This is a genomic window from Hyphomicrobium denitrificans ATCC 51888 (genome assembly GCF_000143145.1).
Taxonomy (GTDB): domain Bacteria; phylum Pseudomonadota; class Alphaproteobacteria; order Rhizobiales; family Hyphomicrobiaceae; genus Hyphomicrobium_B; species Hyphomicrobium_B denitrificans.
In genome coordinates this window covers 2,785,003-2,898,937 of record NC_014313.1, presented here as the reverse complement: position 1 = coordinate 2,898,937, position 113,935 = coordinate 2,785,003, and the positions used below count along the sequence as shown (strand labels likewise).

At 61.6% G+C, this 113,935-nt stretch carries 106 protein-coding genes, 1 tRNA gene, 1 other RNA gene and 1 riboswitch (2 of these 109 running past the window's edge); of the genes, 66 read left to right on the top strand and 42 right to left on the bottom strand.

Annotation, left to right across the window (positions count from 1 at the left end; genetic code table 11):
• The 14 genes from urtC to HDEN_RS13850 all read left to right on the top strand — a co-directional run.
• Nucleotides 1–72: the 3' end of an urea ABC transporter permease subunit UrtC gene (gene urtC, locus HDEN_RS13915; protein WP_013216770.1), read on the top strand. The gene continues 1,020 nt to the left of window position 1, outside the view; the window shows 72 of its 1,092 coding nt (coding positions 1,021–1,092); its start codon lies beyond the left edge, outside the window; it ends in the stop codon at nucleotides 70–72.
• Entirely contained in the window at nucleotides 69–866 is a 798-nt protein-coding gene (gene urtD / locus HDEN_RS13910) for an urea ABC transporter ATP-binding protein UrtD (RefSeq protein WP_013216769.1), read from the top strand. The genes urtC and urtD overlap by 4 nt, the downstream gene beginning before the upstream one ends.
• Entirely contained in the window at nucleotides 859–1,554 is a 696-nt protein-coding gene (gene urtE / locus HDEN_RS13905; protein WP_013216768.1) for an urea ABC transporter ATP-binding subunit UrtE, read from the top strand. The genes urtD and urtE overlap by 8 nt, the downstream gene beginning before the upstream one ends.
• Before the next feature lie 5 nt (nucleotides 1,555–1,559).
• The gene (gene ureE / locus HDEN_RS13900) at nucleotides 1,560–2,012 is read left to right on the top strand and encodes an urease accessory protein UreE (protein ID WP_013216767.1); all 453 of its coding nucleotides are present in this window, start codon (nucleotides 1,560–1,562) and stop codon (nucleotides 2,010–2,012) included.
• On the top strand, nucleotides 2,009–2,689 hold the full coding sequence (locus tag HDEN_RS13895) for an urease accessory protein UreF (protein WP_013216766.1): 681 nt from the start codon (nucleotides 2,009–2,011) through the stop codon (nucleotides 2,687–2,689). The genes ureE and HDEN_RS13895 overlap by 4 nt, the downstream gene beginning before the upstream one ends.
• 24 nt (nucleotides 2,690–2,713) lie before the next feature.
• Nucleotides 2,714–3,412, top strand: a complete 699-nt coding sequence (locus tag HDEN_RS13890; RefSeq protein WP_013216765.1) for an urease subunit gamma — start codon at nucleotides 2,714–2,716, stop codon at nucleotides 3,410–3,412.
• 15 nt (nucleotides 3,413–3,427) lie between these two features.
• Nucleotides 3,428–5,140, top strand: coding sequence for an urease subunit alpha (gene ureC / locus HDEN_RS13885; RefSeq protein WP_013216764.1), 1,713 nt, complete (start codon nucleotides 3,428–3,430; stop codon nucleotides 5,138–5,140).
• Between the two features lie 3 nt (nucleotides 5,141–5,143).
• Nucleotides 5,144–5,791, top strand: coding sequence for an urease accessory protein UreG (gene ureG / locus HDEN_RS13880; RefSeq protein ID WP_013216763.1), 648 nt, complete (start codon nucleotides 5,144–5,146; stop codon nucleotides 5,789–5,791).
• Nucleotides 5,788–6,663 (top strand): urease accessory protein UreD, encoded by an 876-nt coding sequence (locus HDEN_RS13875; protein ID WP_013216762.1) that lies wholly within the window; start codon nucleotides 5,788–5,790, stop codon nucleotides 6,661–6,663. The genes ureG and HDEN_RS13875 overlap by 4 nt, the downstream gene beginning before the upstream one ends.
• A 22-nt stretch (nucleotides 6,664–6,685) precedes the next feature.
• The gene (locus tag HDEN_RS13870; RefSeq protein WP_013216761.1) at nucleotides 6,686–7,285 is read left to right on the top strand and encodes a HupE/UreJ family protein; all 600 of its coding nucleotides are present in this window, start codon (nucleotides 6,686–6,688) and stop codon (nucleotides 7,283–7,285) included.
• A gap of 105 nt (nucleotides 7,286–7,390) precedes the next feature.
• Nucleotides 7,391–8,443 carry a porin family protein gene (locus tag HDEN_RS13865; protein WP_049775326.1) on the top strand — a complete coding sequence of 351 codons (1,053 nt, stop codon included), beginning with the start codon at nucleotides 7,391–7,393 and terminating at the stop codon, nucleotides 8,441–8,443.
• Nucleotides 8,443–9,102, top strand: a complete 660-nt coding sequence (locus HDEN_RS13860; RefSeq protein WP_013216759.1) for an isochorismatase family protein — start codon at nucleotides 8,443–8,445, stop codon at nucleotides 9,100–9,102. The genes HDEN_RS13865 and HDEN_RS13860 overlap by 1 nt, the downstream gene beginning before the upstream one ends.
• Before the next feature lie 357 nt (nucleotides 9,103–9,459).
• Complete coding sequence (locus HDEN_RS13855; protein WP_169305494.1) at nucleotides 9,460–10,434, top strand: sugar-transfer associated ATP-grasp domain-containing protein; 975 nt, start codon at nucleotides 9,460–9,462, stop codon at nucleotides 10,432–10,434.
• Complete coding sequence (locus HDEN_RS13850; protein WP_013216757.1) at nucleotides 10,431–11,087, top strand: GNAT family N-acetyltransferase; 657 nt, start codon at nucleotides 10,431–10,433, stop codon at nucleotides 11,085–11,087. The genes HDEN_RS13855 and HDEN_RS13850 overlap by 4 nt, the downstream gene beginning before the upstream one ends.
• Before the next feature lie 101 nt (nucleotides 11,088–11,188).
• Here HDEN_RS13850 and HDEN_RS13845 read toward each other — a convergent pair whose 3' ends face one another.
• Nucleotides 11,189–11,467 (bottom strand): PepSY domain-containing protein, encoded by a 279-nt coding sequence (locus tag HDEN_RS13845; protein ID WP_013216756.1) that lies wholly within the window; start codon nucleotides 11,465–11,467, stop codon nucleotides 11,189–11,191.
• 135 nt (nucleotides 11,468–11,602) lie between these two features.
• Here HDEN_RS13845 and HDEN_RS13840 point away from each other — a divergent pair, with 135 nt between their 5' ends.
• From HDEN_RS13840 to HDEN_RS13825, 4 genes are all read left to right on the top strand, one after another.
• Nucleotides 11,603–11,929, top strand: coding sequence for a PepSY domain-containing protein (locus tag HDEN_RS13840; protein WP_013216755.1), 327 nt, complete (start codon nucleotides 11,603–11,605; stop codon nucleotides 11,927–11,929).
• Nucleotides 11,929–12,594, top strand: a complete 666-nt coding sequence (locus tag HDEN_RS13835) for a response regulator transcription factor (protein WP_013216754.1) — start codon at nucleotides 11,929–11,931, stop codon at nucleotides 12,592–12,594. Before HDEN_RS13840 ends, HDEN_RS13835 begins: the two co-directional genes overlap by 1 nt.
• A gap of 854 nt (nucleotides 12,595–13,448) precedes the next feature.
• On the top strand, nucleotides 13,449–13,940 hold the full coding sequence (locus tag HDEN_RS18645; RefSeq protein ID WP_425337346.1) for a sensor histidine kinase: 492 nt from the start codon (nucleotides 13,449–13,451) through the stop codon (nucleotides 13,938–13,940).
• Nucleotides 13,941–14,229: 289 nt separating this feature from the next.
• A complete protein-coding gene (locus HDEN_RS13825) occupies nucleotides 14,230–16,596 on the top strand; it encodes a methyl-accepting chemotaxis protein (protein WP_013216752.1) in 2,367 nt (788 codons plus the stop codon).
• A gap of 190 nt (nucleotides 16,597–16,786) precedes the next feature.
• Here the strand turns inward: HDEN_RS13825 and HDEN_RS13820 are convergent, their stop codons facing one another.
• On the bottom strand, nucleotides 16,787–17,401 hold the full coding sequence (locus HDEN_RS13820; protein WP_013216751.1) for a biliverdin-producing heme oxygenase: 615 nt from the start codon (nucleotides 17,399–17,401) through the stop codon (nucleotides 16,787–16,789).
• A 316-nt stretch (nucleotides 17,402–17,717) separates the two neighbouring features.
• Between HDEN_RS13820 and HDEN_RS13815 the strand changes: the two genes are divergently transcribed.
• From HDEN_RS13815 to gcvP, 4 genes are all read left to right on the top strand, one after another.
• Entirely contained in the window at nucleotides 17,718–18,104 is a 387-nt protein-coding gene (locus HDEN_RS13815) for an SET domain-containing protein (RefSeq protein ID WP_245256649.1), read from the top strand.
• Between the two features lie 88 nt (nucleotides 18,105–18,192).
• Nucleotides 18,193–18,291, top strand: a riboswitch (glycine riboswitch).
• A gap of 147 nt (nucleotides 18,292–18,438) precedes the next feature.
• On the top strand, nucleotides 18,439–19,587 hold the full coding sequence (gene gcvT / locus HDEN_RS13810) for a glycine cleavage system aminomethyltransferase GcvT (protein ID WP_013216749.1): 1,149 nt from the start codon (nucleotides 18,439–18,441) through the stop codon (nucleotides 19,585–19,587).
• Between the two features lie 35 nt (nucleotides 19,588–19,622).
• Nucleotides 19,623–19,985, top strand: coding sequence for a glycine cleavage system protein GcvH (gene gcvH / locus HDEN_RS13805; protein ID WP_013216748.1), 363 nt, complete (start codon nucleotides 19,623–19,625; stop codon nucleotides 19,983–19,985).
• A 13-nt stretch (nucleotides 19,986–19,998) separates the two neighbouring features.
• Nucleotides 19,999–22,848: an aminomethyl-transferring glycine dehydrogenase gene (gene gcvP, locus HDEN_RS13800; protein WP_013216747.1), complete on the top strand. Its 2,850-nt coding sequence runs from the start codon at nucleotides 19,999–20,001 to the stop codon at nucleotides 22,846–22,848.
• A gap of 48 nt (nucleotides 22,849–22,896) precedes the next feature.
• On the opposite strand, the gene HDEN_RS13795 is transcribed toward gcvP, so the two are convergent.
• Nucleotides 22,897–23,670, bottom strand: a complete 774-nt coding sequence (locus tag HDEN_RS13795; RefSeq protein WP_013216746.1) for an SDR family oxidoreductase — start codon at nucleotides 23,668–23,670, stop codon at nucleotides 22,897–22,899.
• A gap of 134 nt (nucleotides 23,671–23,804) precedes the next feature.
• Between HDEN_RS13795 and HDEN_RS13790 the strand changes: the two genes are divergently transcribed.
• Nucleotides 23,805–24,746, top strand: coding sequence for a LysR family transcriptional regulator (locus HDEN_RS13790; RefSeq protein WP_041922052.1), 942 nt, complete (start codon nucleotides 23,805–23,807; stop codon nucleotides 24,744–24,746).
• Between the two features lie 32 nt (nucleotides 24,747–24,778).
• Here the strand turns inward: HDEN_RS13790 and HDEN_RS13785 are convergent, their stop codons facing one another.
• From HDEN_RS13785 to HDEN_RS18195, 4 genes are all read right to left on the bottom strand, one after another.
• Nucleotides 24,779–25,132: a bactofilin family protein gene (locus tag HDEN_RS13785; RefSeq protein WP_013216744.1), complete on the bottom strand. Its 354-nt coding sequence runs from the start codon at nucleotides 25,130–25,132 to the stop codon at nucleotides 24,779–24,781.
• Between the two features lie 105 nt (nucleotides 25,133–25,237).
• Complete coding sequence (locus HDEN_RS13780) at nucleotides 25,238–25,435, bottom strand: hypothetical protein (protein ID WP_013216743.1); 198 nt, start codon at nucleotides 25,433–25,435, stop codon at nucleotides 25,238–25,240.
• 45 nt (nucleotides 25,436–25,480) lie between these two features.
• Complete coding sequence (locus tag HDEN_RS13775) at nucleotides 25,481–26,371, bottom strand: dienelactone hydrolase family protein (RefSeq protein WP_013216742.1); 891 nt, start codon at nucleotides 26,369–26,371, stop codon at nucleotides 25,481–25,483.
• Between the two features lie 181 nt (nucleotides 26,372–26,552).
• Nucleotides 26,553–26,717, bottom strand: coding sequence for a hypothetical protein (locus HDEN_RS18195; RefSeq protein ID WP_013216741.1), 165 nt, complete (start codon nucleotides 26,715–26,717; stop codon nucleotides 26,553–26,555).
• Between the two features lie 406 nt (nucleotides 26,718–27,123).
• Between HDEN_RS18195 and HDEN_RS13770 the strand changes: the two genes are divergently transcribed.
• Nucleotides 27,124–27,972 (top strand): fumarylacetoacetate hydrolase family protein, encoded by an 849-nt coding sequence (locus HDEN_RS13770; RefSeq protein WP_013216740.1) that lies wholly within the window; start codon nucleotides 27,124–27,126, stop codon nucleotides 27,970–27,972.
• A gap of 13 nt (nucleotides 27,973–27,985) precedes the next feature.
• Here the strand turns inward: HDEN_RS13770 and HDEN_RS13765 are convergent, their stop codons facing one another.
• Nucleotides 27,986–31,324 (bottom strand): hypothetical protein, encoded by a 3,339-nt coding sequence (locus tag HDEN_RS13765; protein WP_013216739.1) that lies wholly within the window; start codon nucleotides 31,322–31,324, stop codon nucleotides 27,986–27,988.
• 319 nt (nucleotides 31,325–31,643) lie between these two features.
• On the opposite strand from HDEN_RS13765, the gene HDEN_RS13760 reads away from it, so the two are divergent.
• From HDEN_RS13760 to HDEN_RS13735, 6 genes are all read left to right on the top strand, one after another.
• Nucleotides 31,644–32,135, top strand: coding sequence for a Fur family transcriptional regulator (locus HDEN_RS13760; RefSeq protein ID WP_013216738.1), 492 nt, complete (start codon nucleotides 31,644–31,646; stop codon nucleotides 32,133–32,135).
• Between the two features lie 29 nt (nucleotides 32,136–32,164).
• A complete protein-coding gene (locus tag HDEN_RS13755) occupies nucleotides 32,165–33,037 on the top strand; it encodes an ATP-binding cassette domain-containing protein (RefSeq protein ID WP_245256648.1) in 873 nt (290 codons plus the stop codon).
• Entirely contained in the window at nucleotides 33,038–33,841 is an 804-nt protein-coding gene (locus HDEN_RS13750; RefSeq protein WP_013216736.1) for a metal ABC transporter permease, read from the top strand.
• 33 nt (nucleotides 33,842–33,874) lie between these two features.
• Complete coding sequence (gene ispG, locus HDEN_RS13745; protein WP_013216735.1) at nucleotides 33,875–35,140, top strand: flavodoxin-dependent (E)-4-hydroxy-3-methylbut-2-enyl-diphosphate synthase; 1,266 nt, start codon at nucleotides 33,875–33,877, stop codon at nucleotides 35,138–35,140.
• Between the two features lie 227 nt (nucleotides 35,141–35,367).
• Entirely contained in the window at nucleotides 35,368–36,690 is a 1,323-nt protein-coding gene (locus HDEN_RS13740; RefSeq protein ID WP_013216734.1) for a flavin-containing monooxygenase, read from the top strand.
• Nucleotides 36,691–36,873: 183 nt separating this feature from the next.
• Nucleotides 36,874–37,545 carry an outer membrane protein gene (locus tag HDEN_RS13735; RefSeq protein WP_081446243.1) on the top strand — a complete coding sequence of 224 codons (672 nt, stop codon included), beginning with the start codon at nucleotides 36,874–36,876 and terminating at the stop codon, nucleotides 37,543–37,545.
• Between the two features lie 26 nt (nucleotides 37,546–37,571).
• Here HDEN_RS13735 and HDEN_RS13730 read toward each other — a convergent pair whose 3' ends face one another.
• Nucleotides 37,572–38,477, bottom strand: a complete 906-nt coding sequence (locus HDEN_RS13730) for a polyprenyl synthetase family protein (protein ID WP_013216732.1) — start codon at nucleotides 38,475–38,477, stop codon at nucleotides 37,572–37,574.
• A 102-nt stretch (nucleotides 38,478–38,579) separates the two neighbouring features.
• On the opposite strand from HDEN_RS13730, the gene mtgA reads away from it, so the two are divergent.
• From mtgA to HDEN_RS13710, 4 genes are all read left to right on the top strand, one after another.
• On the top strand, nucleotides 38,580–39,890 hold the full coding sequence (gene mtgA / locus HDEN_RS18025) for a monofunctional biosynthetic peptidoglycan transglycosylase (protein ID WP_245256647.1): 1,311 nt from the start codon (nucleotides 38,580–38,582) through the stop codon (nucleotides 39,888–39,890).
• Nucleotides 39,891–40,093: 203 nt separating this feature from the next.
• Entirely contained in the window at nucleotides 40,094–40,279 is a 186-nt protein-coding gene (rpmF, locus tag HDEN_RS13720) for a 50S ribosomal protein L32 (protein WP_013216730.1), read from the top strand.
• 148 nt (nucleotides 40,280–40,427) lie between these two features.
• Nucleotides 40,428–40,832, top strand: a complete 405-nt coding sequence (locus HDEN_RS13715) for a hypothetical protein (RefSeq protein ID WP_013216729.1) — start codon at nucleotides 40,428–40,430, stop codon at nucleotides 40,830–40,832.
• 218 nt (nucleotides 40,833–41,050) lie between these two features.
• Nucleotides 41,051–42,772, top strand: coding sequence for a bifunctional diguanylate cyclase/phosphodiesterase (locus tag HDEN_RS13710; protein ID WP_049775325.1), 1,722 nt, complete (start codon nucleotides 41,051–41,053; stop codon nucleotides 42,770–42,772).
• 32 nt (nucleotides 42,773–42,804) lie between these two features.
• Here HDEN_RS13710 and phaR read toward each other — a convergent pair whose 3' ends face one another.
• Nucleotides 42,805–43,461, bottom strand: coding sequence for a polyhydroxyalkanoate synthesis repressor PhaR (gene phaR / locus HDEN_RS13705; protein ID WP_013216727.1), 657 nt, complete (start codon nucleotides 43,459–43,461; stop codon nucleotides 42,805–42,807).
• A 272-nt stretch (nucleotides 43,462–43,733) separates the two neighbouring features.
• On the opposite strand from phaR, the gene HDEN_RS13700 reads away from it, so the two are divergent.
• Entirely contained in the window at nucleotides 43,734–44,924 is a 1,191-nt protein-coding gene (locus HDEN_RS13700) for an acetyl-CoA C-acetyltransferase (protein WP_013216726.1), read from the top strand.
• 86 nt (nucleotides 44,925–45,010) lie between these two features.
• The gene (phbB, locus tag HDEN_RS13695; RefSeq protein ID WP_013216725.1) at nucleotides 45,011–45,736 is read left to right on the top strand and encodes an acetoacetyl-CoA reductase; all 726 of its coding nucleotides are present in this window, start codon (nucleotides 45,011–45,013) and stop codon (nucleotides 45,734–45,736) included.
• Between the two features lie 98 nt (nucleotides 45,737–45,834).
• Here the strand turns inward: phbB and HDEN_RS13690 are convergent, their stop codons facing one another.
• The 3 genes from HDEN_RS13690 to gloB form a co-directional block, all read right to left on the bottom strand.
• Entirely contained in the window at nucleotides 45,835–47,805 is a 1,971-nt protein-coding gene (locus HDEN_RS13690) for an NYN domain-containing protein (protein WP_013216724.1), read from the bottom strand.
• 210 nt (nucleotides 47,806–48,015) lie between these two features.
• A complete protein-coding gene (locus HDEN_RS13685) occupies nucleotides 48,016–48,450 on the bottom strand; it encodes a cupin domain-containing protein (protein WP_013216723.1) in 435 nt (144 codons plus the stop codon).
• Between the two features lie 20 nt (nucleotides 48,451–48,470).
• Entirely contained in the window at nucleotides 48,471–49,241 is a 771-nt protein-coding gene (gloB, locus tag HDEN_RS13680; RefSeq protein WP_041922049.1) for a hydroxyacylglutathione hydrolase, read from the bottom strand.
• A gap of 153 nt (nucleotides 49,242–49,394) precedes the next feature.
• Between gloB and HDEN_RS13675 the strand changes: the two genes are divergently transcribed.
• Entirely contained in the window at nucleotides 49,395–50,132 is a 738-nt protein-coding gene (locus HDEN_RS13675) for a methyltransferase domain-containing protein (protein WP_013216721.1), read from the top strand.
• A 62-nt stretch (nucleotides 50,133–50,194) separates the two neighbouring features.
• Here HDEN_RS13675 and metW read toward each other — a convergent pair whose 3' ends face one another.
• Both metW and metX read right to left on the bottom strand, forming a co-directional pair.
• Complete coding sequence (metW, locus tag HDEN_RS13670) at nucleotides 50,195–50,848, bottom strand: methionine biosynthesis protein MetW (protein WP_013216720.1); 654 nt, start codon at nucleotides 50,846–50,848, stop codon at nucleotides 50,195–50,197.
• Nucleotides 50,845–52,047 carry a homoserine O-acetyltransferase MetX gene (gene metX / locus HDEN_RS13665; protein WP_013216719.1) on the bottom strand — a complete coding sequence of 401 codons (1,203 nt, stop codon included), beginning with the start codon at nucleotides 52,045–52,047 and terminating at the stop codon, nucleotides 50,845–50,847. Before metX ends, metW begins: the two co-directional genes overlap by 4 nt.
• Before the next feature lie 146 nt (nucleotides 52,048–52,193).
• Between metX and hisC the strand changes: the two genes are divergently transcribed.
• Together hisC and HDEN_RS13655 are read left to right on the top strand one after the other, a co-directional pair.
• Complete coding sequence (hisC, locus tag HDEN_RS13660) at nucleotides 52,194–53,297, top strand: histidinol-phosphate transaminase (protein ID WP_013216718.1); 1,104 nt, start codon at nucleotides 52,194–52,196, stop codon at nucleotides 53,295–53,297.
• Nucleotides 53,297–54,259 (top strand): prephenate/arogenate dehydrogenase family protein, encoded by a 963-nt coding sequence (locus HDEN_RS13655; RefSeq protein ID WP_150103266.1) that lies wholly within the window; start codon nucleotides 53,297–53,299, stop codon nucleotides 54,257–54,259. Before hisC ends, HDEN_RS13655 begins: the two co-directional genes overlap by 1 nt.
• 26 nt (nucleotides 54,260–54,285) lie before the next feature.
• Here the strand turns inward: HDEN_RS13655 and HDEN_RS13650 are convergent, their stop codons facing one another.
• Both HDEN_RS13650 and HDEN_RS13645 read right to left on the bottom strand, forming a co-directional pair.
• A complete protein-coding gene (locus HDEN_RS13650) occupies nucleotides 54,286–54,711 on the bottom strand; it encodes a hypothetical protein (RefSeq protein ID WP_013216716.1) in 426 nt (141 codons plus the stop codon).
• A 311-nt stretch (nucleotides 54,712–55,022) separates the two neighbouring features.
• The gene (locus tag HDEN_RS13645) at nucleotides 55,023–57,452 is read right to left on the bottom strand and encodes an adenosylcobalamin-dependent ribonucleoside-diphosphate reductase (protein WP_013216715.1); all 2,430 of its coding nucleotides are present in this window, start codon (nucleotides 57,450–57,452) and stop codon (nucleotides 55,023–55,025) included.
• 244 nt (nucleotides 57,453–57,696) lie between these two features.
• Between HDEN_RS13645 and HDEN_RS13640 the strand changes: the two genes are divergently transcribed.
• The gene (locus tag HDEN_RS13640; RefSeq protein ID WP_013216714.1) at nucleotides 57,697–58,017 is read left to right on the top strand and encodes a DMT family transporter; all 321 of its coding nucleotides are present in this window, start codon (nucleotides 57,697–57,699) and stop codon (nucleotides 58,015–58,017) included.
• A gap of 25 nt (nucleotides 58,018–58,042) precedes the next feature.
• On the opposite strand, the gene HDEN_RS13635 is transcribed toward HDEN_RS13640, so the two are convergent.
• The 4 genes from HDEN_RS13635 to ftsE all read right to left on the bottom strand — a co-directional run bounded on the left by HDEN_RS13635 (nucleotide 58,043) and on the right by ftsE (nucleotide 61,391).
• Nucleotides 58,043–58,840, bottom strand: coding sequence for a lysophospholipid acyltransferase family protein (locus tag HDEN_RS13635; RefSeq protein WP_013216713.1), 798 nt, complete (start codon nucleotides 58,838–58,840; stop codon nucleotides 58,043–58,045).
• Entirely contained in the window at nucleotides 58,833–59,477 is a 645-nt protein-coding gene (locus tag HDEN_RS13630) for a YdcF family protein (protein ID WP_013216712.1), read from the bottom strand. Before HDEN_RS13630 ends, HDEN_RS13635 begins: the two co-directional genes overlap by 8 nt.
• Nucleotides 59,478–59,632: 155 nt before the next feature.
• A complete protein-coding gene (locus HDEN_RS13625; protein ID WP_013216711.1) occupies nucleotides 59,633–60,751 on the bottom strand; it encodes a cell division protein FtsX in 1,119 nt (372 codons plus the stop codon).
• Complete coding sequence (gene ftsE / locus HDEN_RS13620) at nucleotides 60,735–61,391, bottom strand: cell division ATP-binding protein FtsE (RefSeq protein WP_013216710.1); 657 nt, start codon at nucleotides 61,389–61,391, stop codon at nucleotides 60,735–60,737. Before ftsE ends, HDEN_RS13625 begins: the two co-directional genes overlap by 17 nt.
• Before the next feature lie 167 nt (nucleotides 61,392–61,558).
• Here ftsE and hpt point away from each other — a divergent pair, with 167 nt between their 5' ends.
• Both hpt and HDEN_RS13610 read left to right on the top strand, forming a co-directional pair.
• Nucleotides 61,559–62,101, top strand: coding sequence for a hypoxanthine phosphoribosyltransferase (hpt, locus tag HDEN_RS13615; protein WP_013216709.1), 543 nt, complete (start codon nucleotides 61,559–61,561; stop codon nucleotides 62,099–62,101).
• 37 nt (nucleotides 62,102–62,138) lie between these two features.
• A complete protein-coding gene (locus tag HDEN_RS13610) occupies nucleotides 62,139–62,501 on the top strand; it encodes a response regulator (RefSeq protein ID WP_013216708.1) in 363 nt (120 codons plus the stop codon).
• Nucleotides 62,502–62,520: 19 nt separating this feature from the next.
• Here the strand turns inward: HDEN_RS13610 and moaA are convergent, their stop codons facing one another.
• The 3 genes from moaA to mobA all read right to left on the bottom strand — a co-directional run bounded on the left by moaA (nucleotide 62,521) and on the right by mobA (nucleotide 64,844).
• Nucleotides 62,521–63,570 (bottom strand): GTP 3',8-cyclase MoaA, encoded by a 1,050-nt coding sequence (gene moaA / locus HDEN_RS13605; RefSeq protein WP_013216707.1) that lies wholly within the window; start codon nucleotides 63,568–63,570, stop codon nucleotides 62,521–62,523.
• A 72-nt stretch (nucleotides 63,571–63,642) separates the two neighbouring features.
• Entirely contained in the window at nucleotides 63,643–64,197 is a 555-nt protein-coding gene (gene mobB, locus HDEN_RS13600; RefSeq protein ID WP_013216706.1) for a molybdopterin-guanine dinucleotide biosynthesis protein B, read from the bottom strand.
• 23 nt (nucleotides 64,198–64,220) lie between these two features.
• Complete coding sequence (gene mobA / locus HDEN_RS13595; RefSeq protein ID WP_013216705.1) at nucleotides 64,221–64,844, bottom strand: molybdenum cofactor guanylyltransferase MobA; 624 nt, start codon at nucleotides 64,842–64,844, stop codon at nucleotides 64,221–64,223.
• 167 nt (nucleotides 64,845–65,011) lie between these two features.
• On the opposite strand from mobA, the gene HDEN_RS13590 reads away from it, so the two are divergent.
• Entirely contained in the window at nucleotides 65,012–66,550 is a 1,539-nt protein-coding gene (locus tag HDEN_RS13590) for a P-loop NTPase (RefSeq protein ID WP_013216704.1), read from the top strand.
• A gap of 9 nt (nucleotides 66,551–66,559) precedes the next feature.
• Here HDEN_RS13590 and HDEN_RS13585 read toward each other — a convergent pair whose 3' ends face one another.
• Together HDEN_RS13585 and HDEN_RS13580 are read right to left on the bottom strand one after the other, a co-directional pair.
• On the bottom strand, nucleotides 66,560–67,429 hold the full coding sequence (locus tag HDEN_RS13585) for a c-type cytochrome (RefSeq protein ID WP_245256646.1): 870 nt from the start codon (nucleotides 67,427–67,429) through the stop codon (nucleotides 66,560–66,562).
• A gap of 292 nt (nucleotides 67,430–67,721) precedes the next feature.
• Nucleotides 67,722–69,668: an acyl CoA:acetate/3-ketoacid CoA transferase gene (locus HDEN_RS13580; RefSeq protein ID WP_013216702.1), complete on the bottom strand. Its 1,947-nt coding sequence runs from the start codon at nucleotides 69,666–69,668 to the stop codon at nucleotides 67,722–67,724.
• A 272-nt stretch (nucleotides 69,669–69,940) separates the two neighbouring features.
• On the opposite strand from HDEN_RS13580, the gene HDEN_RS13575 reads away from it, so the two are divergent.
• On the top strand, nucleotides 69,941–71,386 hold the full coding sequence (locus tag HDEN_RS13575; protein WP_013216701.1) for a DHA2 family efflux MFS transporter permease subunit: 1,446 nt from the start codon (nucleotides 69,941–69,943) through the stop codon (nucleotides 71,384–71,386).
• Between the two features lie 35 nt (nucleotides 71,387–71,421).
• A complete protein-coding gene (locus HDEN_RS13570; protein ID WP_013216700.1) occupies nucleotides 71,422–71,844 on the top strand; it encodes a DUF1801 domain-containing protein in 423 nt (140 codons plus the stop codon).
• 230 nt (nucleotides 71,845–72,074) lie between these two features.
• On the opposite strand, the gene HDEN_RS13565 is transcribed toward HDEN_RS13570, so the two are convergent.
• On the bottom strand, nucleotides 72,075–72,596 hold the full coding sequence (locus HDEN_RS13565; protein ID WP_244466256.1) for an S-adenosylmethionine decarboxylase family protein: 522 nt from the start codon (nucleotides 72,594–72,596) through the stop codon (nucleotides 72,075–72,077).
• Between the two features lie 308 nt (nucleotides 72,597–72,904).
• Entirely contained in the window at nucleotides 72,905–75,184 is a 2,280-nt protein-coding gene (locus HDEN_RS13560; protein ID WP_245256645.1) for an AsmA family protein, read from the bottom strand.
• A gap of 189 nt (nucleotides 75,185–75,373) precedes the next feature.
• On the opposite strand from HDEN_RS13560, the gene HDEN_RS13555 reads away from it, so the two are divergent.
• Complete coding sequence (locus tag HDEN_RS13555; RefSeq protein ID WP_245256644.1) at nucleotides 75,374–76,117, top strand: pentapeptide repeat-containing protein; 744 nt, start codon at nucleotides 75,374–75,376, stop codon at nucleotides 76,115–76,117.
• 89 nt (nucleotides 76,118–76,206) lie between these two features.
• Nucleotides 76,207–76,953, top strand: a complete 747-nt coding sequence (locus HDEN_RS13550) for a thermonuclease family protein (RefSeq protein ID WP_013216696.1) — start codon at nucleotides 76,207–76,209, stop codon at nucleotides 76,951–76,953.
• A gap of 8 nt (nucleotides 76,954–76,961) precedes the next feature.
• On the opposite strand, the gene HDEN_RS13545 is transcribed toward HDEN_RS13550, so the two are convergent.
• The 8 genes from HDEN_RS13545 to HDEN_RS13510 all read right to left on the bottom strand — a co-directional run bounded on the left by HDEN_RS13545 (nucleotide 76,962) and on the right by HDEN_RS13510 (nucleotide 89,240).
• The gene (locus HDEN_RS13545; RefSeq protein ID WP_013216695.1) at nucleotides 76,962–78,689 is read right to left on the bottom strand and encodes a saccharopine dehydrogenase family protein; all 1,728 of its coding nucleotides are present in this window, start codon (nucleotides 78,687–78,689) and stop codon (nucleotides 76,962–76,964) included.
• Between the two features lie 54 nt (nucleotides 78,690–78,743).
• Entirely contained in the window at nucleotides 78,744–80,552 is a 1,809-nt protein-coding gene (locus HDEN_RS13540; protein ID WP_013216694.1) for an OmpA family protein, read from the bottom strand.
• 158 nt (nucleotides 80,553–80,710) lie between these two features.
• Nucleotides 80,711–82,342 carry an ABC transporter ATP-binding protein gene (locus HDEN_RS13535; protein ID WP_013216693.1) on the bottom strand — a complete coding sequence of 544 codons (1,632 nt, stop codon included), beginning with the start codon at nucleotides 82,340–82,342 and terminating at the stop codon, nucleotides 80,711–80,713.
• Nucleotides 82,342–83,553, bottom strand: a complete 1,212-nt coding sequence (locus HDEN_RS13530; protein ID WP_013216692.1) for an ABC transporter permease — start codon at nucleotides 83,551–83,553, stop codon at nucleotides 82,342–82,344. Before HDEN_RS13530 ends, HDEN_RS13535 begins: the two co-directional genes overlap by 1 nt.
• Nucleotides 83,554–83,558: 5 nt before the next feature.
• Entirely contained in the window at nucleotides 83,559–84,680 is a 1,122-nt protein-coding gene (locus tag HDEN_RS13525; protein WP_013216691.1) for a microcin C ABC transporter permease YejB, read from the bottom strand.
• Nucleotides 84,680–86,560: an extracellular solute-binding protein gene (locus tag HDEN_RS13520; RefSeq protein WP_041921668.1), complete on the bottom strand. Its 1,881-nt coding sequence runs from the start codon at nucleotides 86,558–86,560 to the stop codon at nucleotides 84,680–84,682. Before HDEN_RS13520 ends, HDEN_RS13525 begins: the two co-directional genes overlap by 1 nt.
• A gap of 28 nt (nucleotides 86,561–86,588) precedes the next feature.
• Entirely contained in the window at nucleotides 86,589–88,526 is a 1,938-nt protein-coding gene (locus tag HDEN_RS13515; RefSeq protein ID WP_013216689.1) for an extracellular solute-binding protein, read from the bottom strand.
• Nucleotides 88,527–88,670: 144 nt separating this feature from the next.
• The gene (locus tag HDEN_RS13510) at nucleotides 88,671–89,240 is read right to left on the bottom strand and encodes a c-type cytochrome (RefSeq protein ID WP_013216688.1); all 570 of its coding nucleotides are present in this window, start codon (nucleotides 89,238–89,240) and stop codon (nucleotides 88,671–88,673) included.
• A gap of 169 nt (nucleotides 89,241–89,409) precedes the next feature.
• Between HDEN_RS13510 and HDEN_RS13505 the strand changes: the two genes are divergently transcribed.
• From HDEN_RS13505 to truA, 13 genes are all read left to right on the top strand, one after another.
• Nucleotides 89,410–90,162 (top strand): 3-deoxy-manno-octulosonate cytidylyltransferase, encoded by a 753-nt coding sequence (locus HDEN_RS13505; RefSeq protein ID WP_013216687.1) that lies wholly within the window; start codon nucleotides 89,410–89,412, stop codon nucleotides 90,160–90,162.
• A 54-nt stretch (nucleotides 90,163–90,216) separates the two neighbouring features.
• Nucleotides 90,217–91,128, top strand: coding sequence for a prephenate dehydratase (locus HDEN_RS13500; RefSeq protein ID WP_013216686.1), 912 nt, complete (start codon nucleotides 90,217–90,219; stop codon nucleotides 91,126–91,128).
• A gap of 5 nt (nucleotides 91,129–91,133) precedes the next feature.
• Nucleotides 91,134–91,886, top strand: a complete 753-nt coding sequence (locus HDEN_RS13495) for a glucose 1-dehydrogenase (RefSeq protein ID WP_013216685.1) — start codon at nucleotides 91,134–91,136, stop codon at nucleotides 91,884–91,886.
• Between the two features lie 351 nt (nucleotides 91,887–92,237).
• Nucleotides 92,238–92,333: signal recognition particle sRNA small type (ffs, locus tag HDEN_RS18020), an RNA gene on the top strand.
• 111 nt (nucleotides 92,334–92,444) lie between these two features.
• Nucleotides 92,445–94,298 (top strand): DNA polymerase III subunit gamma/tau, encoded by a 1,854-nt coding sequence (locus tag HDEN_RS13490; protein ID WP_013216684.1) that lies wholly within the window; start codon nucleotides 92,445–92,447, stop codon nucleotides 94,296–94,298.
• Nucleotides 94,299–94,336: 38 nt separating this feature from the next.
• Complete coding sequence (locus tag HDEN_RS13485) at nucleotides 94,337–94,657, top strand: YbaB/EbfC family nucleoid-associated protein (RefSeq protein WP_013216683.1); 321 nt, start codon at nucleotides 94,337–94,339, stop codon at nucleotides 94,655–94,657.
• Nucleotides 94,658–94,776: 119 nt separating this feature from the next.
• On the top strand, nucleotides 94,777–95,382 hold the full coding sequence (gene recR, locus HDEN_RS13480; protein ID WP_013216682.1) for a recombination mediator RecR: 606 nt from the start codon (nucleotides 94,777–94,779) through the stop codon (nucleotides 95,380–95,382).
• A gap of 54 nt (nucleotides 95,383–95,436) precedes the next feature.
• Nucleotides 95,437–96,834, top strand: a complete 1,398-nt coding sequence (locus HDEN_RS13475; RefSeq protein WP_013216681.1) for an MATE family efflux transporter — start codon at nucleotides 95,437–95,439, stop codon at nucleotides 96,832–96,834.
• 38 nt (nucleotides 96,835–96,872) lie between these two features.
• Nucleotides 96,873–97,847, top strand: a complete 975-nt coding sequence (locus HDEN_RS13470; RefSeq protein WP_013216680.1) for an NAD-dependent epimerase/dehydratase family protein — start codon at nucleotides 96,873–96,875, stop codon at nucleotides 97,845–97,847.
• Nucleotides 97,848–97,878: 31 nt separating this feature from the next.
• Nucleotides 97,879–98,394, top strand: coding sequence for a peptide deformylase (gene def / locus HDEN_RS13465; protein WP_013216679.1), 516 nt, complete (start codon nucleotides 97,879–97,881; stop codon nucleotides 98,392–98,394).
• 78 nt (nucleotides 98,395–98,472) lie between these two features.
• Complete coding sequence (gene fmt / locus HDEN_RS13460) at nucleotides 98,473–99,399, top strand: methionyl-tRNA formyltransferase (RefSeq protein WP_013216678.1); 927 nt, start codon at nucleotides 98,473–98,475, stop codon at nucleotides 99,397–99,399.
• 103 nt (nucleotides 99,400–99,502) lie between these two features.
• Nucleotides 99,503–99,940 (top strand): hypothetical protein, encoded by a 438-nt coding sequence (locus HDEN_RS13455; RefSeq protein ID WP_013216677.1) that lies wholly within the window; start codon nucleotides 99,503–99,505, stop codon nucleotides 99,938–99,940.
• 57 nt (nucleotides 99,941–99,997) lie between these two features.
• Nucleotides 99,998–100,738, top strand: coding sequence for a tRNA pseudouridine(38-40) synthase TruA (gene truA, locus HDEN_RS13450; protein WP_013216676.1), 741 nt, complete (start codon nucleotides 99,998–100,000; stop codon nucleotides 100,736–100,738).
• Between the two features lie 13 nt (nucleotides 100,739–100,751).
• Here truA and folE read toward each other — a convergent pair whose 3' ends face one another.
• The 4 genes from folE to mgtE all read right to left on the bottom strand — a co-directional run bounded on the left by folE (nucleotide 100,752) and on the right by mgtE (nucleotide 107,499).
• On the bottom strand, nucleotides 100,752–101,345 hold the full coding sequence (folE, locus tag HDEN_RS13445; RefSeq protein ID WP_013216675.1) for a GTP cyclohydrolase I FolE: 594 nt from the start codon (nucleotides 101,343–101,345) through the stop codon (nucleotides 100,752–100,754).
• A 128-nt stretch (nucleotides 101,346–101,473) separates the two neighbouring features.
• Nucleotides 101,474–104,653 (bottom strand): efflux RND transporter permease subunit, encoded by a 3,180-nt coding sequence (locus tag HDEN_RS13440; protein WP_013216674.1) that lies wholly within the window; start codon nucleotides 104,651–104,653, stop codon nucleotides 101,474–101,476.
• A 27-nt stretch (nucleotides 104,654–104,680) separates the two neighbouring features.
• Entirely contained in the window at nucleotides 104,681–105,808 is a 1,128-nt protein-coding gene (locus HDEN_RS13435) for an efflux RND transporter periplasmic adaptor subunit (protein ID WP_245256643.1), read from the bottom strand.
• Between the two features lie 320 nt (nucleotides 105,809–106,128).
• On the bottom strand, nucleotides 106,129–107,499 hold the full coding sequence (mgtE, locus tag HDEN_RS13430; RefSeq protein ID WP_013216672.1) for a magnesium transporter: 1,371 nt from the start codon (nucleotides 107,497–107,499) through the stop codon (nucleotides 106,129–106,131).
• A gap of 381 nt (nucleotides 107,500–107,880) precedes the next feature.
• Here mgtE and HDEN_RS13425 point away from each other — a divergent pair, with 381 nt between their 5' ends.
• On the top strand, nucleotides 107,881–109,035 hold the full coding sequence (locus tag HDEN_RS13425) for a patatin-like phospholipase family protein (RefSeq protein WP_013216671.1): 1,155 nt from the start codon (nucleotides 107,881–107,883) through the stop codon (nucleotides 109,033–109,035).
• Between the two features lie 53 nt (nucleotides 109,036–109,088).
• Here HDEN_RS13425 and HDEN_RS13420 read toward each other — a convergent pair.
• Nucleotides 109,089–109,163 (bottom strand) — tRNA-Thr (locus HDEN_RS13420).
• Nucleotides 109,164–109,391: 228 nt separating this feature from the next.
• Here HDEN_RS13420 and HDEN_RS18395 point away from each other — a divergent pair.
• The 5 genes from HDEN_RS18395 (at nucleotide 109,392) to HDEN_RS13400 (ending at nucleotide 113,407) form a co-directional block, all read left to right on the top strand.
• The gene (locus HDEN_RS18395) at nucleotides 109,392–109,547 is read left to right on the top strand and encodes a hypothetical protein (protein ID WP_169305492.1); all 156 of its coding nucleotides are present in this window, start codon (nucleotides 109,392–109,394) and stop codon (nucleotides 109,545–109,547) included.
• 150 nt (nucleotides 109,548–109,697) lie between these two features.
• Nucleotides 109,698–110,990, top strand: a complete 1,293-nt coding sequence (gene murA, locus HDEN_RS13415; protein WP_013216670.1) for a UDP-N-acetylglucosamine 1-carboxyvinyltransferase — start codon at nucleotides 109,698–109,700, stop codon at nucleotides 110,988–110,990.
• A gap of 114 nt (nucleotides 110,991–111,104) precedes the next feature.
• Complete coding sequence (locus HDEN_RS13410; RefSeq protein WP_013216669.1) at nucleotides 111,105–111,572, top strand: DUF2948 family protein; 468 nt, start codon at nucleotides 111,105–111,107, stop codon at nucleotides 111,570–111,572.
• A 35-nt stretch (nucleotides 111,573–111,607) separates the two neighbouring features.
• Entirely contained in the window at nucleotides 111,608–112,906 is a 1,299-nt protein-coding gene (gene hisD, locus HDEN_RS13405; RefSeq protein ID WP_013216668.1) for a histidinol dehydrogenase, read from the top strand.
• Between the two features lie 6 nt (nucleotides 112,907–112,912).
• On the top strand, nucleotides 112,913–113,407 hold the full coding sequence (locus HDEN_RS13400; protein ID WP_013216667.1) for a UPF0262 family protein: 495 nt from the start codon (nucleotides 112,913–112,915) through the stop codon (nucleotides 113,405–113,407).
• Here HDEN_RS13400 and HDEN_RS13395 read toward each other — a convergent pair.
• A protein-coding gene (locus HDEN_RS13395; protein ID WP_013216666.1) for an adenylate/guanylate cyclase domain-containing protein crosses the window boundary here: on the bottom strand, nucleotides 113,390–113,935 show its final stretch. It continues 783 nt past the right edge of the window; the window shows 546 of its 1,329 coding nt (coding positions 784–1,329); the start codon falls outside the window, past its right edge; its stop codon occupies nucleotides 113,390–113,392. The genes HDEN_RS13400 and HDEN_RS13395 overlap by 18 nt on opposite strands.

Below are 113,935 nucleotides of genomic sequence, written 5' to 3'. Positions count from 1 at the left end.
ATTGCCGGAATCGCGAAGGGGTGGATCGCTAAACTGAGGCAGCCTCGTTCTCTGAAAGAGGTCGTCCAATGAACGCAATCCTCAATATCTCCGAAAGCGATAGCGTTCCGTGCACGGAGACTGTCCTGCGCACTAAGGACCTCACCGTTAAGTTCGACGGCTTTGCCGCGGTGAACAAAGTCAATCTCGCCGTCGCTCGTGGGGAGTTGCGCGTCATCATCGGCGCGAACGGCGCCGGAAAGTCGACACTGCTCGATCTGCTTTGCGGAAAAACGCTTCCAACCGAAGGCGAGGTTTGGTTGCGGGATCGAAACATCACCGGCATCGGAGAAGCGGCGATCGCCCGGAGCGGCGTTGGACGCAAATTTCAAACGCCGAGCGTCTTTAAAGAGATGACGGTGCTCGAAAATCTTCAGGTTGCAAGCAACCGCCGAACCGGCGTGTTCGCCAACTTGTTTTCGTGGCGGTCGCCAAGGCCAACGGACGTGGAGGCCGAAGTGGCCGCCCGGACAGGATTAAGCGACGTGCTTGGCCGCAGAGCATCGGAGCTTTCGCACGGACAGCTGCAGTGGCTGGAACTTGCGATGGTGCTGAGCCAAGACCCGAAGATCATTCTTCTGGATGAGCCTGCAGCCGGAATGACGGCGGCGGAGACCGACAAGACCGCACAGCTTCTTCTCGATCTCGCAGGCTCGCATACGGTTTTGGTGATCGAACACGACATGGCGTTCGTCAAACGCATCTGTCGAAAAATCACCGTGATGCACCAGGGAGCCGTTCTCGCCGAAGGCACCGCTTCTGAAATTGAGCGGAACCAGGCGGTAGTTGAGGCCTATCTCGGATCGGCGACGCTCAGCCATGCTTAAATTGAATCATCTCAATGCCTATTACGGCACCAGCCACATCATTCACGATCTCGATCTGGAGATACGTGAGGGCGAGATCTTTTGTCTTCTCGGTCGAAACGGCGTTGGAAAGACAACGCTCCTTCGCAGTCTTATCGGCATAACCGTCAATACAACGGGACGCATAGAGTTCGAGGGCAGAGACATCTCAACCCTGCCGACGCATGCGCGGGCGCGCCTTGGGCTTGGCTACGTTCCGCAAGGCAGAGAAATTGTTCCAGGCTTGACGGTTCTGGAAAACATCTTGCTCGGATGTAACGCACGCAAGGACGGACGCAAATCCGTGCCGCAACTCGTGTGGGATACATTCCCGATGCTGAAGGACCACCTTCACCGGAGGGGCACAAATCTCTCCGGCGGGCAGCAGCAGCAGCTGGCGATTGCGCGTGCTCTCGCGACAGATCCGAGCGTCCTCCTTCTCGATGAACCGACGGAAGGCATTCAGCCGAATGTCGTCGAGGACATCGAAAAATCCATCACGACGCTCAACCGCGTGCATGGCCTGACGATCATTCTGATCGAGCAGAAAATCCGATTCGCGCGCAGTGCCGCCCATCGCTTCGCAATTCTGGAGAAGGGCCGCGTGCGCGTTTCGGGCGCTTCGAACGAGCTCACCAATGATCTCATTCATCGGCATATGGGTTTGTGAAAGCCATGTTGCTCATTGATCGAATTGTCGGAGATCGAAACGATCCGGATCTCCATCACAAGCTTCACGAATACGAGCATCGCGGCATCGCCGTCGACACGGTGCGCGTCGCGCCGAGCGATCTCGATCGCCGGCGACTGCGCGTTCGCACGGAGCGAGGTGAAGATCTGGCGATCGCCCTATCGCGGCAAGAGCGTCTGTTCGACGGGGCAATTCTCTATCTCACGGATGAAAAGGCGATCGTCCTCCGCGCGCAGGAGCAGCGCTGGCTTCGGGTCGTTCCCGATACGAAGCGCGACGCGGTGGAGCTTGGCTTTCTCGTCGGCAATCTGCATTGGCGCGTGCGGTTCGAGGACGAACATATTCTCGTCTCCCTTGATGGGCCGGTCGAAACTTATATCGCCCGCATCGAACCGATGCTGCGCGACGGCCGAGTAACCGCCGAGGAAGTCCAATGAGAGCGCGCGATAAAATTCTGCGGACCTTTCAGCATGCGGACGCGCAGTTCCCGTCTGGCGCTTTCGCGTTTTCCCAGGGGCTCGAGGCGTTATCGCAACAACAGGATCGGCTGGGAAAGTTCGACCTGTGGAATTTTCTCCACGCACAGATCGTGCATCGTTGGGCATCCAGCGAACGCGTTGTGATTGCGAGAGCCTATAGGCTCGGAAGCGATCTCGACGCCCTGGCGGAACTCGACGCGGAAGTGGAGGCGTCGACAATAAGCGAGCCGCTCAGGATCGGCTCGCGCCGGAACGGAATGGGTTTGCTCACCTCCCATGAAAGGATCGGGACGCCTCACGCAAGCGCATACAGGAGCATGGTTCGCGACGGCAAAGCGCTCGGCCATATCGCGGTTGCGCAGGGCCTGCTCTGGAATGCACTCGAAATCGACGAAGACGATGCCGTTCTGATGAGCGGATACCAGTCGGCGGCATCACTGACGACGGCAGCCATTCGTCTCGGCCTCGTCGGCGCAATCGATGCGCAGGCTTACCTTGCAAAAATTCTGCCGGTCATCACGGAAGAGTCGTGCTCGCCGATATCGGACAACGAGCCGTTACGGGCATTCATTCCGCTTTCGGAAATCGCGATCTCACTGCATGGCGCGACTGGGCAGCGCTTGTTTTCGAACTGAAGGGCGAGAGATAGGTCACAACATATGCTGCTTACTCCTACCGAACTCGAACGCTTAACGATTTTTACTGCGGCGGAGCTTGCAAGAAAGCGCCGGAGCAGAGGATTGAAACTGAACTATCCGGAAGCTGTCGCGCTCATTTCCGATGAAATCCTGGAAGGCGCTCGCGACGGTAAGTCCGTTGCAGACATGATGTCGATCGGTTCGCAGATCCTCACGCAAGACGACGTGATGCCCGGCGTGGCCGCGATGCTGCCGATGCTGCAAGTGGAAGCGACATTCAGAGACGGCACCAAGCTCGTCACGGTCCATGATCCACTACGGCCGAAGCCCGGCGCGTCGGCCGAGCCGACCCTCACGCCAGGTGAAATCCTGGCGATTGACGGCGAGATCGAGCTCAACGCCGGTCGTCGCAAGGCCAGCTTGAAGGTCACGAACATGGGTGACCGGCCGGTGCAGATCGGTTCGCACTATCATTTCTTTGAAGTGAACCGCGCGCTTGATTTCGACCGAGAGGCCGCATTTGGCATGCGCCTCGATATCCCCGCCGGAACTGCAGTCCGGTTCGAACCGGGACAAGAGAAGATCGTTGAACTCACCGAATTCGGCGGCGAACGGCACCTTTCTGGGTTGAACGGGCTCACCAACGGATCTGCGCGAGACCCTGCCGTGAAAGCGGCGGCGATGACACGCGCGCGTGAGCGCGGCTTCCGGACGAGCTGATAAGGAGACGTAACTTTGGCTGTACTTTCACGTCGCGACTACGCCGCTATGTACGGTCCCACGGTTGGGGATGGCGTCCGTTTGGGAGACACCTCGCTCGTTGCGGTGATCGAGAAAGATTTCGCGAGCTATGGCGACGAATGCCTTCACGGCGGCGGCAAGACGCTTCGCGACGGAGCCGGGCTCGCGGCTGGCGTAACAAGCACTGAGGGAGCGCTGGATTTCCTGCTTTGCAATGTGACCGTCATCGATGCTGTCGTCGGGATCGTCAAAGGTGATCTCGGCATCAAGGACGGCAAAATTGTCGGAATCGGCAAAGCGGGAAATCCGGCCATTATGGATGGCGTCGATCCGAGACTGATCGTTTCAGCCGCAACCGCCGTGCGCGACTGCGAGGGATTGATTGCCACGGCCGGCGGCATAGACGTGCACGTTCATTTCGACAGCGCGCAGCTGTGCGATCACGCGATTGCGTCGGGCATTACAACCCTGCTCGGCGGTTCTCTCGGCCCAATCACGGTCGGCATCGACTGCGGTGGCGCATTCAACGTCGGAAAAATGCTGCAGGCGGCGGAGCAGTGGCCGGTCAATTTCGGATTTCTCGGTCGCGGTAATTCGCACAAGCCGGCTTCTCTCGTCGAGCAGATCGAAGCCGGCTGCCTGGGGCTGAAACTTCACGAAGACTGGGGGTCGATGCCGTCGGCGATCGATACCTGTCTCGCACTTGCCGACGACATGGACTTCCCCGTCCAAATTCATACCGACACGCTGAATGAGTCTGGGTTCGTCGAGGATACGCTAGCGGCGATCGCGGAGCGTACCATTCACATGTACCACACGGAAGGCGCGGGAGGCGGGCACGCGCCTGACATCATTCGCGTCGCGGGCCTTCCCTGGTGTCTGCCGTCTTCAACCAATCCCACCAATCCGTACACGATCAATACGTTCGACGAACATCTCGATATGACGATGGTTTGTCACCATTTGAACCCGGCAATCCCTGAAGACGTGGCGTTCGCGGAAAGCCGCATCCGCGCTCAGACAATCGCGGCGGAGGATATTCTTCACGATATCGGCGCGATCTCGATGCTCGGCTCGGACAGTCAGGGCATGGGGCGTATCAACGAGGTCATATGTAGAACGTGGCAGCTCGCCGACAAGATGAAAAGTCAGCGGGGACGTCTGCCTGAGGAATCGACGCCGTTCGGCGATAACGAGCGTATCAAGCGGTACGTTGCCAAATACACGATCAATCCGGCACGCACTTTCGGCATTGCCGATCACATCGGCTCGCTGGAGGACGGCAAGCTCGCGGATATCGTTGTCTGGAGCCCGGCGTTTTTTGGCATCAAACCGGAGCTGATCCTCAAGGGCGGCTTCATCGCGTGGGGCGCGATGGGAGACAGCTCGGCGTCTCTCATGACATGCGAACCGAGGGCGCTGCGACCGCAATGGGGAGCGTTCGGCCGCGCCAGCCCGGCGTTGTCGGCATGCTTCGTCAACCCGGCCGCAATCGATCGCGGCATCTCGAAGACGTTGGACCTGAAAAAGAACCTGCTGCCCGCACGCGGAACGCGTCGCCTGTCGAAAAAGGACATGCTGCGCAACGACGCCTGCCCGGACATTCGCGTCGATCCGCAGACGTTCGATGTTTTCGTCGATGGCGAGCTGGCGACCTGTGAGCCCGCACATGAGCTGCCGTTATCACAACGATATATGTTGAGGTGATCCGTGAACGTGTCTGCACAACATTCGCTCACGGAAAAGTTGAGGATTGGCGCGGCCCGTGTGGGCATCGGCGGTCCCGTTGGCTCGGGAAAAACGGCGCTCATCGAGCGTCTTATTCCCGCATTTGCGCGCCGTAACGTTTCACTCGCGATCGTGACCAACGATCTCGTGACGGCGGAGGACGCGAACCGCATTCGGCGATCAGGTTTGATCGACCCGAAGCGCGTTGCAGCCGTCGAGGCCGGGGCCTGTCCTCATACCGTTATTCGCGAAGATCCCACCTTGAACATCGCGGCGGCGGATGATCTCGAGGCGCAGTTTCCAGATGTGGAACTGATCTTGATCGAAAGCGGCGGCGATAACCTCGCATCGACGTTCTCGCTGGATCTCGTCGATTGGTGGATGTTCGTGATCGACGTCGCCGGCGGAGACGACATCCCGCGTAAAAACGGGCCGGGGCTCATCAAGTGCGATCTTCTGGTCATCAACAAAACCGATCTCGCGCCGCACGTCGGCGTTGATCTCGAACTCATGAATCGCGAGGCAACGGCGGCACGCGGAGGAAGGCCTCTCGCATTCACGAACTGCCGTCAGCAGGAAGGCATTGATGACGTTGCGGACAGACTGATGTCGGAGGTTTTGTTCCGATGAACGTCTATTGGAACGGACAAGTCGACCGGCGCCCTCAATACGGCGAGAAGCAAGATCATAGATCTCGCTTCGATCTTTCGTTCGGGCGCCATGGCGAACGCACGATCATCGAACGCCAGTACGTGTCGTATCCGTTTCATCTGACCCGGCCGTTTTCGCTCGATCCCGACATCCCGGCGCTTACAACCGTGTATCAGCAGTCGTCGTCAGGCGGCGTCTACCGATCGGATCGCCTCACATCTCAAATCAGGATGCGGGCGGGAACGGCTGCGCATATCACGACGCAGGCGGCAACAATCGTTCACGATTGTTATGGCTGTGAGGCTAGCCAATGCACCCAGATCGACATGGAAGAAGACGCGTTTCTAGGTCTGGTTCCGGAAGCATTGGTGTTTTTCCCCGGGGCTGAATACGCGACATCGTTGGACATTACGTTGCACCCAACGTCTGCGCTGATGGTCGGCGAGTCGTTCACGGAGCATGACTTCGCAAACAATCTACGCACGTTTGGAAGATTTTGCTCAGAGACCGTTGTTCGGGACACGTCTGGCCGATTGCTCGTACGGGAATGCTTCCAAATCGGGGGGCAGGACTTCGCAGCGGCTACGACGCCAATCGGACCTTTCACGATCGTCGCGAATTTCCTCATGCTTGGGAAGCGCGCGCGATTGCCCACGACCGATGCGATCGCAACGAAAGTTTTGCGCCGAATGGACTGCGTGGCGGGCGTCAGCGAACTGCCCAACAACGCCGGTTTGAGCATCAAAATTCTGGCTTCAAGCGCCGCCGCTGTGCGCGCTGTTACGGACGATCTGTTCTCCATCGCGGTCCAGTCGGCATTGGGGAAAGTCCCCCACAAACGCAGAAAATAAATATCACTGAAAGGAATTACCAATGCATGCATTGACAGGAAGAATTGTCCTAGCTGCTGGTTTCATGTTTTTCGCGAACGCAGCGTCTGCACATGTCGGTTTCGGTCCGACTGTCGGATTTTCCAACGGTCTTGCACACCCGCTGTTCGGTATCGACCATCTCCTTGCGATGGTGATGGTGGGCGCGTTCGCATCTCAGCTCGGGGGTCGAGCGATCTACCTGGTTCCGGCGTCCTTCGTCGGTTCGATGATGATTGGCGCAGCGCTTGGCGTGCTCGGATTCAATTTCGGTCTGACGGAGTTTGGCATTGCCGCTTCGGTATTCACGCTCGGAGCGCTGGTCGCTTTCAGATCGCACTTGGGTTTGGTCTCGGCGATGGCGTTGGTCGCAGCGTTCGGACTTTGCCACGGCCATGCGCACGGAACAGAAATGCCGGAGAGCGTGAACGGTCTGGTTTACGCAGCCGGCTTCATGCTGATGACCGCCACGTTGCACGCGGCAGGTGTCAGCATCGGACTTCTCATTACAAGAATCACGAGCCGTTACGGCGATGTGGTGCTGCGCTCGCTGGGGGCGGGCGTGGCGTTGGTCGGAGCCGGTCTCATGGCGGGGGCCATGTGACGTCTTCCACTCAAGAAAATAGACATCTCAACAATGGGGGAATTAATGCTTACCGGCTATAGAATAAGACTCTGTGTTTCGTCGACCATACTTGCATTGATTGGAGTGGGTTCGGCGCATGCAGGCGAGACCATAGACCTCGGAAATGGTGCAAGCGTTACGATCGGTGCAGCGGCTCGCGCGTCCCTCAGAACGACGGACGGCGAAACCGACGGCTTCCTCGAAAGCGCACGTATCCTCACAAGTGGACAGTTCAATAAGGTCGTCGGATTCACGTTCAACACTGAAATTGAATCGAGCGGCGGCATATTCCCATATCTGCCCGGCGATCCGGATGGAATTCGCATTCTCGATGCCACCGCGCGCTTCGAATTCAACGATTACTTCAATGTTTGGGCAGGCCGAATGGTGTTGCCGCAGGACAGGTCAAACCTGGACGGTCCATACTATTTGGGAGTTTGGGATTATCCCATCGTCTCCGCATTTCCGAACCGCTTTAACGGTCGCGACGATGGTGTGACCATCTGGGGTCAGACGGGCGGCGGCAAGTTCAAATATTGGGCAGGTGCTTACGAGGGCTGTAGAGGCGACAGTCCTTGTGCAACTGGCGCGGCTGGAGGCGGAGATCTTCTCTACGTCGGCCGCGCCAGTTATGACTTCTGGGATCCGGAGCCCGGCTATTACGTGGCGAGCGACTACTACGGAAAGAAGGAAATTTTGTCCGTCGGATTCTCGACGTCGTTTCAAGACCGCGCGACTGGAACTGCGCTGGATCCAGGGCACTATTTTGGATGGAACGTCGACGGCCTGATGCAGAAGAAGGTATTCGGCGACAACGTGCTTACGCTGGAAGGCGCGTACTACCATTATGATACCGATGACAAAGCGACACCGTTGGCAAATGGCGATAGCTATTTCGTGCTCGCCAGCTTCCTCATCGATCATAACTTCGGACCTGGAAAACTGCAGCCCGTCATTCGTTATGAAGAGTTCCTGACGAAGAATGCCTATGATATTTCACGCCTGCAAACAGGAGTGAACTATATCATCCGCGGCAGTGACGCACGCGTTTCGCTTCTCTATTCGAAAACAGATTTCGAAGATCCGACTCTCGCGTCGGTCGATCAATTCGTCGCCGGCCTGCAACTGCAATACTAATGCGTCTCCCGTCGAGACCACGGCCGAGCGGGGTCCGCCAAAAAGCGGTTGGGTCCCGCTCGTTCGATAAACGAGACGGCCTTCTTTGCGCGCAAACGTCGATACTTCTTTTTATCGATCACCAAACCCGGCTCTTGCCGTCCATTGATGATTGCGATCGCGTTTTGTCAGACGCGGTGTACCTCGGAGAAGCAGCGCACGTTCTGAGCATCCCGGTCATCGGGACAGAACAGATGCCCGAAAAAATCGGGCCACTCCATTCGGATGTTCGGAAATTTTGCAGCACCGTTTTATCCAAGGTGCACTTCGATGCCTGCGCCGATGGCCTTGTGAATGCCATCAAGCATCATCCAAAACGCACGCAGATCGTAATTTCAGGCTGTGAGGCGCACGTTTGCGTTTTGCAAACCGCCGCAGGTCTGTTGCGCGCTGGCTTCAGTGTCTGGATTGTGAGTTCGTCGACTGGCTCGCATTCGCAGATCGATCGCGCACTCGCCTTCGAGCGGCTGCAAAAACTGGGAGCCACCATAGTCAGCCTGGAAATGGTGCTGTTCGAATGGCTCGCCAGGGGCGATCACCCTCGATTTCGCGACGTGCTTCAGACGATCAAAGCTCACCGAACCTACGGCAAGCACGCAAGCGACCATCTAATAAAGTGATTGCGGCGGCCGGGCGCAAGGTGCGGTAGAACCATTGTAGGTTTAGCAGCGATCCGCTCACCTATCGCCGGGGCGGACCCAGGCATTTGTCATTTTCATTAAGCTTCGTACACGGCCTTTATCGACGTGTCCGCGGTTCTCGCATTAGAGAATTAATTTTCGAACCTATCGCACCGGTATGAGAGCATGAACGCCTCGGTAACTCGGCCATCTGTCATTGGACGCCTGCGGAAATTGGCGCGCCATGTCGGGGTTGCCGCAGACCAGTATGGATTGAGCCGGGGTGCGGTCGGCGGAAGGCTGCTGTCGCTGTATTGGCGAAGGGGATTCCGGCCGGGCGAAGCACTGCGGCTCGGATTGGCCGACCCAGAAATTGCTCCGGCTTCGCTCGACGGATGTTTCACCAAGGAAGAGCTTTTCGCGCTTCAAAATCGCTTGAATCCGGTGGAACTGACTTCCCTTACCGAGGACAAGAGCGTCTTCGATGCCTACTGCGCGGCTCATGCCATTCCGGTGCCGAAGCATTTCGCAACGCTCGGCAGATTGTCAGCCGGCGCGCCCGAGGGGCATGCCATCGCAACGCGTGAAGCGTGGCTGCGCGATATCGCTCCTGACCTCCCATCGCAGTTCATCACCAAGCCGGCGCTCGGAGTCTACGGAGCAGGCGTCTCTCTCTGGACGAGAGAAGGCGCGTCATTTCGCGATCACAAAGGACGTCTTCTGTCGGCCGACGCGCTTTACGACCAATGCTGTGGCGACCCTAAATTCGATCGGTACGTCGTCCAGCAGCGACTGCTCAATCACCCGGCGCTGGTGGAACTCACGGGGTCGTCGACTCTGCAAACCGTGCGGCTGGTCACTTTAACCGATACGGACGGCAATGCCCAATGCCTCTATGCCGAATGGAAACTCGCGATTGGTGAGAGTGTCACCGACAATTTTGCGGGCGGTGTCGGAGGAAACCTGGTCGCGAGCGTGCGGCTATCCGACGGAACCATCGGTGCCGCGCAAGCCCCCGCCCCGAGCGGCATCGGTTCCACTCAAGTTCACCGCCATCCAGTCACCGGAGCCGAACTCGAAGGCTTTCGACTACCGGATTGGACGTCGGTCACCGAACTCGCTCTTCGCGCCGCGCGGACGTTCCTGCCGCTTCGCACGATAGGCTGGGATATTGCCCTGACCCCTGAAGGGCCGGTGATTGTCGAAGGCAATCGCTGGTGGGACCCGCCGAACGACGCCGTGATTGGTCCACCCGCGCCGGGGCTGGCTCTTCATGAACTCGCTGCGAATAGCCCAAAGTTGAGAACTGCCGCGCAGCAGATTTCGCAATGAACATAGGTTATCTGAGACAAGCGATCACGCATCAAAGACTTGGCCAAGTCGTCTCTCACTATGCCTATCGATCCGTCCAGCGACTGTTCGATGTCTCAGTCTTTCGTTGCCTCTTGGTGCAAGACAGCACTGTTATTCGCAAGCCGGTGCCGAGCGGCACGGAGTGCCGTTTCGTCACTCCGGACCGGCTGCGCCTGGAAGCGGCGGTGACGGGCAGCGGACTTGATGCAGAGGAAGTCGAGCGCCTTCTCAAATCAGGAGAAGAATGCTTCGGCACGTTCGTCGACGGCGTACTGGCGAGCTATCTCTGGTTTTCGCCGGGCTCCGCCCACCTCGTCGATGATATCTTCGTGCGCTTCGATCCGGCTTATGCGTACAGTCGCTGGGCGTTCACGAGACCGGAATATAGAGGCAAGCAACTTCACGCCCTCTGCAAGCAAAGCGCGCTCGACGAATTCACGGCGCGGGGACGGCTCGGCATCATCTCGGTCGTCTACGCATGGAATTCTCACTCGCTGAGCGCCGCCGCGAAATTGGGATGCGTGCGAGTTGGTTTGTTGGGAATTGTCTGGGGCAGGGTGTGGACCAGCAGAAATTGCCAGCGCGTCGGGCTCTCCCTCGAGCGCTCGTCGAACGGAAAAATCCGCTGGTGAAGTCGCGACGCTAGGAGCAGGTGCCTCGCATGCGGCCGAGAAACGATGAGGGCCGGTCGCGGCTTGGCGCCGGATGACGCCAAGCCGGTGGTTGCTTATCTTTAGTCGTCGTAGCCAAGAAGGACCTGGCCCGTGGCCGGATGGGCATGTCCCTCGACGCGGACGCCATCGGCGTTGATCGCATCGAATTCGTAGGCGCCGTCATCGGCTTCGATCTCGGTGACGTTATAGCCCTGCGCCTTCAACTTCTGGATAACCTCTGAGACCGACAGCCATTTGTCGGCAGGGACGTTGAGGCGCGGCCCGTCATGGCCGGCGTGCGCCGAGGTCGTGAGAGCGAACGCCATAGCGATGGCCGGCAGCGTCAGATACTTTTGCATCGTGAAATCTCCATGTGGTTAACCTGCAACCGCTTGCCGGCTGCGAGCACGTGGCGATACTCACCGATTGCTGCTGATGCTGACCTGATGAGCGGCGTCAGGTTATTGTCAGGTAATTTTTGCGAAGATTGTCCCATGTATCGATCGAAGCGCTGCCTTATCGTTGGTCTTCTCTTCACGCTGGCCGCGGCACCCGTTGCGGCGCCAGCGATCGCGGACGACGACCTGGACCACGAGCTGGCCCGTCAGGCCCTGAGCGAAGGGCGCATCCGGCCGCTGACCGAAATACTCGAGACTTTGAAGGCAGAGTTTCCTGGCCAAATTCTTGGCGTGGAACTCGAAGCCAAGGGCGTCAAAAGCTTCATCTACGAATTCAAGGTTCTGACGCCTGACGGCAAGCTCAAGGAGGTCAAGGTCGACGCCGCGACATCCAAAATCCTGACCATCCAGGATGACGACTGATGCGAATTCTCGTGGTCGAGGATGAGCCGAAGATTGCCCACAGCATTGTGACGGCGCTCAGCGCAGCGCATTTTCAGGTCGACGCGGCGCGCGACGGCGAGACGGCATGGTTCCGCGGCGACACCGAAAACTACGACCTTATCGTTCTCGATCTCGGATTGCCCAAGATCGACGGCTTGTCCGTTTTGAAGAAGTGGCGAGCGACAGGCCGGATGATGCCCGTCCTGATCCTCACCGCGCGCGGCGCCTGGCCAGAGCGCGTCGAAGGCATAGATGCCGGTGCCGACGACTATCTCGCCAAGCCGTTTCAACTCGAGGAGCTGATGGCGCGCGTGCGTTCGCTCATCCGTCGCTCCGTCGGCCACGGTTCGGCAATTCTGACTGCGGGCCCGCTTGCTCTCGATACCCGGCAGATGCGGGTCGTTCTCGATGGTGCGCCGGTCCCGGTATCGCCGCTGGAATATCGCCTGATCGGCTATCTCATGCATCACAAAGGTCGGGTCGTTCCTCCGACGGAACTCATCGAGCATCTTTATGGCGATGACGACGCACGGGACGCGAACGCGCTGGAAGCAGTCGTGACGCGGTTACGCCGAAAGCTCGGGCAGGAAACGATCGAGACACGGCGCGGGTTCGGTTACATGGTGTCGGAACCCTCGACATGAGCCTCGGCTCGTTGCGTCTCAGGCTCCTTATCGCAGGTGCCGTGTCGATATCGATCGCACTTGGCATCGCAGGATTCGGACTGACTGAGCTGTTCAGACGCCACGTCGAGCGCCGGGTCGACTCGGAACTCAACGTCTATCTCAATCAGTTGATGTCAGGCATAGTGCGGACGCCGGCAGGCGATCTCGCCGTCGCGCACCGCCCTCCCGATCCGCGATTTGAGGCGCCGCTTTCGGGGCTCTACTGGCAGATAGATGCGACGCCGGGCGGCAAAGTTCTTCGATCGCGATCGCTGTGGGACAATGTCCTCGACCTTCCCGCCGAGACGAATATCAACGACGAAGTCCATCGGCGGGAGATCGTCGGACCGCACCGCGCGAAGCTGTATCTGTTGCAACGCTATATTGAGCTTCCCGCGGAACTCGGCGGCCAGCGCGTTCTGATAGCTGTTGCGTTGCAGGCCGAAGAGGTTCGCAATTCCATCCGAAACTTTGCCATCGATCTGTTGCCGTTTCTTCTGTTGATCGGCGCACTTCTCGCAGCCGCATTCTGGCTGCAGGTGAGCATTGGGCTGCGGCCGCTTGCGGCAATCCGGGGAAAGCTCAGCGCCGTTCGAACCGGTACTGCGCAGCGGCTCGGAAACGGATTTCCCGACGAGGTGCAGCCCCTCGCAGCGGAAATCGACGATCTTCTCGACGCTCGCGATCTGGCGATCGAAAAAGCGAAGGGACGGGCGGCCGATCTTGCGCACGGCCTTAAGACGCCGCTGCAAGTTTTGAATGTTGAGATCGACAGGCTGAAGTCCAAAGGCGAAGCCGGAATCGCATCCGATATTGCCTCTGTCGCCGAGGCCATGCGGCGGCACGTCGATCATGAACTCGCACGCGCGCGTATCGCCTACGCAGCGAAGGATGCTTCGACGGACGTCGCCTCGGTCATCAATCGCGTCGTGCGCGTCGCCGAGCGCACGCCGGAAGGACAGAAGGTTGTCTGGCAGAAGAATACGCCGCAGACGCTCATGGCATCTATTCACGGCGATGATCTCGCCGAAGTGCTCGGGAATCTGACCGAGAATGCCGCGCGTCATGCGCGCAAACAGGTTTCCATTTCAGCCCGTGCCGAAAATGGTGTCGTCGTCGTCACCGTCGCGGATGACGGCCCAGGCATAGCCGAAGAGCATCAGGCCGATGCGATGGTGCGTGGCCGCAGTCTGGATACGAGGAAAAACGGAACCGGTCTCGGCCTCGCGATCGTGGCCGATATTCTCGAAGCCTGGCATGGAAGCCTGACGCTCGATAACGGCGCGCCAGGACTTATAGCAACGGTTCGCCTGCGAGCCGCTTAAAGCAGACGTTCATGCCGCGAGGAACTAGTTCCGAGCCTTGGCCGGGCAGTGGTCGAGGCCAATAAACCGTCGCGGCGACTTGCACCCGCCGTTCCGATTGCTGAACCGCCTCACCACCGCGGCAGACCCATCCGCGCCCCATCTTCTTCGCACGCATCGGCTTGGAACATCAGCATACGGAGTCAATTCATTAAGGATACCAGCATAGCCTGTGGGGAAAGTTTTTTGGCCTCAAAGAATGATCGCGACGGATGCTCACCCATCCGATCGCGGCGTTAGGGACATGGAAATGCTGCTAAATTCGGCTACCGGTCGTAATATTTTCGCAGTCGCGGCATGCGGCTTGGTCGCGACGATCACGGCTTCGTCCGTGCTGTTCTACCGCTCGTATGAGGACATCAAGAGCACGAGCCTTGATCGCATGCGGGAGATCGCAAAATCAGAAGCCCTGACGACTGAGAAGCGGATCGGGCGTACCGGTCGCATCGCTGACGCGCTGGGCTCGGTTCTGGAAGTCATGAAGGACAGTGGCGAGACCGATCGCGCCAGGGCCGACCGGACCATGCGTCATCTGCTGGAAAGCAACCCGGACATCCTCGGCATCTGGACGGGCTGGGAGCCGAACGCGTTCGACGGCAAGGACGCCGACTTCGTCAAAGCCCAAGGCCATGATGCGACAGGCCGTTATGTTCCCTATTTCGTCCGTGGAACCAACGGAGAAATAACCAACACGGCCCTCGTCGATTATGCGGTGCCCGGCCCCGGCGATTACTATCAGCTGCCTTTCACGCGTCAGAAGACGGTCGTTATCGAGCCTTATGCTTACGACATTGACGGGAAGCAGGTTCTGCTTACGACGATCTCAAAGCCGGTTGTCGTGAACGGCAAGGCGCTCGGTGTTGCGGGCATTGATCTTTCGCTGGCCGATACGAGCAAGGCACTCGCGAGCCTTCACCCCATGGGGACGGGCTACGTCAGCCTGGTCAGTAGCGGGGGCAAAATCGTTGGCCATCCGAACGAGGTTTTGGTCGGCAAAACACTGGCCGAAAGCGCGGAGACGGCCGGCTGGGACAAACTCATTGCTCAGCCAGGCGTCGAACAGCAAATCGCGGCTACGGACGGAACGGCATACTTGGCCGTCGCGTCGCCTGTCACACTCACGCCGGAAATAACCTGGTACGCGATCGTCGCCGTTCCGAAGAGCACAGTGTTTGTGCAGTTGAACGCGATGATGCGGGACGCGGCTCTGATTATCGCGACGGCCGCAGCGCTTCTCGCGCTCGCAGGTTGGTTCATTGCTCGCCGCTTCATCGGCCGTATCTCCAACATCATCGGAGAGACCGCGCAGATCGCGGAAGGCAATCTTCTGCTTGAATTGAAGGATAGCAAAAGCAAGGACGAGATCGGCGATCTCGCCCGCTCGCTCGAAGTTCTACTCGACAACAACCGGCAAAAGGCCCGGCTCGAAAGCGAAGCCGAAGCCAACCGCAACCTAGCCGAACGGGAACGCATTGCCCGCCAGGAGCAGGAAGCCCGAGACGCGGCGAAGGTCGAGAAGGAACGACTCGCTCGCCACGAGCAGGAAGCGAAAGACGCCGCGAACGTGAAGTTTGCAGTCGATAGCCTTGCGGCCGGTCTGTCTCATCTTTCGGATGGCGACATGTCCTTCCGTATCGCGACCCCGTTCACGGAAACCCTTGATCAGGTTCGCCACGATTTCAACAATTCGGCCCAGAAGTTGGAAACTGCTCTGACGCAGGTGGCCGACAATGCCCGAGGCATCGAGTCGAACTCCGACGAAATCCGCTCCGCCGCCGACGATCTGGCGAAGCGCACCGAGCAGCAGGCCGCTGCCCTGGAGCAAACCGCTGCCGCGCTGGAAGAGATCACCACAACGGTCAAGAATTCCACCGAACGGGCGCAGGAAGCCGGAGAACTCGTGAGCCGTGCGAAGGCCGGCGCGGAACAGTCAGGCGCCGTGGTTCAGCGTGCCGTCTCGGCGATGGAAGCGATCAAGAAGTCGTCTTCGGAGATCACAAATATCATCGGCGTGATCGACGAGATCGCCTTCCAGACGAACTTGCTTGCGCTGAACGCAGGCGTGGAGGCGGCCCGTGCAGGTGAAGCTGGCAGAGGCTTCGCTGTGGTGGCACAGGAAGTCCGCGAACTTGCGCAGCGGTCTGCCAATTCCGCCCGAGAGATCAAGGCGCTCATCGGCACGTCCAGCGATCAAGTTCGCGAAGGTGTCGAACTCGTCGGTGAGACGGGCCGCGCTCTGGAAACCATCGTCGTCGAAGTGCAGGAGATCAACCGCCATGTCGCCGCGATTGTCGAAGCGGCGCAGGAACAGTCCTCCGGCCTCGAGCAAATCAGCACGGCCATGAATCAGATGGACCAGGATACGCAGAGGAACGCGGCAATGGTCGAGGAAACGACGGCCGCCACGCACAGCCTTTCGCGGGAAGCAACGTCGCTCAATGAGCTTCTGACCATGTTCAAGCTCTCTGGCGGCGCGCATCAGGGATCGGCCGCCGTACGAGCGGTAACCGGCTCGGAAAAGCCTGCGGCGTCTCCGGTGCGCGCTCTAGGTCGAAAGATCGCCAGCGCATTCTCCGGCAATGCCGCCATCAAAAAGGATGAGTGGCAAGACTTCTGATTGCCGGCGCTAGACGAATAGCAATCGTGCACGAAGTCTGACCCCATCCGCGAAATCGCGGGTGGGGTCAGTTATGTTCGCTGCCCTAGATTGGTTACGCGCGGTGCGCGACACCGCATGCGGTGCGCCGTACGATAGAGAGGGTCATTTCGTTCGATCTTCAGTCGTCACGCCACGGAACGCATTGGCGTCAACCGGCGGCTGAAAAGACCTCTCGCACCAATCCATGCACGCGGTTGAAAGCAGCCTCCGCACCGGCGATGACGCGCGCTTCGTTCTCATCCGACAGCGAAACATCGTCGAGGGCCGCCGTGAAAGTGCGCCAGTGCAACCCGCGTCCTTCCGGAGCGCCGGCAAGATGGGAAGCGCCGAATGTTTCCGTCAGTCCGAGCTTCAGCGCGTCCTTCAGCAGGAACGCGGCGCCGAGGTTCGATCCCTCTGCGACGTAAAGCCAGCCGAGCGCCGTCGGCAGGTCTACCGAAGCGCCGGCCGTGAACATCGGCGGCGCAGCGATTGCCGGAGCTTGCGCTCCAAGATCGGCAAGATCCCGCTTGATGAGCGCGATCCTGCGGCGGCCCTTCAGATCAGGCAGCAGATCATCGAGCGTCGCGTCGTCGTACAGTGCCTCGATGTCCCGGTGGAAGCCGTGCTGCACCTTGACGAAAAGCGCATAGCGCTCGCGACTCGCGAATGGCTCGCCCGCCATGATCGCTTTATCGAGCTTGTCATGGGTTTCCTGCGTCGCCGCTTTCAGCCGCTTTGAGCGCGTGGATGCCGGATTGTCCAGAACGGCAGTGTCTGTCATCGATGTGATCTCATTAAAGCTTGAAAAGAAAACAAAGGAAGGTGAGCCCAGGCGATGGCATGACCCGAGCGTCAGCGCATCCATATAGTGTTGATCGGTGAAGTTATCTACCGCAGCAGAGATCTGGAATGTCTCTAACATTATAGCTCGCGAAAGGATCGAGCAGCGCGTGGGAATACGTACTCAATTCGACGGCTGATGTCAGGCGAACGTCACCGGGAATATTTCCGCTTGATGCGGCTCGCGTGCTCACCGTATGCACGTCGAATTGTTCGAAAATGAAGTCTGGTCACCTCGCCCAATGAAGCAACGCTTCATGCCTGCACCCTTTCGTCTTGCCGTCCACCGGTCGCACAGCGGCAGGGGGCTTTTCGCTGAAGAGCGCATTCGGAAGGGCTCGTGCGTCATCGAATATATCGGACGTCCGGCCACGCCCAGGCAGATGAAGTTGAACCGCGGCAAGTATCTCTTCTGGACGAGCGATACGACCATGATCGACGGCAACATCCCCGCGAACGTCGCCCGCTTCATAAATCATTCGTGCGCGCCGAATTGCGAAATCGAGATCCGTAGGCGTCGCATTTATGTAATCGCTCTCCGTGCCATCGAGCCGGGCGAAGAGCTTTCCTACGACTATGGGCAGGAATATTTCGACATGCATCTCGCAGGACGCTGTCGCTGCCCGAAGTGTTCCGAGGCATAAGTCGATAACGTGTGACTGCGCGGGACCCGCATTCCACACCCAACTTTGGTCGGGTTGACCTTATTTGTGCGACGCGGTTACGTAACTGCAATGGAATGCGGAAGAGTCCGGACAGCTTAAAGCTTGAGCCGGCGCCGAAGGAGCAACCGCCCCGGAAACTCTCAGGCAAACAAACCGTATTCCGACGACACTCTGGAAAGAGGCTGAGCGGCTTTCACACTCAGCCCACCGACGGATGTAAGACGCAGGCCCATCGGCGGCCGTCGTCCATGATCTCAGGTCACAGGACAGAGGGGGCTCTTGAACGCGCTATCGAGCGCATTGGAGCCGTATAATGTCCGCTGATGAACTGTCAAAATCCCCGCTGAAAAGAACTCCGCTCTACGACGCGCATGTCGAAGCCGGTGCGCGAATGGTGCCGTTCGCCGGCTACGAAATGCCGGTTCAGTATTCGCTTGGTATCATTGCCGAACATACCTGGACTCGGAATCACGCGAGCCTTTTCGACATCAGCCACATGGGGCAGGCCGTCGTTACGGCAGCCGACGGCAAGCACGAGACCGTCGCGCGTGCGCTCGAAGCTCTCGTTCCGGCGGATATCGTTGAACTCGTGCCCGGGCAGCAGCGCTACTCCCAGCTGCTCAATGCTTCAGGCGGCGTCATCGACGATCTGATGGTGACGCGTCCGGAAGAGTCGGACGAAAGCGGCCGGCTCATTCTCGTTCTGAACGCGTCTCGCAAGGACATCGATATCGAGCACATCGCGCGCCAGCTTTGCGAAGGTACGCGGATTGAATCATGCCCGGACCTCGCTCTGCTGGCTTTGCAAGGCCCGAAAAGCGGCGATGTCCTCGAGCCGATATGCCCCGACAGCAGAAAGCTCGCTTTCATGCAGGCGACGCGCACGCAGATCGCAGGTTGCGATTGTTTCGTCAGCCGCTCGGGATACACCGGCGAGGATGGCTTCGAAATCTCGGTTGGCGCAAGCGATGCGGTGACGTTGTGGCGAGCGCTTCTCGCAAACGACGAAGTCCGCCCGTGCGGACTGGGCGCGAGAGATTCGCTCCGTCTCGAAGCGGGCCTCTGCCTCTATGGACATGAACTCGACGAAACGATCTCACCCGTCGAGGCGGGGTTGACATGGTCGATACCCAAACGTCGCCGTACGGGCGGATTCCCGGGCGCCGAGCGTATCCTCGGCGAGATATCGGCATCGCCTGCGCGCACCCGCGTCGGCCTTCATTTTATTGGTCGTGCGCCCGCGCGCGAGGGCGCTAAAATACTTTCGAAAATGGGTGATGAAATAGGCGTCGTAACTTCAGGCGGATATTCGCCGACGCTCAAGCAGCCAATCGCGCTCGCGTATGTTCCGCCGGAATACGCGAGCGCGGACACGCCATTGACGGTCATCGTGCGCGGCGAACCGCTCGACGCAAAAGTCGTGCCCTTGCCTTTCGTGCCGCACCGCTACCGGCGCGCGTAAGACATATCGATTATCTGCAAATCAAGGAGCGCTCTGTGCTGAAATATACCGAAGAGCATGAATGGCTGAATGTCGAAGGTGACATCGCCACCATCGGAATTACGCAACACGCGGCGACGCAGCTCGGCGATCTCGTATTCGTCGAGTTGCCGAAAATCGGCGCGAGCTTGAAGAAGGGCGCCGCCGCCGCCGTCGTTGAGTCTGTGAAGACAGCATCCGACGTCTATGCGCCGCTCGACGGCAGTGTCGTCGAGATCAATCAGCCTGTCGCCGACGATCCGACCATCATCTCGGCCGATCCGCTGGGTCGTGGCTGGCTCTACAAGCTTCGCGTCGCCAACCTGGCCGACCTCGATGGCTTCCTCGATGAAGCCGCCTACGCAAACCTCATTGCTTAAGAGGCGATGCCGCATGTCTGCCGATAACTACGATCCCTACGACTTCGCGAACCGCCGCCACATCGGTCCGAGCGCGAAAGAAATCGCCGAGATGCTCGCTGTCGTGGGCGCGTCCGATCTGCATGCAATGATCGACGCAACTGTTCCGCAGTCGATCCGGCAGGCGGAGTGGATCGACTTCGGGAAATCGTTGTCGGAAAGGCGTGCGCTCGATCGCTTGAGGGAAACGGCCAGCAAGAACCGCGTGCTGACGTCGTTGATCGGTCAGGGCTACTACGGCACGACGATGCCGCCTGCGATTCAGCGCAACATTTTCGAGAACCCCGCATGGTACACGGCCTATTCGCCCTACCAGCCGGAAATCAGCCAAGGGCGCCTCGAGGCATTGCTCAACTTTCAAACCCTCGTTGCGGATTTGACGGCTCTCGACATTGCAAACGCTTCGCTGCTCGACGAAGCGACGGCCGCGGCGGAAGCGATGGCGATGGCGCATCGTGTATCGAAATCCGAAAAATCGATCTTCTTCGTCGATCGCGACTGCTTTCCTCAGACGATCGCCGTCATCAAAACGCGGGCCGAGCCGCTCGGCTGGCAGGTGAAGGTCGGCGATCCATTCAACGATCTCGATCCCTCGGAAGTTTTCGGTGCGATCTTCCAATATCCCGGCGTGTGCGGAGATTGCCATGATTTCACACCCGTCATGGAGGCGCTTCACGCAGCGGGAGCAATCGGCATCGTGGCGGCCGATCCCCTCGCGCTCACCCTTTTGAAGCCACCCGGCGAAATGGGTGCCGACATCGCGGTCGGGTCCATGCAGCGCTACGGCGTGCCGATGGGCTACGGCGGTCCGCACGCCGCCTACATGGCGACGCGAGACGAATACAAGCGCAGCCTTCCCGGCCGCCTAGTTGGAGTCTCTGTCGATGCGCGGGGCAACCGGGCTTACCGGCTGGCGCTGCAGACGCGCGAACAGCACATCCGCCGCGAGCGCGCGACATCCAACATCTGCACGTCGCAAGTGCTGCTCGCCGTCATCGCGTCGATGTATGCGGTATTCCACGGACCGGCGGGTCTCAGAGCCATCGCTCAGCGTGTCCATCGCGACGCCTGCCGGCTCGCCGATGGGCTAAGCGGTCTCGGATTCAAAATCCGGCCCGCGCGCTTCTTCGACACCATCACCGTCGAAGTCGGACCTTACCAAGGCCTGATCATGAAGAACGCTGTCGATAACGGCGTCAATCTGCGCAAGGTCGGTAAGGATCGCATCGGGATCTCCGTCGACGAGCGCACGCGGCCGGATACGCTGGAAGCTGTCTGGCGCGCATTTGGCGCCTTTGATCTCCGTTACAAGGACGAATATCCGCCCAGCCATTTGCCCGAGAACCTGATCAGAACATCGGCCTACCTCACGCATCCGATCTTCCACATGAACCGCGCCGAAAGCGAGATGACGCGCTACATGCGCCGCCTCGCCGATCGCGATCTGGCCCTCGATCGTTCTATGATTCCGCTCGGGTCGTGCACGATGAAGCTCAATGCAACGGCTGAGATGTTGCCGATCTCATGGCCGGAATTCGCGGAGATGCATCCATTCGCGCCGGCCGATCAGGCCGTCGGATACAAGGAACTGATCGACGATCTATCGCACAAGCTTTGCGTCATCACAGGATATGACGCGATCTCGATGCAGCCGAATTCCGGCGCTCAAGGCGAATACGCAGGCCTGCTTGCAATCCGCGCCTATCACAGAAGTCGGGGCGACGAAAAACGCACGGTCTGCCTCATACCGTCATCGGCGCACGGGACCAATCCCGCGTCGGCGCAGATGTGCGGCATGTCCGTTGTCGTCGTCGGTACCGACAAGAACGGCAACATCGACGTCGAGGATTTCCGCGCCAAGGCCAACGCGCATCGCGACCAGCTCGCTGCGTGCATGATCACGTATCCGTCGACGCACGGCGTGTTTGAGGAAACCGTTCGCGAACTTTGCGATATCACGCACGAGTGCGGCGGACAGGTTTATATGGACGGCGCCAACCTCAATGCGCTCGTCGGCTTGGCGAAACCCGGAGAGATCGGCTCGGACGTCAGCCACCTCAATCTTCATAAGACATTCTGCATCCCGCATGGCGGCGGCGGCCCCGGCATGGGTCCGATTGGAGTCAAATCGCACCTCATTCCGTTTCTTCCCGGTCATCCGGAAACGGATGGACGCGAGATGACCGTTTCCGCGGCTCCCTACGGTTCCGCATCGATCCTGCCGATCTCCTGGAGCTATACATTGCTGATGGGGGGACGCGGGCTAACGCAGGCGACGCGCATCGCCATTCTCAATGCGAACTACATCGCGAAACGGCTCGAAAAGGCATACCCTATTCTTTATCGCGGCCGAAACGGATACGTCGCGCACGAATGCATCATCGATACGCGACCGCTGCTCGAAACCTCGGGAGTGACGGTGGACGATATCGCGAAACGCTTGATCGATTCAGGCTTCCACGCGCCGACCATGAGCTGGCCGGTCGCCGGTACTCTGATGATCGAGCCGACAGAGTCGGAAACCAAAGCCGAGCTGGATCGCTTCTGCGACGCCATGCTGTCGATCCGCGAGGAAGCGCGCGCCATTGAAGAAGGGCGAAGCGATCGCAAGAACAATCCGCTCAAGAATGCGCCGCACACTGTCGAGGATCTGGTCGGCGAGTGGGATCGTCCCTATTCGCGTGAAGTCGCGTGCTTCCCGCCCGGCGCGTTCCGGGTCGACAAATACTGGGCTCCCGTCAACCGCGTCGACAACGCCTATGGCGACCGCAATCTCGCATGCTCGTGCCCGCCGATAGAAACTTACGCGAACGCCGCGGAATGAAAGGTCCGCAGGCGTTCGCGCTGGCTCAGTGCAGGGTAGACGGCTGCATTATTTCGTCGTGTAGCCGCCATTGACCAGAATCGTCTGGCCGGTCATCCACCATCCGTCCGAGACGAGGAATCTGATCCACGGAACGATGTCTTCGATATCCGTCAGCCCAACCTTCGAGAACGGAGATAGCGCCGCCGCGGTTTTGTGATAGGCAACCGCATCGGCGCCCTCGGCAGGATAGAAGAACGGCGTATCCATCGGTCCCGGCCCGATGGCCGTGACCGAGATTCCACGATCTCCGAACTCTTTCGATGCGGCCCGCGTGAAGTGCTCAACCGGCGCCTTGGTTCCGGCGTAGGACGCGTAGAAAGGTGTGTATGCGCCGAGCAGTGACGTGACGAGCGTGCAAATCTTGCCGTTGTCGTTGAGCGCCTTGCCTGCTTCCTTGATGAAGAAGAATGCGGTCTTCGCGTTCACTGCGCTCATTTCGTCGTATTCGGCTTCGCTGATATCAACCATCGGCTTCTTCAGCACCTTGCCGACGGTATTGATCGCAATGTCGGGTTTTCCGATCGCCGCAATGCTGTCAGCGAAGAGCTTCTCCATCGCGCCCGCTGTCGTGAGATCTGCCTGCAACGCGACGCCCTCGGTCCCGGCCGCCTTGACGACCGCCAGCGTATCGTCCGCGTCAGCTTTGCTGCTGCTCGAATTGTAATGAATCGCAATCGCCTTCGCGCCATGCGCTGCGAGATCCTTGGCGATCAGCCCGCCGAGGTTTTTGGCCCCTCCCGCGATGATGACGGTTTTGCCTTTGATTTGGTGATCCGCCATGGCGTGCGCGTGCTCCTCTGATGTCGCCGGAAAATCGGCTATCCGATGGGCATCACCTTTCCAGTTTGCGATCCATGTATAAATATGCTGAGTTCGACATCACTGGTCAGAATTTGCAAACAATTGAAATCGTCATGGACAGGCTTGGGCGGCTGCGTGTGTTCGTTCGTGTTGTGGACTGCAAAAGCTTCACCAAGGCGGCAGAAACGCTCGCGATTCCGCGGTCCACGGTTTCGATCGCGATCAAGGAACTCGAGAAGCTTGTCGGCGCGCGCCTGCTGAGCCGCACCACACGCAGTGTAATACCGACGCACGACGGCGTGGCGTTCTACGAACAGTGCAGCCGCCTCGTCGACGACTATGAGGAAGTCGAAGGCCTATTCCGAACCGCGCACGCCGAGCTGCGCGGACGGCTAAAGGTCAATGTTCCGGGACGCATCGGGCGAATGATCATCGCGCCCGCCGTTCCGGAATTCGTTTCGAAGTATCCGAACATCGCGCTCGAAATCGGCATCACCGACCGCACGGTCGATTTGCAGCTCGAAGGCATCGATTGCGTGGTGCGCGTCGGAGATCTGGCCGATTCCAATCTCATCGCGCGACGGATCGGCGACCTCGACATCATCAATTGTGCAAGCCCGGATTATCTGGATCGCAATGGCGTGCCGGTCCGGCCGAGCGATCTTCGAAAGCATCGTACGATTGCTTACATGCCTCCGTCGGGTGGCAAGCCCGAACCTTGGCAGTACGTTGATGCGAAGGGATTGCAATCGCTCAACGTCCCGCCGTCGATCGCGGTCGATAACGCAGAAATGCTGATCGCGTGCTGCCTGGCAGGCCTGGGTCTGATCCAGGTGCCGTCGTATGACGTGCGCGAGCATTTGCGGCGAGGCGAGCTTGTGGAGGTTTTGCCGAAATACTGTTCGCCGCCCATGCCCATCCACATCGTCTATCCCCATCGCCGCCATCTGTCGGGCCGGCTTCAGGCATTCATCGAGTGGGCGACCGAGCTTTTGCGCGAGCACATAAATGCGCCGGCTATCGCGGAGAAAACGAGAGCCTCGCGCAAACGCTAGAATTCCTCGCCGCCGTGGAACGGGATGCTGGGTTACGTCGCCAGCTGCAGCGGATCGGCATGACGCCGCGACTTTCCTTCGAAATAGCAGCCGTCTTCGAGCGACAAATGTTTGTGAAAAATGTTCGCGGCGACGGAAGAAGCTTTCTTCAGCGTCAGATGGTTCGCGAAGATTTCTCCGGTCACCTCTCCGAGCACCGTGACGGCATCGGCAACGACCGCGCCGTCGACAATCCCGCGCTCGGCGATGGTCACGGACGTGCAGCGCACGTCGCCGAGCACCGTGCCCTCGATGATGAGTGGCCCGGGAAATTCGAGTGAACCTTCGATGGTCGCTTTGCGGGGAATAGTTAGAGCAGCGGGCAGCGAACGGCTTGCATCGCTCATTGGCATGCACTCAGACCTGATATGTGACGTCCCGCTCGCCAGCGTTATCGCTGCACTCCGTGGCGAGATTCAGGCTCGCCCCTCGTCATAAACGGCGTCGCGACGTTACGCGCCGCCGGATAGCATTTCGCGTTCCTTGAGGAGGGCCGCAAGTTGCGCTTCTTGCTGTGCGATGCGCTCAGACGTCAAACCTTCATCGGCTGCTCCGGAATAGGCAGCAGCCTGCTCGACAAGCTCGCGAAGGTTATCACGGATGAGGCTTATCCGCTTGTTGATCTCGATAAGATCCGCTGAGTCAGCCATCGCATTTCCTCTTGTCGAATGGTTGGAGCACTAGAGACGGGCAGCTTATGCGAGGACTTTCCATCTCTTGAACCAGTTCGTCATTTGCTGCCACGCGTCCTCGGCCGCGTCCTTATTGTAGCTCGGGCGATAATCGGCGTGGAAGCCATGTCCCGCCGAGGGGTAAATCTTGAATTCAGCAGTTTTTCCCGCCGCCTCAAGCGCGGCCTTCATCCGCTCGACTTGCGCTGGCGGAATGCCCTGGTCCTCGGCCCCGTAAAGTCCGAGGACGGGAGCCTTCATCTCCGGCGCGATCTCGATCGGGCTTTTCGGCCAAAGCTGTTTCTGCGTCGGGGGATCGATCAGCGATCCGTAAAACGCGACGCCTGCCTTCACGTCGTCGTTGGTGGCGCAATACTCCCAAACCGCTCGCCCGCCGCGACAGAATCCAATGATGCCGATCCTGTCCTTGTCGCCGCCCTGAGCTTCGGCCCACCGAACCGTCGCGTCGAGATCGGCGAACAGTTCCGCATCGGGCTTTGCATTGACGAGCGGCATCAGGTCTCGAATTTCGCTGATGCCCGCCAGTTGTCCTTTGCGAAAATAATAATCCGGTGCGACGGCAAGCGCGCCGAGTTTGCCGATACGGCGCGTCACGTCTTTGATGTACTCGTGCAATCCGAAAACCTCCATCGCGACGACAATGATGGGAGGCTTCGCGACATTGGCGGGCCGCGCGAAGTATAACGGCATCTCGCCGCCATCGACTTTGACGTTGCTCATGCCGGCGTCGAGACCGTTCGTATCCGTTTTGATTGCCTCGGCGCGAACGGGTCCGGCAGCGAGTGTGTAGCCGGCGGCAATCGCCGCCGATGCGCTCATGAAGTCGCGCCGTGAGAGCGGCGGCTTCTTGGTAAGTCCGGAGATATCCGATGCCAGGCTGCGGCGTGCCGTCATGACGAACTCCATACTCGTTGCGCGTCATCGAAAGATAGCAGCGCGCCTGTATCATGTCAGGCCGCCAATTCAGTAAAAGCCGCAAGAAAAATAATGAGAAACACTTGGAACCGGATGCGCAAAACGAATGAGGCGACGAGCTTGCGCCCATCGCCTCAATAGAATTCAAACCGAAGACGTCTTATTTCTTGACGCAGGTTTTTGTGGTTTTGTCCCACTTCATGTCTTTTGCTTTCTTGCAGTCAGCTTTCGTCATCGGCGCATCGGCAGCGTTGGCGACGATCGGAGCGGAAAAAGCAACAAGCACGCCGGTGAGAACCGCGCCGCGCACAAGCTTGGAAATCATTGTATCTCTCCTCAATCGGGTTTCCTGGGTGGTGCCCAGGCCTGAGCTTGATACTCCGGCGAGCCTGATCGGGTTCTTACGGCGCATATACTTTTCGGTAAGGTCAGCACGTCTGCATCGCGGAAATTTTTTCTTCGATCGTTCTTGCGCGGATCAGAGACCGACAAAATTTCGCCAATAATATTTTCTGGCGACGAGCACCCAATCACCCCGCGAATTGCGAACATGTTCGCACGCGGCATGCGAATGAAATAACGCTCAGCCTGCGCCGATAAGTCCAAATGCGCGGCGTTCCGGGTCGGCTTTCAATGATTGTTGCCGCTTTGAGCATCGTTTATGACACCCGGCGGGCGTCATCCGCCCTGACTATGCCAGCACCGTCGCAAGCCTAGGGGATAAAACAACTATGAAGCTCGTTCGATTTGGCGCGCATGGCGCGGAAAAACCCGGCATCGTGGACCGCGACGGAACCATCCGCGATCTCTCGGCGCATGTTCCCGATTTTTCCGGTGCCAACCTCGCGCCAGCCGCCCTCGCGAAGCTCGCCGCCATCGATCCGTCATCTCTGCCGAAGGCGCCGGAAGGCGTTCGGCTCGGACCTCCGGTCGCCGGCACGCACAACTTCATCGCCATTGGGTTGAACTACGCCGACCATGCCAAGGAGACCGGCCAGGAAATCCCGAGCGAGCCCATCCTGTTCAACAAGGCCACGACGTCGATCTGCGGTCCGAACGACGATGTGATGATCCCGCGCAATTCCCGCCACACCGATTGGGAATGCGAAATCGCTTTCGTCATCGGCGCACGCGCCCGCTACGTCGAAGCGAAGGATTGGGCGAACTACATCGCCGGCTACTGCATTTGCAATGACGTTTCCGAGCGCAGCTTCCAGAGCAAGCGTGGCGGGCAGTGGGTGAAGGGAAAATCGGCGGAAACATTCGGTCCGATCGGCCCCTGGCTGGTGACGCCGGACGAAATCCCGAATGTCGATAATCTCGCCATGTCGCTCGACGTCAACGGCGTGCGCAAGCAGACCGGCTCGACCGCGACGATGATCTTCAACATTCCCTTCCTGCTCGCCTACGTCACGGAATTCATGGTTCTCGAACCCGGCGACATCATTTCGACTGGCACGCCGCCGGGCGTCGGCACCGCGCGTAATCCGCGAGAGTTCCTGAAGGCGGGCGACGTGGTCGAGCTGAACATCGAGGGCCTAGGCACGCAGCGCCAGAACGTCGTTCCGTTCGCCCTCTGATCAAAGCCTGAAATCACACGTCATCGTTATCGGACGGCTCGTCACGGTCGTTTGATCTGTTGAAGAAATTCCGCAGATCAGGTCCAGACCGCACGGCGAGCCGCTTTCGTATCTCGTCCCACGATTGCGGATTGTCGAGGTTCAGCGTGTCGAGCGCCTCGTGCACCGATCTCAGCTGATCCTTGAGCTGCTGCTCGCCGTGGACGAGACCGTCGTCCGGTTGCGCAGCAGCCTCCAGTTCCTCGATCAAATAGCGGACAAGCCCCATTTCCGGGAACAGCATGTAGAGAAGAAGGTCGTCGCGCACGCGCCCGTCGATGCCATCGAGCAATGACAGCTTGCGCTCGTCGCCATCGGTTTCCCTGCGCAGCCTCGAATAGACTTCGCTCAGAACCCGATCCTGCTCGTCTTGGAAGGCACGCAGCAGAATGCCGAGGCTTTCGTTCTTCTTGCTCTGCGAGTTGAGCATCTTCCAGGCTTCGAGGATCGCATCGCGCGATTGCGGCAGGCTCAGCCGTTTGTCAACGACATCGGAACTGAGATGGATCGCATCGAGCAGGGCCTCTCGGTAGTGCGTGACGAGCCGCGCGCGCTCTTCGTCCGACAGCGGACTGATGCGCGGCAGAGCCGGTCTCGGCTTTTCGATCTCGCGCGGACGAGGCTCGAACTGAAGTTCGGGCTGAAGCGCATGCAGTTCTCCGCCTTCGATGGCCGGTTGATCCCTGAAGCCTTCGGCGCGTGCGCGCTCAAGCCGGTATTGCGGCGAATCCGGTGCCGTCGCCCGGATCGTCAGCAGCGTTTCGTAGAGCGTCGGCCGGATGTAATAGCGATCATCGATCTTGAGATCCGGCGCAACGGCCTTGACCGCCGATCCCGCATTCATCACGCGGCGAACGACTCGCGAGTCGTACTCGTTGGCGATTTCGGTCAGCGTCACCATCGACGTGAAGCCTTCCGTCTCCCGGATCGGTTCCAGCGTGTTGAGCACGATTTCGGAATGCTCTCGCGGATGCGGAGCCAGCGCCGCAGATACAAGCTGATCGAGGCGCGCCCGATCTTTTGCCGAAGCGTCCGTCTTGAATTGCTTGTCGACGACGCTCGAAAGATATTCGCGCAGCTCGCTGCGCACGCGGTAGCGCTCGGGATTGTGCGAGACGGTTTCGACCGCGCCGATATCCGCGCCAGCCGTCAGCACCATGCGCACGCGATCCGCCTGCGAGCGTTCCATCGCGCTGAGATCGGCGAGCGCGGAAAATCCGTCCTGGTTCGTGATCGGCCTGAACGACGTGAGCGTCAGCCACGCCGTCTCATAGGGATGCGCACCGAGCGCCGCGTTGATCGTCGCTTCCAGCTGCGATCCCGAGCGCGATTTGTAGCTCGGGATATCCGACAGCGGCGAGCGCACGGCATTCGCGCCGAACAGACCGGACATGAAAATCAAGCCATCGAGACCAATGGCAATGGCAAGCGCCAGATACGCGAGACGGTTGCCGTCCTGAAACGCGTTGAGCGTCACGACGAAGCGATGCGCCTTGTCATCGCGCGACAGCTCGATCTGATTGATCTTCGAGCGCAGCGCCGCGGTATCCTCGCTCGGCAGCGCGCTGTCCGACAGGCACCGGCGTGCGAACGCATACAGATCGTCCGTCGATTTGTTCTCGACGAGATGCTCGCCGCCGACGCACGTCTCCTGGAAAACCTTGGTGCCGGACTGCAATGCGAAGAGCCCGGATGCGGCATCCGAAACGGTCTTGGGATCGCAGTCGATGCCATTGAGCAGCGGTTTCGTCTCTGGCGTTGCCGCCAGCGCGCCGTAGATATCGTTGCAGAACCGCTGCACGGTCGCGAGGCGCGCCGTATTCGGATCGGCGCGGAACTCTGAGCGCGCGCGGTCGAAGGTCGGCATGATTTTCGACGGATCGATCTTCGGCCCGCTGTCGTCCTTCGCCGAAGTATCGGAAAGAGCGATCCGCTGCTTCGCCGTATCGGCTTCGCCTTTATATTTCGCGAGGTCGCCGTCGAGCGTCGCCAGCTCCGCATCGATCGCCGCAAGCCGCGTCTCGACCGTGTTGAGACGCTTCTGCGCGTCTTTCATGCGCTCGCCCGCGATTTGGGCGGCGCCCTGCGCCATCGCAAGTTCGGCCATCCGCTGGCGGTAGATCGGACCTCGGCCCGCTTTCAGCGTGCCTTCGACGCCTTTGTCTTCCGCAAGCGCTTCGACGCGTTTCGCATCGACGTCCTTGGTCTTCAGATCAAATTCGGATTTTTTCGTCGCGTAGTCGGCCGCAAGCTCCGGACGCTCTGCGGCGAGGCGAGACTTTTCATCAGTCAGCGAGGTCTTGCGTCCCGCGAGTCCGGCTTGCCCAGCCTCGGCGGAAGAAATCCGCTCCTGCTGCTCCTTGACGGCCCGGCTGCGCGCCTCGATTTGCGCATTCACGTAACGCTCGATCGCGCCCTGAGACTGCGCTGCGGCTTCCGTGATCGCGCCGAGTTCCTGGTCATAGGCTTTCCACGCGTCGGTCGTGAAGACGTCCGCAGCCAAGCTGTTGGTGCGCGATGCGAGCGCATGCTCGATGTCGGTGACGATGCCGGAAACCTGGTTCTGCGCGCGAAGCTCCGCCGCGCGAACGCGCTCCGACTGCGGGAAGATCGAGGTAAAGAAGCTGTCGAACGAGAAGAACACACTCGTCGCCATGCAGGCGAGAAACATCAGCCACAGCATTGAATTGCGGATGATGACTCGCGCGACCTGCAGATACGGCCGCACCAGATCGTTGGCCGCATAGAGCGCGAACAGCGCCACCATCAGCAGGCCCGCGCCGATCATCAGGAACTTGTCGCCCGCATTCGCCCAGCCGAGGCCTTCGACGTTTGCCTGCTTGACGTCGGTCTGCCCAGTCCATTGCAGGAACAGCACGAACCCGGTGATGAAAAGCAGAAGCCCGATCGCGCTGCCGAGCCACGGCTGCACGGACGCGCTGACGAGCGAAGAAGAGTCGGCTTTACGCGCCCGCGTGTTCATGCCCGTCGCGAAGCTCTCGCCGATCAGCCACGCGACGATCAGCATGATGCCCTGGATGCCGAACGTCACCATGCCGGAGAGCAGCGGCTCGCCGGTGAAATTGTACATTCCTTCCCAGGTCCGCCATCCGGCCGCCGCCGAGAGGACGATGCCGGTCGTACCGAGCAGCGCCAGCCGCCAGTTCGTGAAAACCGTTTCCTCGATCGTGTCGCGCAACCGCCGCGCGACGCGCGTTCTCAAGAGAAGCGCAATGGCCGCCGTCAGGAAAATCGCGGTGCCGATCGGCCGGGCGTTTTCACTTATGAGGTCAATCAGATGCTTGACGTCCATCGGGGGCAAAATCCCAGCTAGGGCACGGGCGAATCACTGGCCGCCATTTTGCGCAAATGACGCGGCTGATTGGCGGCAGACCATCCTTTAAATATCGCACCCGTGCGAAAGTCCTTGAAAGTCGGCAAATCCTCGGGGGAAGGACATGCAACCGCATGTGGTCGATCCGCCGGTAACGTCAAGCTTCGAGAGCCAAAAAAGGTTCGCAAGGCCCTGTCCGAGCGTTGAACCGAATAGCGGCCGGTCACGACATGTTATATTGTCCAGCCGCCCAATGCGGGCCATGATGACTGAACTTTCGCGGTCCAGAGGACTGTTCATGACAGCAGATACAGGTGAGGTGCAACGCTCACGGGATAAGGTCAAGCTGTCCGTCGACCAGGCCACCGCGATCTTCGCTGAGAAAAACCTCCGTTTTACCGACTTGCGGCGCAAGGTGTTCGAGGAGATCGCCTCGACGCAGGCGAGCGTCGGCGCCTACGAAGTCCTGGATCGCCTTGCGAAGAAGGGCACGCGGCTGGCCCCCATTTCAATTTACCGGGCGCTCGACGCCTTGCTCGAAGCCGGCGTCGTCCACCGCCTCGAAAGCAAGAACGCATACTTCGCCTGCCGTCAGCTCCACCGGCCGCGAACCGGCCGCCGCCCGATGTTCCTCAGCTGCGAGAAATGCGGCACCGTGCAGGAAGTCGACGGCGACGACATCTTTCGCGCGATCGACTCCGCCGCCCACACCGCGAAATTCGAGCCGCGTGTCCGGTTCGCTGAGGTATCCGGCACCTGCCATGAATGCGCCGGCCGTCGCAAAGCTTGAGCCCGCATTTGCCGATGGAGAGATCGAGTTTGTCGTTATCCCAACAGACCGGACACGCGTCTTCGCCAGCCACGGCGGGCTGTGGCCACGACCACAATCACGACCATGCACACAATCACGATGCGGCGCCGGTCGCCAACGCGCTCATCTCGGCGCGTGGTCTTTGGCTGCGCCGTGGCGGCCGCGATGTGATTGCCGGCGTCGATCTCGACGTCCTGCCCGGCGAGATCGTTACGCTCATCGGCCCGAACGGCGCGGGAAAAACGACGCTGGTGCGCCTCGTCCTCGGCATCGACAAGCCGGATCGCGGCGAGATCATTCGTCCGGTTGCAACGCGCATAGGCTACGTCCCGCAGCGCTTCGAAGTTGACGCCGCGATCCCGATGACGGTCGAGGGTTTTCTCGCACTTGGCTGGCCTGTGCCTGCAAAAGACATTGCAAAAGCCCTGGAAGACGTTGGCGCGCGCCGGACCGCGCACCAGCAATTGTCCAAGCTTTCGGGCGGCGAGACGCAAAGGGTTCTGATCGCGCGCGCCCTGTTGCGCCGCCCCAACCTGCTGATCCTTGACGAGCCTGCGAGCGGCGTCGATTTCGCGGGCGAAGCCGAACTCTATGAACTGGTCGGCAAGCTGCGCGACGAACGCCACCTCGGCATCCTGCTCGTTTCGCATGACCTCCACGTCGTGATGGCGAAAAGCGATCGGGTGATCTGCCTCAACGGTCACGTCTGCTGCTCGGGCGAGCCGGAGCATGTGTCCCAGCACACCGAATACGCGCGCATCTTCGGCCCGAAGGGGGCGTCGTCGTTGAGCGTCTACCGCCACCATCACGATCATGCCCACGATCTCGCCGGCGAACCGAAACCGCTCGCGCCCGACGATTCCGACGGACGAGGCTCCTGAGTGCTGTCCTGGCCTGAGCCGTTCGTCCTGCGCGCATTCTTAGCCGCCGTCGGCCTCGCGCTGATTGCGGCGCCGCTCGGCTGCATCGTGGTCTGGCGCCGAATGTCCTACGTCGGCGAAACGCTGGCGCAGGCCGGGCTTCTCGGCGTGGCGCTGGGACTTGCGCTCCACATCGATCTGACGCTGGCCGTCGTCATCGCGGCGGTCGCGGCCGTCGGAGTGCTGACGATGCTCGGCCGCCAGCGCGTCGTGCCGCTCGACTCAGCCCTGGGGCTCACACACCATGCGACGCTGGCCCTCGGTATCGTCGCCATCGCGCTCGCCAAGGGCCCGGGCATCGATCTGATGAGCTATCTCTTCGGCGATGTCTTCGCCGTGACCTCGACCGACCTGATTTGGGTGTATGCCGGCGGAGCGGTGGTCCTGGCGGCGATTTTCTATCTCTGGGAGCCGCTCGTCCGGCTATCCCTGCACGAGGATCTGGCGACGGCTGAGGGTCTCAATCCGCGTTTGACCCGCGCCGCATTCGATCTTCTCCTCGCCGTCGTTATTGCGGTCGCCATGAAGATCGTGGGAATTTTGCTGGTCATGGCGTTTTTGGTCGTTCCCGCTGTGGCCGCGCGGCCGCTATCCGGAACACCGGCCCGCATGGTTTTACTGGCTGCCGCGATCGCCGTCGCGAGCACGATTTTCGGGCTTTGGCTGTCTCTTTCCAGTGACTTGCCGGGCGGCCCGAGCATTGTCATCGCGATGTGCACTGTCGCGGCCATATCCCTTCTGGCGGGAAGCCTCAGACAAGGCTAGAACGTCGCCAATGGGGCATGGAGAGGTTGGCTGATGTCGCTCAGCGACAGCATCACGATGAAGCCGCGTCATCAAACTATCGCGGTCAACGTTGGCGGCGTGATCGTCGGCGGCGGCGCGCCGGTCGTCGTCCAATCGATGACGAACACCGATACCGCCGACATCGCGTCGACGGTGAAGCAGGTGGCCGATCTGGCCCGCGCCGGCTCCGAGCTCGTGCGCATCACGGTCGATCGCGACGAGGCCGCCAAGGCCGTGCCGCATATTCGCGATCAGCTGCGCAAGCGCGGCGTGACCGTGCCGCTGATCGGCGATTTCCACTATATCGGCCACAAGCTGCTCGGCGAAAATCCCGACTGCGCCGAAGCGCTCGACAAATATCGCATCAACCCCGGCAACGTCGGTTTCAAGGACAAGAAAGACAAGCAGTTCGGCGCCATCATCGATATGGCGATGAAGCACGGCAAGCCGGTGCGCATCGGCGTCAACTGGGGTTCGCTCGATGCTGAACTCCTCACGCATTTGATGGACGAGAACGCAAAGGCCGCGGAACCGCTGCCTGCGCGCGCCGTCATGCACGAAGCGATGGTGCAGTCGGCGCTGCTGTCAGCCGAACGCGCCGAGGAAATGGGTCTCGGTGCCGACCGCATTGTCGTCTCCGGCAAGGTCTCGTCGGTCCAGGATTTGATCGCCGTCTATCACATGCTCGCGCAACGCGGCCGTTACGCGCTGCACCTCGGTTTGACCGAAGCGGGCATGGGTTCGAAGGGCATCGTCGCCTCGTCGGCCGCAATCGGCATTCTGCTGCAGAACGGCATCGGCGATACGATCCGCTTTTCGCTGACGCCCGAGCCCGGCGGCGACCGATCTCAGGAAGTCCGCACCGCGCAGGAATTGTTGCAGACGATGGGCCTCCGCTCGTTCGTCCCGGTCGTTGCGGCGTGCCCCGGTTGCGGACGCACGACGTCGACCGTGTTCCAGGAACTCGCGCGCGACATACAAGACATGATCCGCGATCGCATGCCGGACTGGAAGACACAGTATCCGGGCGTCGAAACGCTGAACTTCGCCGTCATGGGCTGCATCGTGAACGGCCCGGGCGAGAGCAAGCACGCCGACGTCGGCATTTCGCTTCCGGGCACCGGAGAGTCGCCCGCGGCCCCCGTCTTCATCGACGGCAAGAAGGCGATGACGCTGCGCGGCCCGAATATCGCGACCGAGTTCAAGGCGATCGTCGAGGATTACATTGCCCGCCGCTTCGCAGCGCCCGGCATCGCGAAAAGCGACGCTGCCGAATAGATAGGCAGCGTCGATCCCACGTAAATTAAGATTTATCATTCAACCGCTTAAGCGGCCTTAACGGATCGCGCCGCCGCCATTTGCGACGATCCTTCGCTCGCGCCGTTTGCCGGGCCGGGCTAAGTGTTATCCGGCGATTACCACTTCTGAAGATGAACCGACGCAGGCGCTTTCAGGTTTGCTAGACGGTTCGTCTTGTCAAACGTCCACGAAGGATTTCATCCGGAATGAGCGACAGAAGCAGCACCTCCGAACGCCACCTCGTCATCGGCGCCGGTCCGGTCGGGCTCGCGATGGGCGCCGCGCTGAAGCACCGGGGAATTCCTTTCGACATCGTCGATGCCGGCACGGGCGTCGGAGGCAACTGGCTGCACGGTGTCTATCGCTCCGCACACATCGTATCGTCGAAGAAGGCGACCGAGTACGCCGACTATCCGATGCCGGACGAGTTCCCGGATTTTCCTTCCGCCGACCAGATGCTGTCGTATCTCAACGCGTTCGCCCGGGATCGCGGACTGCTCCCGCAATGCGAGTTCAACAAGAGCGTTGTGTCCGTCGTGCCGGAAGACGCGAGCCGCTGGACCGTGACATTCGCCGACGGCGAAACGCGAACGTACAAAGGCGTCGTCGTCTGCAACGGCCATCATTGGGATAAGCGATATCCGGAATTTCGCGGCACGTTTGCCGGTGAAATTCTTCATTCGAAAGATTACCGCGACGTTTCCCAGGTTCAGGGCAAGCGCGTGCTCGTCATCGGCGGCGGCAATTCGGGCGTCGACATGGCGTGCGATGCCGGCCGCTTCGGCGAGAGCTGCGATATCAGTCTGAGATCCGGCTACTGGTATCTGCCGAAAACATTTCTCGGACGTCCGCTGACCGACGTTCCGATCTGGGGCTTGCCGATCTTCGTGCAGCGCGCGCTCTTGAAGACGATGGTCAAGCTCACGATCGGCGACTATCGCCGCTACGGATTACAACACCCCAATCACAAACTGTTCGACCGCCACCCGGCATTCGGAACCGATCTCTTGAGCGCCATTCGCTTGGGACGCGTGAAGCCGCGCCCCGCGATCGATCACGTCGACGGCAACATCGTGACGTTCACTGACGGTTCGAGCGGCGCCTACGATCTGATTATCGCCGCAACCGGATTTCACGCATCGTATCCGTTCTTGCCCGACGGCTTGATCGAGGTGAAAGACAATGTCGTGCAGGTCTACGGCGGCGCATTTCCGGCAGGACTTCGCGGGCTTTATATTGTCGGATGGGCGCAGGCGCGAAACGGCTTCGGCCGCCTCATCACGCCGCTCTCGGATTTATATGCGCGCATGATCGCGATGCAGGACGAGTTGGAGTTCCCGATTGGCACACTGATGGAGCATTCGTTTACACAACGTCTGCCCACCACCCATCTTGTAGATCCTGAAAAATCGCGGCGCGAAATTCGTCTCGCGCATTTGGTTCTGCCGCTGCTCAAAATTCGCGACAGAAGAATGGCTCGCAAAGAGGCGTTCGCCGCGGAAAAAGGACGCGTACCGATTAGGGCTTAGTGCGGGAAAATGTAAAAGCCGCGATTAAAGGGCTGAGAATAATACTCACGGAATAGCAATTATTTTGCGGCATGACTGCTACTCGATTAGCGCATCCGTGCCGCCTAAATGGAACCCTATATTCTGTTAGGCGTTGTCGGGGGCAAGCAGGCCCACGAGGCTGTTCTTACGGGGTAAAACACTATGAGAGCGTTGAATTTGAAGTCGATGCTGCTTGGCAGCGCGACGGTATTGGCAGCTGCGAGTGGCAGCGCCATGGCCGCTGACCTTGGGCCGTATCAGCCCTACAATCCTCCGCCGGAGGCAGCGCCCGTTTATCAGCCCGCGATTTGGGACGGTGCATACATCGGTATCAACGGTGGCTACGGCTGGTCGGATGCGCGTCCGACGGAACCGGAAGGCGGATTTGGTGGCGGCCAGATCGGCTACAACTGGCAGCGCGGCCGGGTCGTCTTCGGTCTGGAAGGTGACTTCCAGGGCGCCGACATCAGTGGCCGGGCCTATACCTTCGACGGTGATACAGCGCGCAGCGATATGAACTGGTTCTCGACCGTTCGCGGCCGCCTCGGCTTCACAAGCGGTCCGTGGCTGCTCTACGCGACGGGCGGTCTCGCAGTCGCTGACGTCGATCATCGCGCCAATCTCGAAGGCCAGAGCTTCCGCGGCAGCGACACGCTGACGGGTTATGCCGTCGGCGGCGGTCTGGAGTGGAAGTTCTCTCAGAACTGGAGCGCGAAGGCTGAGTACCTGTATCTCGGTCTCGGCGATTCCAAGCTGACGGCCGACAACGGCGACTTCGTACGCATCAACAACGACGTTCAGACCGTCCGCGTCGGTCTCAACTATCACTTCTGATCGATTGATCCCGGCTGAGCCCCTGATCAGCTGTCGCGTTGGCCCATGTGCCGCGCGGCGGCGATCAGGGGCTCTGCTTTTGTGTCGAACGGTTCGAGCGCTGCGACAGCTGCATCGATCGTGCGATCGAGATGCTGCCGGGCTTCCTGAATTCCGAGCAGACCGATGAGCGTCGCCTTGCCTGCGGCGGCATCCTTGCCGGTCGCTTTGCCGACATCCGCCGCGCTGCCTTCCGCATCGAGAAGATCGTCGCTGATCTGGAACGCGGTTCCGAGATGCTCGCCGTATGTCTTGAGCGCAGCCCTGTCGCTCGGACTTGCGCGCCCGAGGATCGCCCCCATCTCGCATCCGACCGTAATCAGGCGCCCGGTCTTCATGGCCTGCAGCCGCACGATGTCGGCGATCGTGGCCGCGGGCTGATCCGGCAAACGCCCGGCCTCTAGATCGAGCATCTGCCCGCCGACCATGCCGATGGCTCCGGACGCGATCGCAAGCGCATGCGTCAGTTCTGCCCGAGCTTCAGCATCGTCATGACGCCGGGGATCACTCGTGAGTTCGAAGGCGATGGCCTGCAGCGCATCGCCGACGAGGATGGCCGTCCACTCGTCGTAGGCTTTCCAGACAGTCGGCTGCCCACGCCGCAGTTCATCGTTGTCCATGGCTGGCAGATCGTCATGGACGAGGGAATAGCAATGGATGCATTCGAGCGCGGCCGCCGCCGGCAGCGCCGCATCGCGAGCCACGCCGAAAAGCCCGGCGCTTTCGAAAACGAGGAACGGCCGGAATCGCTTGCCACCTGCGAGCACGGCGTGGCGAAGCGCGTCAGCCAGGCGAGGGGGCGTCCCATTGGCCTGTTGTTCCGTCAGGCATTCCGCGAGAAAACCCTCGACGGCCGTTGCGGCATTGCCAAGCTGGACAAGAAATTGTGACACTACCCTCAACCTTCCTCGTATGGCCGCCCCGGCACTCAACATGGCCATTGTTCGATGTTACCGGCCGTCGCGGTATCGCACTGCAATCAGAATAAGCAAAGCATGGATCGGTCGCAGGAGACATCAGAGCGAACTGCCGCGCCGCCTGTCGAAACCTCGGCGGAGGATCGGCTGCTTGCGTCGGCGGTTGAGGTGCTCGCGCGGGTGCACACGGACTCCCGATACGAACAGGCGCAGCTCATTCCCCCGCGACCCTTGCCGCCTCTGGCGTTTCGAACTCCGTCGCGCCCGGACCCGCAAGCTGACATCGCCGTGCCGGTGCCGATGCCGGCACGTTTTTTTCAGCGTTCCGGCCCCGCGTTTGAGCCCATCGAGAGCCCGCCGCCTTTGCCGCCGGCTCCGGATGCCGAGCAGAAGTTTCCCGTCGATACCCTGTTCTCTGACATCGACGCGGAAGCCGCCGCCCGCTCGCTGACGGCTGTCGCAGCACCAGAACCAGAACCCGCGCCGAAACCGGACGAACCTCCGCAACCGATTTCCGAACCCAGCGTCGCCCCGCCGCCGAACCTCGGGAGCCTCATTCCCGGCGCACCCAGGCTCGAAATGCCGTCCCGTCGTCCGGACGCCGCCTTCCCCGGGCTGCAAGCCGATTTTGCCGGCAGGGCTGACGGAAGCGCAGGACATACGGGTTTTCCGGCGGCGACCGGTGAGCCTGCACCTCGCTCTCTCTTTCGTAGACTGCTGCGGATTGCAGCGTGGCTCGTCATCGGCTGGCTCGTCATCGTGCTGACGCTGATGGCCGCCTACCGCTTCGTCGATCCGCCGGGATCGATGCTGATGCTGCAGCAATGGCTTTCCGGGGAGCGGATCGAGAGCACATGGGTGCCGATCGAGGAGATCTCGCCCAACGTCATTCGTGCCGTCGTGGCCAGCGAGGACAGCCGCTTCTGCGATCACCACGGCATCGACTTCGAAGCGCTCGCCGGAGCGGTCTCGGACGTCGGAAGCGGCGCGGCGCGTGGCGCCAGTACGATCTCGATGCAGGTCGTGAAAAATCTCTTCCTCTGGTCGTCCAGAAGCTACATGCGCAAGGCCGTCGAGCTGCCGCTGACGTTGCTCATGGAAACGCTTTGGCCGAAGCGGCGGATCATGGAGGTTTACCTCAACATCGCGGAGTGGGGGCCCGGCATATTCGGGATTGAAGCGGCGGCGCAAGCCCGCTTTCGAAAGCCGGCGAGGAGCTTGAGCGCCGGGGAGGCCTCCCGCCTCGCCGTGGCGCTTCCCAACCCGCGTATGCGCAACCCCGCCAAACCCGGCCCCGGCATGCAGCGCCTCGCCCGCATCATCCAGATGCGGATGCGCGCGGCCGCAAGCGTTCAGACGAGCTGTGTCCTGCCAAGACGCCGCATCTGACGCCTGTTTTGGCCCTTTCGGCCGGATTTTACAGGGGGACTGGCATTTCTCGTCTAATTTGCGTATAAGCCGCGCCCTGGGTTCTGAGCGTCGCCCAAGTCCGGCGTTGCCAGGCTAATCCACAATCAATATAGCGTTCGGCATCCCCGCCGCGTGTCCGGCGGCTCCGCAGCTTTCGCGCGGGGGCAATTTGGAGCAATACAATGGCAGTTCCGCGCAAGAAGACGTCCCCGATGAAGCGGGGCCAGCGGCGTTCGCATGACGCCCTGAAGGCTCCGGCTTACGTCGAGGACAAGGACAGCGGTGAGCGTCGCCGCCCGCATCACATCGACCTCAAGTCGGGCAAATACCGCGGCCGCCAGATCCTGCCGCCGGCTTCCGACGAATAAGCATCTCTCCGGTTGCCTTAAATTGGACTAGGCTGGCGTCCTTGATGCCGGCCTTATTGATTTTTGACACGCGCGCTTGCTTGGCAAATCACAGCGCGCGTGCCAAAAAGCCGGGCGCGCTTGCGCATCATATTGTCAGGAGAAACTTATGTCCGTTAGAGCCATTCCGCTCTTGGTCCTTGCTTTCGTCCTCTACAACGCCATCGTTTTGACGATGGGACTGGAAGCCCTGACAAAAGAAATTTTTCATCTCCGGCTTTTGAGCGGCGGCGAGTGGGTTTTCACCTGGGGTGATTTCATTCTGCTCGCGACGCTGATCCTGCTTTTCATCGAGATCGTCAAATCCACGTTCACGACCACGTCGACGCTGATCGATCACGCGCTTTCGATGGTCGTGTTTGTTGCAGTCGGCGTCGAGTTTCTGACCATCCCACAGGCGGCAACGTCCATTTTCTTCCTGATCCTGATCGCAACGATGATCGACGTCATCGGCGGTTACACCATCGGTATTCGTGTCGCTCGCCGGGATCTCAACATCGGCGCCGACCAGTAATTGACGCGGCGCGGCCTCGAACGGCCGCGCGCTCCGCGTGCGATATTCGGTCTGATTTCGAACAATGCTTCAGGCATTGTTAGGTCAGCCTATTGCGAAATCTGATTTACAGCAGAGTATTCGTCGATATTGGACCACGCTTGCGTGCCGATCGCTGAAAGACGTGATTTGAGGTTGTAGAATTGACGTCCCGGACAAACGTCCCTGGGAACGAGCAAGTGGCTGATCCAGGTGCGGATCAGAAGCGCGAAGCATTGACAGAATCCGGCAATCTCGACCTGGTCGGCATCCTCTCATCTATTGAGGAAACCGCTTACGCCTGGAACCTGGTCTCCGGCCGTATCGAGTGGGGCAGCAACGCTGCCGCGATCCTCGGCGTCGGTGACCTCGCCAGAATCGCGACCGGCGCAGCCTACCATGCTCTCATCGCGCCGGAGAACCTGAAGGATCGGCTGCAAGTCTTTTCAGGCGGCGTCGCAACCGATCGCGTTCGCGGCGTGCCCTATCGTGTTCAGTACCGCATCACGCCAGGCGGCCCGCGAAGCTGGAAGACGATCCGCGTCGAAGATCATGGCCGTTGGTGGCCCGGCGCCGATGGCCATCCCATTCACGCCCGCGGCGTGATCAGGATTATCGACGATCACTATCTCGAACAGCAACGCCAGCTTGTCCGCAACGACTTCGACGAGCTGACCGGACAGCTCAACCGCATCCGCCTGACCGAAGCGCTGGGTTCCGTTCTCGGCCGTATCGAACGCGAGCCGCAATCGTGCGGCTTCTTGATGGTGTCGGTGAATAACCTCGCCGTGATCAACGATACCTTCGGCATCGCGACCGGCGACGAAGCGATCTCCGAAGTTGCGCGCCGCATTCGCGGCAAGCTGCGCGGCGGCGACATCATCGGCCGTTATGCGTCGAACAAGTTCGGCATCATCATGATGAAATGCGGACCCGAAGCGCTACGCGTTGCCGCCGAGCGTTTCCTGAAAGTGGTCCGCGACTCCACGATCAAGACATCGGCCGGCCAGCTGTCGGCGACGATTTCGATTGGCGCGGTCGTGATTCCGCACCAGGCGAATTCGGTCCAGGACGCTGTGAATTTTGCCCTTCGCGCGCTCGATGCGGCGCGTTCGCAGCGGATCGATTGCTTCGTGCTCTATGAACCGCTGCCGGGCGGCGAAAGCGTCCGCGTCCGTAACAGGACGATCGCCAATAACGTCATCGAGGCGCTCGACGACAACCGCATGCGCCTCGTTCTGCAGCCGATGGTGTCCGCCAAGTCCGGCAAGGCTGAAATCTACGAGTGTCTGCTTCGCATGGAGAAGCCCGACGGACAGATCGTTCCGGCGGGCGAATTCGTCCCCGTCGCCGAGCAACTCGGATTATCGCGCTTGATCGATCGGCGAGCGCTGGAACTGACGATCGCGCTTCTGAAAAAGCATCACGATCTGGTGCTCTCGCTCAATGTGTCAGGATTGACCTGCTCCGATAAGGAATGGATCGCAGCGCTGCGCCGCCTCAGCGATGGCCGCAAGGATATTCTCAGCCGACTGATCGTTGAAATCACGGAAACAGTCGCGATCGAGGACCTCGATCAGACGATCAACTTCGTCGACACGCTGAAGGAATTCGGCTGCCGCGTCGCGATCGACGATTTCGGCGCCGGTTACACGTCATTCAAGAACTTGAAGCTGCTCAACGTCGACATCGTCAAGATCGACGGCGTTTTCGTAAAGAATCTCGCCAACGACAGCAGCGACCGCATCTTCATCAAAACGATGATCGATCTGGCGCGCATTTTCGGCATGGAGACGGTCGCCGAATGGGTCGGCGACGAACACTCGGTCAAGCACCTGACCGACGCCGGCATCGACTTCATGCAGGGGTTCTACTACGGCCTCCCGATCGACGCCGCCGACTACGTGTCGAAGAAACCTTGAACGACCGTCTGCTCGATCGACGACCCCTGAAACTAGGGCCGCGACTGAGACAGTTTCTCGATCTTCTGCTGCATGGCCGAAAGCTGCGACTTCAGCTCGCTGAGTTCGTCGCGACCTCCCGTCGAAGCATCGCTTTGCGCCGGAGCCTGCGGCTGTGCGGCCTCGGGCGATTTGCCTTCGCCGCGTTGTCCGCTCGCCGCCGAACCGAAGGAGGCCCACATCGACATCGCCTGCTCGAACATCGCCATGTTCTGCCGCGCCTGCTGCTGATAGAACTCGAAGGCGGCTGCGGGATTTGAGAACGCCGAAGCGAACTGCTCGCGGAAGCGCACCTGCTCTTTCGCCAGATGCTCGAGGCTGAACTGAAGGTAGCTCGGCACCATCCGCGCAATGCTGTCATCGTAAAAACGAATGAGCTGGCGGAGGAAGGGAATTGGCAGCAGCGCCTGTCCGCCCTCGCGGCTTTCCTGCTCGACGATGATCTGGGTAAGAACAGCGTGGGTCAGGTCGTCGCCGTTCTTGGCATCGTAAACCACGAAGTCACGATCTCCGCGCACCATCTTCGCGAGATCCTCGAGCGTGACGTATGTACTCGTCTCGGTGTTATATAGACGCCGGTTTGCGTACTTCTTGATGACGACGGCTTCGCGTTTGGGAGCCTGGGTTTGAGGTTCTGGGTTGCTCAGCATCGCGTTAGCGTTCTCTTCTCGTATGGTTTGGGCGCTTGTTGCTGCACTGCGGCAGCGTACCACACCGAGGGGGGCGCCCGCCAGCCGATTCTGTCACTCTTTTGGGCGGGCTCGGAGCAATACGATTGGGCAGTCTAGCCAAGAGGTCGCAATTGCTGAAAATATCTCCGCACTGCAAAGTGTCTTCGCCTTTTGCCTGATGCCAAGAACGCTCCGGCGTCGTGCGAGACATTCGACAAATTAAAGAAGTTTGCCCAGGGAGGGGCCGCCTTATGAGCGAAGATTCTTCGACGATTGTGATTGCAAGCGCAGCCCGCACGCCAGTCGGTTCGTTCAACGGCGCGCTCGCATCGTTGCCGGCTTCCAAGCTCGGCGAAATCGCGATCAAGGCCGCCCTCAAGCGCGCCAATATTCAGCCCGGCGACGTTTCCGAGGTCATCCTCGGTCAGGTTCTGACGGCCGCTCAGGGTCAAGGCCCCGCGCGTCAGGCATCCGTCGGCGCGGGCGTGCCGGTGGATTCTCCCGCTTGGAGCATCAATCAGATTTGCGGTTCGGGCTTGCGCGCCGTCGCGCTCGGCATGCAGCAGATCAAGACCGGAGACGCGAAGATCGTCGTCGCCGGCGGCCAGGAAAGCATGAGCCAGTCGGCACACGCCGGACACATGCGCGATGGTACCAAGATGGGCGACTTCAAGCTCATCGACACGATGGTGAAGGACGGCCTCTGGGACGCCTTCAACAACTACCACATGGGCACGACGGCCGAGAACGTCGCGCGCCAGTGGCAGATCACGCGCGAAGATCAGGACAAGTTCGCCGTCGCTTCGCAGAACAAAGCCGAAGCCGCACGCAAGGCTGGCAAGTTCAAGGACGAGATCACGCCCGTCACGATCAAGACGAAGAAGGGCGAGACCGTCGTCGATCAGGACGAGTACATCAAGGAAGGCGTGACCATCGATAGCATCGCGAAGCTGCGCCCCGCCTTCGATCCGAAGGAAGGCACGGTTACGGCCGCGAACGCATCGGGCATCAATGACGGTGCAGCCGTCGTCGTTCTGATGACCGCCGAAGAAGCCAAGAAGCGCGGGATCAAGCCGCTTGCCCGCATCGTGTCGTGGGCCACGACCGGCGTCGATCCGTCGATCATGGGCACGGGCCCGATCTCGGCTTCTAAGAAGGCGCTCGAAAAAGCCGGCTGGACGATCGCCGATCTCGATCTCATCGAAGCCAACGAAGCGTTCGCCGCGCAGGCGCTCGCCGTCAACAAAGGCCTCGGCTGGGATACGGAGAAGGTCAACGTCAACGGCGGCGCGATTGCCATCGGTCATCCGATCGGCGCTTCCGGCGCGCGCATCCTCAACACGCTTCTGTTCGAAATGCAGCGCCGCGATGCGAAGAAGGGCCTTGCCACGCTTTGCATCGGTGGCGGCATGGGCGTCGCCCTGTGCGTCGCTCGCGACTGATTAACGTCTCATGCGCGGCCGGATCGCTATGATCCGGCCGCGTCTTCTCACAGTCATCCGATACAAAAAATCCAGGGAGAAAAAGTATGGCAAGGGTCGCCCTCGTCACCGGAGGCACGCGCGGCATTGGGCACGCGATCTCGATCGCCTTGAAGAATAGCGGCTATCGGGTCGCGGCAAGCTACGCAGGAAACGACGCTGCGGCTCAGGCTTTCCAGGCCGAGACCGGCATCCCCGTCTACAAGTTCGACGTCGGCAACTACGAAACGACGGAAAAAGCGGTCAAGCAGATCGAAAAGGATCTCGGACCCATCGAGGTGCTCGTCAACAACGCCGGCATCACGCGCGATACGATGTTCCACAAGATGACTAAGCAGCAGTGGGACGAAGTCATCGGCACGAACCTCAATGGCCTGTTCAACGTCACGCGCCAGGTCTGGGAAGGCATGCGCTCGCGCAAGTTCGGCCGCGTCATCAACATTTCGTCCATCAACGGCCAGAAGGGCCAGATGGGCCAGGTCAACTATTCCGCATCGAAGGCGGGCGACATCGGCTTCACGAAGGCGCTGGCCCAGGAAGGCGCACGCGCCGGCATCACCGTCAACGTGATCTGCCCTGGCTACATCGCAACCGAGATGGTCAAGGCGATCCCGCAGGACGTGCTCGACAAGGCGATCCTTCCGCAGATCCCCGTCGGCCGCCTCGGTGAGCCGAACGAGATCGCACGCGCTGTCGTGTTCCTCGCGTCCGACGAAGCGGGCTTCATCACCGGTTCGACGCTCTCGGCCAACGGCGGTCAGTACTTCGCCTGATCGTCCGCGTCGCTGAGCACTAAATTAAAATGGCCGCCTTTCGAGGCGGCCATTTTTTATGTCTGCATTTCGACGGGCGAGTTGAGCGAAGCGCTCCTCTAGCCCCGGAAGCGCGATCTCACGATGCGCGGAAATTCTTCTTCGTTCTGGTTCTGCGTATAGGGGTTGAGCCCCTTCTGCTCCGCATCCCGCTGCTCGACGATGTGCTGGCGGCCCTCTTCGAGGCTCCACCATTGCTCGCCGGAGGTCTGTGCCGGAGCATGCGGCTTCGGCGCCGGGGCGGACGGAGCCTGAGCCTGAGCCTGAGCCTGTGTCCCACGGCCGCCGTACGGCAACGCGCGAGACGCGGCCGGCGGCTGCGGCGCCGAGAACCACGCTTCGACGAGATCGAGTTCGTCAGCCGAAAGGCTCAAGCCCTGACTCCGGCAGCGCGCAACGACGAAATTGCGGAAGCGGCTCGCGAACAACGTCGCGCTCGTTCCCTGCTCGAACCACGGATCGCTCTCGCTGACGACGTCGTAGATGAAGCGCAGGTCGTCGCGCTTGACGTCGAGGCCGAACTCGCGCGCCCGCTGGGTGATGTTGACGAGCGTCTGCGCGCCCTGAAGTCCGTTAGCTGTAACTTCCTGCGCCATGACGTCGAACAGCACGCGATACTCCGCCGGTGCCAGCGCCGGGGCCTGGCAAGCCTCGTGAATGCGCGCGATCGACTGCTGGATCTGCGTCGCCTGCTCACCGCTGCGCGGTGCCCCGGACATCGGAGGCGGCGGCGTCTGCGATGCCGCTGGGCGTTGCGGTTCGCGGGCACGCTCGGGCTGATAGCCGGAGGGTTGTCCTGGCGGCGGAGCCGACGGCCGCTGCTGGCCAAGCGGCTGACGAGCCATCGGCGTCGCCGCCTGAGAAATTTCAGGACCGCGCGACGGCGGCAGCGGCGGCGCGGGTGGCACCGGAGCCGAGCTTGCGGGTGCTGCATAGCGCTGCTGCGGAGCCGCTTGGAAAGCGGTCGGCTGCTGCTGCGGCAGTTGCTGCAACGGCGTCGATTGCTGCACAGGCTTCGGGATGTTCGGCGTTGACGGGCGAGCGATCGCTTTCGCTTCTGCGGCCGAAATCTCTGCCGAGATTTCGCGGCTCCGAGGTTCGGGTGTCGGCGCTGAGAGCTGCGGCGCGATCAATCCGGCGGCGGAAATATGCCGGTTCGCATCGAACACGGTGTAGGGCGGCGTATCGCTGAGATGGATGTCCTCGGGAAGATCCGCGAGCAACAGATCGCGGAACGAGCCGTATCCGCCCCAGTTCGTTCCGACGGTCTTGTCGCGTCCGATGACGCGCACGGAACGGTCGGCGAGCGTTTCGAGCGGCACCGCCTGCGGTGCGCTACGCACGAAGTCGACGACTTCCGCCAGGATCGCCTTGCGCGCCGCCTCGACGTCGATCACCGGCACGGTAGCCGTGATTTCACGCGGAGTTTCGCCTGCGATCGCGCGGCTGTTCGTCAGGAGCGCCAGCAGATCGGATTCCTTGATCTCGCCGTCGCTGATAGCCGTGTAGGGAAGCGCCGTATGATCGTTGGCATAAACGACGGTGCGGCGCGCATGCGCCCGAAGCCGGTGCAGCACCGGCGTGAAGTCGGCGTCGCCCGACAGAATGATGAACTCATCGAAGAACGTCGGATGGTTCAGGATATCGCTGACATCCATGACAATGCGGATGTCTGCCGAGTTCTTCAATTGCTGCGTCAGCGGCGGGCAGTCGATGACCTCGAAGCCCGAGCGCTGGAAATGGTGCCGGATAAACGGAAACGAACACATGTCCGTCGAATTGTCGTGCGCGTTCCGGCGCGGCTGCGAATTTCCGTAGCATCGGCTCATGACAATGCGCCGTTCCGTCGGTACGGGCAGCGAAGTCTTGGATGTAATCAGCTCTCCCGACGCGATGCCCTGCAGCCAGATGCTGCTGTCTTTCGCGAAGCGCTTCGCGGCATCTTCGTTTTTGCGCTTCAGAGAAAGATAGACGTTGTCGTAATCGACAAACACCGTTGTTAGGACGGGTCCTGAGGACTCGCGTTTCATGGACTACAACCCCCGTGTGAATCGGAACGTGATTCGAGGCACACTGTTGACGAGTCTCGGGCCGCCAGCAAGAAGCGCCAGCTAAGCCGCTATCCAAAGAGACAAATAAGCCGTGGATGGACTGAGGATACGCCACGCCCTCGTCAAACGACTCTGGGGACGACGTGTGGATGGCCATCGAAAGGCTTTGATCTGTTGCAGCTTCGCCGCTCAATCGAGCGGGGAGAAGTCCGCCGCCGCCAGTTTGAAACCGGCGAAATCGAATCCCGGCGCCACCGTGCAGCCGACCAGCGTCCAGGGCCCGAGACTGCGCGCCCGCTGCCAGAAATCCTTCGGAACCACAGCCTGCGGACGCTCCCCGGCCGCGAGATCCGATCCGAGCCGAACGGCGGTGATCGGCCCTCCGGCAGGTGAAAGTTCCAGCAGCAGCGGCGCGCCGGCGTAGTAGTGCCACCCCTCGGCGGCATCGACGGCGTGCCAATGCGATTGCTCGCCCGCCTTCAGCAGAAAATAGATCGCCGTCGAGGCGGAACGCTCGTCAGTCTGCATGTCGTCGCGGAACGTCTCGCGAAAATGGCCACCCTCCGGATGCGGAGTAAGCCCCAGTAGTTCGATGACGTCGTCGGCGGAAAGATCGCGCTGCATCCGGCTTCTCGATTTCGCTGCTACGCTTTGTTCTTCAGCTGCCGCAGCCGCGCGAAGACCTCCCAATCGGGTGCGCCATCCAGGCCAAGCCGCGCGCGGATCATGCGCGATCCCGGCCGCAGAAATGGGTTCGTCGCTTTTTCCAGATCGATCGTCGTCGGGATCGTCGCCTCTCCGGCCGTGCGCGCCGCTTCCACATCCGCGACGCGGGCCTTGAGCGCGGCGTTCTCCAGCTCGACATTCATCGCGAAACGGGCGTTTCCGAGCGTATATTCGTGGCCGCAATAAATGCGCGTATCGCCTGGAAGCGCGGCGATCTTCGAGACTGAATTCCACATCATCTGCGGGTCGCCTTCGAAGATGCGGCCGCATCCGAGCGAAAACAACGTATCGCCCGTAAAGACCAGCCCATCGTCGGGCAGATGGAAGGTGACGTGGCCGAGCGTGTGGCCGGGCGTCTCGAGCACGCGAATGGGATGGCCCGCGAATTCCAGCTGCGTCGCCTCGGTGACGCCGCGCGTCAGCCCGGGAATCCGCTCTGCTTCGGCTTCCGGTCCTGTGACGCTTGCGCCATAATGGCCCTTGAGTTCAGCAATTCCCGCCGTGTGATCGGTATGATGATGCGTGATGAACAGATGATTGAGCCGCCAATTGCGCGCGTCGAGAGCCGCTTTGATAGTCGCGGCCTGCGGCGCGTCGATCGCTGCCGTCTCGCCAGAAACCGGATCGTGCAGCAGCACGCAATAGTTATCCGCGAGGCAAGGTAAAAGGACGATTTCGAAGGTTGCCATGCCGAGAGTCTGGTAGGGCTCAACGCTCATGTCAAACGAAACGGAACGATGCAGCGGTTCTCCCTAAGTATGTATTCCGAAGCCCGACATGGCCGAACCGATTGGTTCGACGTGGTCAGCATTGGATAAGCGCGGCCGTTAAGACGTATGCCGATGGATGCGACAAACCTGAGAGATTTTTATCGCTCGCCGCTCGGCAGGCTCGCGCGCCGCCAGCTGTCGCTCGTCATCCGGAAGCGCTGGAAGAATCTCGACGGTCTGAGCGTTGCGGGTGCGGGCTTTGCGTCGCCGTTTCTCGGAGCTTTCCGGACCGAGGCGGCGCGGCTCGCCTGTCTGATGCCGGAACGACAGGGCGCGCTCGTGTGGCCGCATTCGGGCCAATGTCACTCCGTTCTCGTCAGCGAAGCGCAATGGCCGTTGCCGGACAATTCCATTGACCGTCTGCTTGCGATCCATTGTCTTGAACAAGCAGAGCGCACTGGTCCGCTGCTGCGCGAGATGTGGCGCGTGCTGAAGCCGAGCGGGAGCATGCTCATCGTTGTTCCCAATCGTCGTGGGCTTTGGTCGCGCATCGACGCGACGCCATTCGGATACGGGCTGCCGTTCAGCCGAGGCCAGCTCGAAACGCAATTGACCGACGCGCTGTTCGCGCCCGATCGATGGGGAGAAGCGCTTTATTTTCCGCCGCTCAGCAATCGTCTGATGCTGCGCATGGCGCCGACACTCGAACGCATGGGATCGAGCATGTCGGTCGGCGTCGCAGGCGTCATCATCGTCGAAGCGCATAAGGAAATCATGGCGCCGATTAGCGGCGGCGTGAAAGCGATTCCCGCGAAGTCGGTCTTGAAGCCCGTCAATACAACCAGGCCAGCCGGCGTCCGCCGCCACTAGAAACCCTCTGCAATAGTCTGCTTTCGTCATGGCCGTTGAGGCGGCCATCAGGGCATTTACGATTAGATCTTCGATCGCTTCGGACCGTGCAGCAGGAACACGGCTTTCTCGCCGAACAGATTCTGCATCGACAGCGACCACTTGATCGGCAGCCGCCGGTCATGATCGTTGAACGCGACCGCGCGCTCGACCGTGGCGTCGACCCGTTCGCAAAGGTCGGCGAAATCGCGGATCGTGCACAGATGCGCGTTCGGCGTCAGATACCAGAGGTCCGGCAGGTTGTCCGTCACCGGCATCCGGCCGCCGATCAACAGCCCGGTGCGCACGCGCCAGTGCCCGAAGTTCGGAAACGACACGATCGCGCGCCGCCCGATGCGCAGCAGATTTTCGAGCACGGTCTTCGGCTGCCGCGTCGCCTGGATCGTGAGTGAAAGAATGGCGTAATCGAAAGCCTGATCGGGATAATTGTCGAGGTCTCGATCGGCGTCGCCCTGGATGACCGACAGCCCGCGTGCAACGGCCTGGTTGACCTTGTCGCGCTGCAATTCGACACCACGCCCGTCGACGCCGCGACGCTCCGCCAGAAGCTGAAGCAGTTCGCCGTCACCGCAGCCGACATCGAGAACGCGTGCCCCGGCTTCGACCATCTCGGCGATCAGCACATGATCGACGCGCGGAGATTTTGCCTTGGCGAGCGAGCGGTCCGGTGCGTTCATGCCCCATTCCCCGCCGTTCCAAGACCGTGCTTGAGCGCCGCCGCATTGAGAAATCCGCGAACCGTCGCGTGAAACGTCGGCTCGTCCAGAAGGAACGCGTCGTGACCCTTGTCGCTTTCGATTTCGACAAACGAAACGTTCGCCGCAACCGCGTTGAGCGCCTGCACGATGCGTCGGCTTTCGCGCGTCGGATAAAGCCAGTCCGACGTGAACGACACGACGCAGAACCGCGTCTGCGTCCCGCGAAACGCGTCGGCAAGCACGCTGCCGCGTCCCTCGCGCAAATCGAAGTAATCCATCGCGCGCGTGATGTAGAGATAGCTGTTCGCGTCGAAGCGATCGACGAACGACGACCCCTGATGGCGCAGGTAGCTTTCAACCTGGAAGTCAGCGTTGAACGAGAACGTCTTCTCCGACCGGTCCTGCAAGCTGCGGCCGAACTTCCGGTGCAGCGCCTCTTCCGAAAGGTACGTGATGTGCGCGGCCATGCGCGCCACCGCGAGACCGTTCCTCGGTACCTTGTCGGTCGCGTAATAGTTGCCGCTCTGCCAGTTGGGATCGGCCATCACGGCCTGCCGCCCGACTTCGTGGAACGCGATGTTCTGCGAGGAATGCCACGCCGTTGTCGCGATCGGCACCGCCGCGAATACGCGATCCTTGAACCGCGACGCCCACTCGACGACCTGCATGCCGCCCATCGAGCCGCCAACGACGGCGAAAAGCTGGTCGATGCCGAGGTAGTCGATCAGGCGCGCTTGCGCTTCCACCATGTCTCCGATGGTGATGACCGGAAAATCGATCCCATACGGCGCACCCGTCTTCGGATTGATCGAAGCCGGCCCGGTCGATCCCATGCAGCCGCCGAGCACGTTCGAGCAGATGACGAAAAACCGCTCGGTGTCGATCGGCTTGCCGGGGCCGACCATGATGTCCCACCAACCGGGCTTGCCGGTGATCGGGTGCTGCGTCGCGACGTACTGATCCGCGGTCAGCGCATGGCAGATGAGAATGGCGTTCGATTTCGCCGCATTCAGGGTCCCATACGTCTGATAGGCGACCGAAAACGGCGCCAGATCCTGCTGGCAGGCCAGATGCAGAGGCGCGTTGACGTCGAAATGCGCGATCTGGCTCGACGGTGCGTCAATCTCCGACTGTCGCCGCGCAACGGAGGCAATAATGTCAGACTGGGCAGCGGTCATCGAGTCGGCCGGAATCCGGGATTAAGGGTGTGGCGGCTTGCTATGCCTGCTGCCATTAAAGTCAACTTTAAACTTTGATTTCAACTGGTGAAGACCCTATCAATGCGCCCGCTAATGGCAAATCCCTACAATAGCTTGAGAAGAATATGGTAACGACGGCGCCCATTGCACGCCCAGGCATTCTGAGCATTGAGGCCTATGTCCCTGGCGAGAGCAAGGCGCTGGGCAACGTCAAGCCGGCGAAGCTGTCGTCGAACGAGACGCCGCTCGGCCCGAGCCCGCACGCCATCGCGGCTTTCCAGGCTGCCGCCTCCGAGCTTGAACGATACCCGGACGGTCAGGCGACGCTGTTGCGCAATGCCTTGGCACGCCGCTACGGGCTCGACGCCACGCGCATCGTCTGCGGGTCAGGTTCCGACGAACTGCTGGGTCTGCTCGCGCGCGGCTACCTCGGCCCGGGCGATGAAGCGATCTACACCGAGCATGGCTTCCTCGTTTACCGCATCGCCATCCTGACCAACGGCGCGACGCCGGTCGTCGCTCCCGAGCGCGGTCTCAAGACCGACGTCGATGCGATCCTCGAGCGCGTCACGCCAAGGACGCGTGTCGTGTTCGTCGCCAATCCGAACAACCCGACCGGAACGTACATTCCGATCGACGAGGTCCGCCGCCTGCGCGCCGGGCTTCGCGACGACATCCTGCTCGTCCTCGACGCCGCCTATGCCGAATACGTCAGCCGCAACGACTACGAGGCGGGCCTCGAGCTTGTCGCGACCACGACGAACACGGTGATGACGCGCACGTTCTCGAAAATTCATGGTCTCGCGGCGTTGCGCATCGGCTGGGCCTATTGCCCGGCGAATGTCGCCGACGTGCTCAATCGCATCCGTGGACCGTTCAATCTGTCGGCGCCGGCTATCGCCAGCGGCGCGGCGGCGATTGAAGATATCGAGCACATGGAGCTTGCCAAGCGCCACAACGACGAATGGCTGCCCTGGGTCGTGGACGAGCTGACGAAGCTCGGCTTCGACGTGACGCCGAGCGTCGCCAACTTCGTGCTGTTCCATTTCAAGGACGACGCCGTCAAAACCGCGGCGGCCGCCGACGAATACCTGAAATCGCAAGGGGTCATCGTTCGCAAGGTCGGCGCCTACGGCTTCCCAAATGCGTTGCGCATGACCATCGGCTCGGAAGACGACAACAAGCGTGCCATCGCAGCCTTGGCGCAGTTTCTGAAGGGCGCGGCGTGATGGAAAAAGCTGTCAGGAGCGAGCGCGCGCCAATGTTCAAGCGCCTGGCGCTGATCGGCGTCGGCTTGATCGGATCATCGATCAGTCATGCCGCCCGCCGTGCCGGATTGGTCGGCGAGATCGTCGGCGCGTCGCCGACACCAGCCACACGCGAGCGCGCCGAAGAGCTTGGCCTCGTCGCCAAAATGTACGCCGATCCGGCCGATGCCGTGCGCGGCGCCGATCTCGTTATTTTGTGTTCTCCGGTCGGCACGTATGAAGCCGTCGCGAAGGCGATTGGCCCGCACCTCCAACAGGGCGCGATCGTAACGGACGTCGGCTCGGTGAAATGCGCCGTCGTTCGCGATGTCGCGCCGCATGTGCCTGAAGGCGTGCACTTCATCGCTGGGCATCCGATTGCGGGCACCGAGCAATCGGGCCCGGACGCCGGCTTCGCCGAACTCTTCGACGGACGCTGGTGCATTCTGACCCCCGGCGACGCCGCCGATAAAGACGCGCTGGCGAAGCTGCAGGAGTTCTGGCGCCGGCTCGGCTCCGAAGTCGAAATCATGTCGCCGGAGCATCACGACATGGTGCTCGCGATCACCAGCCACTTGCCGCATCTCATCGCCTACAACATCGTCAACACCGCCGCGCATCTTGAGCGCGTGACGGACACCGAAGTCATCAAATTCTCGGCAGGCGGCTTTCGCGATTTCACGCGCATCGCCGCGTCCGATCCCGTCATGTGGCGCGACGTCTTTCTGAACAACAAGGACGCGGTGCTCGAAATGCTCGGCCGCTTCTCGGAGGACTTGTCCTCGCTTCAGCGCGCCATCCGTTTCGGAGATGGCGAGACGCTGGAGAAGCTGTTCACCGAAGCGCGCGCAATCCGGCGCGGCGTGATCCATGCTAACCAGGATACGCCGCAGCCCGACTTTGGCCGCCGCGCAACCGGCGACGCAAAAGTTACGCAGCGTTAGTTTTTGTGTGAGCGACTCGGCGTGATTTACGCCGAGCGCGGACCCGCCGAGAATTGCGCCGTGATCAGATCTTCTTCGACGGCAAGCGCTTCCTGCTCCGATGCTGCGAGCAGATGGACATGCACTTCGTCCGCGCCGAGAGCTGACGCGTGCTGGCGGATTTCCGCAAGGTTCAAGGTGGCGTTCTGATTGCGCAGGCGGCCGATCGCAAGCACGGTGCGGGCAGCTTTATTCGTGCGGCGCACGAGGATGTAATTCGCATCCTCGATCGCCGGGCAATCGAAAAGACTGTAGACGGTGTGCACGTAGCGCTTGCCCGAAGCGCCGGTCCAGAAATGGAAGCGCGGCGGATTTTCCGAAACCAACGGCGCCGTATCCACGAACGGCTGACTGGCTTCTTTGCTGGTGCGACGCGTACGGACGTCGGCAAGCCAGATGATCTCGGCACTCATAACGCACACCCCTGATCGGCGAACTCTCGCCGTAGATTTCCTTGCGCCTGTGATACCCCGCTGGGATGTGAGGAATCGTGAACTTTGGATCGAAAATTTGACCGGCTGGCCCGAGCCGAGCGCGCGTGGTCAATGAAGTGTTGAGAACCTCGCGAATTGCGCACACTCCAGCTGAGCATTGGCGACAAGCGAGCGAGCAAATATCAACATTTGCTAACGGACGGATTTTCGCGGCGGCAATAATGCGGCGATCCAGCGGCGGAGGAGGGATCAAGCCGCCGCGCGCTGCCGCAATCCGTTAACGGACGAAATCATCCGCAATGCGAGTAGGAGCAGACGGCGCAGGTCCAGCACCCCTCGATCCGGCGGAGCGCTCGCTCTCCGCACTTCGGGCAAGCGCGGGCGCCGGGGATTGGCGCGGAATGCGGGCGATCGTCCTCCCGCGACGCGTCTGCATGAGGCGCACCGCGATCTTCCGCTGATCCTCGCGCAAGGGCCACCGGTCGCCTCTGGGTGCCGTGATCGTCGACGCCATCGACCTCGTCCCGATTGAGAAAGCCGATGCGGAGCATATGCTCTTCGATCACGTCACCGATGGCGGCAAGCAGGCTCGGAACGTAACGTCCGCCCATCCAGCGTCCGCCCTCGGGGTCGAAAACCGCCTTTAACTCTTCGGCAACGAATGCGACGTCGCCGCCGCGGCGGAACACGGCACTGATCATCCGTGTCAGCGCCACGGTCCATGCATAATGCTCGAGGTTCTTGGTATTGATGAACACCTCGAACGGCCGCCTGCGCCCGTCGCGCACGATGTCGTTAATCGTGACGTAGAGCGCGTGCGCGCTCGCGGGCCACTTGATCTTATAGGTGACGCCTTCGAGGGCGGCATCGCGCTCGAGCGGCTTCGTCATGTAGACGACGCCTGGGGTCGTCGTATCCTCCATCGGAACGCTGACACCTGCGGGCTTCCCGGACGCGGGCGTCGCGAGCTTGCCTGACTTATCCGCGTCACCGTTCGCTGGCGCTTCACGCGACAGCACGGACCCCGTGATCGCATTCGGGCGATACGTGGTGCAGCCTTTGAGGCCCGAGTCGTAAGCCTCGATATAGATGTCGCGGAAGCTCTCGAAACTGATGTCTTCCGGGCAATTGATCGTCTTCGAGATCGCGCTGTCGACGTAGGGCTGAAGCGTCGCCTGCATCGCGACGTGCTCCGATGGCGTCAGCGTCTCCGCTGTTACGAAGGCCTCGGGAAGAACCGCATCGTCGCCGAATGCATCGCGGAACGCGCGGTGCGCAAAATCCTCGACGGTCTCTTCCTCTGCGCCTCCGCCATCGCTCAGAACGCGCCTGCGGAAAACGAAGTCGAACACCGGCTCGATACCACTCGACACGTTGCCCGCGAGCAGTGAGATCGTGCCTGTCGGCGCGATCGATGTCAGACAGCCATTGCGCAACCCGTTGGCTGCGATCGCCTCGCGCACGTCATCGTCCAGCCGCGTGATGTTCGGCCGCGTCAGCACCACGTTCGCATCGTAGAGTGGGAACGCGCCCTTTTCCGCGGCGAGCGCCGCGCTCGCGCGGTAAGCGGCATTCTGGATGATCGCCATCCATCGCGCCGCCTGTTCGCGCGCCGCCGCGCTGCCGTAGGGCAGGCCGAGGAAGATCAGAGCGTCGGCCAAGCCCGTCACGCCGAGGCCGATGCGCCGCTTCGCCCGCGCCTCCTGCGCTTGCTGCGGCACCGGATAGCGCGAAATATCGATGACATTGTCGAGAAAGCGAACCGCCGTCGCAACCCGCGCTTCGAGTTTCGCGATATCGACATGCGCCGTCGCGGTGAAAGGCTCTTCAACGAGACGCGCGAGATTGATCGAGCCGAGCAGGCACGCGCCATAAGGCGGTAGCGGCTGCTCCCCGCACGGGTTCGTCGCCGAAATCGTCTCGCAGTATTGCAGGTTGTTGGCGGCGTTGATGCGATCGATGAAGATCACACCCGGTTCGGCATAGTCGAACGTCGCGCGCATGATCTGATCCCACAACGCGCGCGCGGGAATTGTCTTGTAGACCTTGCCGGAAAAAATCAGGTCCCAGGGCGCGTCGCGGCGCACGGCATCCATGAACGCGTCTGTGACGAGCACCGACAGATTGAAATTGCGCAGCCGCTGCGAGTCCGCCTTCGCCGCGATGAACGCTTCGATATCGGGATGATCGCACCGGAGCGTCGCCATCATCGCGCCGCGCCGCTGTCCCGCCGACATGATCGTCCGGCACATCGCGTCCCAGACATCCATGAAGCTGACGGGACCTGAGGCATCCGCGCCGATGCTCTTGACCGGCGCGCCGCGCGGCCGAAGCGTCGAGAAATCGTGTCCGATGCCGCCGCCCGACTGCATCGTGAGCGCAGCTTCCTTCACGCTCTCGAAAATGCTCGACAGATCGTCCGCGATTTCGCCGAGCACGAAGCAGTTGAACAGCGTCACGTTCCGGTCCGTGCCCGCGCCGGCCAAAATGCGCCCCGCAGGCTGAAAGCCGAAGTCCGCCATCGCCTCGTAGAATGTGCCGGCCCATTTCTGCTGCTGACGTTTGCCGCCCTTCTCCGCCGACGCGGCCGCCAGAGCCACCCGCCGGAACGTGTCTTCGAGCGTCTGATCCGCCGCCACGCTCGGCGAGCCGCCAAAGCGATACTTGCGCCGCCAAATGGCGTTCGAGATCGCGGGCAAATCTGAAAAAATCGCGCTCATGGGGTGACCCCAGATATGGGAACGGGAGCTTACTTTTTCAATTTCATGTTCATGATATGTTCTTAGCTCGCCCGAGTCAACGTTTTCTGCCGATCACGACGCATTTCCCTGCGAACTAACGCCCGAAAAACTCCGAAACCTTTGAAACCCTCCCGAAGCAGGCTATCTGACGTCCAGGGAGGACGACCTCCCGATTTTCCACATCAGCGACCGGGACGACCCGGCTCTCAAAAGGAGGCCGGTCATGGCTTGGCTTTTGCTCATTTCCGCAGGACTGCTCGAAACGGTTTGGGCGTTCTACATGAAGAAGTCGGACGGCTTTACGCTCCTATGGCCGACGGTCATCACCGGCGTCACGATGCTCGCGAGCTTCGCGCTGCTGTCGGTGTCGATGAAAACCCTGCCGCTGAGCAGCGCCTATGTCGTCTGGACGGGCATCGGCTCGGTCGGCGCGTTCATTCTGGGCGTGATGGTGCTCGGCGAGGAAGCGACCGCGATGCGCGTTCTCTCCGCCGTGCTTATCGTCAGCGGGATCGTCTTGATGAAGGTGTCGAGTTCGGACTGAAGCAGCCCCCAGCCTCCGCGCAATTTCACGCTGACGTGCGCGCAGCCTCGCGCGCCAGAGGCGGCGGTGTCGGCGACATCGCCGCTTCCTTGATCAGCCGCAGGCTCGCGTCTTCGATTGCGGTCTCGATGCGTGAGCGGAATTCAGCGCGCGGTAGCCCAGGCGGCAGCGACGGCAGAAACTCGACGACGATCGTGCCGGGATAGCGCCACAGGCTCCGCCGCGGCCAGAACAAACCCGAGTTCAGCGCCATCGGAACGGTGACGACGTTGAGCGCTTCGTAAAGCGCCACGTAGCCCGGCTTGTAGTCGGGCGGCGCGCCCGGCACCGTGCGTGTGCCTTCCGGAAAAATCACGACTTCGCGCCCGATCCCGACGCGTTGCCTGGCGTCGCGGATCAAGGCCTTCAGCGCTGCCGAAGCTTTCTCGCGTTTGACCAGAATGTGCTCGAACTTGACGCAGAACCAGCCGTAGAACGGGATCCACTTCAGTTCGTCCTTCAGCACGATAGCCGGGTCGCGAAACAGCGAAATGAGCCCGAACGTATCCCATGCCGATTGATGCTTGGCGATGACGAGGCAGCCGCTCTTCGGAAGGTACTGCTGACCGCGCACCTGAAGCTTGGTGCCGCAGATCAGGCCGAGCAGCCACACGCACGTCCGTCCGTGCAACTCGAGGCCCTTCATCGCCCATCGTCTGGGGCCGAGTAGCAGCCAGGAGCCGAGCACGAGGTAGACCGCCGTCACGATGTAGAACACCGCGAAGTAAATCAGCGAGCGAATGACGACGAGAGGGCTTGGCCCCGGCTTTGACATATCAGCCATTGGCGCTCGTCGATCCCACGGTCGCAACGGAACGGTCGCCGCGCCAATTCAGAACGCGCTGTGCCGCGAGGCGCGCGACGGCCGGTAAAAATTTCAGATACTCCGAAACGAGAACGCGCGTCGTGCTCGAGTGCAGCCACCACGCGGTCTCGGGGAAATGGCGCGGCGTGACGGGATAAGGAATGAGCGTCACCTTCGGCATCACGAGTGCGAGTTCGGCGAGGCTCCTCGGCATGTGATAGCGCGAGGTCACGATGATGAGCTTGGTGTAGCCGTTGTTGCGCGCCCAGGTCCGCGTTTCGTCGGCGTTCCCGACCGTGTCGAGCGCCTCATAGCCGAGGTCGACGCAGCAATTGAATGTCTTTGCATCGAGCCCGAGAAGCCGCTGCATCTCTTCGCGCCGGACCTTCCGATTGACGCCGGAGATCAACAGACGCTTGGCCCTGCCTTCATTCATCAGCTTGGCGCCGGCTTCGACGCGAAGATCGCCGCCGGTCAGCACCACGATGCCGTCCGCCTTATCCCAGCCGCCGACATCGTCCCGTGTCACGGTCACGGAGAAAAGCACGAAGCCGAAGACCAGAGCCCCGATCCCAAGCGCCAGCAGCAGAACGATGATTTTCGATAGTGTCTTCATTGTGCAGGGTGCGATTGCGAATGATGCGAAAACCACGTCTACGGCTGAAACGGAACCTCGCGTTTTGAGTCGGTTGCGATGTCCCGGCAAGCCGCATTCTCATTTCGCATTTCGCCGACCGCCGCAAGTCCCCCGGTCATGCACTGCAATGGAAATCAGTGCTTGCCGTTGAGGATGCGGTGAACTCCGACCCGTGACGTTCCCGTGCACAGGCCTGCAATAATAATGACAACAAAGCCGAGGATGAGGTAGCCGAGCGCGTCCAGCGAACCGGTTCCGACGAGCCGTTGCATTTCGACGGCGCCGACCGGCCCGCCCCCGAGCAATTCCGTCAGCCAGGGCATGCACATAAAGACGATCATCGCGCACGTCGCGCCGACGATGCCCGCCTTGATCCCAAGCCGCAGAAAATGCTTTTCGAATTCCCGGGATATGAATTTGTCGGTCGCGCCGACGAAATGCAGCACTTCGACGATTTCGCGGTTCGACGCCATGGCGCTGCGCGTCGCCGATACGATGATGGCCGTCGTCGCGGCCGCAACGAGCGCCAGAATTGCGAGGCCGCCCAATGCGAGAGAACGGGTCACGGCACGGATCTGCTGCTGCCATCGGCGATGGTCGTCAAGCGACACGCCTTTGAAATCGCGAGTGAGCGCCTGTCCGACTTCGGCGAGATCCGGCGGCTGATTTCGGTCCACCTCCACCGCGATCAGGCGTGGAACGGGAAGCGATTTGAGCGCATCGCCCGAGCCGAGCCAGGGCTGCAGCAGGTCGGCGGAATCAGCCAGGTCGAGAGCCCGGACGTTCGCGATGCCCCTCTGCTTTTGCAGGTAGCTCACCACGTCGGCGACCGCCTTGTCCGTATCGCCGTTTTCCTGCGGCGTGACCTGAACCGTCACCTCGCTCGCGATGTCATTGAGCCAGGCGTCGGAGGATTCCTTGATCATCCAGACGGCGCCCGCCGTCAGGCACGCGAGAAAGCACATGATGGCGATGACGAGCGTTAGCGAGCGGCCGGTGACCGAGCCGGGCGGAACGACCGGCGCCATCACCTTCATCTTGCGTCCGCGATCGCTGCCGCGCGTCGGAACGTAAAGGTCGCCCGCCGGCTCCGGCGCGGGGGGAACATTGGGTCCGGCAGGTCCTTGACGCGCGTAGAGCGGCGGCTCCGTCGACGGAACCATTGTCGTCGGCTCGTCGTAAGGATCGTAGCTGCCCGGCATCGGCATGGCGGGCTCAGCGCGTCCGGGAAAGCGGCTAGATGATCCGGACATGGCCCCTGTGCACCTCAATGCGCGGCGCTTTGAACTGCCGCATGAGTTGATGATCGTGCGTCGCGATGACGACGGAAGTGCCAAGCCTGTTCAATTCCACGAACAGGCGTAGCAGCCGCCGTGCCATCTGGGGATCGACGTTGCCGGTCGGTTCATCCGCAAGCAGCACTTCTGGCTTGCCGATGACCGCCCTGGCGATGGCCGCGCGCTGCTTTTCCCCACCCGACAGCACCGACGGGTTAGCATACATCCGATCGCCAAGACCCACCCACTGCAAAAGGTCGGTGACGTCTTCGCGGTAGTCGGCTGGCTTTTTGCCGAGCACCTGTAGCGGCAACGCGACGTTTTCCCAGACGGTCAGGTGTTCGAGCAGCCGGAAGTCCTGGAAGACGATGCCGATGCGGCGGCGCATCTGCGCGCGCATCTGCGGCTTTACAGCGGTTATGTCTTCATTGAACATGCGAATTTCGCCGCGACTGGGGTGCAGCGACATGAACATCAACCTGAGCAGCGAGGTCTTACCGGCTCCCGATTCGCCATGCAGAAAGTGAAACGAGCCGGGCCGAAGATGAAACGTGACATCGGTCAAAACGTCCGGGCCGCTGTCGTATTTCAATCCGACGTTCGTCAAGCGAATCACGGGGTTTAACCTTGGCAGGAAAAGATTGCGTCACGTGTTTGAAGCTCAGCCGCGTATAGACACGTCAAAGCCGAACCGATCAATCGATTACGATTGTGGCGCAGTCGTGTACACAGGAAGCTGGCAGCCTCCCGCACGGTGCACCGCGGGATTAAGCAGGATCTAACATGTCGAATACGGATGTCGGACATTCCATTGAAACGATTTTTTCCGCTGGAGAAATCCTCAGCAGGCTGCAGGTGCTCGCGCAGGAAATTGCCGCAAAACGGCCTGAAAATCTGCTCGTAGTTCCGATACTCAAGGGCAGCTTCGTTTTCGCCGCCGATTTGCTGCGGGCGCTTCATGCTGCGGGAATTGCCCCTGAAGTCGATTTTCTAACACTGTCCAGCTACCGGAAGAGCCGGTCGTCGTCCGGGCAAGTCTCCATTCTTCGCGACCTCGATCTCGACGTGCAGCAGCGTCATGTGATCCTGATCGACGATGTCCTCGATTCCGGCCGCACCCTGGCCTTCGCAAAGGATCTGATTTCGGCGCGCGGCGCGGCGAAGATCGAAACCTGCGTGTTGCTCGACAAGCGGGCCGCACGCGCCGTCTCGATCGAGCCCGACTATTGCGCGTTCACCTGCCCCGACGTGTTTGTCGTCGGCTACGGCATGGATGTGGGGCATCGCTATAGAGAACTGCCGTTCGTCGGACGGCTTGTCGACTGAGTGAACGGACCTTCGGGTCACGCGTATGAGGTGTGAGATGGCGACGATCCTGCTTGCAGATGATGACGCCGCCGTGCGCGACCTGGTCCGCCGCGCCTTGAGCGCCGAGGGCCACACCGTGCACGTCACTCAGGATGGATTGGAAGCACTGGAGTTCTTCAACGCGAACGGCGGTCCTATCGATCTGCTGGTGACGGACGTCGACATGCCTCAGCTCGACGGCATCTCGCTCGCGGAAAAGGCTCTAACGGCGCAGAGCAATCTTGCTGTTGTTCTGATGTCCGGGTTTTCCGATCAGCTCGAGCGCGCAGCCGGTTTGCGTGCCCGCCGTCTGCTGTCGATCGCCAAGCCTTTCACGCTGGATCAGATCAAGCAGGTCGTGCGCACCGTGCTCGCCTAGCGAGACCGAACCGCCGATATCAACCGCCCGTAACGCTCATATGGCGCGCAAGCGACGGCGTTTTCGTGCGCCGGTCGATGATGAAATCATGGCCCTTGGGCTTTCTCGCGATCGCTTCGGTGATCGCAGCGTCGAGCAGAGCCGGATCTTCCGAGGCGCGCAGCGGCGCACGGAGATCCGCGGCATCGTTCTGGCCGAGGCACATATAGAGCGTGCCCGTGCAGGTGAGGCGCACGCGATTGCAACTTTCGCAAAAATTATGCGTCAGCGGCGTAATGAACCCGAGCCGTCCGCCGGTCTCCTCAACCTTGACGTAGCGCGCCGGGCCTCCCGTGCGATAGGGGCTCTCTTGCAGCGTGAAGTGATCCATCAGCCGCGCTCGGACGACCGATAGCGGCAGATATTGCGCCGTCCGGTCCTCGCCGATGTCGCCGAGCGGCATCGTTTCGATCAGCGTGATGTCCGCGCCGCGCCCGTGCGCGAAACGGACGAGATCGGGAATCTCGTCCTCGTTGACGCCCTTCAGCGCCACGGCGTTGATCTTGATCTTGATCCCGGCCTTCTCAGCCGCATCGAGACCGCGCATCACCGTCGCGAGATTGCCCCAACGCGTGATGGCCTTGAACTTGTCGGGATCGATTGTGTCGATCGACACGTTGATCCGCTCGACGCCTGCAGCCTTGAGTTCGCCCGCATACTTCTCGAGCTGGCTGCCGTTCGTCGTCAGCGTCAATTCTTTGAGGTCGCCGCTTTCGAGATGGCGGCCGAGCGCCTCGAACAGCCACATGATATTCTTGCGAACCAGCGGCTCGCCGCCGGTGATCCGAAGCTTCTTCACACCGCGCCGCACAAAAGCGCTGCAAAGCACATCGAGTTCTTCCAGCGACAGGAGGTCGCGTTTCGGAAGAAACGTCATATGCTCCGACATGCAGTACACGCAGCGAAAGTCACATCTATCGGTAACCGATACACGCAGATATTCGATCTCGCGCCCAAACGGGTCCACGAGTTGTGCCCCCTGCGGGGCCAGCGGATCGGAAATCGCTGCCTGTGCCAAGCCTGCTGCCATTCTTTCAATATCGGAGGTTGCGTGTCCTGCCGCAAGGGTATGCCGGGACGCAGGGTCGCCAGGTTCCAGGTGTCAGGCTCGCTGGCGCATATGCTCGTTGAGACCCAGTTTTTTCTCGATGAGTCCGGCGATGCCGGCAATGTCATCGAGGTTAAAAACGGGTTTCCCTTGCCCGTCGACTTCGTAGTCGGACGCGATGGCGAGAACGAGTGCGTCGGACGCCGCAAGCAGCTTCTCCGGCGCGACGGCCGCTCGCCGCACTTCGATCTTCGGAATGGCGGCCGACTTGTAGCCTTCAACCAGAATGACATCGGCGGGCTTCAGCCTTGCGGCTACGGCTTCGAGCGCCGGCTCTCCGGCGGCTTCGATCTCCTCGATGATCGCGACGCGCGAGCCGGAAACGATCGCCGTCTCCGCCGCTCCGGCAGCGCGATGCCGCTGCGTGTCGCTTCCCGGCGCATCGATGTCGAACTTGTGATGCGTATGCTTGATCGTCGCCACGCGCAGGCCCTTGCCCGCAAAGTGCCGCGCCAGCTTTTCGATCAAGGTCGTCTTGCCGGAGTTCGACCAGCCGGCGACTCCGAAGAGCGGCAGCGCAGGAGATGCGGACTGAAAATGTGAAGCCATGCGTGTTTCCTGCTCCGTCATTTTTATGCTCTGCCGGCGAACGCGCGTGCAGCGGCGAGATCATCCGGTGTGTTGACGTTGAGAAATGGGTCCAACGCCATGCCGTCAATGTCGCGCATCGCGAACGGCACCGCAACCGCGTTCAGCTGTTTTGTCAGCGCGTTGACGCTGAGCCGACGTTGTTGCAGTGCATCAGCGATCGCAGCCCTCGAATTCACCGGCCAAATTGCGATCGTCGGATGACGCTGATCCGCCGACGTCGCAACTGCGATGCCGCCGTTCCGCCCGGCATCAAGCCGCTGAACGAGGTCGAGCGGCAGGAACGGCACGTCCGTCGAAACCGTCGCGAGCGCCGTGCAATCGTGCGCATGCTGACTTTGCCAATCGAGCGCCGCGAGCAGTCCGCTGAGCGGTCCAAGCTCGGCATTTTCCTGGTCGGCGATGGTTGGGAGATCGAAACGCGCAAAGCGCTGCGGATCGCCGTTGATGCTGAGGAGAAGCCGTCCGACCTGCGGACGAAAACGCGCGATGACGTGATCCAGCACGCTCTTGCCGCCAAGCTCGGCGAAGCCCTTATCGCCGCCGCCGAAGCGGCGCGACTTCCCGCCTGCGAGGATCACTCCGAGAATGCGATCGCGTTGCGTCATGGACGACGCTTTAGCATTCCTCCCGCGCCTCGCAAGTTGCGCGGCGGCAAATGGCCCCGCCCATTGGCCGCGTGCGTGTCGCTTCCATCCTCTCCCGCATCGATTTATACCGGTTCCAAACAGGACCGCTTCGCGCTGCGTTTCGCCGCGCCCAGGAGACTCCCCACATGGCGATTGAAAAAGCCGAGGTGCTGACAGCACTTCGCCGGGTGAAAGGCCCCGACCTGACCAGCAACATCGTCGATCTCGGCCTCGTCTCCGAAATCCTGATCAAGGACAATCGCGCCTATTTTTCGATTACCGTTCCGGCAGCGCGTGCCCACGAATTGGAGCAGTTGCGCCTCGCGGCCGAGGCAGTCGTCGCCGAACTCAAGGGCATTCAGGGCGTCACCGCCGTTCTGACCGCAGAGGCGACCGAAGGCTCGCCGGCGCCGAAGCGGACGGTTCTGCCGATTGGCCGTGCTGAGCACCCGCGCGTGCAGGCGGCGCGGGCCAAGGGCGCCACCGGAGACGGTTCGGGACCGCGCCAGGCAGCCGCCGCAGCGGCGGCCGGTCAGGGCGTCAAGGCGCAGGCTGTCCCCGGCGTTAAGCAGATCATCGCGGTCGCCTCGGGCAAGGGCGGCGTCGGTAAATCGACGATCGCCGTCAACCTCGCGCTCGGGCTGCAAGCGATCGGCTTGAAGGTCGGCATCATCGACGCCGACATCTACGGCCCGTCGCAGCCGCGTCTGCTCGGCGTTTCCGGCAAGCCGCAGATCGCGCACGACAAGGTCATCAAGCCGCTCGAAGGCTGGGGCGTCAAAGTCATGTCGATGGGCTTCCTCGTCGACGAAGACACGCCGGTCGTCTGGCGCGGTCCGATGGTCGTCTCCGCATTGAGCCAGATGCTGCGCGAAACCGAGTGGGGCGGCGAAGGAGGCGAGCTCGACGCGTTGATCATCGACATGCCGCCCGGCACCGGCGACATCCAGTTGTCGATTTCGCAAGGCGTGCCGCTATCGGGTGCGGTCATCGTCTCGACGCCGCAGGACCTGGCGCTGATCGATGCCCGCAAAGGCATCGCGATGTTCAAGCGCGTTGAAGTCCCGATCCTCGGCATCGTCGAGAACATGAGCTACTTCCTCTGCCCGAAATGCGGCGAACGCTCGGATATTTTCGGACACGGCGGCGCGCGCGACGAAGCGCGGAAGCTCGGCGTGCCGTTCCTTGGCGAAGTGCCGCTGCGCATGGAAATCCGCGAGGCGTCGGACGCCGGCAAGCCGGTTACGGTCGCCGAGCCCGAGAGCAAATACGCGCAGCTCTTCCGCGATATCGCCGGTCAGGTCTGGAGCGAAGTCGAGCGCGCCAAGGGAACGCTCACACCGCCGCCGCATCTCGAAATCGCAGACGGCGGAAAAATGCTGAAGGCGGCGTTCCCCGACGGCCGCACCTTCGAGCTATCGGCGGAATTCTTGCGTGTCGTTAGCCCATCGGCCGAAGTGCAGGGCCATTCGCCGTCGCAGCGCATCACCGTGCCGAAAAAGAAGCACGTCAAGATCACGGGGTTGACGCCGGTTGGCAACTACGCCGTCCGTATTGCCTTCGACGATGGTCATAACTCCGGGCTCTACACCTGGGGCTATCTGCATCTGCTCGGCCGCGAGAAAGACGAGCGCTGGGGCAAATACCTTGAGGAACTCGCCGCCAAAGGCATGACGCGCGAGTAGCTGCCGAAATCAGCGGCGCGCCTTGTCTTTGAGTGCCGCAACGGCAGCTTTGATCGGCGCGAACGGCCCGAGCTTGTGCTGCTCGATAGAAAAGCCGTCGGCATAAGGCCCGTAGGGCGCGTCGACCGGCTTTTCCAGTTTGTCCGGATAATCGCGACTGAGGTCCGGCAGTTTCGGTCGCGGTTGCGCGTTCATGTACGCGGCAACGTCCCAGGCATCGCTGGGCGAAAGCGCCGGTTCATTCCATGTCGTACCGGCGGGCATGTTGCTGTGAACGAAATTCGCCGACTCGATCAGACGGTGCATGCCCGCGCCGTCGTTGAAACTGTCGGCGCCCCAGAGCGGCGGAAACATATAGCCCTTGGCGTCCCCGGCTTTGCCGTTGCGCTGGCCTTCGCCGTTGTTGCCATGACAGGCCGCGCACGTCGTGGCGTAGACTTTCTTTCCCTTGTCGGGGTCCGCCGCACGATCCAGTTCCGGCATTTGCCCGCTGCCACGTCCGTCGATAGCGACTCCGGCGGGATGGCCGGTCGAGAGAAATTTCAGATACGCGACGAGCGCCGTCATCTCCGGCCCATCAGGCGGCAGCGGCTTGCCGTTCATACTGCGCTCCATGCAGTTTTGAACGCGCTCTTCGATCGTTTCGACGCGCCCGATCCGCGCCGCATACGCCGGAAAATTCGCGTAGACGCCGACGAGCGGGAGCGCGAACTTTTGCGTCCCGGCGCTGATATGGCAGCTCTGGCAATCGAGGTTGTTGCCCGCGAAGCGCTTCTCAGCGTCCGCGACTTCCGGACCGATCAGCGACGAGGTCTTGCTGACGAGATCGCGGCCGTACCGAACCAGTTTTCCCGAGGCGTCGTCAGGTAGCTTGTCCATGTCGGGAACGGTCCACGCCGGGGGCGACGGAGTAGCGGCGCCGTCGGCATCGCACGTCCCGGGTATCGTAAGCGCCAAGACGGCAACCGCAGCGCTCAGTAACATCAAGGTGTTTGTTTTTGGACAGATCATGGAGCGACCCCCGCTGAACGGAGCAGCAAGATACAGGAGCCGATCGCTTATGTAAGCGGGGATCCCGTTCTTGGTTTGCCGTTCATGCGCCGCCAAAGCTTCGATTTGATGCGAAGTATTCGCGCTTTGGTGAACGACGAAGCGGCGGCGCGTCGCTGACTTATTCCGCCGCCGTCGCTTCTTCGAGAGAAGCCGCCGCTTCCTTGGCGCTTTCATAGACGCGTGTCTGCAACCCGCGCCGCCGCAGAGCATCCTGCAGCTTCTGCCGGGTCAGCGCGCTCGTCGCATAGCGTGCCGTTCGCGCGTAATAGGCTTTCGACAGTTGCGCGACCATGTTCGCGTAATCGTCGTAGAGGTCCTCGGCGATCCGGCAGCTGTCCTGATTGATCAGTGTGTTGACGCGCTTGCCAGCCTTTTCGCACGCACTAGAGATTGCCTTCTGCAGATCGGTAATGTCGCTCTTCTTGCGCACGCTCCACGCGCTGAGGTCGACGGAAAGAACGTTGCGCTCAGCGTCGTAGGAAATGCGCTCTCCGAGTTTCTGATTGAGAAGATCGGAAAGCAGATCCATCGGCCCGTCGCGGAAGATCGCGGGATTCATCGGGATCGGATTGTGAATGTGCGGCTTGAACGCCATGTGCGGAAGAATATCGCGCTCGATGTCGATGCCCGGCGCGACTTCGATCAATTCGAGCCCGTGGTCGGTCAGCTGGAACACGCAGCGTTCCGTCACGTAGATCACCGGCTGCGATTTCTGCGCCGCATATTTGCCCGAGAACGTCACCTGCTCGACCTGATTGACGAACTTGCGGGCGCGGCCCTCTTTGACGATCCGCAGCTTGCCGTCTTCGATCGCGATCTCGAGGCCGCCCGCCGTGAACGTGCCCGCGAACACGACCGCGCGCGCGTTCTGCGAAATGTCGATGAAGCCGCCGCAGCCGTTCAGACGTCCGCCGAACTTGCTGGTGTTGACGTTGCCCATGCTGTCGCATTCCGCCATGCCGAGGCAGGTCAGGTCGAGACCGCCGCCGTGGTAGAAGTCGAACATCTGGTTTTGGTCGAGAATTGAATGCGCGTTGGCCGACGAGCCGAAGCTCGATCCGCCCGCCAGCACGCCGCCGACCGCGCCTGCTTCCGTCGTCATGACGAGATAAGGCGTGACTTTCTCTTCGTTCGCGACGTTTGCAACGCCGTCCGGTGCACCGACGCCGAGATTGATGACGCCATTCGGCGGCAGCTCGAACGACGCGCGCCGCGCGATGATCTTGCGCTCATCGAGGTTCATTGTCGGCAGATTGTCGACCGTCACGCGCACTTCGCCTGCGAGCGAAGGATCGTACATGACGCCGTAGTTCATGCGGTGCAGCTCGGGCGTTTCAGCGACGACGACGCAGTCGACGAGAATGCCGGGAACCTTGACGTCCTTCGGCTTGATCGAGCCATCGGCGACAAGACGCTCGACCTGCGCGATCACGACGCCGCCGTTGTTGTGCGCGGCCATCGCCTGCGCGAGCACGTCGAGCGTCAGCGCTTCCTTCTCCATGCTGAGATTGCCGTTGGGATCGGCGCTCGTCGCGCGGATGAGCGCGACGTTGATCGGCGTGGCCTTGTAGAACAGCCACTCCTTGCCTTCGACCTCGACGAGCCGGACGAGGTCTTCCTTCGTCACCGAGTTCACCTTGCCGCCGCCGAGACGCGGATCGACGTAGGTGTGCAAGCCGACTTTGGTGAAGAGGCCGGGGCTTCCCGATGCGCAGCTCCGGTAGAGTTTGGAAATCACGCCCTGCGGAAGATTGTACCCTTGAATCTTGTCTTCTTGCGCGGCGGCGGCGACCTTCGGCATGCGTCCGAAGTTGGCGGCGATCACGCGCTTCAGCAAACCTTCGTGATGCAGTCGTCCGGTGCCGAGACCTTTGCTGTCGCCCGCGCCCGCGCACATGATCAGCGTCAGGTCGCGCGGCGCGCCCGTTTCGACGAAGCGCCGTTCAAGCGCGGCATGCAGCGATTCTGGAATGCAGCTCTGGACAAAGCCGGTTGTCGCAATGACATCACCCGGGCGGATACGTGCAATGGCTTCATCAGCCGAAACGACTTTGTTGATGCGCATGTTGGCGTTTCCCAGGGTGTTCCCCCGCTCGGCTTCCGCGGACCTTCATCCAGCACAAACCGGGAGGTGTTGTTGCTTTGTTCGTAGTCGGCGGACTTCTGACGAGCCCACGTCAGCGAAATAGCTTTTCTCGGGTGTCGACGCACCACTCAACCGGGTAACGACGGACTATCCGGCAGCATTCCAGCGGTTTTTGCCGCACCCTGGAGCACGGCTGCCATGTCGCCGGAATGCGGGCGCACGGGCGTTTGTAAGCGTGTTAGAGAGCCCCGATGACCGAACTTCTGCGCCGCAACCTTATTCCGCTGATCGTCGCCACGGCGCTGTTCATGGAGAACATGGACGCGACCGTGCTCGCGACCTCGCTGCCCGCTATCGCGAAAGACCTCAGCGTCAATCCCATTAACCTCAAGCTCGCGCTAACGACATACCTGCTGGCGCTCGCCGTTTTCATTCCGGCATCGGGATGGATGGCGGATCGCTTCGGCGCCAAGAACGTCTTCCGAGCTGCGATGGTCGTCTTCGCCATCGGCTCCATCGCCTGCGCGCTCTCGACCGGCCTCGTGACCCTCGTCGCCGCGCGTGTGCTGCAAGGCATGGGCGGCGCCATGATGACACCCGTCGGCCGCCTCATCGTGCTCCGAACAATCCCGCGCGCGGAAATCATCGGCGCGATTGCATGGCTTTCGATTCCGGCGCTCATCGGCCCCGTCGTCGGGCCACCGCTCGGCGGCTTCATCACGACGTATTTCAACTGGCGCTGGATTTTCTGGATCAACATTCCCGTCGCGCTTCTGGGCCTCGTGCTGATCACGCGCTTCATTCCGGACGTACGCGAGGACGCGCCCTCGAGCTTCGATCTGCGCGGCTTCCTGCTGATCGGACCCGGCCTGTCGCTGTTCCTCACCGGCGTCACGCTGATGGGCGTCGGCTTGGCGACGCCGCAAACAATCGGCGTCATCACGTTGCTGGGAGCGGCGCTGCTGGCGGCCTACGTCTGGCACGCGATGCGCGTCTCCGAACCGCTCATCGATCTCAATCTGCTGAAGATCCCGACCTATCGCGCCGGCGTCATCGGAGGCTTTCTGTTCCGTGTGGGGCTCGGGGCCGGACCGTTTCTCCTGCCGCTGCTGTTTCAGGCGGGATTTGGCCTCACCGCGTTTCAATCCGGCATGCTGACGTTCGCGACGGGCATCGGCGCGCTGTTCATGAAAACCCAGGTGGCGACGATCCTCGGGCGCTTCGGTTTTCGTCGCGTGCTGCTCATCAATGCTGTCGTCTCGAGCCTGTTCGCGCTGCTGCCCGCCGTCTTTACGATCGACACGCCGGCGCTGATGATCATTCTGCTGTTTCTCGCCGGGGGATTATCGCGCTCGCTTCAGTTCACGAGCCTCAACACACTCGCTTACGCCGACATCCCGCCCGAGCTTCTGAGCCGCGCGACGAGTTTCGCCGCCGTCTGCCAGAACCTGTCGGGCTCGGTCGGCGTCACCATTGCGGCCATCGGATTGGAACTCGTGCAGAAGGTCGAAGGTGGCAACGCGATCGAAGCTTCGCACTTTCCGCCGGTTTTTCTGCTCATCGCCGCGATCTCGGCGTCGTCGGTTCTGATCTTCATGCGGCTTTCGAAATCGGCCGGCGCCTCGCTGCTGCCTACCGAAGCGATGAAAGCCGCCGAACCCGCCAAGGACGCCGCCCGACTCAGCGAGCCGCTTTAGCTGCGGGATGACCCGCAAAATCACGAGGCGAAGCGATGTCCTCTCAACTCATAGACGCCAAGATCAAGGCGCTGGGCGACTGGCGCGGTGAGATGCTGATCCGAATCCGTAGCCTCATCAAAGAGGCCGATCCTGATGTGATCGAAGGGGTGAAATGGAGAAAGCCGTCCAATCCGGCTGGTGTTCCAGTTTGGGAGCACGACGGCATCATCTGCACGGGCGAGACGTACAAGTCGCTCGTAAAGCTGACATTCGCCAACGGCGCGTCGCTGCAGGATCCCTCGCACTTGTTCAATGCGAGCCTCGAAGGCAGCACAAGGCGCGCCATCGACATCACCGAAGGCGGCAAGATCGACGAAAAAGGATTCAAGGCGCTGATTCGCGCAGCCGTGGCGTTGAACACATCCAAAGCCGCCGTCCGTGCATCTCGCCCACGGACGAAACCAAAGAGCTCCTAAGCTCGCTCGCGAGTCAGTCCGGCGCTCCTTAGATCGCAGACAGCACGAAAGCCGCGATCAGAAGACCCTGATCGCGGCGCCTGTCACTGGTACGAAGAAAGTCGAGGCGACTACGCGCCTAGCGGTCGCTCCCCGAAAGAAAGCCGCTGAGCGCAACGACACTCATCCGCGCCGGGCGGCCGGCTCCCCGCAAGGGGAGTCGCCCGGCGCAAACAAAGAGTCTTTCTTTCTTAAGCCGCCTTCGCCTGGGCCCGCTGACGCTGGGTCTTGCGCGGCGCTTTCGCGATAACGCGCAATGCCGGCACGTCGAGGTCTGCCTGCGCCCGCTTGCGCTGGATGACGGCCTCGCGCGCCCCGAAGGCGTCCGCGAGAGCGAGCAAAGCCACTTCCGGCTTTACGCCCGCACATCCACGCGCGTCGACGGCCGCAAAGCCCGTCCGCGAGCATGCCTGCAGAGAGAGGTGCCCGGAACTCAGGAGCGCGACACCCGACACGCCGCCACCGGCGACGCGGTCAAGGTGGAGACTCTTGAGCTTGAGGCCCAGGGTCTCGACGGCACGCTTCGTCGCACGCTCGGCCGACTTGATGTCGTCGAGGCGCTTGGCGCCGTGGAGATCGATAAAGATCGTAGTCCCTGCAGTGTGTACGCTTCGATCGACGATCGGACTCGAAATCGAGTCCTGCACTTCCGCGTTGAACTCAGCGCGCGAGTGATCTTCCTTTTGGGCGGTGCTTGAACGAGTCAAGTCCATCCCCAATTGGAAGAGGGTGTCATTAAAGGCCATATGACCCTCCCCAACCAGTAGACAGGTTTGACTCGCCCGCTCCTTACCTCATTGGTTCTGGAAAACCTCGACCATGTTGGCAGGTGGACAGACGAGAGAGCGTGCATATGAGGCCTATGCCCCCCCTGCGCAAGATTTTTTTTGCCCCATGCCGAATTTTTTTTCGTCGTGGCGGCCCAGGAGCTTAACAAGATGTTTTGCAATTCGTGTCACGCGTCGTTTTGACGGACGAAGCGTCCGTTTTTGACGTCAGAATCGCGACAAAAATGACGTCGTTACTCCTGCTGTTTGCCGAAAAGCTTATTCAGCAAATTCTTTGCCGCCTTCTTCGTGTTGGCTTTGTCGCCGGAAGCGTCGCCATCGTCCTTGCCGAGCAGATCGTCGGCGATCTCGTTGACGCTTTTGCCTTTGTACTTCTTGCCAAGCTCCTTGATCGTGTCGACCGCCTTGCCTGGATCGGAAAGCACGCCCTTGAGATCGGGCCGGTAGCTCGGCCGATCCCAGGAGCCCGAGATTCTCACCGGCACTTCGATCCCGGTCTCCGTGGCGTTGCCGTCCTGGCCTTCGAGAGACGCCACGAGCTTGGGCTTAACGGTGTAGTCGACCGTCCGCTCCGGCATGTGGACGGTCCCCGCGCCGGAAACGCGCAGCAGCGGGCTCAGAAGCTGCAAATCCTGATTCTGCGCCACGCCGTTCGCGACGGTGAAGGAGGCGGCGAGCGCGCTGAAGTCGGTCTTCTCCGACGGCGACTTCTTCAGCCCCGAGAAATCGCCGTTCGCGAGGCCGTGCAGCGCGCCCGGCAGATTGAAGCCGACGACCGCGCCATCGGCGAACCGGAACGCGGCGTTGCCGTTCAGGTTTTCGACGAGCTGCAGCTGGCTCTGCCCGTTCGCGGCGAGGTTCAGCGCCACGTTGGCCTTGCCGGATAGCCATTCGAAATTCGCAGCATCCCTCAGGAAGGGCAGCGCCGACACGCCTTGCAGGTTGACGTTCGCGGCGAGATTGGCCGAGCCCGCCGAACCGTCGAGCGTCACGCTGCCTTTGCCGCGCCCCTGATACAACTCGACATCGTTGAAGTCGGCTCGCATCGCGGCGTCCTTCACGGCGATCGCCACCGACGAACGCCCGAGCGTCATGTTCTTGAAATGGATTTTCCCGGCGCTCGCGCGAATGTTGCCGTCGGCGACGTTGAGCAGCGTCAGATTGAGCTTTTCGCTCGACCACCCGGCGCGCTGGACGGCGCCGTAAACTTTCGCTCCCGGATTTTGGGCGGGCGCGTTCAGAAGCTTCTCAATCTCGTCTGGCTGCTTTGCACCGCCACCCGAGTTTGCGTTGGCCGGAGGCGCTGATGCGGGCGCGCGATCCGGTTCGCCCGCACTTTCCGTCGCGAGCACGCCGGTAACGGCGCTTGTGAGATAATGGTTGAGATCGAGTTCGGAGATCGCGAGATCCGCCTCGACGAACGGCCGGACGCCGCCTGTCGTGACCCGGATCGTTCCCTTTGCGACCGCGCCGTCGAGCCCGAACTGCGCATTCTGGAAATCGGTGACATTGCCGCTCGTTTTCAACGTGCCCTGGATCGACAGCGGCCCGAACCCGGAAACCGGAGGCAGCCGCGTGCCGAACCATTGCGCGAGCGCGCGTGCGGAGTCTGATTGCGCGTTGACCTGACCTTCGAGCGCGACGCCTTCGTCGAGCGTCACGCTACCGTCGTAGGATGCCGCCAGCACATCGTTCTTCGCTTTGAACTTGAGATGAGCCGCTTGCTGCAGCTTGAAATTGCCGACGTCGGAAACGGAGCCGTCGAAATTGAGCAGCTTATCGTGCCAGCCGAACTGGCCCGTCGCCGTCAACGGCTTGCTGAGTGAGGGAAGTCCGAGCTTCGCGTTGACGCCATGCACCTGCTCGGTTCTGCCGCTGCGTTCGTCAGTGAAGCGGAACGTGCCGCCTTCGATCCTCACGTCATCGAGCTTCAAATCATGAATTGCGATGCCGCTCTGCGCAGCGGGTGCAGCGTCCGCGGCAGCCATCACGAACGGCGCGACGTCGGCGCGCGTGCCTTGTGCCTGAAGCTCGGCATACCGCACCGGCTCCGGGCCTGACGCAAATTGCCAGTTCTTGCGTCCGTCCTTGTCGATGCGGAAATCGAACGTCGGGTTCCTGAGCACGAGCGACTGAATTTCTGCGCGACGGGACAGCAGCGCCGACGCGTTGATGCTGACGTCCAGCGCCTGCATCTGCGCGAGCTTGCCGTCCATGCCCGGCGGTCCCGACAGCGACACGTCTTTGAGCGAGATGCCGATCGCCGGATAGAACGTGAAAGACGCCGGTCCGGCCATTACGAGTTCGCGCCCGGTGCGCGAGCGAACTTCGTCGGCGATCCGCTGCCGGATGAAGTCACTCGGCGGATTGAACGCGAGATAGGCGACGCCCGCGCCGCCAACGAGAAGCACGAAGAGGAAGAAATAGACGATGCCGAGCAGGAGGCCGTTGCGCCGACGCGGCGGCGGAGGGGGCGGCCGCCGGCGCGGACCGGAACCGAGCGGCGCACGCACGTAGTCCCCCCTAGAGCCGGGAAACTGTGGAGGTGGCCCAGGAGGTTGCGGTGCCATTCAAATCCTCGGAATTCGGTTAGTAGCTGGTACGTGAAACTTCAGGCCATTATATGATCCGTCGCTTGGGCGTCGGACGTTTTTTTGCTCGGCGGAGGACGAATGTTGGTTGGGCGCAAAGCAATATTGTGGATGATCCTCTGCTGCGCGGTTCCGGCTGCTGTGCGCGCCGCCGATATGACCGCGCGACAGGTCACGGCCCTTCTGTTTGCCACACCCTCGGGCCAAACGCCCAATCTCTCGAACAAGGATCTTTCAGACCTCGATCTGAGCGGCCTCAATTTCAAAAAAGCCAAGCTCGACGGCGTCAATTTCTATGGTGCGGATCTGACGGGAGCCGATCTCTCCGGCGCGAGTCTCAAAGCCGCGCGCCTCGATCGCGCCACGCTGATCGGAACGGATCTATCGCGCGCCGACCTCTCGGGCGCCAGTATTCTAAGGCCGAATGTCTTTGTCGATATGGCGACGCCTCGCGCGCCGATCCTGTCGTTCCGAAACGCACGCCTGGTTGCCGCGCATCTGAACGGCCGGTTCGATTCCGTCGATTTCAGCGACGCTGATCTGACGTCGGCGACCTTCGGCCCACGCGATCCGCGCGAAGAGGTTTTGATCACGCCGATGGCGAGCCTCGCGGCGGCGAACTTCAGCCGCGCCAATCTGACGGAAGCCAATCTCAGCATGAACAGTCTCGAGCACGCAAATTTCCGCGACGCCAATCTGGCGCGAGCCAATTTGCGAGGCGCGCGGCTTGGCGGCGCGAATTTCTCTGGCGCGACACTCGACGGCGCCGATCTGACCGGCACGGCCACCGTCGGCGCCAACCTTTCCGAAGCTCGCGGCCTGCAATCGGCAATCGGCCTATCTGCAACCCGGTAAGCGACGGTTGTTATTGCAATATAAGATTGTATAACTCCGACACGAGTCCGCCCAGGTTGTGACACACGACTCACCGAGACTCGACGCCGATGAATGTTTTGGCGTCCGTCCTGTCCGTAAAACTCAGCCGCACCGGTCTCTCGGCCGGTGCGTTTTTCGCTGCGCTCGCGGTACTGCTTCTTGTGCCGGCGATTGCCGTCGCCGTGACCGGACCATCGGCCACCAACGATCCAGCGATCATCACCGGACAAGCCCAAGTCGTCGATGGCGATACGCTCGATGTCGGGCCGACGCGCGTCCGTCTCGAAGGCATCGACGCGCCGGAACTGGCGCAGACGTGCCGGACCGCGAGCGGCGAGAGCTGGGACTGCGGCAAGGTCTCGGCGGCGTTCCTTCGCTCTTTGGTCCAACACAAGGACCTGACCTGCGACCGAACCGGAAGCGATGTCTACCATCGAACGCTCGCGGTTTGCATCGAGGATGGCATTGACATCAACGAAGCAATGGTTCGCGCCGGCATGGCGTGGGCGTTCGTCAAATACGCGCGCACCTACGTGGACGTGGAAGCCGAAGCGCGCGCGCGACAGGCCGGAGTCTGGCAAGGCCCCGCCGAAGCGCCTTGGGACTTCCGACGCGCCGGATGGAAGGTCGCCGAAGCGACCGCGCCGGGCGGCTGCGCGATCAAGGGCAACATCTCATCGCACGGCCATATCTATCATATGCCCTGGAGCCCGTGGTACGGCCGCGTGAAGATCGACACCGCGCGCGGCGAGCGATGGTTCTGCTCGGAAGCCGAAGCGCTCGCCGCAGGCTGGCGTCCCGCGTCGCCCGACTGATCACCTGCTCACAGTTTGGCGGCTGCAACTTCGCTATCCTGGAAGTTTCGCGCCGATAAGATTTTGGGCTCGAGCCAGCCGCGATAATGCGCAAGCTGACCGATGAGCGGCAAGCCAATCGCGACGTCGAACCGGAAGCGACCGCGCTCGTCGACGAATTCGCGCGTGTTCGATTTCGGCGCGAGAGCGCGCGGAAGCGCGATCGGACCGAGACGCCACCCGATGACCGGCATTTCGATCCGCTCGCCGACTGCTTTGATTGCGAGCAAAATCTTGAACGGCCCAAAGCGCTCCGAGACGACGTTGCCGCTTTCGTGCGTCAGGCGCGATGCGAAACGCTGCCCCGCGAAGTTTCGCGTCCAAGTCTCTTGCCCCGCGCGCCGGTCGACGCTGACGGTGATCGGAACGTCACGCCCGGCGGCAGGAAACCCGAACGCGAACCGGACGCATCTCGCCAGGAGATTGCGCGAAACATCGATGTCGGCTTTCCCGGCCCAGACCGGAACGCCGTCGTTGTCGTGGAAGGCACGCAACGGACGCGGTAGCGCGCGATAAGCGTCCGCTCCGCATGCTTCGGCGAATAAACTCGAACCTTGATCGTTGACGCTACTCGAACGCGATGTGCGCAGCGACGGTGCCGGCATTTCCGCTTCGATTGCATCCAACGAGAGAATCCCAACTGCGGGAGCGGCGCCGCTGGCAACCTCACCTTTGAGAAGGGCGCGAACCAACGCTAAAGCGGGCAATATCGGCACGTTCGGCCCCGCGCCTTGTTCAGCAATCAGCTTCCACTGCGCGCAAATCTGGCGGCCGTCGCCATCGAGGCCCGCGCAATGGACCGTCATGCCGCCGCGATCAGAAGCCGTCACGCTCGTCAGCTTCCGTGCGGATCGGAGAAGCGGCGCAAGCCGCCGCAAATCTCCGGCGACGCCGATCTGGCGAAGCTTCGCAAGGCAGAGCAGCCCGAACTGCTCGACGCGCGATTCAAGTCCGGCATAAAACGCCACCCGCGACGTGATCGCGAACCGCGCCGGAAGCAGATCCGCGTCAGCCGTCTCGACCGGCGACAGATAGCGAACTCCGAGCCCGTCAATGCGAGAGCGCCGCACGCTGCCCCATCCGGACGTCGCGGCGCGCTGGCCTTCCGCGAAAATCGCAACCGGCGATCCGGCATAACTCAAGATCGCGCCGATCACCGCCTCGCCGACGTCGCCTGCGCCGCCCGGTGTGATGGCAATATCGACGGTATCGATGCGCCGCCAGCCGCGCGTCAAACTCGCGACCACGGCATCCGAGAGCGCCGGCGTCGAACTCGCACCGGCCCGCGCCACCAATCCGCGACGGCGCGCTGGCTCGTCGAGCGCCGCTTCAAATCCGATAAGATAATCGCGCGCATCGGCAAGATCGATCCAGTGTGCGTCCATGCTGAGAACGGCGCGCGCCAGACTGTAATCCGCCGATTGGAATGGTCCCGACGCATCGATGACGAGCCACGGCGAGAGAGCCCGCAATCGCTCAAGGCTCGCAGGATCATTACGCACGAACGCAAGAAACGCCACGGACGCTGATGCGTGCGCCACCAGGATCGCTTCGGCCGCTTGTCGCGCCCGCGCCTCATCACGGGACGTCACGACAAGTGCGATCTGCGGAATGGTCGCCAGCCGCTCAGCCAGCCGCCGTCCGAAAAAGCCGGTCGCGCCGATCAGAACGACGCGACGCATCGGCTCGTCTTGCATGCTGCACACCGAATGAAAAAAAGGCGCACCGTTAAGATGCGCCTTTTTATGGGATCAGTATCTGTCCGGCCCGCCGGGGCCTGGTCCGCCGCGGTCGTCGGGCCCCTGGTCATAGCGCTCGTCGTCGCGGCGCGGCGGCGGCACGGCCCGGCCTGGCGGCTCATCTCCGCGTGCCAGCAGCGGCGTGATGCGCCGAACTGCAACGCGCCGGTTCAGACGTTCCGCAGCCTGCGTCGGTACCTTGAGATAGTCCTCGCCGTAACCCTGAGTGACGAGGTTCTCGAACGGCACCTGGAACTCTTCGGTCAGAACTTCCGCTACCGATTCCGCGCGCCGGTCTGAAAGCGAGAGATTGTCTTCCTGCGACCCGACCGCATCAGTGTAGCCTTCGATCATGAAGACCTCGTTCGGGTTGCGGGAAATCACGCGCTTCATCGCACGGGCGACACGTTCGAGCTTGCGATACTCGCCCGGATCGACCTCCCACGAGCCGAACTCGAAGTTGATGTCATCGAGGTCGATGCGGCGCATGCGATCGCGCAGCGTCGCCGTGGCGCGGATTTCGTCCAGCGTATAGCGATCGCTGAACTCGTCCACCGGCGGCGCGCTCAGAGCGTCATAGACGGCCTCGTCGCTCGCGCCTTCGTACTCGACGATGTACTGGTCGCGCGGGATACGAACGCGCGGTGGCGGCACATCGAGCATGGAGTTGAGGATGGCTGCGCCAGCCACCACGCCGATGCCAATCCCGACGCCCGCCGCGATATCACGGCCTCTGACGCCGCGGCGATCGCGGTGCCGGTTGTCGATGATGATCACATCGCGACCGTCAGGCCCGCGCCGGTAGCGCCGGAGCAGACGTCCGTTCGCATCCGTCTCGGAATAGATCTTGACGTTGCCCGGCCGGTCGATGACGGCGATGTTCGTGCCGCTGCGGCCCTTCTCGAAACGCGCATTTGGAGCAACGCGACGCAGACGTTCGGTCTCGTCATGCTGAATGACGAAACGATTGTTCTGCTTGAAGATCGTCCGGTTGCCGGGTTCCTTGATCTCGACGCCGCCGCCCGAAAGAGTTTTCTCGGTCCGCTGCTTGCGCAGGTTGTCGAAACGCACGCGCGCGTCAGCGGCTGACGGCGGCCGTGGAAGATTTCTGGCGCGATCCGCGGCTGCGCCGAAGCCGCCGACCGATGGCCTCGGTCGATCGCCCGGCCTGAAGCCCGGTTGATTGCCGGTTGGCGAAACCGTGTTCGGAGCCGCGCCTGGGCCAGCATCGGGCCTGCCTCGAGAGTCGGGATTCCGATCGCCGATCCGCTTGTTATCCCGCGAGCCGCGATCAGGATTGAAACGATCCGGTCCGCGGTCCTTGGAGAACGTGTTCGGAGGGGGAGGCGCCGTTTCTTTCGGAGCGGCGTTGTTGACGGGCGGAGCTTCTTGAATGCGCGGCTGTTTCGTAAACGAAGGCTTGTTGCCATCTTCGTTTCTACCTGGCGCAAGCGCCGGCTTGTTTGGCTGCTGAGCGTTGTCGAAGCCCTGATTGCGCTGTGGCCGTTGCGGCTGCCCGAACTGACCTTGCGGCTTCATCTCCTGCTGGCCGCCGCCACGTCGCTCCTCACGCGGCACTTGCCCCTGGCGGTCGCCGCCGCGCCGGTTCTCGCGCTGCTCTTTGCCTTGCATGCCCGCGCCGCCACCACGGCCTTCCTCGCGCGGCGCGCGCCGTTCGCCGCCCTCGCGTCCGCGATGCTTTTTGTCCTGCTCCGTTGCTGCGTCGCCTTGCGGCGGTTCCGCGAAGGATACCGTCGGCACCATGACGAAGGCCGACAGGAGGGAAGCCGCTGCAACAGCCGCCTTTCGGTGCGAAATCATTGAGTTCCTCTCGAAGCGAAATCCGAAGCCATCGCACGCCGCCGACACGAATCGGCGCGCGAGGGGCTGACCTCGCGAGCAAAAGCGCGGTCGGTACGGCAATTCTGCGGCAGAGAGCTGTCCCTGGCCTGAATAATCGATATTAACCCAGGCCGAAGCTAAGTCGCGAGCGCCGCCCGATGCGTGACCTTGATGTCGAACGCGGCCGCGAGCAGCGCCTTCGTATAATCGTCTTTCGGATGATCGAAGATCTCCCGCGACGGACCTTCCTCGACGACTTTGCCGTTTTTCATCACGATGACGTAGTTGCACAAGGCCCTGACCACTTTGAGGTCGTGGCTGATGAAGAGATACGCAAGATCGCGCTTCTTCTGCAGGTCGCGCAGGAGATCGACGATCTGCGCCTGCACGCTCATGTCGAGCGCACTCGTCGGTTCGTCCAGCATGACGAACTTCGGCTTCAGCACCATCGCGCGCGCGATGGCGATGCGCTGCCGTTGCCCGCCCGAGAATTCGTGCGGATAGCGATCGCGCGTGGCGGGATCGAGTCCGACTTCCTGCAGCGCCGTCGCGACGCGCTCATTGCGGCCGTCCTCGTCGAGTTCGGGATTCTGAATGAGAAGCCCTTCCTCGATGATCTGCCCGATCGTCAGACGCGGCGACAGCGACCCGTAAGGGTCCTGGAAAACGATCTGCATTTCCTTGCGCAGCGGCCGCATCTGTTTGTTGGTGAGGCCGTCGATGCGTTTGCCGACGTAGGCGATCGCGCCCTCGGACGAGAGCAGCCGCAACAGCGCCAGCCCGAGCGTCGTCTTGCCGGAGCCGGACTCGCCGACGACGCCGAGCGTCTCGCCCGCGCGCAACTTCACCGAAAGGCCATCGACGGCTTTCACGTAATCGACCGTCCGCTGCAGCAAGCCGCGCTTGATCGGAAACCAGACCTTGAGATTATCCGTCTCGACGACGACAGGGCGGGACGTATCGACCGCTGGCGGCTCGCCCTTGGGCTCCGCTTCGATCAGATGCCGCGTATAGGAATGCTTCGGCGCGGTGAACACGTCTTCGGTATTTCCAGTCTCGACGATCTCGCCGCTCTTCATGACGTACACGCGCTCGGCCATGCGCCGCACGATTCCGAGGTCGTGCGTGATGAGCAGCATTGCCATGCCCATCTCTTTTTGCAGCGCTTTGAGCAGTTCGAGGATCTGCGCCTGGATCGTGACGTCGAGCGCCGTCGTCGGTTCGTCCGCGATCAGCAGATCGGGTTGATTGGCGAGCGCGATCGCGATCATCACGCGCTGTCGCTGGCCACCGGAAAGCTGATGCGGATAGGCGGACAGCCGCTTTTCCGGATCGCGAATGCCGACCTTGGTCAGAAGCTCGACGACGCGCGCCCTGGTATCGCTGTCGGAAAGTTTCTGGTGCAGCTTGATGATCTCGCCCACCTGCACCTCGATGGTGTGCAGCGGATTGAGCGTCGTCATCGGCTCTTGGAAGATGATCGAAATGCGCTTGCCGCGGATGCTGCGAAGCTGCGCTTCGTTGGCTTTCAGAATGTCCTTGCCCTCGAACAGGATCTCTCCCGTCGGATACGAGGCGGATGTCGGAAGAAGCTGCAGGATCGACATCGCGGAAACGGTTTTGCCCGATCCCGACTCGCCGACGAGCGCGACGATCTCGCGCTTGTCGATATGAAACGAAACGTCCTTGACGACGCGCGTCGCCTCCGCGCCGTCGCCGAAAGCAACGGAGAGATTGCGCACGTCCACGAGCGGGGCGGTGTCGGCCATTAATCTTTCCCCTGCATCCGGAACGTCTTGCGCGGGTCGAGCGCGTCGCGCACGGCTTCACCCATGAAGATCGCGAGCGAGAGAATGATCGATACCGCGACGAAGCCTGAAATGCCGAGCCACGGCGCTTCGAGATGCTTTTTGCCTTCGAGCAGCAGCTCACCCAGCGACGGCGATCCTGGCGGCATGCCGAGACCGAGGAAGTCGAGCGCCGTCAGCGCCGCGATGCCACCCGACAGTTTGAACGGAAGGAACGTCAGCGTCGCGACGGTCGCGTTCGGCAACAGATGCTTGAAAATGATCTGCCAGTCCGAAAGCCCGAGCGCCCGCGCCGCGCGCACGTATTCGAGATTGCGGCCCCGCAGGAATTCCGCGCGCACGAGCCCGACGAGCGACGTCCAGCTGAAGATCATCAGGATGCCGAGCAGCGTCCAGAAACCTGGAATGAACAGCGACGACAGGATCAGCAACACGAACAGCTCTGGGATCGAGTTCCAGATTTCGAGCAGTCGCTGAAAGATGAGGTCGACCTTGCCGCCGAAGTATCCTTGCACCGCGCCTGCGATGATGCCGAACGCCGAGGAGACGATGGTCAGGATAAGTCCGAACAGAACCGAGATCCGGAATCCGTAAATGACGCGCGCGACGACGTCGCGTCCCTGGCTGTCGAGCCCGAGCCAGTTGGTATTCCCAAGCTCATGGAAGCGCGCCAATTGATCCGCTGGCGCATCGCAGAGCTTCATCGACGACGACCACGGCGGCGGCGACGGATATCCGAGACAAATGCCGCCCGTGCCGATGCGGCCCGGATAATCCTTGTTGATCGTGTCGTAGGAATACCGGATCGGCGGCCAGATCATCCAGCCGTTGGCTTTGATCTCGTTGGCGATGTCAGGAGTTCTGTAGTCCGTGACAGCGAGGAACCCGCCGAACTTCTCTTCCGGATAGTCGACGAGAACGGGAAACAGGATTTCGCCCTTGTAGCTGACCATCAGCGGCCGGTCGTTGGCGATGAATTCCGCGAACAGCGAAACCAGGAACAGTCCTGCGAAAAGCAGGAACGAGCGATAGCCGAGCTTGTGCGCCTTGAAGCGCGCGAGCCTGCGGCGGTTGACGGGCGACAGATGAAACCGCCGCTTGAACCGCTGCCAGCGCGTTGTTGCGACGGGCGCGGTGCTTTCGATCGGAGAGCTTTCGGTTTTCTGGTCCATCCGGCTCAAACCTCGCGCGTCTCGAAATCGATGCGCGGATCGACAAGGGTGTAGACGAAGTCGGAGAGAATGCCGACGAACAGCCCGACCAGCGAGAAAATAAAGAGCGACGCGAATACGACCGGATAGTCGCGCTTCTCGATGCTTTCGAACGACAGCAGCCCGAGCCCATCCAGCGAGAAGATCGTTTCGATCAGCAGCGCACCGGAGAAGAAGGCGCTGATGAACGCCGACGGAAATCCGGAAATCACGAGCAGCATCGCGTTGCGGAAGACGTGCCCGTAAAGCACCTGATTTTCAGTCAACCCCTTGGCGCGCGCCGCCACGACGTACTGCTTGCGGATTTCATCAAGGAAAGAGTTCTTCGTTAGGAACGTCATCGCCGTGAACGAGCCGACCGCCATCGCGATGATCGGCAGCGTCAGGTGCCAAAGGTAATCCGTGACTTTGCCGAACAGCGAAAGCTCATCCCAGTTGTCGGAGAACAGCCCGCGCGATGGGAACCACTGGAAGAACGAAGAACCCGCAAACAGAATGAGCAGCAGAACCGCAAACAGAAATCCGGGGATCGCATAGCCGATCACCAGCACCGCACTTGACCACGTATCGAACGGCTCGCCATCCTTCACCGCCTTGCGAATGCCGAGCGGGATCGAGATCAGATACGTCAGCAGCGTCATCCAGATGCCGAGGGAAATCGAAACCGGCAGCTTCTCCTTGATCAGCTCCAGCACGGACACGTCGCGGAAATAGCTCTTGCCGAAATCGAACGTCGCATAGTTCTTCATCATCAGGAAAAAGCGCTCATGCGCCGGCTTGTCGAAGCCGAACTGCTTTTCGAGGCTCTTGATGAAGGCGGGATCGAGCCCTTGCGCGCCGCGATACTTCGACGTGATCGCGTCGGCGCCTTGTCCGAGCTGTGCCGTCGCGGCATTGCCGCCGCCGAGCGCGTCGCCGCCTCCGCCGCCCATGCGGCTGATGATCGACGAGGAGTTCCCCGTCAGCTGCGCGATCATCTGCTCCACGGGGCCGCCGGGAGCAAACTGAATGATGACGAAGGAAAACAGCATGATCCCGAACAGCGTCGGTATCACGAGCAGCACCCGTTTCAGAAGATAGATGGCCATCAGGGCTTCGCCGGTTGCTGTTGTTGCGATTGAGTTTCGGGTTTGCCGGACGCCAGCGCCTCGGCTTTCTTCGCATCGAACCACCACGTATCGAGCACGCCCGCATCATATTTCGGCTGCACGTCCGGATGCGAATACTTGTTCCAATACGCGATGCCGTATGACGCCTTGTACCAGTGCGGGACCCAGTAATGTCCGGCGCGGAGCACGCGGTCGATGGCGTTGGTCGCATTGACGAGTTCGGCGCGTGATTTCGCGGCCGTCACCTTGTCGATCAAGCCGTCGATGGCCGGATCTGAAATACCCGCGAGATTGAACGACCCGTCGAGCTTGGCGGCATCCGATCCCCAATAGCTGCGCATCTCGATGCCCGGCGTCAGGCGAAGCGAATAGCGCTGCGTCGTCGCGTCGAAGTCGAAGGATTTGACGCGCCGCTCATATTGGCTCGGATCGACGAGGCGCCAGGAGGCGTTGATGCCGATGCGCTTGAGATTGTCCGTATAGGGAACGGTAATGCGCTCGAACGCGGCTTCGAAGTCGAGGAATTCGATCGTCAGCACCTCGCCCTTGGCGTTGTGCAGCATGTGATCCGCGCCGGGCTTCCAACCGGCTGCGATCAGCAGCTCCCGCGCCTTTTTGAGGTTGTCGCGATTGTTGCCGCTGCCGTCGGTCACGGGCGGCACATAAGGTTCGCCGAAGACTTCCGGCGACAGCTTGTCCTTGTACGGTTCGAGCAGCGCCAATTCTTCCGGTCGCGGCGCCCCGGTCGCCTTCATGTCGGAATTTTCGAAGTAGCTCGTTGTGCGCTTATAGAGCCCGTAGAACAGTTTCTTGTTCGACCATTCGAAATCGAACACCAGATCGAGCGCTTGCCGCACGCGCGGATCTTTGAACGCCTCGCGCCGCGTATTGATGAAAAATCCCTGCGCGCCGGATGGACGATTGTCGGGAAGCGACGTCTTGACCAGGCGGCCGTTCCGCACGGCGGGAATGTCGTAGCCCGTCGCCCACGAGACGCTGGAGAATTCCTCGCGAAAATCGATCTGCCCGGACTTCAGCGCCTCGAGTTCGATGTTCCGGTCGCGATAGTAATCGTAGCGGATCTCGTCGAAGTTGAAGCGCCCGCGATTGACCGGCAGATCCTTCGCCCAATAATCCTCGCGCCGCACGTAGGAAATGAACGTGCCCGGCTTGAAGTTCTTGATCCTGTAAGGACCCGACCCGAGCGGCGGCTTCAGCGACGTTTCCTCGAACGGCTGCGTCGTATAGTAGGCCTTGGACAGCACCGGAAGCTGCGCGACGGTGATCGGAAGATCGCGCGTCAGCGTTCCCTGAAACGTGTAGCGCACCGTCTCCGGGTCCAGCGCCTCCGCCGACACGACGTCGTGCAGCGGCTGCGACAGCGCCGGATGACCCTTTTCCTTGATCGTCTTGAACGAGAAGACGACGTCGTCCGCCGTGATCTTCGTGCCGTCCGAGAACTTCGCTTCGGGGCGCAGCTTGAACGTCACCGACATCCGATCCGGTGCAACGTCCGCCGACTGCGCGACCAGACCGTAGACCGCGTCGGGCTCGTCCATCGCGCGAACCATCAGCGCGTCGAAGAGCAAATCCAGACCTTGCGCCGAGTCGCCCTTCAAGATGTGCGGATTGAGATTGTCGAACGTGTTCGCGCCGCCGGTGCCGAGCGTAATGATCCGGCCGCCCTTCGGCGCATCCGCATTGACGTAATCGAAATGCTGGAAGTCGGCCGGATATTTCAGCTCTCCGAAAACGGAAAGCCCGTGGCGCGGTTCGGCGCCGGCAACGCTCGCAGTGAGCGGCAACAACAGCGCCGCCGCTACTGCGCTCAACGCCGCCAGTCTCGGCGTCGCAATCATTCGCATTTGAGAGAAGACCGGCACCGGATCATTTCGCCTTTGCTGTTGCGACGGCCTTCTGTTTGTCGGCATCGAGCCACCACACTTGCAACAACGAAGCCGATTGCGACGGCAACGTCTGCGGCCGGCCGAAGATATCCCAGTACGCAATGCGCTCATAAGGATAGTACCATTGCGGAACGACGTAGAAGTTCCACAGCAGCACGCGATCGAGCGCATGCGTGGCGGCGACGAGGTCGGCGCGATCCTTCGCGAACACGATCTTATCAATGAGCTTGTCGACGGCGGGATTCTTGATGCCGATGGTGTTGCGGCTGCCGGTCTTGTCGGCGGCGGCCGATCCCCAGAAGTCGCGCTGCTCATTGCCGGGCGAATTCGACTGCGCGAACGTGTCGACGATGATGTCGAAGTCTCGGTTGTCTTCGCGCTGCTTGTACTGCGCGTCGTCAACCGCCCGCACCGAAGCGTTGATGCCGATCGCCTTCAGGTTCTGGATGTACGGCAGAATTATATTCTGGAACGTGTCGCCGTTGATCAGGAACTCGGCGGTCAACTGCTCGCCCTTGTCGTTACGGAGCACGCGCGCCGTCTTGGCTGACGACAAACCGACCGCGCGCATCGCCTTGCAGAAAAATCCGCACGAGCCGTCGTCGGTTGCTTCGCTCTTGATTTGCCATCCGGCGGCTTCGAAAAGCTTCAGCGCATCCTGCTGATGCTTGCGATAATCGCCGTCCTTGTCGTTGACCGGATTTTTCCATTCCGTCGTGAAAACTTCCGGCGGAACCTCGGATTTGATCTCGTTCAGGATCTCGAGCTCGCGCCCCTCGGGCAAACCCTTGGACGCAAGATCCGAGTTCTCGAAAAAGCTGTTGAGCCGCACATAGGACCCGTAAAACAGCTTCTTGTTCGTCTCTTCGAAATTGAACAGCAGGTTGAACGCCTGCCGCACGCGCGGGTCCTGGAACTGCGCACGCCGCGTGTTGAACGCGAACGACTGCATTCCGGCGACGCGCTTCACCGGCAACGCCTCTTTCTTCACGAGGCCTTTTTTCAACGCATCGAAATCGTATTGCGCGGCCCACGCAGCGGCGCGGTTCTCCAGCCAGAAGTCGAGCTTGCCCGTCTTGAAATCTTCAAACGCCGGTGACCGGTCGCGGTAGTAGGTCACTTCGAGCGTGTCGAAGTTATATTGCCCGCGCATCACCGGCAGGTCTTTCGCCCAGTAGTCGGCGACGCGTTCGTACGTAATCCGCCGGCCCATATCGACCGACTTGATCTTGTAGACGCCGTTGCCGAGCGGAACCTCGACCGTCGTTTCGCCGAGGCTGCGCTGGCGTCCGTTGGCGTCCTTGCCTTCCCAATACGCCTTCGGCACGACGCTGATCTGGCCGACGATCATCGGCAGCTCGCGGTTGCCGGTCGAATCGAATGTGAACTTCACCTCGTGATCGCCGGTCTTTTCCGCCTTCACGACGTTCTTGTAATAAAACGCGTAGAACGGGTTGACCTTCTTGAACTCGTCGAACGAGAAAATCACATCCTCGGGCGTGATCGGCGTGCCGTCGTTGAACTTGGCTTCCGGCCGCAGCTTGAACGTCACGGACGAGAAGTCGTCCGGATAGGACGCGCATTCGGCGATCAGGCCGTATTGCGTTTCGGGCTCGTCGGGACTGTTCGCGAACAGGCTGTCGTAGATGAGGTTCAGACCGCCCGCCTTCACGCCCTTGTCGGAAAACGGATTGAGCGTATCGAACGTGCCGTCCGCCCACTGACGAAGCGTTCCGCCCTTCGGCGCGTCAGGATTGACCCAATCGAAATGCTTGAAATCGGCACCGTACTTCGGCTCGCCGATGAGCGAGATCGCCGGGTGGCACTGTGATTCGTTGGCCCGCGCTCCATTCGAAAGCGGCGGAGAACTGAGAAACGCCATGGCGGCAAAGGCAAACGACGTCAGGCGCATCCGCATTTTCGATTTCGACCTTTCTCCTCGGGCTCGAAAGCCTACCATAGCCTAGAGGCGCGGGGATAAGCCCACGCCGGATATGAAGCGACCCCGCCAACAGCTCGGCAGGGTCGCAAACTTTAGGTGGTATAGCGAGTTAACTTGCCGTCATTTTGGCAAGGGAACGGGCGTATCGGCAAGCGTTGCCAGATAAGCGAGCAGATCCGCTTCGTCGGTATCAGACGAGAGGCCCGCGAAAACCATTTTCGTTCCCGGAATGTAGGTTTTCGGGCTGTGGATGAATTTCGCCAGTTCCTCGAACGACCACTCGCCGCCCTTGGCCTTCATAGCATCCGAATAGGCGAAGCCTGGGAATGACGCCCGTTTACGATTGACCACATCCCAAAGGTTCGGGCCGACGGTCGCTTTCTTGTCCTTTTCGGCAACGTGGCAGGATGCGCACTTCTTGAAGGTCGCCTTACCGTTCTCGGCGTTGGCTTTGGGAAGCAGCGCGACGATCTTTTTCGCGGCTTCTTCAGGCGTTTCGGCTGCAGCCGGCGCCGCGCCACCTGGCGCTTCGGCACCACCGCCCTCGCTCGGAGCCGGAAGCGTAAAGCCCGGCTTGAACGCGCCATGGCCGACGTTCATCTCGATGATTGTCTTCGTCCCGAAGATCAGCAGCAGCGCGGAAAGAATCGCACCGGCGATCTTGGTGAACTCGAATTCGTCAATTCTCATTTCAAAGCCCCCGGATTTGGCCAGATGGTGTTACGCAAGTATAAGTGCGAAAGGAAAGTTCTATACAACTGGTACGAGTCCACCGGCAGAGGTATATAAGCTCACCTCTCTCATGCAAGCGTACAAACCATTTCGCACCTGCTAGGGTGGCGAGACAGTTTGTCACCGAATGATGATTCTTCAGCCAGTGTCCCACCATAATCTGATCGTTATTCCCGCCCGCATGCAGGCGACGCGCCTGCCCGGCAAACCGCTCGCCGACATCGCGGGCACCCCCATGATCGTCCACGTCTGGCGCCGCGCCGTGGCCGCCAACGCCGGAGACGTCATCGTCGCGACCGACAGCGGGGAAATCGCCGATGCCGTCACGGCCGCGGGCGGCAAGGCGATCATGACGCGCACCGATCATGCGTCGGGCTCCGACAGAGTTTTCGAGGCGGTGACGAAAGCCGATCCCGGCCAGCGCGCAGGTATCATCGTCAACCTGCAGGGCGACCTTCCGACGCTCGATCCAGATCTCGTTACGCGCTGCCTTGCGCCGCTTTCCGATCCCGAAGTCGACATCGCGACCCTCACGGCCGTCATCACCGAACCCGAGGAGCGCACGAACCCGAACGTCGTCAAGGTCGTCGGCACGCCGATCGCGGACGACCGTCTCCGTGCGCTCTATTTCACGCGCGCGTCGGCGCCGTCGGGCGATGGCCCGCTTTACCATCACATCGGCATTTACGCGTATCGTCGCGCGAGCCTCGAACGCTTCGTGTCGCTGCCGCCGTCGCCGCTGGAAAAGCGCGAAAAGCTTGAACAATTGCGCGCTCTCGAAGCCGGAATGCGCATCGATGTTGCGATCGTTGACACCGTTCCTCTCGGTGTCGATACTCCAGCCGATCTTGAGCGCGCCCGCAGTCTCATCGCGACATGATCCGTCCGCCTCTCACAATCCTGTTGATCTCCTAACCGTAAGCGCTGACACGCCATGCCGCATCGAACCGAGCCTGCCGACACGCCTGCCAAGATTTCATATCAGGGAGAGCCCGGCGCCAATTCGCATCTCGCGGCGCGCGAGGCTTATCCCGATCTCGAACCCGTCGCTTATCCGACCTTCGAAGATGCGCTGTCGGCGGTGAAATCCGGCGAGACGCGCTATGCGATGATCCCGATCGAAAACTCCGTCGCGGGCCGCGTCGCCGACATCCACCACCTGCTGCCCGACGCCGGTCTCTATATCGTCGCCGAGCACTTCCTGCGTGTTCGTCATCAGCTGATGGCGACGGAAGACGCGAGCCTCGAGACGATCAAGCGCGTGATGAGTCACACGCAGGCGCTCGGCCAGTGCCGTACGACGCTGCGCAGGCTCGGACTGAAGCCGGTGCCGGAAGCTGACACGGCAGGCTCCGCGCGCCTTGTCGCCGAACGCAACGATCCGACGACGGCAGCCATCGCCTCGCGCCTCGCCGCTGAAATTTACGGCCTCAAAATCCTGAAAAGCGACATGGAGGACGAAACGCACAACACGACGCGCTTCGTCATTCTGGCCAAAGATCCCGACGACGCCGAGCCTGGCAACGGCCCCGTCATGACGACGTTCCTGTTCCGCGTGCGCAACGTGCCGGCCGCGCTCTACAAGGCGCTTGGCGGCTTCGCGACCAACGGCGTCAACATGACGAAGCTCGAAAGCTATCAGGAAGAGGGCACGTTCAACGCCACGATGTTCTTCGCCGATATCGAAGGCCATCCGGTCGACCGGTCCGTGCAGCTGGCGCTTGAGGAATTGTCGTTCTTCTCGACGCAGATCACGATCTTCGGAACCTATCCCGCGAGCCCATTCCGCAAGGAAGCCGCCGAGCTTGCAGCCAGCGGCCAGATTCCGCTGAAGCGTTCGAGCTGATCCGCATGCGCCTCAAGGATAAAGTCGCGGTCGTCACCGGCGCAGCTTCGGGCTTTGGCCGCGGCATTGCGGAGTTGTTTGCAGCTGAAGGCGCGCGTGTCGTCATCGCCGACATCAACGGCGAGGCTGCCGCCGCGCTCGCTGCTGAGATCGGTCCGGGCCGCGCCATCGCGACGGCAACCGACGTCACCAAGCGCGCCGACGTGGATGCGATGATCGCAGCGGCCGCCGATCGCTTCGGCGGCGTCGACATTCTCGTCAATAACGCCGGCGTCACGCACAAGAACCAGTCGCTGTTGACCGTCAGCGAAGACGACTTCGACCGCATCTATGCCGTCAACGTCAAATCCATTTATCTGACGACGCTCGCCGTCGTGCCGGTGATGGAAAAGCGCGGCGGCGGTTCGATCATCACGACCGCTTCGACCGCTGGCATTCGTCCACGTCCGGGACTGACCTGGTACAACGGTTCGAAGGGCGCCGCGATCACGCTGACCAAGTCGATGGCCGCCGAACTCGCGCCGAAGAACATTCGCGTCAACGCCATCAACCCGGTCATCGGCGAGACCGGCATGCTCGAACAGTTCATGGGGCTGCCGGACACGCCCGAGAACCGCGCCAAGTTCGTCGCCGGAATTCCGCTCGGCCGCATGTCGAAGCCGTTCGATATTGCCAACGCCGCGCTATTCCTCGCCGATCCCGCCAGCGCCTTCATCACCGGCGTCGCCATCGAAGTCGACGGCGGCCGCTGCATCTGACGAGCGCCACCTTCATCTGACGATCCAAAAACCTTCACCTGGAAGTTGCCGACAGACGCCTTCCGCTTTCCCTTCCGTCAGGGGAGGGAAACCACACGTCCCAAACCAGCAGATGCACAACCACTTCCCCTCCCCTGAGGGGAGGGGTTAGGGGTGGGGTGAAGAACCAGGAGAAATCTCTCGGTGGAGCGTCTAGGTCCGCACCCCCAAAGCTCAGCGCAATCATTCGACGCCTCATCGGCTCTGCACCTGACGCGGTCATTCGGATACACACGTCGAACTGAATTCCAGCTGCAATGTCACAGCCCTAACACGGGGTTGTACTTCTCCGCCGTTCGCCCCATTATAGCCGTGGGCTGGCGACGGACGAATTCGTCGCCAACCGGGTCAGGTCCGGAAGGAAGCAGCCCTAACGATCAGAAGTCGGGTCGTTCGCCAGCCTTTATTGCTTGCGCGCCGGGGCCACGCGGCCCTTGGCGGCGCGGAATTTTTGGACAAGGTTCGGCGCGGGTCGCCTTGCTCCCTCGCCCCGCGGGCGAAAATATCGATCCGGAGATCATGGCGAAAAAGAAATCAGATGCGTCTGAGGGCGTGACGGGCTCGGCTGGTTCCGAAGCGCCGAAGCCCTACGTCGTGCTGGCGCGCAAATACCGCCCCGCGACCTTCGACGATCTGATCGGCCAGTCGGCGATGGTGACGACGCTTCGCAATGCCTTCGCGTCGGGGCGCATCGCGCAGGGCTATATGCTGACCGGCGTGCGCGGCGTCGGCAAGACGACGACCGCCCGCATCCTCGCCCGCGCGCTGAACTACGAAGCCCCCGATTCCGGCAATGGAGCCATCGACAAGCCCACCATCGACATGCCGGGCCTCGGTGTCCACTGCAAGGACATCATGGAAGGCCGTCATCCCGACGTGCTCGAAATCGACGCCGCCTCGAACACCGGCGTCGACAACATCCGCGAGATCATCGAAAGCGCGCAATATACTCCGCTCGTCGCGCGGACGAAGGTGTTCATCATCGACGAGGTTCACATGCTGTCGAAGGGCGCGTTCAACGCGCTGCTGAAGACGCTCGAGGAACCGCCCGCGCACGTCCGCTTCATTTTCGCGACGACCGAAATCCGTAAAGTCCCCGTCACCGTGTTGTCGCGCTGCCAGCGCTTCGATCTCCGACGCGTCGAGCAGCCTGTGCTTGCGGCGCACTTCAAGAAGATTTCGGAAAGCGAAGGTGCCGAGGCCGACGCCGATGCGCTGCAGCTCATCGCCCGCGCCGCCGAAGGCTCCGTTCGCGACGGCCTCTCGATTCTCGATCAGGCAATCGCGATGGGCGAGGGCCACGTCACCGCGGCGAGCGTGCGCGACATGCTCGGCCTCGCCGATCGCGGCCGCATCTTCGATCTCGCCGAAGCTATTTTCCGTGGCGATCTTCCCGCCGCGCTCAACGGCTTTGCGAGCCTGCATCGCGACGGCGCCGAAGCTTCCGAAGTCATCGGCGATCTCGCCGAGGCGGTGCATGCGATCGCGCGCGTCAAAGCCGTCGGCGAAGAACCGGCCGGCGAAAGTCTGACGGCGGAAGAAAAGAAGCGGCTGAGCGATCTCGCGAGCCGCCTGTCGATGCCGTACCTCTCGCGCGCCTGGCAGATGCTGATCAAAGGCCTCGAAGAAGTCGGGCGCACGCCGAACCCGGACGTTGCCGCCGAGATGGTCCTGATCCGCCTCGCGTACACGGCGGACCTGCCGACGCCCGATGAATTGATCAGAGGCCTCGGCGGCTCGGCAATGCCCGCACGCCGCCCGGCTTTGGCCCCCGCTGAAACGCGCACGTCGGACACGCGGCCGACCGTCAACACGACGACGACCGCTCCGCGTGCGGATGCGGAGCATGACGATCTCGCAACCGGCGACGTCTTCGATTTTGTCGGTGACGACGGCGAACTCGACGACGGCGACGCTCTCGACGACGATGAGCAGACGTCGCTCTCATCGGCGTCGCGACTGCCTGATCCGCGTTCGTTCGTCGACGTCGTGACGCTCGTCGGCGAGAAGCGCGACGTCAAACTCAAGATGCATCTTGAGAACGACGTCAGCCTCGTGAAGTTCGATGCGGTGGCGGGTTCGATCGATGTCTTCCTGCTGCCGGATGCGCCGCCCGAGCTTGCGAACGATCTTCGCGAGAAGCTTAATCTGTGGACGGGCCGGCGCTGGGTCGTTGTGCTTTCGAAAGACGCAGGTCAACGCCCGATCGGCGTCGTGCGCCGGGAGCGCGAAGCCGCCGAGCTTGAGCAGCTGAAGCAGCACCCCGCCATGCGCGCCGTCCTTCAAGCCTTCCCTGACGCGAAGATCGCGGAAGTGCGCCGCTTGCCCGGCAGAACGCTGGACGCCGACGATAAGGAAAGCGAAGCCGGCTGACGCCCTTCGCTGACAATTGCCGCAACGCAGAGGATTGCATGAAAGACCTGATGGGTATGATGAAGCAGATGGGCCAGATGCAGGCCCGTTTCAAAGAGATGCAGGAGGAGCTTGCGCGCGCCGAGATCGAAGGCCAGTCGGGCGGCGGCCTCGTTCACCTTACCGTTGACGGCAAAGGCGAGGTCAAGCGCGTCCGCATCGATCCGAGCCTGATGAAGCCCGACGAGGTCGAGATTCTCGAAGACCTGATCGTTGCTGCCGCCGCTGACGCGCGAGCCAAGGCCGATAGCGCGATGCAGTCGAAAATGGCCGAAATCACCGGCGGAATTCCGTTGCCTCCGGGAATGAAGCTGTTCTAGCCAAGTACACTTGGAACGTCGCCTCCCGCGTCATGGCCGCCCTCCGAGGCGGCCATCCAGTGCCAAGGACCAGCGGCCGTCCTGGCATTCTGAAAAGCGGTCGCATAAATAATCAGACGATGTCCCGGAAAATCGCAGGACCTGAAATCGAGCGCCTCGTGCAGCTCCTGTCGCGCTTGCCGGGGCTTGGACCGCGCTCGGCGCGCAAGGCGGTGCTGTCGCTTCTGAAGCGGCGCAACGATTTGCTGCTGCCGTTGTCGGACGCGCTCCAGCAGGCCGTCGAAAAAATTTCCGAATGCCCCGTCTGCGGCAATCTCGATACGGTTTCGCCGTGCAGCGTCTGCAGCGATCCGCGCCGCGATCAAAGCCTCATCGTCGTTGTCGAAGAAGTCGGCGACCTCTGGGCGCTCGAGCGCGCGAACATCGTCTCGGCGCGCTATCATGTGCTCGGCGGCCACCTGTCGCCGCTCGACGGCATCGGGCCGGAGCAGCTCAACGTCGCCAATCTTTTGGCGAGAGCTGCAGCCTCCGAAGTCAAAGAGATCCTGCTCGCTCTCAACGCCACCGTCGAAGGCCAGTCGACCGCCCATTACATTTCCGATCAACTCGCCGCGACCGATGTGACGGTCTCGCGACTTGCGCAAGGCGTCCCGATTGGCGGCGAACTCGATTATCTCGACGACGGCACGCTCGCTGCGGCTTTCAAAGCGCGGCGCAAGCTGTAGAACGGCGTACCACGAGAGCCAGCGCCGAACTGGCCGCCGAGGCAGAAAAACACGATGAGCAATATCGAAACGCCCCGGCGTTCCGCCCAACAGCAGCCGCGCTTTGTCACCGGCTCCCTGTTGCGCCACATTCTTGCGATGACAGGCGCGGGCGCACTCGGCCTCATGGCGATCTTCGTCGGCGACCTCGCCAACATCTACTTTCTTTCGCGGCTGAACGACGAAGCCGTCGTCGCGGCCGTCGGCTATGCGAGTTCGATCCTGTTCTTCGCGACCTCTGTCGGCATCGGACTGTCGATCGCCGCGACCTCGCTGGTTGCGCCCGCGCTGGGAGCCGGGCGGCGTATGCGGGCGCGGCGTCTCGCGACCAACGCGCATCTGCTATCGCTCATCGCATCAGTCGCGATCACGCTCGTGCTGTGGTTCGCGATCGAACCGCTGCTGGAACTGATCGGAGCCCGCGGCCGAACGCTCGATCTCGCCGCCCTCTATTTGCGCATCCTCGTGCCGACGCTGCCGGTGCTTGCGCTGGCGATTACGGCCTCCGCCGTGTTGCGCTCCGCTGGCGATGCGCGCCGTGCAATGTTCGTCACGCTGTTCGGCGCCATCGTCAACACGATCCTCGACGTGATCCTGATTGTCCATTTCGGCTTAGGCATCGAAGGCGCGGCGATATCCTCGCTGATCGCGCGCCTCGTGATGATGGGTATCGGCTTCTACAGCGTCTACAAGGTCCACGATCTTCTCGCGCGTCCGAAAATCGCGACGCTGGCGCAGGACACGCCCGCCTTCATTCAGATCGCCGGTCCTGCCGTTTTGACGAACATCGCGCCGGCCGTCGGCAACGGTTACGTGACCTACGCCATCGCAACCTATGGCGATGCGGCGGTCGCTGCGTGGGCGATCCTCGCACGTCTGACGCCGGTCGCCTTCGGCGCAATCTACGCGCTGTCCGGCGCGGTCGGCCCGATCATAGGACAGAACTTCGGCGCTCGCTCCTCCGAGCGCATGCGCGACGTGTTCACGTTCTCGCTGCTGACGATGACGGCATTCACCGGCATCGCATGGCTATGCCTCGGTGTCCTCGCCAACGAGATCGCGGCGCTCTTCAATGCCGGCGGCGAAGCGCGCGACCTGATCGTCTTCTTCTGCCGTTGGCTGTCGCCGCTGTTCGTGTTCATGGGCGCGTTGTTCGTCGCCAACGCCGCTTTCAACACGCTCGGCCGGCCGCATTTTTCGACGATGCTGAACTGGGGCCGGGCGACGCTCGGCACGGTCCCGTTCGTGCTGCTCGGCGGCAAGTTCTTTGGCGCGGCGGGCGTGCTCGCGGGCAACATGATCGGCGGCGTCGCCTTCGGTATCATCGCCACTTTTTCGGCCTACAAGCTGATCGATGCGATTGGAGAGACCTTCAAGCCGCCGCCAAATCCCGTGGCGCACGAGGTGATCTAGGTCTCTCGTTTGAGAACGCGCCGGAGGGGAACAGTCTGATGATGACCGCCAAGCCGCGAATTCTCGTCACCGGCGCTTCCGGTTTCATCGGACAGCATCTCGTCCGCAGGCTGTCGGAACGCGGCTATCTCGTGCGCGCCGCCGCGCGCCAGCCGGTCATCTTCGACGACCCGAATGTCGAGGGCATCGCGCTCGGCGACATGTCACGCTCGTTCGCGGCGGAATACGTCGTGCGCGGCGTCGATGCCGTCATTCACGCCGCTGGAATGGCGCATGCCCGGCCGGGACTTCCGGACGCCGCCTATACCGCGATCAACGTCGACGCCACGCGCCAGCTTGCCCGGGCCGCTCGCGCCGCGCGCGTCAAGCGCTTCGTGCTGATGTCATCCGTCCGCGCACAAGTCGGCGCCGTGCATGACGGCATCGTCACCGAGGACACGCCAGCCAATCCGACGAACGCCTACGGACGCTCCAAGATCGCGGCGGAAGCGCTGACCGCCGAACTGCTCGGTGGATCTAGCACGCAATGGACGGTTCTCCGGCCGGTGCTTGTGTACGGGTCCGGCGTCCGCGGCAACATGGCGACGCTAATGCGCCTCGCGGCCAGCCCCTATCCGTTGCCGTTCGCGGCCATGAAAGGGCGGCGATCGCTGCTGAGCATCAGCAACCTTATCGCGGCGATCGAACACGTGCTGCAGGCTGAGGCCGCCAGGGACGCGACATTCATCGTCGCCGACAGTGCCCCCGTTACGATCGCGGATATGATCCGGGCGTTGCGCAAGGGCCGCGGCCGGCCGTCAATGCTGGTGCCGATGCCGGAGGCTGCGATCGTGGCCGCGCTCCGGAAGGCCGGGAAGGGCGAAATCGCCGAGCTTCTGGGGGGCGACCTTATCGTTGACGCCGCCCGGTTAAGGCAAACGGGCTGGCAGCCCGCCGAAGCCACCGCCGACGCTCTGGCATCGGCCATGCGCGAGCGCGCCGCAGCGACGGATACGGACCGCACGCGCCATTGACCGCCGCCACGGCCTTCCATATGTGAGCGTCATGGCCATTCTACCGATCATAACAATTCCCGATCCCGTGCTCCGCAAGATCTCCGATCCCGTCGAGCGCGTTGACGACGCCGTCGTCAAGCTGATGGATGACATGCTGGAGACGATGTACGACGCGCCGGGCATCGGCCTCGCCGCCGTGCAGGTCGGCGTGCTGAAGCGCGTCCTCGTCGTCGATGCTGCGGAAGACGGCGCACCGCACAACCCGATCGCGATGGCGAACCCGGAGCTTGTCGCGCTCGGTTCGACGACCCGGCTGCACGAGGAAGGCTGCCTCTCGATCCCCGACGTGCACGTCGAGATCGAACGTCCGGCGAGCGTGACGGTTCGCTACATCGATCGCCACGGCAAAGAGCAGGAGCTCGCCGCCGAAGGCTTGCTCGCAACCGCCGTTCAGCACGAGCTCGACCACCTCGATGGGCAGCTCATCATCGATTTCCTGTCGCGCCTGAAACGCGACATGGTCATCCGCAAATTCAAGAAACAGGTACGCGAGGCGCGGAGCTAACGAGCCCCGCTCGCCTCGTAAGTGCGGTGCGAGCGGACTGGCGACGCCGATCCTTCGCGCGCAAGTGAGGACTGCCGGATGCCGCTCGACATCGTGTTCATGGGTACGCCGGACTTTTCCGTACCGGTTCTGGATGCGCTCGTCGCGGCCGGACATCGCGTCGTCGCGGTCTATAGTCAGCCGCCGCGTCCGGCTGGGCGTGGCCTCGCCGAACTAAAATCACCAGTTCATCGCCGCGCCGAGGCGCTCGGCATTCCCGTTCGCACGCCGAAGAATTTCAAGACGGACGAAGATCGCGCCACGTTCGCGGACCTCAAAGCCGACGCCGCCGTCGTCGTGGCGTACGGGCTGTTGCTGCCGGCCGCCGTGCTCGACGCGCCGCGTCTCGGATGCTTCAACGTCCACGCTTCGAAGCTGCCGCGCTGGCGCGGAGCGGCGCCGATCCAGCGCGCCATCATGGCTGGCGACGCCGTGACGGCCGTCAACATCATGCGCATGGACGAAGGTCTCGACACCGGCCCCGTCTGCCTCGGGCACGACGTTGCGATTGCCCCGGACGCAACCGCCGGAGAGTTGCACGACGCGCTCTCGGCATTGGGCGCCGAGCTGATGGTCGAGGCCTTGGCCGAGCTTGAAGCCGGCACGCTGCGCGCTGTCCCGCAACCGCAAGAGGGCGTGACCTACGCCGCGAAAATCGACAAGCGCGAAACGCGCATCGATTTCGCAAAAACCGCGACCGAAGTTGCAAACCACATTCGCGGATTGTCGCCCGGCGCATGGTTCGAAGCGAACCTCGGCGGCAAGCCCGAACGCATCAAGGTGTTGCGCGCCTCGTCGATCGCAAAAAACGGCGAACCGGGCGTGCTGCTCGACGGCGAACTCACCATCGCTTGCGGCGACGGAGCCATCCGCATCGAGGAGCTTCAGCGAGCCGGAAAGCAGCCGATGAAAGCCGCCGATTTCCTGCGCGGCGCACGCCTCGAGCCCGGCACGCGGCTGGCCTGAAGTCTCCAGGTTCGCGAATTAAGGATGCTGGGAAATCGCTCTGCGGAATTCACGCGGTAAGGCTAATCTCACGTTCTCGTTCGTTCTGTTTCGAGGACTTGAGATGCGCCGTTCGTTTCCAATGTTTCTGATTGCGCTCGCGCCGGCCATGCTGGCGCTCACAGGCGCGGCGTCTGCCGACGGCTTCACGGCCCGCATCGTAACGCAGCCGTACTACGGCGCAGTCACCACGCTCGAGCATGGCGTGCGCGTCATTCGTCCGTTGCCGCCGGAACGCTATGTCATCGTCAATCCGAACCGCACGCCACTGGCGCTGAGCTTCAACGAGAATAACGTCTACGATTACAGCTCGAACGCAACGAGCAACGGCGGAGATGTCGGCGTCGTCGATCCCGACGGCCCGATCTATACCCGCCCGTCTTATGGCCCCGGCTATTGGAAGCATCGCAACGGCGCCTGGTATTTTCGAAACGGCCACAACGGCCATTTCGCCGGTGGTCCGCGCGGTAAAGGCAGCCCCGGCGCTATCGGAGCGCATTGAGAGACGGCGCGACACCCGTTAGGGATGGCGCGTTCCGACGCTGCGCACTGGTCCTCAATGCCCCGCTACCGCATCACCATCGAATATGACGGCACGCCCTTCATCGGCTGGCAGCGCCAGGCCGAAGGCGTGTCGATTCAAGGCGCGCTCGAAACGGCGATCCGCAAATTCTCTGGCGAAGCGCCGGGCGTGCGCGGCGCTGGGCGAACGGACGCCGGCGTGCACGCGCTAGGACAAGTCGCGCACTTCGATCTCGAAAAGACATGGGAGCCGGGACGCATCCGCGATGCGATGAATTTCCACCTGCGTCCAAATCCGATCGGTGTGGTTGCCGCCGCTCAGGTTGACGACGCGTTCGACGCGCGCTTCAGCGCCGTGAAGCGCTACTACGAATATCGCCTGCTGACACGCCGCGCGCCGCCGATCCTGCAGCGCCATCGCGTCTGGTGGACGATGCAAAACCTCGACGCCGCCGCAATGCATGCCGCCGCGCAAGAACTCGTCGGAAAGCACGATTTCACGACGTTTCGCGCCGCTCAGTGCCAGGCGAAATCGCCGGTCAAGACTCTCGATGTTTTTGACGTGTCACGGGAAGGCGAGGAAATCGTCTGCCGCGTCTCGGCCCGCTCGTTCCTACATCATCAGGTCCGCTCAATGGTCGGCAGCCTGAAGCTTGTCGGCGAAGGCAAATGGAGCCGCGCCGATCTTGCGTCCGCGCTCGCCGCCGCCAATCGCGAAGCCTGCGGACCGGTCGCGCCCGCGGCCGGTCTCTATCTCGTCGGCGTCGATTACGAATAGAACAGCAGGCGCGTCAGTCGTGCCTCTGATCCTCGGTGACGAGCGCCAGGAATTCCTGCCGCGTGATCGGGTTATCGCGGAACACGCCGAGCATGCGGCTCGTCACCATATCGGTGCCGGGCTTGTGCGCGCCGCGCGTCGTCATGCAGTGATGCTCTGCCTTGAGCACGACCGCGACGCCTTCCGGATCGAGGACTTCCTGGATCGTGTTCGCGATCTGCGCCGTCATCTTTTCCTGAATCTGAAGCCGCTTCGCGAACGCGTCGACGGCGCGCGCCAGCTTCGAGATGCCGACCACGCGCCCGCGTGGGATATAGGCGACCCAGGCGCGCCCTATGATCGGCGCCATGTGATGCTCGCAATGGCTTTCGAACCGGATGCCGCGCAGCACGATCATCTCGTCGTAGCCTTCGATCTCCTCGAAGGTCTTTTGCAGAATGGCTTTCGGATCGTCGTTGTAGCCGCGGAAATATTCCTCATACGCGCGCACGACGCGCGCCGGCGTTTCAAGCAAACCATCGCGGCTCGGATCGTCGCCGCTCCAGCGGAGAATGGTTCTGACCGCAGCCTCGACTTCGGCGCGGGTCGGCTTCTTTTCTGAGCTCATAGGATCACTAAATTTCTGGGTTCGACTGAAAAAATCTGAACCGAGTTTGGCCCAATTCTTGAGCGGACGAAAGATGCGACACTACGCGTCGTGGGACGCGTTTGCCGCGGATTTTCTCCGTCCGCTAACTATCTTGTGGCCTCGCCGGCTTCGATATCCGCGCTGTCGCGCGGCCTAGGCGAGAGCTTGCGGACGACGACGTAGAAGACCGGCGTGAAGATCAGGCCGAATAGCGTCACGCCGAGCATGCCGGAGAACACGGCCGTCCCAAGCGATTGCCGCATTTCAGCGCCCGCGCCTTCCGCGAATACCAACGGCACGACGCCCAGAATGAAGGCCAGCGACGTCATCAGGATGGGCCTCAAGCGCGTGCGTGCGGCTTCCACCGCCGCTTCGCTGCGCGACAGTCCCTGATCTTCACCCTGCTTCGCGAACTCGACGATCAGAATGGCGTTCTTCGCCGCGAGGCCGACGAGCACGATCAAGCCGATCTCGACCAGGATGTTACGGTCGAGCCCGCGAATGTTCACGCCGATCATCGCCGCCAGAATGCACATCGGCACGATCAGGATGACCGACAGCGGCAGCATCCAGCTCTCATACAGCGCCGACAGCAGGAGGAACACGAACACGACCGACAGGCCGAACGCCAGGATCGCCGTGTTGCCCGCGAGTTTTTCCTGCAACGCGATTTCGGTCCATTCGAAACCGAACCCGGACGGCAGCACCTTGTCTGCGATGGCTTCCATCGTCTTGATGGCTTCGCCCGTCGAATAGCCGCGCAGCAACTGAACCTGAACCTCGGCCGCCGGATAGAGATTGTAGCGCGGCACGCGGTACGCGCCCGTCGTGTCGCTGAATGTCGCGACCGATCCGATCGGCACCATCTCGCCCGTATTGCTTCGCGTCTTGAGATTGGCGACGTCGCGCAAGGACAGGCGGAATGGATTGTCGGCCTGCGCCGTCACGCGATACGTGCGGCCGAGAATGTTGAAGTCGTTGACGAACGCCGATCCCATATAGACCGACAACGTCTCGAACACGCGGCTGATCGGTACGCCGAGCTGCTCGGCTTTGGTGCGGTCGATGTCGGCGTAGATCTCGGGCGTACGCACGTTGAAGAGCGTGAACGCCTGCGCGAAGCCGGGCTGTTGTCCGGACGCGCCGGCCATCGCCCACGCTGCGCCCTCGAGCGCTGGCAGCCCGCGTCCGCCCTTGTCCTGAACGTAACCTTTGAGGCCGCCGCCCGTGCCGATGCCCGGCACCGATGGCGGTTCGATGACGAGCACGAACGCTTCCTTGATCTGCGCCATCTGCTGCCGCAGGTCGTTTAAAATCGCGTCTTTCGCTAAACCGGTGTGCGCCCGCTCGGCGAATGGAGCCAGACTGACGAAGATCACGCCTGTGTTCGGCGCGTTGGTGAATGTCGCGCCGTCGAAGCCGACGAAAGCGACGGAGTGGTTGATCCCGGGCCGCGACAGCAGAATATCACCGGCCTTGCGCACGACGGCGTCGGTGCGGCTGAGCGTCGAGCCCGGCGGCAACTGCAACGCAACGATCAGATACGCGCGATCGAGCGGCGGGACGAGCCCCGTCGGCGTCGCCGTCAAGCGCGTGTACGTCGCGAACAGCAGGCCGCAATAGACGAGGATCAGAAGCAAGCTGATTTTGATGAGCTTGCTCGTCAGCCACGCATAGCCGTGCGACAGCGCACCGAACGCCCAGTTGAAGGCGCGGAAGAACAGCCTCAGCGGCGCACCGAGAATTCTCGCAAGAATGTTCTGCTTCTCGTGTGCTGCGCGATGCGGCTTCAACAACAGCGCCGCCATCGCGGGCGATAGCGTGAGCGACACGATCAGCGACAATGCCGTCGACGCAGCGATCGTGATGGCGAACTGCTTGAAGAACGTTCCCTGCAGGCCCGTGATGAAGGCCGTCGGCAGGAACACGCCGATGAGCACGAGCGAGATCGCGATCAGCGCCGTGCCGACCTCGTCCATCGTTTTATGAGCCGCGGCCTTCGGACTCATGCCTTGCTCGATGTAACGCTCGACGTTCTCGACCACGACGATCGCGTCGTCGACGACGATGCCGATCGCAAGCACCAGTCCGAACAGCGACAGCGTGTTGAACGTGATGCCGAGCAGGCTCATAATGAAGAACGTGCCGATCAGCGACACCGGAATGGCGAGGATCGGAATGATCGCCGCACGCCACGTTTGCAGAAACAGAATGACGACCAGCACGACAAGCAGGATCGCTTCGGCGAGCGTCTTGACGACGGCGTCGATCGAGAACTGAATGAATTCGGTCGGGTTATAGACGACGGTGTAGTCGAGGCCCGGCGGGAAGCTCTTCTTCAGCAGTTCCATCTGCTGCTTGACGGCGGACGCCGTCGCGAGCGCATTCGAGCCCGGCTTCTGGAACAGCACAAGCGCCGTCGCGTTGCGATTATCGAGATACGCATTGACGGTGTAGTCCTGCGCGCCGAGCTCGACGCGCGCAATGTCGCGAACTCGGATGACCTGTCCGCCGGGTTCTGCCCTGACCACGATGTCTTCGAACTCGCTCGTGGCTTTCAGGCGACCGAGCGTCTGGACGTTGAGCGTGAATGCGCCGTCCGATGTCGCGGGCGGCTGGTTGATCGAGCCGGCCGCGACCTGCAAGTTTGCCGCCTGTAGCGCAGCCACGACATCGCCCGCCGTCAGTCCACGCGACGACATCTTGTCGGGATCGAGCCAGATGCGCATCGAGTAGTCGCGTGCGCCGAACACGTTGACGTCGCCGATCCCGTCGATGCGCGTCAGCACGTCTTTCACATAGAGCGTCGCGTAGTTCGAAATGTACTGCTGGTCGCGCGTGCCGTCGGGCGACACCATATGCACGACCATCATCAGGTCGGGCGACGCCTTGCGCACCGAAATGCCCAGACGGCGCACGTCTTCCGGCAGACGCGGCTCCGCCACCGACACGCGATTCTGCACCAGCACCTGCGCCTGATCGACGTCGGTGCCCGGCTTGAAGATGACGCTGATCGTCACCTGCCCGTCACCCGTCGACTGCGAGTTGATGTAGAGCATGTCGTCAACGCCGTTGACTTCCTGCTCGATCGGCGTCGCGACCGTCTCCGCGATCACCTGCGCGGAGGCGCCTGGATACGTCGCGTGAATGCTGACCGTCGGCGGCGCGATCTCCGGATACTCGGCGATCGGCAGGAAATTCACCGAGATCAATCCGAGGATCGTGATGATCAGCGACACGACGGATGCGAAAATCGGCCGGTCTATGAAGAAATGGGTGAGGCGCATTGGACGTTTTCTGCGTTTGAGCGCGAGTTACTTCTGTGCGGTTTTCTCGGGCGGCTTGATTGCGCCAGGAGTTGGCGCAACTTTCGATCCGGGTCTGATGGCCGGATTGGCGACCCCTTCGATCACCACGCGATCGTCGGCTTTGAGCCCAGATTTGATGACGCGCAGCCCCTCGTAGATCGGTCCAAGCTCCACCGGCGTCGCGACGACCACATCGTCGGCGTTGACGGTGTAGACGATCTTGTGAGCCTGATCCGAAACGATGGTATCGTCGGGGATGAGAAACGCATCGATGTCGCCGGCATAAAGAGCAAGGCGCGCAAAGACGCCGGGCGTCAGCAATCCGTCCTTGTTCGGAAGGATTGCCCGGCCGCGCAGCGTCCCGGAGTGTTCGTTGAACGCGTTATCGATGAAGTCCATCGTGCCCTGATGGCTCCAGTCTTTCTCGTCCGCGAGCTTCAGGCGCACGGGCGTCGGCGAGTTCGGCGAGGAATCGCGCTTGCCCGATTGATTGAGACGCTCGTAGCGCAGGTAGTCCGCTTCGGACGTATCGAACACGAAGTGAATGGGGTCGGTCGAGACGATCGTCGCCATCAGCGTCGCGTTGACCTGTCCGCCGATCACGAGATTTCCGACGTCGATTTTCTTATCCGAGATGCGTCCCGAGATCGGCGCGCGAACCTCGGCCCACTCGAGATTGAGTTCCGCCGACTTGAGCTGCGCCGCCGCCGACATGACCTGCGCTTCCGCGACGCCGAGACTTGATTTGCGCTGCTCGTAAACTTGCTCGCTCAGCGCTTTGGATTCGACCAGCGGTGCCGCGCGCTGCAGATCGGCCTTCGCGAATTCGACTTGCGCGTGGGCGCGTGCGACGTCGGCCTTCGCAGCCTCGACGGCAATTTCGAATGGCCGCTTGTCGAGCGTGAACAGAAGATCGCCGAACTTGACGTCGGAGCCTTCCTTGAAATTCACCTGATCGACGTAACCGCTGACGCGCGGTCGCAACTCGACGCGCTGAAACGCTTCGAAGCGGCCGGGATATTCATCCCAGGTTTTGATGTGTTTGGAGAGCGGCGGTGCGACCGTCACCGGAAACGCCGGCGGTCCCTCTTGTGCATTTACAGGCGCAACAGCGCCGGCAAGAACTGCAGTCATCAACGCCACGCAAGGCACGAAAAGATGCCGCCGCAGCGCAGATCGCAAAGGCTCATGTATCGTCATGGATTGCGCCAAAAATCTTATGAGTAAATGAATTCCGGCGTTCCCGCCCGCCGGCATGGTGAGGCCGGGAACGTATCACAGCAGCGCCAACGTGCTACTCGAATTTCGCTGATCAGTCGTTTTAGCGTCCGTTATCGTCGCGCATCGGCGTCACTGTACGCGCAACGAATGCACTGCTGTCGATGATTGCGCAAACTGAACCACCGGTACGCTACGATGCGATGAGCGTACCGGCGGTTTGATGTGTCACGCACTCATAGCAGCGTACCGCGCAGGATCAGCAGCGCGACGCTGAAGTAGATCATCAGACCGGTGACATCGACGAGCGTCGCAACGAACGGGGCTGATGCGCTCGCAGGGTCGAACCCAAGCCGCTTCAGCGCAAACGGCAGCATAGAGCCCGCAAGCGAACCGAATGTGACGATGCCGACGAGGCCTAGGCCGACGGTCAGCGCGACCAGCATCCAGTGCTCGCCGTAGTCGAAGATTCCGAGATACTGCCACAAGCTGATGCGTGCGATGCCGATGACGCCGAGGATAGTGCCGAGCGTCAGGCCCGTGGGAATTTCTCTGACCGCGACGCGCCACCAATCTCTGAGACGCAACTGTCCGAGCGCAAGCGCGCGGATCAACAACGAAGTCGCCTGCGATCCCGAATTGCCGCCGGAGCTCATGATGAGAGGGATGAACAGCGTCAGCACGACTGCTTTCGCGAGCTCATCGGAATAATGCTGCATGGCGCTTGCAGTCAGCATCTCGCCCAGAAACAGCGCGCACAGCCAGCCGGCGCGCTTCTTGATCATCTCGACGAAGCCGATCTCCATATACGGCTCGGCCATGCCTTCGACGCCGCCGAAACGCTGCACGTCTTCCGTACTTTCCGCGAGGATCGCGTCGATGACGTCATCGAACGTGACGATACCGAGCACCCGATGGCGGGAGTTGAGAACCGGCACGGCCAGAAGGTCGTGAATGGAGATCAGCCGCGCGACTTCTTCCCGATCGGCATCCGGATCGACCCAGATCGGATCGCGATCGGATGCAACGTCGAGAATATTGCTGTCGGGCTCGCTGGAGATCAGCTGCCGCAGCGACACGACCTGACGTAGCTCGCGCGATGCAGGATCGAGAACGTAGATGGCGTAGACCGTTTCTCGCGTGTGCTGCACTTCGCGAATATGCTTCAGCGTTTCCGCGACGGAATATGTTGACGGAACGCTGACGAATTCCGTCGTCATGATGCTGCCCGCGGTGCCCTCGGGATAAGCGAGCAGCAGCTTCAGCGATTGCGCTGTCTCGAAATCGACGCGCGCGAGAAGGTCTGTGCGATCAGTCCCGTCGAGCTGGCGCAGCATGTTGGCGGCGCGGTCGGCGGACATGCCTTTCAGAATGCGTCCGGCAAGGTCCTCGGGAAGCTCGAGGATGATGTCGCCGGCGCGCGACAATTCCGGCCGGTCGAAAATATCGACCGCGCGTTCCAGGGGAAATTGCGAAAGGATGGAGGCGGTCGTTTCGAGATCTTGCTCGTTGAGCTGCGCGACGATGTCAGCATCGTGCTCATCGAGCAGTTCGACCAGCAGGATCGGATCGACGTCGTCGCCCGACACGTAGTGGACTTCTTCCATGGCTCACCTCACGATCCGCCGTCAAAACGGACCGTGGCGAGCCGACCCAACGGTCAGACCACGGGCCTCGACGGCCGGGGAGTTCGACAACTACTGTCGCTAGACAAGGGTTGGGTTCCTTCGAATTCACGGCATCGAGGTCATCGAGTGCCGTTGCGGTCACATGGGCCGATCAGGATGACCTGTCAAGGAGAGATCGAGATTGTTTCTGTGCGTTGGGTTCTGGCGAGCGTGATTGAGAATGGAGCGTGTCTCTGAAGCCGAAATCGATAATGCGGCCGCCCTCGTTGTTGCATACAGTTTCGCATTCGATGCGCGGCCGAGACCGGTCAAGGCGTCGGCGATACGGTCGTGATACAGGCGGGATCGCAGAGGATAAGCATGAACGAAAACACGGCCGCCACGCTTGGACTCGTTCTGCCCGGTGGCGGTGCCCGGGGAGCCTATCAGGTCGGTGTGATCAAGGCTCTCGCTGAACTCACGCCGCGTAATCGCAATCCGTTTCCCGTCATCGTCGGTTCGTCCGTCGGAGCGATCAGCGCGGCATTCCTTGCGGCCAATGCCACGCGCTTCAACGAAGGCGTCGCCAAGCTCGTCGAGCTTTGGCAGAACCTTCATTGCAGGGATGTCTACCGCACCGATTTCGTATCGGTCTCCTTGCACGGGCTGCATTGGGTTCTATCTCTGACGCCGATTGCGTCCCTGGGACTGCCCAATCCACGCTCGCTTCTCGACAACGATCCTTTGCGCCAATTCCTCATCGACCACACCGAGTTCGAACGTATCTCCGAAGCGGTGAAGGCAGGGGCGCTCAAGGCCTTGTGCGTCACGGCTTCGTCTTACGATCGTGGACGCGCGGTCACCTTCTTTGAAGGCGCGCCCGAGATCGCCGAATGGAGCCGCGCCCGCCGCGACGGCGTTGCGACCCGCTTGACGGTCGACCACCTGCTTGCGTCGTCCGCGCTGCCGCTGGTGTTTCCGGCGCAGCGCTTGGGATCCGAGCACTATGGCGACGGCTCGCTGCGGCTGACATCGCCGCTGAGCCCGGCAATCCACGCCGGCGCGGATAAGATTATCGTCATCACCACCCGCGATCGCGACATCGATCCGCCGACACGGCCGGATGAAGTCCAGTACCCGCCATTGGGCACGATTGGCGGCAGCATGCTCGACATTATTTTCATGGACAACGTCGACGCCGACATCGAACGCGCGCAGCGCATCGATCATACGCTGTCGCTGGTTGCTGAGCGCCGACTCGGCGAAACGTCGTTGCGCGACATCGATGTCATCGCGCTCGATCCGTCGGAGGATATTCGCGAGATCGCCCGCCGTCATGCTGCGGAGATGCCGTGGACTGTCCGGATGCTGTTGCGCAGGCTGGGCGTATGGGGAGAGGACTGGCGCCTGCCGAGCTATCTGATGTTCGAGCCGGGCTATTGCCGCGCCCTGATCGAGCTTGGCTATCGCGATACGCTGGCGCGTTCGAAAGAATTGATCGCATTCATAAGCGAACGCTCAGCGGCGCCCAAGTGACCGTAGCGGTTGAGATGGCCTCAGCGCAGCAGATTCTGGTGCGCGCAAAATGATGGTGCTGCCGGAGGGGATTGAACTCTCGACCTCTCCCTTACCAAGGGAGTGCTCTACCACTGAGCTACGGCAGCCTGTGCGGCTTTTGGGTGCCGCAACCGGCGCCCAAGAAAAAAGCAGCGCGCCGTTGAACCGACGCGCGTGGTGCCCGCTGGGCAGGCGGGGCGGACACTGCCACAAGGCTTGACGGGGGGCAAGACCGAAAGCCAAGCTGCCTGAGACGATGTCGCAGCAGATGTGGCGCGGCATCAGCGATCCCCGGAAGCCACTCAAAAGCCGCAGAGGACAAGCCAAGAACGCGCATGACCGAACGGAATTCAAAGGAAAAACCCCAGCAGCCGTCACGCAAAGACGCCCGGGCCGAGCGTCTTGCCGAGGTGCTCCGGACCAACCTGAAACGCCGCAAGGAAGCCGCGCGCGGCCAGGCACACGACAAAGCCGGCGTCACTGACGAGTGATTCTCAAGGCCGGTCTGTGGGTCTGGCGTAACCGTCGGCAAAACTCCTTGCGGGATCAGCCGCGAAACCAGTATCAGCGACCGGGGCATCGACGCGAATCTCAGTCGCCGCGCATGGCGACGCGTCACACATGGAGCCAGAAGGCATTTAATGGATCGGATCAGGATTACCGGCGGTCAGGCTCTTCGCGGCACGATCCCGATTTCCGGCGCCAAGAATGCGGCCCTGCCGCTGCTTATCGCCAGCATGCTGACCGAAGATCGGCTGACGCTTAAAAATGTCCCGAACCTTGCCGACGTCAATCTGCTGGTGCGCATCCTTCGCAACCATGGCGTTGACCTCGGCGTCGATGGCAAGCGCCCGGGGACGGCGATGCATCTCGGCGAGACGTTCCATCTGACGGCGCGCGATATCGTCGATACGACCGCCCCCTATGAAATGGTGTCGCGGATGCGCGCCAGCTTCTGGGTTCTGGGCCCGCTGATCGCACGCATGCGGGTCGCGAAGGTGTCGCTGCCGGGCGGCTGCGCGATCGGAACCCGCCCCGTCGATTTGCATCTGGCGGGGCTGAAGGCGCTGGGTGCCGAGATCGACATCGACGCTGGCTATGTCATCGCGCGGGCTCCGAAAGGGCTGCACGGCGCGCACATCGTATTTCCCAAAGTTTCGGTCGGCGCGACACTCAACGTCCTGCTCGCCGCCGCTTTGGCGAAAGGCGAAACGCTGATGGAGAATGCCGCGCGCGAGCCTGAAATCGGCGACGTCGCGAGCTGCCTTGCGAAGATGGGCGTTAAGATTGAAGGCATCGGCACGTCGACGCTCAGGATCCAAGGCCGAGATCGCCTTGAGGGCGCCGTCCACACTGTCCTTCCCGATCGCATCGAAACCGGCACCTTCGCGATGGCTGTTGCTGCAACCGGCGGCGACGTGATGCTCGAAGGGGCTCGCGCCGAAGATCTGCAAGCCGCGCTCGACGTCCTTGTCGAGACCGGAGCAACCGTCGAGGCGACCGGCACCGGCATCCGCGTCAAGCGCAACGGCGGCGACATCAAGCCCGTCTCCGTTGAGACGCAGCCGTTTCCAGGCTTCCCGACCGATCTCCAGGCTCAGTTGATGGCGCTGCTGGCGTTGGCCTCCGGAACGAGCGTCATTCGCGAAAACATCTTCGAAAACCGCTTTATGCACGTGCAGGAGCTGGCGCGTCTGGGAGCCGACATTCAGCTCCACGGCGATACGGCGACGATCAACGGCGTCACGACGCTGAAGGGCGCGCCAGTCATGGCGACCGACCTCCGGGCGTCAGCGTCGCTGGTTATTGCCGGGCTCGCGGGCGAAGGCGAGACGATGATCAATCGCGTTTACCACCTCGATCGCGGCTTCGAGCAGCTGGAACAGAAATTGAGCCGCTGCGGCGCCAACATCGAGCGTCTGGCGAGTGGCTGATTGAGAGACGCATCCCCGTAATCCGGGACGATGTTGCACGAGCCGCGCCCGCCCGATAACACTCGGCCGGATAGCATGGTTTTTCAGGCGCTCGCCGGGAGATTGTCAGCCTCGATGTCCGACCTCAAGCTTATCGCACTCGACGCGGAAGATCTGAACGTCGTCTCGGCGCACCTGCAGGACGCCGTGCTGCGTGTTGGCGAAATGATGTATCTGCCGGCCGAGAAGCGTTTCGTGGCCATCGCCAATCGCTTCGATTGGGGCGAGCTGGCCAAGGCGCCATCGAAGGGAAAAGCGTCCGAGAGCTTCGAGCGCCGTCGCTCCGGCATTCGCTTTGAACGGGTCTTGAGCGCCAAGCTGCAGGGAATTGACCTTAAGGATAGGCGCGCGGCGTTAGCTTTGCTGGCAATAACATTCGAGCCAACCGGTGGTACGGAGACGCCGGAAGGCAATGTCACGTTGACTTTTTCCGGCGCGGCAGCCATTCGGCTGCACGTCGAATGCGTCGAGGTCGAGTTGAAGGATCTCGGGGCGGCTTGGGCCACGAAACACTCGCCGGAGCACCCAGACGACGCAGGCTGACGTGTTAGGCCGTAATGCTCTGAGGGATAGTGCTCATGCCGATGCGGCTGAAGAGCGCCGATAAGAATTTCGAGCAGCAGTTCACGGAACTGCTCTCGCAAAAGCGCGAAGTCTCCGTCGACGTCGATAACGCCGTGAGAGACATCATCGCCGAAGTTCGCTCGCGCGGCGACGAAGGACTGGCGGACCTCACCCTGAAGTTCGATCGGCTTGATCTCAAAAAGACGGGCGTCGCCGTGACGGCCGCCGAGGTCGACGCAGCCGTTCGCGAGTGCTCGAAGGAAACCCTCGACGCTCTGCACTTCGCGCACGACCGCATCTCCGATCATCACGAGCGACAGATTCCCTCCGATGATCGCTATCGCGACAACGTCGGCGTCGAGCTCGGCCACCGCTGGACGGCTGTGGAATCGGCCGGCCTCTATGTGCCGGGCGGTCTTGCGTCCTATCCCAGCTCGGTACTGATGAATGCCGTGCCGGCGAAGGTTGCAGGCGTGCCCCGCGTCGTGATGGTCGTCCCTTCGCCCGCTGGCGAACTCAATCCGCTCGTGTTGGCCGCGGCAAAAATTTCCGGCGTATCCGAGATCTATCGTATCGGCGGCGCGCAGGCCGTCGCCGCGCTCGCCTACGGCACCGAGACGATCCGTCCGGTCGTCAAGATTGTCGGACCCGGCAACGCGTACGTCGCGGCCGCCAAGCGCCAGGTGTTCGGCATCGTCGGCATCGACTCGATCGCAGGCCCGTCCGAAGTTCTCGTCATCGCCGATCGCAACAACGATCCCGAATGGATCGCCACCGATTTGCTCGCGCAGGCAGAGCACGACACGGCCGCGCAATCGATCCTCATGACGGACGATGAAGACTTCGCGACCGCCGTCGAACAGGCCGTCGCGCGTCAGCTGCAAACGCTTTCGCGCGGAAATATCGCGGGCGAGAGCTGGAACGCTTTCGGTGCCACCATCGTTTTGAATTCACTCGATGAAGCTCCGGCTTTGGCAGATCGTGTCGCCGCCGAGCACTTGGAAATCGCGACGGAGAATGCGGAAGATCTTTCGCAAAGCATTCGTAACGCCGGCGCGATTTTCATCGGACGCGTCACGCCCGAAGTCATCGGCGATTACGTTTCCGGCTCAAATCACGTCCTTCCGACCGCCCGGAGCGCGCGGTTCTCGTCGGGCCTTGGCGTGCTCGATTTCATGAAGCGCACGTCGATACTGAAGCTGGACGATGCAGCATTGGCCGCGCTGGCTCCTGCAGCCATGACGCTGGCTCGCGCCGAAGGACTGGAAGGGCATCGCAGATCTGTTGAAATTCGGCTCGCCAAATCGACTTGAGGCAGAATGGATCAAACCGTGAGCATTACCGGGGGTCGTGATCGTTTAGCGGAAATTACGCTCGACACGAAGTCGCTCGGCCGTGCGAACGTGAATGCCGAGCATGAGCGCGAAGTCGCTATTTTCGATATCCTGGACGGTAATACGTTCCGCGTCGAAGACGTGGACGACGGCCCCTACAAGCTGCATCTGTCGATCGTCGACGACCGCCTTCAAATGAACGTCGCCGCGGCGAGCAGCGAGCAGAATTTCGAGCACGCGATCGCGTTGACGCCGCTGAAGCGCATCATGAAGGATTACTTCATGGTCTGCGAATCCTACTACGAAGCCGTCAAAACCGCGCCGCCCGCGCGCATCCAGGCCATCGACGTCAGCCGCCGCGGTCTGCACGACGAAGGCAGCGTCCTGCTGCGCGATAAACTTCTGCCCAAGATCATCGTCGACGACGACACCGCCCGCAGGCTGTTTACGCTCGTCTGCTCGCTACACTGGAAGGGTTAGGCTCGGCTCGCGCCGGCCGTCGAGAAACCACGCTTCCTGTTCCCCCACGCCTTTGATGTCGATCAGCCCGCGCGGCCGAAGAATGAAGCTCTCTTTGAGAGCGGCGTAGCACGTCGGGCAAATCGTGATGCGCCCGACTTCGCTCGATTGCTCGAGACGGCTCGCCATGTTCACCGGATCGCCCCAAACGTCGTAGCTGAACTTGTTCTTGCCGATGATGCCCGCCGTCATCGGACCGGCGGCAATGCCGATCCGGACGTTGAGATCGATGTTTTCATCCGCCGCGATCGTGCGCACGGTTGCGACGAGATCCAGCGCCATCGCGGCCAACGCTTGCGCATGATCAGGGCGCGGGACGGGCACGCCCGAGGCAACCATGTACGCGTCGCCGATCGTCTTGATCTTTTCGACGCCGTGCTGCTGCGCCAGTTCGTCGAAGGCGGTGACGAGGCGGTTCAACAGCGCAACGGTTTTTTCAGGGCCGAGCCCCCGCGCCAATCGCACGAACCCGCTGATATCCGCGAACAG

Bases quoted from the DNA above. Each gene is read 5' to 3' on its own strand.
- urtD (WP_013216769.1), top strand. From the start codon at position 69: ATGAACGCAATCCTCAATATCTCCGAAAGCGATAGCGTTCCGTGCACG.
- urtE (WP_013216768.1), top strand. From the start codon at position 859: ATGCTTAAATTGAATCATCTCAATGCCTATTACGGCACCAGCCACATC.
- ureE (WP_013216767.1), top strand. From the start codon at position 1,560: ATGTTGCTCATTGATCGAATTGTCGGAGATCGAAACGATCCGGATCTC.
- HDEN_RS13895 (WP_013216766.1), top strand. From the start codon at position 2,009: ATGAGAGCGCGCGATAAAATTCTGCGGACCTTTCAGCATGCGGACGCG.
- HDEN_RS13890 (WP_013216765.1), top strand. From the start codon at position 2,714: ATGCTGCTTACTCCTACCGAACTCGAACGCTTAACGATTTTTACTGCG.
- HDEN_RS13875 (WP_013216762.1), top strand. From the start codon at position 5,788: ATGAACGTCTATTGGAACGGACAAGTCGACCGGCGCCCTCAATACGGC.
- HDEN_RS13870 (WP_013216761.1), top strand. From the start codon at position 6,686: ATGCATGCATTGACAGGAAGAATTGTCCTAGCTGCTGGTTTCATGTTT.
- HDEN_RS13860 (WP_013216759.1), top strand. From the start codon at position 8,443: ATGCGTCTCCCGTCGAGACCACGGCCGAGCGGGGTCCGCCAAAAAGCG.
- HDEN_RS13850 (WP_013216757.1), top strand. From the start codon at position 10,431: ATGAACATAGGTTATCTGAGACAAGCGATCACGCATCAAAGACTTGGC.
- HDEN_RS13845 (WP_013216756.1), bottom strand. From the start codon at position 11,467: ATGCAAAAGTATCTGACGCTGCCGGCCATCGCTATGGCGTTCGCTCTC.
- HDEN_RS13840 (WP_013216755.1), top strand. From the start codon at position 11,603: ATGTATCGATCGAAGCGCTGCCTTATCGTTGGTCTTCTCTTCACGCTG.
- HDEN_RS13835 (WP_013216754.1), top strand. From the start codon at position 11,929: ATGCGAATTCTCGTGGTCGAGGATGAGCCGAAGATTGCCCACAGCATT.
- HDEN_RS18645 (WP_425337346.1), top strand. From the start codon at position 13,449: ATGCGGCGGCACGTCGATCATGAACTCGCACGCGCGCGTATCGCCTAC.
- HDEN_RS13825 (WP_013216752.1), top strand. From the start codon at position 14,230: ATGCTGCTAAATTCGGCTACCGGTCGTAATATTTTCGCAGTCGCGGCA.
- HDEN_RS13820 (WP_013216751.1), bottom strand. From the start codon at position 17,401: ATGACAGACACTGCCGTTCTGGACAATCCGGCATCCACGCGCTCAAAG.
- HDEN_RS13815 (WP_245256649.1), top strand. From the start codon at position 17,718: ATGCCTGCACCCTTTCGTCTTGCCGTCCACCGGTCGCACAGCGGCAGG.
- gcvT (WP_013216749.1), top strand. From the start codon at position 18,439: ATGTCCGCTGATGAACTGTCAAAATCCCCGCTGAAAAGAACTCCGCTC.
- gcvP (WP_013216747.1), top strand. From the start codon at position 19,999: ATGTCTGCCGATAACTACGATCCCTACGACTTCGCGAACCGCCGCCAC.
- HDEN_RS13795 (WP_013216746.1), bottom strand. From the start codon at position 23,670: ATGGCGGATCACCAAATCAAAGGCAAAACCGTCATCATCGCGGGAGGG.
- HDEN_RS13790 (WP_041922052.1), top strand. From the start codon at position 23,805: ATGGACAGGCTTGGGCGGCTGCGTGTGTTCGTTCGTGTTGTGGACTGC.
- HDEN_RS13785 (WP_013216744.1), bottom strand. From the start codon at position 25,132: ATGAGCGATGCAAGCCGTTCGCTGCCCGCTGCTCTAACTATTCCCCGC.
- HDEN_RS13780 (WP_013216743.1), bottom strand. From the start codon at position 25,435: ATGGCTGACTCAGCGGATCTTATCGAGATCAACAAGCGGATAAGCCTC.
- HDEN_RS13775 (WP_013216742.1), bottom strand. From the start codon at position 26,371: ATGACGGCACGCCGCAGCCTGGCATCGGATATCTCCGGACTTACCAAG.
- HDEN_RS18195 (WP_013216741.1), bottom strand. From the start codon at position 26,717: ATGATTTCCAAGCTTGTGCGCGGCGCGGTTCTCACCGGCGTGCTTGTT.
- HDEN_RS13770 (WP_013216740.1), top strand. From the start codon at position 27,124: ATGAAGCTCGTTCGATTTGGCGCGCATGGCGCGGAAAAACCCGGCATC.
- HDEN_RS13765 (WP_013216739.1), bottom strand. From the start codon at position 31,324: ATGGACGTCAAGCATCTGATTGACCTCATAAGTGAAAACGCCCGGCCG.
- HDEN_RS13760 (WP_013216738.1), top strand. From the start codon at position 31,644: ATGACAGCAGATACAGGTGAGGTGCAACGCTCACGGGATAAGGTCAAG.
- ispG (WP_013216735.1), top strand. From the start codon at position 33,875: ATGTCGCTCAGCGACAGCATCACGATGAAGCCGCGTCATCAAACTATC.
- HDEN_RS13740 (WP_013216734.1), top strand. From the start codon at position 35,368: ATGAGCGACAGAAGCAGCACCTCCGAACGCCACCTCGTCATCGGCGCC.
- HDEN_RS13735 (WP_081446243.1), top strand. From the start codon at position 36,874: ATGAGAGCGTTGAATTTGAAGTCGATGCTGCTTGGCAGCGCGACGGTA.
- mtgA (WP_245256647.1), top strand. From the start codon at position 38,580: ATGGATCGGTCGCAGGAGACATCAGAGCGAACTGCCGCGCCGCCTGTC.
- rpmF (WP_013216730.1), top strand. From the start codon at position 40,094: ATGGCAGTTCCGCGCAAGAAGACGTCCCCGATGAAGCGGGGCCAGCGG.
- HDEN_RS13715 (WP_013216729.1), top strand. From the start codon at position 40,428: ATGTCCGTTAGAGCCATTCCGCTCTTGGTCCTTGCTTTCGTCCTCTAC.
- phaR (WP_013216727.1), bottom strand. From the start codon at position 43,461: ATGCTGAGCAACCCAGAACCTCAAACCCAGGCTCCCAAACGCGAAGCC.
- HDEN_RS13700 (WP_013216726.1), top strand. From the start codon at position 43,734: ATGAGCGAAGATTCTTCGACGATTGTGATTGCAAGCGCAGCCCGCACG.
- phbB (WP_013216725.1), top strand. From the start codon at position 45,011: ATGGCAAGGGTCGCCCTCGTCACCGGAGGCACGCGCGGCATTGGGCAC.
- HDEN_RS13690 (WP_013216724.1), bottom strand. From the start codon at position 47,805: ATGAAACGCGAGTCCTCAGGACCCGTCCTAACAACGGTGTTTGTCGAT.
- HDEN_RS13685 (WP_013216723.1), bottom strand. From the start codon at position 48,450: ATGCAGCGCGATCTTTCCGCCGACGACGTCATCGAACTACTGGGGCTT.
- gloB (WP_041922049.1), bottom strand. From the start codon at position 49,241: ATGGCAACCTTCGAAATCGTCCTTTTACCTTGCCTCGCGGATAACTAT.
- HDEN_RS13675 (WP_013216721.1), top strand. From the start codon at position 49,395: ATGGATGCGACAAACCTGAGAGATTTTTATCGCTCGCCGCTCGGCAGG.
- metW (WP_013216720.1), bottom strand. From the start codon at position 50,848: ATGAACGCACCGGACCGCTCGCTCGCCAAGGCAAAATCTCCGCGCGTC.
- metX (WP_013216719.1), bottom strand. From the start codon at position 52,047: ATGACCGCTGCCCAGTCTGACATTATTGCCTCCGTTGCGCGGCGACAG.
- hisC (WP_013216718.1), top strand. From the start codon at position 52,194: ATGGTAACGACGGCGCCCATTGCACGCCCAGGCATTCTGAGCATTGAG.
- HDEN_RS13655 (WP_150103266.1), top strand. From the start codon at position 53,297: ATGGAAAAAGCTGTCAGGAGCGAGCGCGCGCCAATGTTCAAGCGCCTG.
- HDEN_RS13650 (WP_013216716.1), bottom strand. From the start codon at position 54,711: ATGAGTGCCGAGATCATCTGGCTTGCCGACGTCCGTACGCGTCGCACC.
- HDEN_RS13645 (WP_013216715.1), bottom strand. From the start codon at position 57,452: ATGAGCGCGATTTTTTCAGATTTGCCCGCGATCTCGAACGCCATTTGG.
- HDEN_RS13640 (WP_013216714.1), top strand. From the start codon at position 57,697: ATGGCTTGGCTTTTGCTCATTTCCGCAGGACTGCTCGAAACGGTTTGG.
- HDEN_RS13635 (WP_013216713.1), bottom strand. From the start codon at position 58,840: ATGGCTGATATGTCAAAGCCGGGGCCAAGCCCTCTCGTCGTCATTCGC.
- HDEN_RS13630 (WP_013216712.1), bottom strand. From the start codon at position 59,477: ATGAAGACACTATCGAAAATCATCGTTCTGCTGCTGGCGCTTGGGATC.
- HDEN_RS13625 (WP_013216711.1), bottom strand. From the start codon at position 60,751: ATGTCCGGATCATCTAGCCGCTTTCCCGGACGCGCTGAGCCCGCCATG.
- hpt (WP_013216709.1), top strand. From the start codon at position 61,559: ATGTCGAATACGGATGTCGGACATTCCATTGAAACGATTTTTTCCGCT.
- HDEN_RS13610 (WP_013216708.1), top strand. From the start codon at position 62,139: ATGGCGACGATCCTGCTTGCAGATGATGACGCCGCCGTGCGCGACCTG.
- moaA (WP_013216707.1), bottom strand. From the start codon at position 63,570: ATGGCAGCAGGCTTGGCACAGGCAGCGATTTCCGATCCGCTGGCCCCG.
- mobB (WP_013216706.1), bottom strand. From the start codon at position 64,197: ATGGCTTCACATTTTCAGTCCGCATCTCCTGCGCTGCCGCTCTTCGGA.
- mobA (WP_013216705.1), bottom strand. From the start codon at position 64,844: ATGACGCAACGCGATCGCATTCTCGGAGTGATCCTCGCAGGCGGGAAG.
- HDEN_RS13590 (WP_013216704.1), top strand. From the start codon at position 65,012: ATGGCGATTGAAAAAGCCGAGGTGCTGACAGCACTTCGCCGGGTGAAA.
- HDEN_RS13585 (WP_245256646.1), bottom strand. From the start codon at position 67,429: ATGGACAAGCTACCTGACGACGCCTCGGGAAAACTGGTTCGGTACGGC.
- HDEN_RS13580 (WP_013216702.1), bottom strand. From the start codon at position 69,668: ATGCGCATCAACAAAGTCGTTTCGGCTGATGAAGCCATTGCACGTATC.
- HDEN_RS13575 (WP_013216701.1), top strand. From the start codon at position 69,941: ATGACCGAACTTCTGCGCCGCAACCTTATTCCGCTGATCGTCGCCACG.
- HDEN_RS13570 (WP_013216700.1), top strand. From the start codon at position 71,422: ATGTCCTCTCAACTCATAGACGCCAAGATCAAGGCGCTGGGCGACTGG.
- HDEN_RS13565 (WP_244466256.1), bottom strand. From the start codon at position 72,596: ATGGACTTGACTCGTTCAAGCACCGCCCAAAAGGAAGATCACTCGCGC.
- HDEN_RS13555 (WP_245256644.1), top strand. From the start codon at position 75,374: ATGATCCTCTGCTGCGCGGTTCCGGCTGCTGTGCGCGCCGCCGATATG.
- HDEN_RS13550 (WP_013216696.1), top strand. From the start codon at position 76,207: ATGAATGTTTTGGCGTCCGTCCTGTCCGTAAAACTCAGCCGCACCGGT.
- HDEN_RS13545 (WP_013216695.1), bottom strand. From the start codon at position 78,689: ATGCAAGACGAGCCGATGCGTCGCGTCGTTCTGATCGGCGCGACCGGC.
- HDEN_RS13540 (WP_013216694.1), bottom strand. From the start codon at position 80,552: ATGATTTCGCACCGAAAGGCGGCTGTTGCAGCGGCTTCCCTCCTGTCG.
- HDEN_RS13535 (WP_013216693.1), bottom strand. From the start codon at position 82,342: ATGGCCGACACCGCCCCGCTCGTGGACGTGCGCAATCTCTCCGTTGCT.
- HDEN_RS13530 (WP_013216692.1), bottom strand. From the start codon at position 83,553: ATGGACCAGAAAACCGAAAGCTCTCCGATCGAAAGCACCGCGCCCGTC.
- HDEN_RS13525 (WP_013216691.1), bottom strand. From the start codon at position 84,680: ATGGCCATCTATCTTCTGAAACGGGTGCTGCTCGTGATACCGACGCTG.
- HDEN_RS13520 (WP_041921668.1), bottom strand. From the start codon at position 86,560: ATGATTGCGACGCCGAGACTGGCGGCGTTGAGCGCAGTAGCGGCGGCG.
- HDEN_RS13515 (WP_013216689.1), bottom strand. From the start codon at position 88,526: ATGCGGATGCGCCTGACGTCGTTTGCCTTTGCCGCCATGGCGTTTCTC.
- HDEN_RS13510 (WP_013216688.1), bottom strand. From the start codon at position 89,240: ATGAGAATTGACGAATTCGAGTTCACCAAGATCGCCGGTGCGATTCTT.
- HDEN_RS13505 (WP_013216687.1), top strand. From the start codon at position 89,410: ATGATGATTCTTCAGCCAGTGTCCCACCATAATCTGATCGTTATTCCC.
- HDEN_RS13500 (WP_013216686.1), top strand. From the start codon at position 90,217: ATGCCGCATCGAACCGAGCCTGCCGACACGCCTGCCAAGATTTCATAT.
- HDEN_RS13495 (WP_013216685.1), top strand. From the start codon at position 91,134: ATGCGCCTCAAGGATAAAGTCGCGGTCGTCACCGGCGCAGCTTCGGGC.
- HDEN_RS13490 (WP_013216684.1), top strand. From the start codon at position 92,445: ATGGCGAAAAAGAAATCAGATGCGTCTGAGGGCGTGACGGGCTCGGCT.
- HDEN_RS13485 (WP_013216683.1), top strand. From the start codon at position 94,337: ATGAAAGACCTGATGGGTATGATGAAGCAGATGGGCCAGATGCAGGCC.
- recR (WP_013216682.1), top strand. From the start codon at position 94,777: ATGTCCCGGAAAATCGCAGGACCTGAAATCGAGCGCCTCGTGCAGCTC.
- HDEN_RS13475 (WP_013216681.1), top strand. From the start codon at position 95,437: ATGAGCAATATCGAAACGCCCCGGCGTTCCGCCCAACAGCAGCCGCGC.
- HDEN_RS13470 (WP_013216680.1), top strand. From the start codon at position 96,873: ATGATGACCGCCAAGCCGCGAATTCTCGTCACCGGCGCTTCCGGTTTC.
- def (WP_013216679.1), top strand. From the start codon at position 97,879: ATGGCCATTCTACCGATCATAACAATTCCCGATCCCGTGCTCCGCAAG.
- fmt (WP_013216678.1), top strand. From the start codon at position 98,473: ATGCCGCTCGACATCGTGTTCATGGGTACGCCGGACTTTTCCGTACCG.
- HDEN_RS13455 (WP_013216677.1), top strand. From the start codon at position 99,503: ATGCGCCGTTCGTTTCCAATGTTTCTGATTGCGCTCGCGCCGGCCATG.
- truA (WP_013216676.1), top strand. From the start codon at position 99,998: ATGCCCCGCTACCGCATCACCATCGAATATGACGGCACGCCCTTCATC.
- folE (WP_013216675.1), bottom strand. From the start codon at position 101,345: ATGAGCTCAGAAAAGAAGCCGACCCGCGCCGAAGTCGAGGCTGCGGTC.
- HDEN_RS13440 (WP_013216674.1), bottom strand. From the start codon at position 104,653: ATGCGCCTCACCCATTTCTTCATAGACCGGCCGATTTTCGCATCCGTC.
- HDEN_RS13435 (WP_245256643.1), bottom strand. From the start codon at position 105,808: ATGACTGCAGTTCTTGCCGGCGCTGTTGCGCCTGTAAATGCACAAGAG.
- mgtE (WP_013216672.1), bottom strand. From the start codon at position 107,499: ATGGAAGAAGTCCACTACGTGTCGGGCGACGACGTCGATCCGATCCTG.
- HDEN_RS13425 (WP_013216671.1), top strand. From the start codon at position 107,881: ATGAACGAAAACACGGCCGCCACGCTTGGACTCGTTCTGCCCGGTGGC.
- HDEN_RS18395 (WP_169305492.1), top strand. From the start codon at position 109,392: ATGACCGAACGGAATTCAAAGGAAAAACCCCAGCAGCCGTCACGCAAA.
- murA (WP_013216670.1), top strand. From the start codon at position 109,698: ATGGATCGGATCAGGATTACCGGCGGTCAGGCTCTTCGCGGCACGATC.
- HDEN_RS13410 (WP_013216669.1), top strand. From the start codon at position 111,105: ATGTCCGACCTCAAGCTTATCGCACTCGACGCGGAAGATCTGAACGTC.
- hisD (WP_013216668.1), top strand. From the start codon at position 111,608: ATGCCGATGCGGCTGAAGAGCGCCGATAAGAATTTCGAGCAGCAGTTC.
- HDEN_RS13400 (WP_013216667.1), top strand. From the start codon at position 112,913: ATGGATCAAACCGTGAGCATTACCGGGGGTCGTGATCGTTTAGCGGAA.